Here is an 85,750-nt window from a genome sequence, read left to right as displayed (position 1 = left end):
TTATATCTTTATTTGTAATACATTCCAAAATAAGCTGATGTTCTTCTCCCTCTTCTATTGCTCGTTCTACACTCTGATTAGGAACTAAGCGCCTATATCTATGAATATGGTCATATAATTGTGATAAAAAGTTATTAACTGTCCCGTTACGACTCAATTCATAAATATACGAATGAAATTCAACTCCATAATTTAAAAGCTCTTCGATGTTCCCCTCTTTAGATGCATCTTTAAGTTTATCAGCGATATCCTTTAGATTCCTCAAATCCTCTTGTGTAGCATTTTCTGTAGCCTCGGCAACAGCAATTTCTTCTAATTTAGATCTTACTTTAAATATTTCCTTTACTTCTTCAACAGAAATTGGAGCTATTTTTAGCCTTCCATTAGGCTGACGTATGACCATTTTTTCAAATTCAAGTTTCTCTAAAGCACCTCTTAAAGGTGTTCGACTGATATTTAATTTTGAGGATAAATCCTCTTCACTAACAGGTTGATTAGGTTGTAATATACCATCTATTATCCTTCTTTTAATTTCATAATAAGCAAAATCTTTAGCTGAACCTTTTGTTGGTGGGCTATTGAACTGATTATGCATTGAATTACCTCGCTATTCGTATTTTTGCATCCATTTTTTGCATTCAAAAACTGTATACAATTATTGTATACAGTTATGTTAATTTAAATATTTATAATTGTCAATATATTTTGTAATTTTTCACTATATTTATTTTGCGAATAAGAATAAACCTAGGTTTCATATACCTTAATTAATGCTCGCGTGCCATTATTTTCTTCTCCCATTTCTACCAGCTGTTTAAACAAAGATAAGCTTAATTTCAATCCAGGTGCATCCACATTCATTTCTTCAAAGGTTTCATAAGCAATAGTCAAATCCTTAACTATATGTTTTACATAAAAACCTGGTTTGAAATCGCCTTCAATCATTTTATTTGCTAAGTTTTCCATAACCCAGCTATTGGATGTTCCATTAGTTAATGTTCTAATTATTCCTTTTGGGTCCAGACCAGCTTTTTTCGCGAAAATTATTACCTCACATATACCTACCATATTGTTAGCCATTGCCACTTGATTACAAATCTTTGTATACTGTCCAGCTCCAGCTGTACCTTTATAATAAATGTTTTTACCCACCGTTTCTAAAATAGGTAGCGCTTTTTTAAAATCAAACTCTGATCCACCTACCATGATAGTAAGACTACCGTTCTTAGCACCATCTTCACCTCCAGAAACTGGTGCATCAAGCGCTAATATCCCTTTCGATAATGCTTTCTGAAATATTTTTTTGGCCAAGGAGGGTTTTGACGTTGTCATATCAATTACTATTGTGCCTTTTTTCGCATTATTTATAATACCGTCCTTTTTCAAATAAAGATCTTCAACATCAGAAGGTAAGCCTACCATAGTAATTATTACGTCTGAGTTTAATGTAACTTCACTAACAGATTCCATCCAATTCGCACCTAATCTTAGCAAGTCTAAAGCTTTTTCCTTAGTTCTTGTGTAAATATTTATTTTGTAATCACTTAGTAAAAGATTTTTAGCCATAGCACTCCCCATAACGCCTATACCGATAAAACCTATAACAATACTATTTTTTTTTTCTATTTTGCTCATTCCTTTCTCATTTATAATGCGTTATATCCAATGTAATTGGAATAAAATATACACCTACTACATGAGTAGGTGTATTAACATGAGTAGGTGTATTAAGATACAATTAAACAATTGACCTTTTAGATTCTTCGGCTAATTCTTTGTCTTTTTGAATGAATTGCTCACTAAATTTGTTCCAATTCGAGACATGAGGAAATCCAGACTCACTAAGCTCTGCAGAAAATTGTGAGATAATAGGCGGCTTAAGCTTTAATGAACGAAGCTTTTCGTAATTACTAAAGAATACATCATTTGGATCTCCTTCCATCACCACTTTTCCAGCGTCGATTACAACCACTCTACTTGCATACTGAGCTACCACTTCCATATCATGAGTAATCATAACGATGGTTGCTTGATTATCATTAATTAACGTTTCCATTAAGGATAACAGGGAATTTAAATTTTGTTCATCCTGCCCAGTAGTTGGTTCGTCCAACAGAATAATTTTCGGATTTGACACCAACATGGTTGCGACTGCTAATCTTTGACGTTCCCCTCTACTCAAAGAGAAAGGATGTTCTTTTCTTTTATTTTGAAGTCCAACTGTCTTAATAGCCAACTCTAACTGTTGATTGATAATGTCTTCCGCATAACCTCTATTCTTTAACCCAAATTTTATTTCATCTTCAACTGTGTTACAGAATAATTGATTATCTGGGTTTTGAAATACATATCCAATATCTAATATGATATCCTGCACCTTACTCTTCTTTGTATTTTTAGAATTGATTTCGACATCCCCATGGGTAGGTTTTAAAAGTCCAATTAAGTTTTTCATTAATGTAGACTTCCCACAGCCATTATGACCAACGATTGCTAATAGTTCACCTTTTCGAATGTCTAAATTAATATCATGGAGTATTTGTTTTTCTTTATTATAACTAAAATTAACATTTTGTAAGGATGCAACTAGTTCTGTATTATCTTGTTTTGGTAGATTTTTTTGTTCTGGAAATGTTAACTTTTTAGAAGTAAGTAGTTGCTTTATCCACTCCAAAACTTCCTTTTTTGTGATAGGAAAATTATCTAGAGTAAATCCTTTTTCATATAAATATTTTGCAAGTCTAATATGATCAGGGATTCGTATTCCTAATTGATTGAGTTCATAGAAGTGCTTATTAAAGATCTCATCAGGCCTACCATTATACAAAATTTCCCCTTCATGCATGATAACCACTCGATCAATAAATTCAATTAAATCATTCAAATCATGCTCAATAATTAGAAAAGTAGTATCTAATTCTTCCTTTAGTTCTGCAAGAATATCCATCACTTCCTGCTTACTAACTGGATCAAGGTCAGTGGTAGGGTCATCAAGTATAAGGATAGACGGTAACATCGCTAGGTTACTAGCAATGGATACCTTCTGTTTCTGTCCACCTGATAAAGAAAATGTAATTTGTTTCTTAATATCCTCTAACCGTAACTTTTGAAGACCATATGCAACACGTTCCTTGATTTCTGATTGAGTGTAGCCCTGACATTCTACTCCGAATGCCACTTCGTCCTCTACTCGTATTGAGAAAATCTGATCTTCTGGGTTTTGAAAGACCATTCCTATCTCGGAAGAAAGTTCATGCATTGGAACATATTGAGTGTTTTTTCCATTAATGACAATGTCACCTTCCAGGTTTCCGTCGGATAAATGTGGAATAATGCCATTTAGACATTTTGCTAGAGTTGTCTTCCCACTTCCACTTGTACCCGATAATAGGACGAATTCTCCCTTGTTTATTTGTAAATTAATATTTTTCAACGTCTTTTTTTCAACACTAGGATACGAAAAATTAAGATCTTTTACATGAATAATAGAATCTGTGCTCATAACTCCGCTCCTTTGCAAAGGATTTATTGTAACACTGTACTTATGCAATAAATGAATTATCTGCACCTAACCCGAGACCGTATCTCACATACAACGCACCGGCAAAAAATACAATCGTTAGCACAATGACTACATAATCCTTATTTTCAAGTTTCATATCTTGGTAGTATTCACGCCAAGCCATTTTGCTAAATCCTTTGCTCTCAACGGCCAGTCCCATTGTTCTACTTCTTCTTAAAGAATTAATCAACAATGGAAAAGCTGCTAGTTTAAAACTGTTCCAGCTTCCTCTTATCCCTTTTTTGTTAACCCCTCTAATCGTTTGTGCATTTGAAATATTCGTCAATTCTTCAAATACTAATGGGAAGAACCTTAAAGTCCCTAAAAACATAAAGGCAATGTTCATAGGAACCTTCATCTTCATTAAACCCTTTGCCAATAACGCAGGATCAGTTGTCGTTATAATAACAATTGTCATAAAACATGGAATAGCAATTCTGTATCCAAGGACTAATCCAGAATATAGACCAATATCTGTCGCATGGAGTGAACCTATTGAAAAAAGGACATTGGCATTTGCTTGTTCATAATTATAAAAAGTAGAAAAAATAACTGCTGACATGGCAAGTATGACAATTGTGCCAAGCAAAGGCATGATTGACTTCATATGAATCTTCGCTGATAACCAAATAGGAATACCAATTAATAGGATAATCGTTAAGTATAGGGGATCCATAAATAACAAAGGTGTTACGACGAAACCAATTATTAAAAGTAATTTTGCGCGTGGATCCAATTTATGAACCCACGTTCCTTTATCTAGATTTGCAACAAAATCGCTAGCTGCCATATTTTACACCTCCATACAAATCAATTTTACTTATCCTAAAAGGGCTTTTAATTTTTCACCAAGTGGCTTTGCAATGACTGTTCCGATAACCATCCCTACTAGAGATATCGCAAATACAATCGCAATTAGATGGAATGGCACTGGAATTTGATATGGATACACAATGCTCCACCAAACGAAAATCTCATAAATCGCATTGTAAAGTAAGGCAGCTACAATCAAATCTTTTATACTAGAATAAACATCGCTTGGATTGGCAAAAGCTTTACTTCTGCTATTTAAATATAATTCCGGTAGAATCGGTGCAATCACAACTAGAATCCAATAGATTGGGAGTTCGCCTTGTAGGAAGAAGTTAATGGCGCACCACGCGGCCGTAAAATAAACAGACGCATAAGGTTTTCTTACAACTACCCAACATAGCACTAAAGCAAAAGCACAGAACAGGTAAACAAAAGTATGGTTAAACGGGAAAACAACACCAGCAAATTTGAAGAAATACCAAAGTACACGATATAAAACAGCAAATATTACAATTGTAATTAAATCAACCGCTGTTACCTTTCTTTTTACCATTGAAAGCTTAGTACCTAACTCTACTTGTGACATCACATAACCTCCTACATATTCATATTTTTTTATTTAAATGTATGGTGTAAGCCCTCTCAAATGATTAATATCCTCTACTGTAAATCCCTCAAAACTTATTCCTTCCGCTTTAAAGTCTCTTTCCATTAACAGTGACGCTGTATTAATAAGTGAGTCGGTATATGGCGTCTCTAACCCTACTTTTCTACTTAACTCTGAAATCGGCACCAGCCCATATGGAATATCTTCGGTGACATATCTGTAGTCCAAAGTAGTTGGTGCTAATCCGTCTGGAAATAATCCCGGAAGTGCCTCGTATAAGCTTGGGTAATCAGTTTTATAAAACTCGTTTAAAATAGATAGGATACTTTGTGTTTTTATATTAAGATGTTCAGCAAGTTTGATCCTTTCCTCATCCAGTTTTTCAACATATGAAACAGTCAATGGTGATGTTCCGTCACCGTAAAATCTAAATTCACTTGCTGAGTCGATTCTGCTAGCATTAAACAAAGTGATTGGAGTATGTACTACGACGTTTGAATTGTTCAGGGAAGTTTCGATAACATTGTTAGCTAGAATTAATTGTGGGAATGTTTCTAGGAAGTATTTTGAGATTGTAAGATTCTTAGAAGTAGGTATTACACTAATTTGTACATTTTGCTTAATTCTACTGATTGTTACAGATCCAGTGGAATCGGCTTTTGATATAAAAGGCATTGCGCTTGTTTCAGCGATTGTAAGATTTTTCTCTTCAATATCATCGCCAAGCACTGCCTTACATTCAATTGCTCCCCAATATCCAGGGAATATTGCAATTGTTTGGTTCTTTTTCAAATGTGGTTTTAGTTGTTTGAATATTGATTTATGTCCTGAAGCTGTAGACGTGATAATAATATATTCTACATCATCAATTACCTCCTCCATTTGAGATGATACTTGGATTGGAACTCTACCTGTATAAACCCCTTTTAATTCTAGACCTTGAAAAGATAGAATTTCTGCTTTTACCGGACTTCGACTATAAAGCTTTACTTTCTTTCCTTGTAAAGAGAGGTATCCAACAATAGCTTGACCTGTATTACCTGCTCCAATGACAGCGAAAGACATATAACTCCTCCTTGCAGCTATTTAATTAAAATACTTAACTGATAAAACGATCTGTCACTTCAAAGATTCTAGATATTGTTCCACCCCTATTACGGCTTGTTCCATTGAATCTAAAATATGTTTTTTGATTGCTAATTCTGCATTCAATTTATCCTTTTGAATAATAAAGTTTAGGATTGTCTCATGCTCATCTGAGGTTTTCTTTGTATCTACTTGATGTGCTAGACGTCGATATCTTGAGATTTTATCATTCAGTTGAAATAAAATTTTTATAACTGTCTGGTTGTTGCTAAGTGTGTATAGCGTTGTGTGGAACTGACCTCCAAAATGATCTACATCTTCGTAGTTGCTTTTAGTTGAATTATTTTTAATCATAAAAGCATGATAAGCAAGATGCTTAATGTCATTTTCTGTAATATTATCAATTGCCTCGATAATAATGATTCCTTCTAACAAGCTTCGGACAAGAAATAGTTCCTTCACTTCTTGTACAGAAATAGATGCTACCTTTAAACGACCATTTGACTGTCGTTCTACTAACTCCTCTATTTCTAAACGTTGAAGCGCCTCTCTTAAGGGCGTCCTACTAATCTCTAATTCTTTTGCTAATTCATCCTCAATGATTGGTTGTCCTGGCTTAAAAGAACACTTAATAATACGTTCCTTTATTTCTGTATAAGCGATATCTTTTGCAGAAACTCTTGTCATCGACGTTTTTTTCAAATGCATTTTTTCACCTCCCCTAATATAAAAAAATAATTGAATATTTGTATACAATTATATTTCTAAATGTTTTAAATGTAAAGAAAATTTAGTTTATTTTAATGAAAAATTTTTCTTCGTTTACAAATAATAAAAAAGGCGCTAGCCCTATTAAAAAGAGCTGCGCCTGTTAATATTTAATTGCCCTAACTGTTGAATCTGATCTATTGTATTCGTTACGTTCTGTAACGTATGAAATAACTCACTCACTATTTTCAAGAAGAGCTGGATCGAATTGTCCATTCTCGATATTGTGTAGATACAAGTTGATGCCTTCTTCTTCTTGTTTGTTATATTCAACGATTTGTTGCTGCGACTCCTGGTGGCTGAAGTCCATTGAAGGTTTCCATGTCTTCCTGGATTTCAGTAAGCATTGTTTCAAACATTTAAATCCCAATACGGCAAAAAATCAACTTTGATGTGGTGGATATATAGAGGTTCCTCCATAAGATTTTGGAAAACATCACCTTCCATTCAGTGCCACTATATTGATGACAATATAAACCACTCCCGATAATGGCTATCTTCTTAATCAGGAAGTGGTCTTTTATTTGAGATTATTTGGGGACGCTTCATCCCAAAATGTACTTTTTAGACAACCATTTTATTTGGTTTCTAATATACTTAATACATTTTTTACAGAATGTGCCGATTTTGCAAGGGCTGTTTTTTCATCATTTGTTAACGGAATTTCGATTATACTTTCAATTCCATTACCACCTAAAACGGTTGGAACACCTAGGTAAATATCCTTATAGCCATATTCACCTTCTAGATAGGCAATAGATGGTAAGATTCGTTTCTTATCTTTAAGGATTGCTTCTGTCATTTCGACCATCGAGGCAGCTGGTGCATAATAGGCACTACCTTGGCCAAGCAAGTTGACGATTTCGCCTCCGCCTTTACGCGTCCTTTCCACAATAGCTGCTATTCGTTCTGCTGGCAGTAATTTTTCAAGAGGTATGCCTCCTGCATAGGAATAGCGAACAAGTGGAACCATATCATCCCCATGTCCACCCAGAACAAATCCTGAAATATCCTCAATCGAAACTCCCAATTCTTCTGCAACAAAGGTATTAAAACGAGCTGTATCTAGAACACCTGATTGTCCAATAACGCGATTCTTTGGAAATCCTGTTGTTTTATAGCACACGTAGGTCATTGCATCGACTGGATTACTCAAAACTAAAATGTAGCTATTGGGAGCATACTTCTTAATATTATTTGAAACTTCAATCATAATCTTTTCATTTGTTGCTACTAAATCATCGCGGCTCATACCTGGTTTACGCGGAATACCAGCGGTTATGAGGACTAGATCAGCGTCTTGAATATCTTCATAATTAGAGGTCCCTGTAATGTTAGCGTTAAAGCGCTGAACTGGACTTGCCTCTAGCATATCAAGGGCTTTCCCTTTTGTAGGATTTGATTGTGAAGGAATATCAACTAATACAACATCTCCCAGCTCTTTTTGAGCTAGCATAAGAGCGGCTGTTGCACCGGTAAACCCTGCACCAATGACAGCTAATTTCTTTCGTGTAAAAGCCATTTTTCTCCTCCGTTCTTAGTCATGTTGTCTATCCATTAGATAAATATTATTCTGTTTTCTCATCTTGCTTAGGCTCGGCTTTTGGTGTTTCACTCTTGACGTTTGTTGCATTCTTCTTAGAATTTCTTGTATTACGTTTTGGTGTTGCTGATTTTGTAGGTACTGGTGAACTTTTTCCCTTTTCTTCTTTCTTACTTTCAAATAATGTAGAGTTGATTGATTCATCCGGATGTGGGATGACATGTGCGGAAATAAGTTCCCCCACTCTTCTTGCCGCCTCTTTTCCGGCATCTACAGCAGCTTGGACAGCACTCACATCGCCTTGAACTAAAACAGTAACAAGGGCTGCATCAACCTTTTCTTGTTTTACCAACGTAACATCCGCCGATTTTAACATTGCGTCCGCCGCCTCAATCGAACCGACTAATCCTCTCGTTTCAATCATTCCTAATGCTCTACCCACGTTCATTTCACCTCTTTTTCTACATCAACAGAATCTATAATTCCAATAATCAGGGCATCTATTGGTATCTTTTTTTCACTAGAAGATAGATTAGCAGCTGCGCTTCCACGGGTTACAAGAACTTGGTCACCAAATCCAGCTCCAATCCTATCTACTGCAACAAATGGAACTCCAGCATTCGTTCGGTCTGCATGTTCAGGTTGCACAATTAAGAATTTTAATCCTTGTAACTCATCCTCTTTCCTTGTAGCCCAAACGTTTCCAATTACTGTCCCTAATTCCATTTAAATTTTCGCCCCTTTTGAATCAAGTATCCTGATGTCTATTTGCATTTCTCTAGCGGTATCTCTAGCTAACGGTGTCATAATTGTATTAGAATCCACTTCTATGAAATTCTCCTTACAATCCTGTATATCACGCCTTGTCAAAATCTTTTTCTTTTTAGATCGTAGCTTATCCTTTTGACTTGAGGCAGTGGTTTCATTATTTGCTTCTACAAAGCGCTCAAAAGTGCCTACCCTTGCTCCAAACAATAGGAGTGAATCAATATATCCTCTTAGGTGAGTAACATATGCTTTATTAATGGGACTCTCGGAAAATAAACGGTCCTCTAAATAGATAGTGGGTACAATTGTTACAGGAGTTGACTCCATGAAACATCGAGAAAGTAATTTACTTTCGGGTGTGTCAAATATTCCCAAAGCCCCTTTTACAAGCAAGTCCTGTGTTGCGTGCATAAAGAGTACATGGTTGATATGATCCAATCTTACTTTTTCCTCGCCCACATAATTGCTAATCGACCATTTCGCTTGTAATTTCGATAATTGTTCAGGCGCTGCAAACGAAATATCCCCAACTACTAGTAAATTTGGTTTCTCTATTATATGGGGGTCCTTTACCGATAGCCTTGCAACAACTTCTCCTACAATTCTTTCAATCATCTCTCGATCAATCATGATCCGTTCTCCCCATACTTAACAATTCTCCCAAATGTTTTTCCTTTTAAAAAACCAGCATTCGCTTCATCTGTATCGACATGCATTTCGAGTTCGTATTTTGGTGAAACACGAATTAACACCTTGCCAAAAGTAATCGGTCGTTCTCCTTGAACCTCTATCTTCACATATTCTCCATCTTCTACACCTTGATTCTGTGCCTCGTCAGGATTCATGTGAATATGCGCCTGGGCAATGATTAATCCTTCTTTTTTGTAAATACTTCCTTTAGGTCCAACAATAGTAACTGGTGCTGATCCTTCAAGATTACCAGATTCTCTAAGAGGTGGCTTTACGCCAAGTTTAATAGAATCTGTTTGACTAATCTCTACTTGGGTCATATTACGCGCAGGACCAAGAATGCGCACTTTTTCAATGCTGCCTCTTGGTCCCACAATCGTAACGAATTCATTTGCTGCGAATTGTCCAGGCTGTGACAAATCCGCTTTTTTTGTTAACTTAAATCCTTCACCAAATAGTTCTTCAAGGTCACCTATACTCAAATGGCAGTGTCGAGCAGAAACTGCGATTGGAATAGAATAAGGTTTTGCCTTTATCCCATTCAATTGGGAAACAACTTCCTCCACAATCGTTTCTATGAGACGTTGATTCATGTTTCATGCTCCTAACCTATGTGTCTATTTATTATTCTTGGATTTCTAATTTTGGCAAAATGCTTTCTAATTCATTATGTGGTCGTGGAATAACGTGTACTGAAATGACTTCCCCAACACGCTGAGCTGCAGCAGCTCCAGAATCAGTAGCAGCCTTTACTGCACCTACATCACCTCGGACTAAGACTGTTACAATGCCTCCACCAACGTGTACTTTACCTACTAAGTGAACATTTGCTGCCTTTACCATCGCATCAGCAGCCTCCACAGAAGCAACTAGTCCTTTAGTTTCAATCATTCCTAATGCTGTTAATTCTCTACTCATTTTTATTTCCTCCTATAGGTTCGTTTTTTAATTTTTATATTTTAATAAATTTGTTAATTCATTTGATATTTTTTTATAACTTGGTTCACCATTTCTGCTACTTGCTTTTCATCAATTTCATTTTTCGATGGTACTTTGTTCAAGATTTTTTTTACAATATCATCAATACTTTGAGGTTTGCTCGTTTCTTGTTTACTAGTTGTATTTGAAGAGGATGGTTTAGGAATCGAAACTTCCTTAATTCCATATGCCATTCTCTTGATATTAATTAGATGACGAGCTGTTACATTATCAGAAGTGATATTCCCACCAAAGGAACCACATCCCAAAGTCAAGGATGGCAATAAGCCTGTTGTTGCACCCACTGCCCCAATTGACGAAAGTGTATTTACCATCAATCTTGAAACTGGCATTTCAAGAGCAAATTCATTTGCAACTTTTTCATCATTTGTATGAAGCGCTAAGCTATGTCCTCTTCCACCTAAATTAAGAAGCTTTGTACAATATTCTTTCGCTTCTTCATAATTATCTGCTGTATAGAAGCCAAATATTGGAGAAAGTTTTTCAATTGAGAACGGTACACTTTTTCCCACATTCGTTTCTTCAGCAACTAATATTCTGGTATCAGACGGTACAGTAAATCCTGCCATCTCCGCAATTCTAGCCGCACTTTGACCGACAATTGCAGGATTCAATTTTCCTGGCTCTGGTGATATGAGTTTTTCTAGATTTGCCTTTTCACTTTCGTTCAACATGTATGATCCATTATTTTTTAGCTCACGAATCACCATATCTTTAATATTCTTATCTACAACAAGCGCTTGCTCTGTTGCACAGATGGTGCCATTATCAAAAGATTTACTATCTACAATCATTGAAACGGCCTTCGAAACATTTGCTGTCCTTTCAATATAACAAGGTACGTTTCCTGGTCCTACACCATAAGCTGGTTTGCCAGAGCTATAAGCAGCCCTTACCAAACCACCACCACCAGTTGCTAAAATAACGTCAATATCACGATGCTTCATTAATTCAGATGTTGCAGCCATGGAAGGTTTTGAAATCCAACCAATCAGCCCTTCTGGAGCTCCAGCCTCAATCGCTGCCTGTTCACAAATTTTCAGTGCTTCTACTGTACATTTAATGGCATGTGGATGTGGACTTACAACAATTGCATTTCTAGTTTTCAAGGAAATCAATGCCTTAAAAATAGCAGTCGAAGTAGGGTTTGTCGTGGGAATAATCCCAGCTACAACTCCGAAAGGATAGGCGATTTCTGTTACTCTCCTCACTCGGTCCTCATTAACAATTCCAACCGTCTTTTCATCTTTAATTGATTCATAGACGGCCATCGAACCTACTTCATTCTTTATCTTCTTATGCTCAACAATACCCATCCCTGTTTCTTCAACAGCCATCTTTGCAAGTTCAAGTGATTTTGAATAAGCAGCTTTTGCAACACGTTCAACAATTTCATCAACCTGCTGCTGTGTAAAGGACAAGTACTTCAGCTGCGCTTCTTTTGCGCGTTTAACCGCATTGCGCATTTCTTGAATGGATTGGAGATCTTGGTCAAATTGCACAGGACAAACTCCTTTCTATTTAATATTTCAATGGATTTTCAGCAATCCGTAGAATACTCTCTCGGAACGCATCGGCTGCTGCCTTACAAGCAGATTGTGAACCTGTCAGCAATCCTCCACCAAAGTTCGTTTCAGACGGTGGTCCAAAAAACTTAACTAATTCTACGTCTGCAGCCTTCAAAGCTGCATCTAAACCATATACTGCTTCAAGAGGAGGTGCGATTAAATAAGCAATCGGTTCTCCCTGATTGATACCTGCCTCTTTTGAGAGGTAAGAACCAGAACTAGAAATAACATGAGCATATATTGCATGCGTTTTTTCTGAATCAAACGCTTCAAAATATGCATCAGTTTCAGCAGTTTGTAGTACAGCTTCTATTCCACTTTGAACTTCATCTGGTGTTGGTCCTGCTAAGATACCTATCATTTCACCAGATAGAGGTCCTGAAGCATGAGCAGACCCAGCGTAAAACGATCGCGCATAGACAACATCAACAGCTGCCCTTTTCGTTGCTTCATCTAAAGCTGTGTATCCAATATCATCAACGGTTGATGTAAAGATTCCCAAACTTCGCTGATGAGGTCCAAGGTTCAATTCCCTTCCCAAAACAGGATCTACATTTGGTATGATACGAACAGCTAAAATATCAGCATAAATTCGCTCTAAGGCCAAATTGATTACCTCCTATGATTCTTTCTGAACCAGTGATACTCCACTAGCTTCATATTTTAATATTTTTTGAATCACAGTTCCGATATAAGCACCGGCTTCTACAGGGGGAATACCGCCCTTATGGATGTTTGAAATCACCATCCGGTCTGCTTCAATTGTTCCTATTCTTGGCTGGTAACAAAGGTATGCGCTTAAAGATTCTGCACTAATAAGTCCCGGGCGTTCACCAATTAAGAGAACCACAACATCTGGTTGAAGGATTTCACCGACATCGTCCATTACAGCGACTCTACCTTTTTCAATATAAAAGGATGTCCCTGTATCAATGCCAAGACTTTTCAAAGATTGTTGTAAAGAGAGGTAAACATCTTCCACATTCTCTTCGACTGCGCTTGAGCTTAACCCATCAGATACAATAATTTGAACTGTCGGGGTTTTCTTACATTTTTCAAGGATTGTTTTCTTTGCTTTATCTGATAATTTTCTTCCAAAATCAGGTCTGCGAATATAAACCTCTTTATCGTTTACCTTCGTTTCCACCTTAAATAGTTCCAAGCTTTGTAGAAGCTTATCATTCACCATTCCATAGACAGCATCTACAGCTGCAGCGTGGTCATATCTAAACTTTAACCAAGTATTCGTTTTGGGACGAAGACCAGCTCTACCAATTCCAATTCGAGCAGGTGTTTTCGAAACTAATTCCTTAAGCTCATCTGGGTTTTTAGGATTTTCAATTCCGGTTAGTGTCTCAAGGTTGGTTGGTATATCTGATTCCTGTTCGATTGGCCCCTCTGAATTATTGGTATAAGGCTTAATCTGAATAACATCCCCAAAAGATTCAGTACTTTCTTCATGAACTGTAGAATGGAATGTCTCTTTCTTTTTTGAATTAGAAGAATGATCCCAAAATGTAACAGCTGTTTCTTCTTGTTTTTCAACAACAGAATGCTGTTCATCTGTGCCTTGTTCATTCTGTAACTTTTCAATAACGAGCTTAGTGACCATCTCAACTAAATCTGGATTCATTTGATTCATCTCCTAACGTGAAAAAATGGTTGGATCTCCTGCAACTTTGCTAAGTTTTCCATTTTCGAATATGCCCATTTTTTCCAGCCATTCCGCAAATAGTGGGGATGCACCTTTGTTCAATGTTTGTCTTAATGTAGCTACGTCATGGTAACTGAGTGATTGATAATTTAGCATGCAATCATCCCCCATTGGTGTAGCGATGACAAAATTCACTCCTGCTGCAGTCAAAAGGACACTCAAATCTTCAATATCATTTTGGTCAGCTTTAATATGGTTTGTATAGCAAATATCTACACCCATCGGAATTCCGTGCATTTTCCCCATAAAATGATCCTCTAATCCTGCTCTGATAACCTGCTTGTTGTTATACAAATACTCAGGGCCGATAAATCCAACAACAGTGTTGACAATGTACGGGTCATAGTAACGCGCAAATCCATAATTTCTTGATTCTAATGTCATTTGATCGATTCCAAAATGAGCTTCTGCTGATAATTCGGAACCTTGCCCTGTCTCAAAGTACAAGCACTGTGGACCGGTTCCCGTTCCTAAGGTTCGAGCCATGTCCCTAGCTTCCTCAAGCATCGTTGCTGAAATACCAAAGGAACGATTTGCAGACTCAGTTCCAGCGATACTTTGGAAAATCATATCTGCTGGTGCTCCTTGTTCGATGGCTTTCATTTGTGTTGTAACGTGAGCTAATACACAGTTTTGTGTTGGAATCCGCCAATCTTGAATAAAATCATGTGTAGCATGAAGCAACCGTTTTACACTTTCAACTGAATCATCTACAGGATTAATTCCTATAACGGCATCTCCTATTCCATAAGAAAGCCCTTCTTTTAATGATGCAATAATTCCTTCAACATTATCTGTTGGATGGTTTGGTTGAAGACGTGATGCTAGGGTTCCTTTCTGTCCAATTGCAATGTTACATTTTGTGACAATTTCTACTTTATTTGCAGCATGTACTAAATCGAGATTAGACATGATTTTCGTAACAGCTGCAATCATTTCACTATTTAAGCCTAAGCTCAGGCGTTTAAGGTCCTCTCCAGTTACCTCATCATTTAAAATAAATTCTCGTAACTCTGCCACAGACCAATTTTTAATTGATTGATATACTGGTTCTTTCACCTGACTTTCTATAATTTTTGATACTTCATCCTTTTCAGGAGGGAGTAGTGGATTTTCCCGAATATTTGAAAGTGTTAATTGACTTAGAACCTCTTTTGCTGCAATACGTTCTTGTACTGTTTCAGCCCCAATACCAGCTAAACGATCCCCTGATTTCTCTTCGTTTGCTTTTGCGAATAAATCTTTTAATGATGAGAATTGATAAACTGTACCCAAATAATTGGTTTTCAGCCTCATTTGGCCCCCTCCTTTCTTAATGGTGGAATGTTAATGTTTTTATAACTACTGGGACAACACTCGTTTGTAGAAGATGACCAATGTCAATATAGTCACCATGTTCAACTCGAATTTGATCGATACATATGATGCTTTGTGTTGGACTTTGAACTTTCAATGTTTGCCCTAATGCCTTTGCATGATCACTTTCGAGAACGATAACCAGTGGCTGTTTGGTGTTTATCTTTAATTTCATAGAATCCAAGATTGCTTTGGCAAATGCTTGGATATCCTTAAAGCTCAAATAAGGAATTTCTGTAAAATACAAGGCAAAATTTTGTCCCTCGTGATTCGGGTCATAAATTTCAATAGCCTGTTCAACAGATTTTCGTAGTTGCTTCAATCCTGTGTCTAAGTTATTCCCTAATGGAACTTGATAAACAGGCAAGTTTCGAAGTGGTAGGTCATTGCTATCAACCTGGATTGTAGCGCCACTTATTTCAGTAGTTTGTGTCCCAGCACCTAGTACTGTTGCTCGTACAGTCTCATCAGGTTGAATCCAAGTCCACTTAGATAACTCTTTGCTCTCTTTTAAGGATGTGGCTAGCTTTTCTCCGATGTCGTCATAATCTACTTCACTTGCTGATGCGGATTCCTGACGATAGATACACTCACTAATTCCACCTGAGAACATGATCGTTTCAATTTCTTCCTTCCAATTTGGCTCATGTCCTAGAAGTAGGACTTTATCTGAGTCAGTCAGTCTTCTTTCCAACATTCTAGAAATGACTGTTGCCATATAATCCGTTAGCTTTTTCTCCTCAGAATTGTTTCTGACGTCTCCTTCTTTAACTGAAACGCCCCAATGATTAAATAGCTCTTTAATTGGTGGAGAAATACTTTTAACTCTTGAGTGACTATACTCAATGAGCCGTCCACCAATATGTAGGGTACAGGTTCCACATAGTTTTCCTGACTTATAAACAGCTACGTTTGCCGTTCCACCACCAATATCTATATTGGCAATAACTTTTCCTGCCTTCTTCGAAAACTCAAATGCGCCAGAACCTTTTGCCGCAATAATTCCCTCTAAATCTGGACCTGCAGTTGCTACAAGAAAATCACCAGCATGATCAGATAGTTGATGAACCATTTGTTGGGCATTTTGTTTTGTGGCTGTTTCACCTGTGATAATGACAGCCCCTGTTTTAATATCATTTGCGGTAATTTTTGCCTTTTCATACTCCTTTTTGACAAGCTCTTCTACTTGCTCAATATTTATTGTTGTAGAATTCAATAAGGGCGTTCGATAGATTGGGCTTCGATGTAAGACTATTTTATTAACAATCTCAATACGTGGCATATGTGTTCCGCCAGCCATATTCATTAATGAAAATTGACTGATAACAATCTTAGTAGTACTGGTCCCAATGTCAATTCCAGCACTTAAAATTTCCTCACTTTGAGGCTCATACTTTTTGATGTAGCTCACCTCATTCCAAACTAATGACAAAAGAAAAAAAGGCACCCTATACAAACTGTCATTATTGACAGGTTATATAAGGCGCCTTTGCCTAGTAAATTCATTTGTTATATTAATAATATAATCTAATGCTATATTATTGTAAAGGTTTTCACACGAAAATGAGTAATTCGCTTTGTTTTGTTTCAGCATATTCTCTCATATCTAGCATCGTGTTACAGTTTACTAGATCCTTAATTTCCTGAATACCTTTACCAGTAATGGAGGAACTAATTACAATAGGACCGTTTGGAATAACTCGTTTTAGTTGTTGAACGGCTGAATCGATATCAGCATTTTCAGAATCACTTTTTGTCACGACCCCAATTGGGAGTTTGTTGATACCTGTGCTAAATCCAGGTGGAAAAATTGTTTTTTTTCTAGTCGCATCCTGTAAGAACAAAACATGAGTCACTTCAAGTGATGTAGCCATAATATTTTTATAAAATAATGGATTTTCGGTGTACTCACCAGGTGTATCAACAATCCAGTCGTAATAAACTAATGCCTGAGTTTTTACTGCTTCTACCTCTCGACCTAAAAGAGCATTTGTTAAAGTAGATTTACCAGCACCAATTGATCCAATCAACATCGCTCTATTTTTTCTAGCCATTTTAATACTCCTTTACGATTTAGTAATGGCTGCCGGGGTATATTTTAAGGTTTCTGATAAGAATCTATTAATCTCTTCCATTGCCATTTCGACAGAAGATACTGTTCCTACAATCACTAGACTACCAGTAAAGCGGTCTAAAAATCCAATTTCAACATCTGCCGCTTTCGTTGCAAGATCACCTGCAATAATTACTGTTTCACTTGGAGTTAATGTAAGAATACCAATAGCTCCAGCCTGCTGTATACCTAATTTTTCAAACATATCAGGACCTGGGTTTGCGATTAAGTGACTCAATGTAACCTGTTTTCCCGGAACAAATTCCTGAATAAATCGCTGTTTCTCTTCACTCAACCTTAAAAACCTCCTTGTTTTATGCCTCTAAGCTGCGTTTTTGTTCTACTAGGTCTTCCTTCGGTAAGTACTCATCTTTACCAATGATTCCCGCTTCACGATCTTTTTTCTCTAATTCCAAGGCCTTCGGTACAGATAACCAATAAGCCAAACCAATTCCAATTGCCCCTGCGGAAATTTTGCCAACTATAATTGGAAGAATTAATGTAGGCTGGAAATTGGCTGTAAAGGATAAATGATCTCCAAGTAAGAAAGCAGCACATACACCAAAAGCGATATTGATAACTTTATCCTTTGGAGGCATTGTTTTTACTAATTTGAACATAGCAAGGATATTTGCAATAGTCGCAATTAATCCAGCACTTCCTTCTTTACTTAAGCCAAGCTTTCGACCAAGTGCTTCAAGTGGTCCTCCCGCGTATTTCTGTAATAAATATACCATCGGGAATGCACCTGCTAGCATAATTCCGATATAACCAGCTGTTTCAAGAGCACGGAATTGATCATCAGCATCTGCCATGATTGGATCGAATCCCCACGCACCGAATACAGTTGAGAATAAGCCTGTAAAAATTTCAACAATCGAGAAAACAAGAACCAGCTTAATAGCAGCGTCCATGAGTCGGCCAAACAACATGAAACCTTTGATCATTAAATCTGGTAGAAAATATAAACCAGCTGCAATAAGTACTACAAATATGAGTAATGGACTTAAGTTTAATAATATTTGACCATATCCTAAGGCAAATTGATATTTTGCTTCACCAGATGTTGATATAAAATCTCGTACCGTTGAGTTTGTAAATACGATAATTGTACTAGAAATGAGTGCGCCAATCGGGATGGTTAATACCCCCGCCATTACTCCAAGGGCCATATATTTATGGTCACGTTTATCAAGCATCGCTAACCCCATTGGAATGGAGAAAACAATCGTTGCACCTGCCATAAATCCAACAATCATCGCCATAATCCAACCCTCTTGGGTTTCTTTTAATACCTCAGCTAATTGGTAACCACCCATATCAGTTGCTAAAATAGAAGTTGCTGCAATAGCAGGATCTGCACCAATCGCTGAAAATACTGGGCCAAATACTTTATCGATGAACCAAGATAAATAAGGAATTGATGCCATAATCCCCGCAGCAGGTACGAAAATATGTCCAACTGCATGTAACCCTTCCATAAATTGAGCACCTAACCCATCATCACTGTTTCGAATTGCAGCAACAGCCCCTGCAACCGCACAAAGCATGATGATATAAATTACAATTTGCCCTACCATTTCCATTTAAATATCCCTCCCTGTTCTCTGTTATTATATAAATGGAGAATACGTATTTTTTCACACGATAGACTACCCTTATAAAAAGACAAAAAGGTACTGTACGGTATAAAAATGGATATACCGTTACAGCACCTTTGCTTCGTCTATTCACTTGTAAAAATGTTACACATCATATTTTAATATGATGTGCTTTGCTACCTTCTCCAGAGTAACCTGTTTATTCATACTAATCTTTCTCATTTTTTTAAATGCATCATCTTCGTGTACATTAAACTTTTTCATTATAATTCCTTTTGCTTTTTCAACTACTTTTCTTTCCTGTAATTGTTTATTAATATTCTGAACTTGTTCACGATATGAATTTGCATTTTCAGCTTGTTTTAATGCGATTTCCACAGCTGGAATTAAACTTGCTTCGGTAATAGGTTTCACTAAGTAGCCCAAGATATTGGCTTGCTTTGCCTTATCAATATATTCACGTTGACTGTAAGCCGTTAAAATAAGAATTGGAGTATGTAATTTTTTTGATATAATTTCACTTGCTTTTAGGCCATTTAATTTAGGCATTTTAATATCCATAATGATTAAGTCGGGATTTAGAGAAAAAGCTTTTTCTAAAGCCACTTCACCATTGCTAGCTTGCGCGATTACCTCGTATCCGTTATCCTCAAGCATCATTGCTATATCCATCCGAGTAATCGACTCATCCTCAACTACCAATACCCTTTTTTTCATGCCTAATTTCCCTCCTTTTTATATCGGGAAAACAACTGAAGCAACGGTCCCATTCTCAGCCTTGTGAATTTTAAATTGACCTGACAAATCATGTTCAATTAGAGTTCTTACTATATCTAACCCTAATGATGATTTTGATGGAGGTGAATAACCTTCACCATTATCTATTACTTGAACGATGATTTGACTATCCATTTGCTGTAATTGTACCTCAATTTCACCTGATTCAATTGTTTTAAATGCATGCTTTACACAGTTTTGGACTAATTCATTGACAACAAGTGCAACTGTAACTGCTTTATTGGATTTGATTTGTATATTTGGGCCAGAGTATGATAACGAAATATTCTTATCTACCCCTGATTCCTTCACAAGTTCATTTCCAATCTTTTCAATTAATTGATAAAGATCAACATCATCTACAGTTGAATTTGATAATATGATTTCATAAACGGCAGCAATACTTGTTATTCGATTGAGACTTTCCTCGAAATGAATTTTACTTTCTTCAGGAAGCCCTCTTCTCATTTGTAAACGTAATAGACTCGCTACAGTCTGAAGATTATTTTTCACACGATGATGAATTTCTCGAATTGCAACTGACTTAACAATAAGCTCCCGTTCTTTCTCTCGTAATTCAGTTATATTCTTTAAGATAACAAAGAAGCCGTATTCGCTTTCCTTCATGGATAGTCTTATCTTCTTCACTTGAAAAAACCTATTCAAGATCGTTAGTTCTTTGATTAGGAGGTCTTCTGGATCTTCAAGAATACTATTTATTTCAGGAAAAAACTCAATTAACATCCGATCAACCCAATGACCATCCGCATAGGTCTCTTGAATTAAGTTAGATGCTGATGGATTACAATAAACGATTCTCCCCCTATCATCAATTAAAAACAAAGATTCCTCAAGCATTTCCGGAATGATTGGACGATTTTGTGTGATTCCGACCAAAATTTCGCTCAATGTCTCAGTTGCTTCTGATAACGCTTCCATCTTTTCCTGAGTTTTTAGCTGCTCACTGATATCTTTTTCCATGATTAAGGTTCCGATGACTTTATCCCTATTATTTTTAATTGGGACAACACTTTGATTTACGGTTCTACCTTCTTGTGTTAATGCACGATTTAGAAAAATTGGTTTGCCTGTCTTCAATGAAGATAACACGGAAGGTTCAAAAACATCATAAGCAAATTTACCGACAATAGGTTTTGAATAGATGGATTTAGCTGTTGTTGGTGAGGCTTCTGCTACAACAATTGCATGTTTTCCCTCTTTTGTAAGGCAATCAACAAATACATTTGCCTTATTTAAATCTGCAATCAAGAATAAGTTTGCAGCCACACTTTTTATAATTTCAATGTCTACCTCAGATAGATTTGTGTGGAGGGTACACAACTCCTCAATCTTGTTGTTTGTCATAGTACTTATCTCCTGTTTCTATTGAGAGCAATATATAATAAGTATTATAAGAGTCTTATATTTTTATGTCAATATTATGAATTTAATAATTAATATGATTAATAGACTTTTAGACAAAAAACAGGAATAAAGAATGTCAATTGACATTTCATTATTCCTGTTTTTTTACAAGGTTTATGATAATTGAGTAAGCTTAACGCCACTTACCTTATGTTTTAAAACCCTTTCTATTATGTCAGCAAGGTAAGCACCCGCTTCGACAGGAGGAATTCCACCTTCATGTATATTTGAAATTACCGTTCTGTCTGCCTCAACCGTATTTTCTGTTGGTCTGTATATAAGATAGGCACTAATACTTTTGGATGTAGCAAGCCCTGGTCGTTCACCTATCAAGGAAATCACTACATCACAATTTGTCATAGAAGCGATTTCATCTTGAATCCACACACGACTTCTTTTAATAAAAACAGGTTCTCCCATTGAAATATTTTTCACCTGTAATCCTTGAATTAATGAAGGTAGTAAATCTGGTATATTGGCTTCAATCCCGGTGGAGCTTAGGCCATCCGATATGACAATTTGGACTTGTTTGTTTTTTGATAGATTTTTTTTAGCCCAATCTCTAGAAGTATCATTTAAAAAACGACCGCTATCTAAATTCATTAAATATTCATCCATTGATTTTGATTTGGAATGAAGGACAGGTAAATTCATTTCTTTTAAAAATTCCTCTGATACTCCATTAAATACTGCATCCTGTGCAGCAGCATGGTCGATCCGAAAATAGAGATATTCCTTTGTTTTGAATCGTGTCCCTGTACGACCAACTCCAATTCTTGCTGGTGTTATCGCCCTTGCTTTTTCGATGATGTCATAATCAACTGGATTATCTACTCCAATTTCTCTTTTATTCTCCACAATAATATGACTATTGATGTTTTCTTGTTGATCATTGGTGCTGGATACCTTTTTCTGTTTTTCCAATTCTTCAATTACTTGATTGACAATGTCTTGAATATCCATTCCATCATCTCCTATTATTTAAAAATAGATAAGTCTCCTGCTCTATCAGTTAATTGACCATTTTCCATAATCCCCATTTTTTCCATCCAAATTTCAAATTCTCTTAATGGTCGTAAACCTAGCATCTCTCTTAAACTAGCATCATCATGGTAACTTGTATCCTGATAACTAAGCATTACATCATCCCCGCCTGGAACTCCCATATAAAAGTTCGCCCCAGCTAACGCCGTTAACATTCCAGCGATTTCCTGGTCATTTTGATCAGCTTGCATATGATTTGTATACGTTGGCGCAATCCCCATTGGAATTCCATGTAATTTCCCCATAAAAAGATCCTCTAAATCCGCACGTATCATTTGTTTTCCATCGTATAGAGTTTCTGGTCCAATAAATCCAGAGACATTATTGACCATAAATGGTTTCCAGTGGCGTGCAAACCCGTAGGTTCTTGACTCAAGGGTTTGCATATCAACACCGTGGTGAGAATTGAGTGAAACCTCAGAACCTTGTCCAGTTTCGAAATAAAATTGATTCGGACCTGCTGAAGTACCGTGTTTAGCCATTAGGTCTGCTGCCTCATCTAAAATAGACTTTGAAACTCCAAAATCATCATTTGTTGAATTTGTTCCAGCTAAACTTTGAAAAATGATTCCACTTGGTGCCCCTTTTTCAATAGCTTTCATTTGAGTGGCAATATGTGCTAATACACAATTTTGTGTCGGAATTTCCCACTGCCTCATAAAATCATGTGTCATGTGTAAAATCCTAGATACAGATTCTACTGAATCGTTATTAGGATTGACTCCAATTACTGCATCCCCTGCCCCGTACGAAAGTCCTTCCTTTAAAGAAGCAAGAATTCCTTCTAGATTGTCATTTGGATGGTTAGGCTGACAGCGAAAAGCTAAACGGCCTTGTTCCCCAATTGTTGTGTTGCAGTGAGCAGTCGGTCTAACTTTCTGTGAAGCCATCACCAAATCGATACTGGACATTAACTTTGCAACAGCAGAAATCATTTCACTCGTTAGCCCTTTACTAATTCGTAGCAGTTGGGAAGAACCTGTGTTGTGCGAGAGGATGTATTCCCTTAATTCACCAACTGTCCAACCCGAGATTTCTTGATAAATATATTGATTAATATCATCATAGATAATCCTTGTCACTTCGTCTGATTCATATGGAATCACTGGTTCCTTGTAAATGTCCTTTAAGGTTAACTCACTTAAAACAAATTTTGCTGCCATACGCTCCAAATTCGAACGAGCTGCAATACCCGCCATAATATCCCCAGATTTTTCCTCACTTGCTTTTGCTAAAATTTCTTTAATGGACTGAAATTGATACACTTCATTTTTCAATGTACATTTAAACATCTTTAAGCCTCCAATCTATTTAATCTTCTTCACAATTCAGGATTCGGAAAGCGCTAACAATAATAAGTTAAATAAAAAAGGCACCTTAACAACAAGCCATAAAAATGGCTTCAGTTAAGGCACCTTTACCTGAACGTTTCACTTTTTAACAATTATAGCAAAGAGTGTAAAAACTTGAAAGGTTGTTTTTCGTAATGTTATATAATTGCAGGTTTGATCACTTTTCTATTTTATTCGACCGATAATCCATTCCAAACAATTTATATTTTTTCAGAGACCCGGGTAGCATCTTAAGCAATCCAACCGGCAATTTCTCGCAGTCTTCTTTCGACCTTTTAAAGCGGAACAACTCCTTTACCAATCTCTAACATAACGAGGGACGATTCAATTGTTACGTTTTTGTTTTTCGTAAAGCAAGGTCTCCAAAATTTCCATAAACCTACTTCGAATGTTGTCATTGTTTTGGTATTCGTAAGCTCAGTTGCAATCCATTTTTCCCGTCCCTCTTATACCAAGGTAGTTTCGGGCTCACATTTTGTTTCCCACTATCGGAGCGAATTACCATCATAGGCTATTATCCAGCTACATCGGTTATTCTCTTCTCCTACTAACTTCCTTCCCGAGAAGGCACCGCCAATAACGAGTTGCATTTCCATCCCTCTTCATACTGCATTGATAATAAAACACCCTGACCATGTGAAACCGAATCCTCCCAAAAGGTTTTTAAAGCTAAGTATTTTGATACTATGTAGCGAATGACACCCACATGGGTAATGACAAGAATATGCTTCCTCTCATTAGTTGGACGTTCCATTACTTGTAGAAATAAATCATGGAGAAAGGCATCAATTCTTGATTTGAAGGTTTCCGCTGCCTCACCGTTTGGTATTGGTATTGCTTCCCAATCATCAAGCCACTCCTGATAACGTGGCTCATTTTCTAAGTGATGATATGTTTTTCCCTCCCAATCACCAAAGTCTATTTCTCTTAATCTTGAATCTATAGTAGCTTCCGTCGAAATATTTAAATAATCAAATGTTTCTTGGCACCGTCGTAAATCACTAATAAAGATAGAATCAAATTCCTGCTTTACTAAATCTCTTTTTAACTCTAAAAGTTGATGTAGTTCACTTTTTATAACTTGTCGGTCCGCATGCCCTAAATACCGTTTTTCCTGATTCCAGTCGGTTATCCCATGACGAACGAGAAATAAGTCCACATTATAGCAAGTCCCCATAATTCGCCTCCTTCTATTACGGTACCAAGTAAATCTCCATCTGTGCCTTTAAGATCCCATTATCGATCTGATAATAGAAGAACAAAACTCAATTAGCTATTTTCCCCTCCTGTTTTTGAACGCCAAAAAACGCTTTCCCTCAGGAAAGCGTTGTGGAAAGGCAATTTATATACTGCTCGTATATAAAACTTGCAATCTATCTATTAAATAGCAAACATATATTATTTAGAGATTGCCGCTCTTTAAACATTCCTTTCCTCGAGGAAGCTTAAACAAAACAAATAGGCAGGTCTCCTGACTTGCAAATTAACGGTTGGATACTCCTTCCCATGCTAGTTGCACAGTGGATAAAACGTAACCTTCCTCCTTGCTTACAGTGGCGGGACCGTGTTGGAATTGCACCAACTTCCCTCTTAGTCTTAATTGGCTCACCAGGAGCACATTAAGAAACCTATTTGTTAATATTCGTTTTTTTATTCTAACTGCATTATAGTCCAATCATATACATTTGTAAAATATTGTTACTTCCGAAGCAAAGTAAATCGTAAGGTAATTTGAACCTACTTAAATTACTTTAGTTACATATGGTATTCGGTTAAACACTATCAAAATAGACCTTATGTTAATCCAATGATTCTACGGTAGATTAGAAATTGCCATTCTCGTCCACCCCATCTATCCAGTAAAGTCTCCTTACACTATATATATTTAAAAATATTTTAATCTCTAAAGTAAAAACTGTGACAATCATAAAATAGTTGTCACAGCCATTTATTTTAGAGCAATGTTTTATTCACCCAACTGTTGAATTTGATCTATTGTATTCGTTACATTCTGCAACGTTTGAAATAACTTACTATTTTCAAGAAGAGCAGAATCTAATTGTCCATTCTCGATATTAGCTAGAAGCAAATTAACGCCTTCTTCTGCCTGTTGGTTATAATCGACGATCTGTTGATGGAGGTCCTCTGCGACTCCTGGTGGCTGAAGCTCGTTGAATGAATTCATGTCTTCCTGCATTTCAGTTAACATCATTTCAAAATCAGCTCTTGCTTGTTCATCGGTAACAGCCTGTTCTGCTAGGCTGGGAGCATCGTTAACAAAAGTACTAACCTCATTGACATAATCCGTTGCCTCATTCACATACGTTAATGTATTATTAACATCCTCAAGGACAGAACAAGCCCCAAGAAATAGTAACCCTATTAAAGAAATAACTAAAAATCGTTTCTTCACCATATCCCCTCCTGTTTGTAAGCATACCTTATATACGATACGAAACGGGAAAGGTTTCAAATTTCTTTCTACCCCCTTGTTTCTAAACTTCAATTACTACTATTGAAACGAATCCTCGAAAAGAATTATATGCTTGCGATTTCCAATTCCATCACCATTTATATCCCAGTAGGGTAAAAAATCAACTTTGATATGGTCGATATATAGTGGTTCATCCATGAGATTATGGAAAACATCATCTTCTCGTTCAGTTCCACTATATTCGATGACAATATCTAAATCACTTTCGGCATGAAAATTGCTGTATAAACGACTCCCGATAATGGCTATCTTTATTATTTCAAGATCAAAATCGTCAAGTGTCTCGTTAACATGAGACATGATCATTGATGCTATTTCACTCTTGGAATATTGACTTAACCCGTACACCTCAACAGTACCCAGAAAGACACCTCTATTCTTCTTTTAAATAATGTATACAACTTTAGTAGTAACCTTGTGTCCCAATTTTTAGTTTTTCCTTTAGTACATTCATCACTTATTAACTGTCCACTTTGTGTGATGACCATTAAGAAGTAATGAGGTAACCTTGGTTTTGAATGTCTACATTAAATTGGATATCCATTTTCAAATTTGTATAGTATTTTGTTCTCCAATTTTTTAATTCCTTACGTGTTAATTCTCTCCGAAAGAATTGACCTATTCCAAAAATATCTGCCTTATTCTCTTTTGTTTTTAAAATCATATTGTTAAATCGTTCACTAAGTGCTTGGTTTAATTCCTTTTTAATTTCATTTAGAGAAGGCTCTCCTCTTGTTTCCAATATCACTACCTTCAACTTAATCTTACTTTTTAAGAAGGGTTGGTTGTTATGAAACGAACCTTTGTGGTGGATTGTATTATTAACTATCCGAACAGTTGCTTTTTCCATAACCTCAATTTCTCCTGAACTACTTTCGCCTTTAAAGATATTATATAATAGCGTTTCATCCGGACTTATTTGATCTACCATTTTCCCATTTTTAACGATGGCTGATCCTATTTGTTCCATAGGAAATTCATCCCCTGAACGAATTAAGGGGATTGCAACATCATACGTATAGGAATGGATTCCTCGGTAAACTTCCCAAACTCTTGTAAGTGCAATATCAGGATCCCAACCTGCATTCTTCTCAAAGAAATCAACAGTTGTTGAACCAACTAATCCAATTGTATCTTTTAACTTTGAGAAGAGCACATTTATATCCTCATCACTAATGGCTACCAATGCTTTAGGTGAAACTTCACGGGAACGCATAAATCCTCCAATAATATCTTTTACACCGTCCTCTGCTGCTCCTCTTTCTATTATGATAAGTTTTACATGAAGTAGATCGACCCTGCTTTCTAAATTTCTACTGATTGTGTCAATCGCCTTTGCTATGGTTTTATCTTTGAAAGATACGATCCTTGATTCGATTTTCCCAGCATTTGATACTGGTAGATTAATTATAACTTCATATTCATTCTCTATCTTAGAAACACCGAGAACAACCGGAAGTAATCGATGGTTGATATCCTTATTATCCCAGCATCCCGTCAAAGGTAAAATCGTAATAAGTAAAATTGCAAATGTATATATGACATTTTTATTAAATAGTTTCATGTTTACCCTTCCTTTTTCTGACTCCCCAGAAATAGATCGATAATGGAACAGCTATAAATACGTAGAATCTTAATAATGTATTCCACCAAAATAGTTTCTCAACATCCTTCCAATCTGGAATCAAAAAACAAAGAAAAAAGAGTAATGAGGATAATATATACAGAAGGTGGACTGGTTTAATACTAGGCACATAACGATTTATAATAAGGATTGTTTTACACATAACAAGAGAAATATATAAAATCATAAAAGAAATTAAACTTAATAGGAAAAAGAGAGTCACTCTATCAAACATCAGCCAACTAACGTTAATTGAGTCAGCAATGACTACAAATGGTAAAAAGGTAACCGAAGCAGTAGCTTGGCCTAGGGTAAGAATAGGAATATAAACGGAAAAAATAAAAAAAGGAATAAGTAGTAATGCCGAAAAAATGATGTACTTTCTCTCATACGAAAAATAAGGTTGTACAAATCCAAGAAACAAAAAGCCACCTGAAAACACAAAAAAGCTTTCATAGTAACTCCTACTTGTAAGGAAGTTAAGATCAGGTGTTACAGGATTAAAATATCTCCAATCCACATTTTGAAATGATAAGATGAAAACAAATAAGAATAGTGGGAGAAAAATAATAGCCAACATTAAACCTGTCCTTAAAACCGTTTCCATTCCGTTTTTTGCAACATATGTTGAAACAATCAATAATAAAAGAGTAACCGCCCAAAGTGGCGTAAATGATAAAAAAACAAGTGTAATAATTTCTGAATAAGCTCGAACGGTTATTAATGTAATAATGAAGAAATACAATAGTACCGGAACTAGAAGTAGTATGACAGCACCTTTCCCTATACCCGAGAATATACTAATTAAGTTTTCTCCAGGAAAATAATTTAAACCTTTCATATAAATGTGTAAAAATAACACATGTACAAATATCCCTATCAGAATTGGTAGCCAATGACCTTGTTGCGTACTAGCGATAATATTACTAGGAAACATAAAGAAAATAAGTCCCAAATGTGTAAGCAAATAAAGAATCACAACATGCAAACTTCTTACCACTAGTACTCACTCCTCCCAGTGTTAATATGAAGATAGGATTTTCCAAAAGTATTTATACTAGCCATATGGGCACAGATGATAACAAAGCCCGTTACTAGTCCAAACACACCAAAAATAGATGCTAGAATGACATTTAAATATTTGTATATCCTTATTGAAGTGAAGTTCTGTGCACCAATTAGCGTCGAGTTGCCAATAGTAGTTGCTGCCAGAATGATAATTAATAGATTGCTTACTAATTTTGCTTCAACAATTGCTTGTCCTAAAATAATCCCACCAACCATTGTAATTGCTGGACCAATAGACTTTGGTAGTCTTACAATCGCTTCAAGTATTAGTTCAAGTATTACCAGCATTATCAATACCTCTACAATCGCAGGGTAAGGAACTCCTTCTCGACTTTGGAGAACCGATAAAGCAATTTCAATTTGAAGAACTTCGGGATTAACCGCTACTAACGCTACGTACAAACCTGGGCTAATTAATGCAATAAGCATCCCAATCACCCGTAAACAACGGAGCGCAATCATAAGAGGTTGTGGAAGATTACGATCATTCTCAACGATAAACATATCCCATAACAAATTCGGTAAAATGATGGCAAAGGGTAACTGGTCTATAAATAGAACTACTCTCCCCCTTTTAAGAGACTGTGACGCATTATAAGGAAGCTCTGTTGAATTAAATTTTGATATGGTATCCCAAGTTGAAAACTCGAACATTTTCGATAAACCTTGTATATTGCTTATATCCATCTTTTTATTTTTTTCAATAAGAGATTTCACCTTTTCAACAATTTTGGTATCGACCTTCCCATTTATATAGAGTATTGCAAGACTTTTAGGAATATCATTGCCTATCGAAAAGGTATTAACAGTTAGTTGACTTGAGACAATTTGTTTACGCAGTAATCCAATATTAATTTCAATATTCTCGTTAAAAGAATTTAGTGCACCTTTTATGACATTTTCATTTGTTGATACGTCAATCGATCTATTTAGCATCTTGGAAACAGGCTCAAATAGTATGCACCGGTTTGTACCTTCTATATTAATTACAAGCTTGCCTTCCTTTATGGCAGAAATCACCTTATGACTGCTACCTTCTTTCCTTTCACCAATTACATTCCAGATATCTTGTGTTGATGTACCCTGAGACAGTAACCCATGTGTTAACTTTTGGAGAACGACTCTCGTTTTTTGCATATCAACTAATGTATCTAAACATAACAAGACAACGGCAGAATCCGCTACAATATCACGTTGAAGAAAAAAATCATTGTTCTCACCAAGAATTGACCTTATTTCCTTTACAATAGGATCCATTTCAATATTCCTCTCACAATGAAATAGTATTATTTTTCGTAATATTGGTGTTTTTTATTCATTTTGGCACTTTTATGAATAAAACACTACATTTCAACTATTGTGATATCAAACATATCACCTATGTTACTTTAACAATTGCTAAACGGTTTGTTTAGCTTTCCCAGTTCTTTTTGAATTCTTTTATTGGAGAGTAGAAATCCAGTATAGTCTTGAACAATCCTCTATCAAAATCGCTTAAAATACATGTTTTTAACAATCTTAAAGTACATAATATGGCTACAATTGGAAAAATTATGAGGTAGGATGAAATTTCATATAACGTTCCTAATTGTGTTTGTTGGAGGATTTTATAGATGCTACGGCACATATTTAGTAAATCGAGAAAATCAAACAAGAGGGAAAAGAAGAATCAAGATGTTAAAATACCGAGTTTGATTTATGATGATTTAACCGAAAATTTATCGAACATAAAAAAAATCTTAGACTCCCCAAGTGATCTAATTGTACGTGTGTTTACAATTGGTGAAAGTGGGCAATCGTGTGCTGTCGTATGTATTGATGGATTAGTAGATAAGGAATTAGTGAATGAAGAGATTATTAAAAGTATTCAAATTAGCTGTACAAAAAACAATCAGGAGTTGCCTCTTAGTGGAAAGAATATCTTGACTGAATTAGAGAATAAAGTTCTCTCTGTCCATGAACTAAAAAAGGCTGATACATTGGACAATGTGATGTTAGCGATTTTAGAGGGAGACACAGCTCTTTTTATAAATGGTATTAACCAAGTACTTCTCGTCGGCAGTAAAGGATGGGCTGGTCGAGGGGTTGAAGAACCCATGACAGAATCGTTAATAAGGGGCCCCCGAGAAGGTTTTACCGAGAATATTAGAACGAATACTATGTTAATCCGCAGAAATGTTAGAGATCCTAATCTTCGGTTTGAATCGAATAAAATTGGCCGCCGTTCGAAAAAGGATTTGATTGTTTGTTATATCGAAGGAATTGTTCACCCAGAAATTTTGGCAGAAGTTAACCGTCGTTTAAAATGCATAGATGTAGATGATGCGCCAGAAAGTGGAACGATTGAAGAATGGATTGAGGATAGTTTTCTTTCACCTTTTCCACAAATTTTACATACGGAAAGAGCTGATAAGGTATCAACCTCTCTCTTTCAAGGAAAGGTAGCTATTTTATTAGACGGTACACCCTTTGTTTTAATAGCACCAACTACACTCGCTTCCCTATTCCAATCACCTGAGGACTATTATGAACGTTGGTTCATAGGTAGTTTAATACGTATATTAAGGTATATTGCGGCATTTTTAGCAGTATTTCTACCAGCATTGTATATTGCCATTGTTTCCTTTCATCAGGGAATGATCCCATCAAGATTAGCCTTTTCCCTTGCTGCATCCAGGGAAGGCCTGCCCTTTCCTGCAATCGTAGAAGCACTATTAATGGAAGCGACGTTAGAACTTCTCCGTGAAGCTGGGATTCGACTGCCGAAAACAATTGGCCAGACCATCGGAATTGTAGGAGGACTCGTTATTGGTGAAGCTGCCGTTCAAGCAGGAATCGTTAGTCCTGTTATGGTCATAGTTGTAGCGTTAACAGCCATTTCCTCATTTGCCATTCCATCGTATAGTGCAGGAATTGCGTTTCGAATCCTACGATTTGCTACTATGTTAGCAGCAGGTATTTTTGGTCTGTATGGTATCATTCTCGTTTACATTATGATTAATATTCATATTGCACGATTAAATAGCTTTGGCATTCCTTATTCTGCACCATTTGCCCCCGCCTTTTATCATGATTGGAAAGATTTGGTCATTAGGGCGCCATTAACTGCACAACATAAAAGACCTCAATATGTTCAGACAGTCGATGACACACGGTCAAATAAGGGGGATGAAAACTCTTGAAAACATTCGAGTACGGTGACAATGAAATTGGAAGTAAAGAAGTAACTATGTCTGTAGCAAGTATGGTAATAGGGTTTGGTGTCCTCACACTCCCTCGTACAATTGTCAGTACTACGAATTCGATTGATGGATTTATTTCAATAGTTATAGGTGGTATTTTGATACTTTTCTTTACATGGATATTAGGAATGCTTACGACTAAATTTCCTAAGAAAAATCTACATGAATTTACAAGTTTGATCATAAATAAACCAGTTGCAACTATTTTAACAATGATATTTGCCTTCTATTCTATGCTATTTGTTAGTTATGAAATGAGGGGTACTGCTGATATTTCAAAACTCTATTTGTTCGACGATACACCTGTTGAAGTAATTGGCTTTGTGTTTTTATTGGTGGTTATATATGCTGTTTCCGGTCCAAGCTCTGTGATCATAAGGATTAATTTAATGTTTTTACCTATTGTTTTATGTATTTTAGCTGTTTTAATCTTGTTGAATGTAAACTTTTTTGAAGTAAAAAATATCAAACCATTCTTCGTTACCGATTGGCTAGGAATATTACAAGCTTCAAGAGAAACGATATTCTCCTTTTTAGGCTTCGAAACCATTTTATTTTATAACATGTTCCTGAACAAACCGAAGGACATGGTGAAGTCAGCTCTGGTTGGTATATCGATCCCTTTCCTTTTATATTTACTTATCTTTTTGTTCGTAATCGGTGTTTTTGGTACCGAAGTAACTAGAAATTTACTTTATCCTACAGCTGAATTAGCAAGACTTGTAGAAATTCCGGGAGGCTTTTTTGAGAGATTTGAATCTCTTTTTTTTACAATTTGGGTGATGACGCTTTTTACTACTGCTGCTATGGCCTATGATGTAACCCTGCTCGCATTGAAGTCCGTATTTAACAAGGTCAATCGAATGACTCTCATTTTTATACTTTCACCCATTATGTATATCATTGCGATGACGCCTCAAAATGTATTAGAACTTTCAATATTTGGCGAATGGATAAGTTATATTGGAATCATATTAAGTATGGTTATCCCAGTTCTACTACTGATCATTGCAAAAATACGAGGAGTGAAAGTCAATGGCTAAACTCATGAAACTAACAGGTTTCCTTTGCATTCTTATATCGGTTACAGGATGTTGGGATCGAGTTGAAATAGAAGAAAGAGGCTTCGTGATTGGTGCTGCCATTGATACAACCGAAAAGAGTTCTGACGATTCATTTGGAACCAGACCGAATAAAGCAAGAAAAGAAGATTATAAATTGACATATCAATATGTAGTTCCTGCAAATATCCAAGGAAGCGGTAGTGATGGACAATCGAAGGGTGGGTCCGGTGGAGGAAATCCCTACTTCAATGTCTCATCAGAAGGAAAAACTATTTTTCAAATTACAAGGCAATTATCTACCCAAGTCGGTCGTTCTCCCTATCTTCAACACGTTAAAATCATTGTTCTGTCAGAAGCACTTTCGAAACAAGGTTACTTATATGATGCGCTTGATTTTTTTGTGCGTGATCATGAAATGAGAAGGGTTGCGAAGGTGATGGTTACAAATGGGGAAGCAATCGACGCTTTACAAGTTGACCCCAAAAACGAACCAATGCCTATTATGTTTTTAGAATCAATCACTCAAAATACCGTGAAAACAGCTAAAATGTTACCACCAACCAATCTAGGTGATGTCCATGAAAACTTATTAATGGGTACAAGCTTTGTTATTCCGAGACTAGTAGTGAACAATAAAAAAGCCGCTATATCAGGTGCAGCTGTTTTTGACTCCCAAGACCAAAAATTGGTTGGAACCCTAAATGACAAGGAAACTATTGGACTAAATTTCATTCTTGGAGATATCCAAGGTGGGGTACTCGAGTTTTTAATGAATGATCAATATTTTGCAGTAGAGGTAAAGCAAGCCAAAAATAAAATTGTTACAAATGCATTAGATAAAAATCAAATGAAATTTACAATCGAAATAAACTCAGAGGGAAATATTGGGGAATCCTATGGAAACCTTAATTTACTTGAACCAAAGGAGTTGGCTGAGATTGAAAAAAAGGCAGAACAGGAAATTGAGCTACTCGTTAACCAAGTGATTGAAAAACTACAAAAGGAATATAAGGTCGATGTCATCAGATTAGGGGAACAACTAAAACAAGATCATTATCGGATATGGGAAAGCGTAAAAAATGATTGGGATAAAGGAGAGAATTATTTTTCAAAAAGCGTAATTGACCTTAAAGTGAACTTCAAATTAAGAGAAATTGGTTCCTCTATTGAAACAGTTCAATAAAAAGGAGTTATGAATGTGTGGAACATGATTTTAGAAAGAATGCCTTCCATGTTTATCATTACACTCGCCCTTTTATCTGCCCTACTTCCATGGGGGATCTACAAGATTAACCGAACTTTGCATCATTATGCTGACCCCCCGTGGAAAAGGGATAATGAAAAACAATGAAGGGAAATAAGCAAAACAGGAGGATACAAGCTCATCTAAATTCAAATGAAGTTTGGTCCTCCTTTCGTACCTATATTCAAATAATACCGTTTAGGAAACCACCCTATCGTTCTTAAAGTTCATTCACAGTCACAAACCTATACCCCTCATCCTGAAGCGATTGGATAATCCCTCAATTTCTGATAAAACTTTATCACTATCTTCATACATTGGATGCATCAGAAGGATTGAACCAGGGATGATTTGTTCTTTGACATACTGGATTCGATCATCCGATTCGGTATAGAAGGTGTCCGGTTCAATATTCGTGGTGATGTTTTGCTATTAGTTTTTTGACCACTTATGCTTTTATTATGCTTCTACTAGTAGTTTCTCTGTTACGTTTGAATTGACCGTATCCAGTTCCAAGGAGAACACCCGCTACGATTAATCCAAACCCTGCCCAATGTGATAAATAGATGCTCTCATGTAATACAAAGTAAGCAGAAATCACTGCGAAGAATGGAGAAAGATTTAAGAAGATTGCAGAATTTCCAGCACCTACCCTATGGATCGCAGCATTTACAATTAAGTAAGCTAATCCAGTAGCAACAAAACCTGAGAAAATCAATAATCCCAAAGCGACCGCACTTCCTTCTGGAATTTGAGAGATTCCGTTTGGTTCAGTGATAAGTGCATTAATCATCAATATCAATGAACCTACTAAAAGGGTAATTCCTGTCATATATGTCGTATTCAACGTATCAGAAACCTTCTTGATTAAGACAAAACTGACCGTCTGAACAATAACTGCGATCAATAAATATAAGTCACCCATTGATATCGAAAAACCTTCGTTGCTTCCTGCCAAAATGATAATGAAAACACCGATAAAACCCAATACAAAGCCTAACGCTCTCATGAGAGTAAATTTATCATTGAGAAATATTGCTGCACCAATTGCAGTTGCAATTGGTGCAGCCCCTAAAATAATGCCGGCATTTGTTGCAGTCGTAAAATTCAGTCCAACAGACATAAAATATTGGAAGCCAAATATTCCAAAAGTGGAAATACCTATAACGTAAAACCATTCTTTTCTCGTTAATTTACGATACAGTTTTTTATAGATGATGAACGGTACTAGTGCAAGAAACGCAATAAAAACGCGAATTGCAGTGATGGTAACAGGTGGAAATTCAGAAACAACAATTTTCACTGCAATTACATTAAATCCCCAAATAGCCATCATGACTGTTAATAATAGATAAAGATAGGACTGCTTCATTTATTAATCCCCATTCCCTTAAAATTAGATAAAACTTATTAATCCATAAGAAGACCACTGCAATTACTCACAGAATATGAGATTACAGTGGTCTTTGGTTAGAATAATGGTAACGAGTCAAATTCTAATTTAAGTATTCTCTTAGGCTTGAACCTTAGAACTTAGTTGAATATTTTTGAATTGTTGAACCTGGCCGGAAATAGCTTGTTCAGTTGGTAATCTTTCAATACTAGAAGCACCGAAGAATCCCGAAACTCCATTCGTTCTGCTTAGTACATATGCAGCATCCTCAGGTTCAGAGATTGGTCCACCATGACATAATACGATGATATCTGGGTTAACTGATTTACCTGCATCATGTATTTTTTGAACTAACCCCACTGCATCATCAATGTCCATCGCAGTTTGTGCACCTATTGCTCCTTTTGTAGTAAGTCCTACGTGAGCTACTAGAATATCAGCTCCTGCCTCTGCCATTTTAATTGCATCTTCTTCACTAAATACATATGGAGAAGTCACAAGTCCTAGATCATGCGCTTTACGAATCATTTCAACCTCTAAGTCATAGCCCATTCCTGTTTCCTCAAGGTTTTGACGGAATTGTCCATCTATTAATCCAACTGTTGGGAAGTTTTGTACACCAGTAAATCCTTGTTCCTTTAACTGTTTAAGAAATACATCCATATTTCTAAATGGATCTGTTCCACAAACACCTGCTAATACAGGAGTATCCTTAACAATTGTTAGAACCTCATTACCCATTTCAACAACAATTTGGTTTGCATCTCCATATGGCATAAGTCCAGCTAAAGATCCACGACCTGCCATACGGTAACGACCTGAGTTATAAATGATAATTAAGTCAATGCCACCAGCTTCAGCACTTTTGGCTGAAAGACCAGTACCCGCTCCACCACCAATAATAACCTCATTGTTTTTGATTTTACCCTTTAACTTTTGAATTACTTCTTCTCTTGAATTAGACATGTGTCGCGTCTCCTTTCTTTGCACTCATTTGCTCTAATAGTTTTGTTGCAATTAGCTTCGAAACACTTGGATCATTAATATCTTCTTCTACTTCAATCAGTGTAATATGTTCTTTTAGATTTACTTTAATTGCGTCGTATAACGCTTCACGTTCTTCTTGACCGTCGAATGGTTGACCAGCACGGTCTAATAGTGAAACACCACCTTTTGGGAAAACAAGTACAACTGGCGATGAACTTTTATTTAATTTATGTGCGATTATTTCTCCCAATTTGTGATTCTCTTCTATTGTTGTCCTCATTAACGTTGTTGTTGAATTATGCTGGTAAAACTTTCGATTCTTGAATTGTTGAGGAACTGTTTCTGGAGGACCAAAGTTTACCATATCTAATGCTCCAACAGAAACCACTTGAGGAATACCAACTCGACCGGCTGCTTCGAGGCGGGATTCACTAGCTTTGAAGATTCCTCCAACAAGGCCATCAGCTAATTCAGTTGTCGTAATATCTATAACTCCTTCAATAAAGCCTTCCTTTATTAAAGCTTCCATAGAGTCTCCACCTGCACCAGTAGCATGGAACACAAGTACATCGTAGCCATTTTGCTCTAAAATTTCTCTTGTTTTATTTACACAAGGCGTTGTAACCCCAAACATTGTTGCTCCAATCATTGGCTTTTCTTCTACTTCAATACTAATTTCATTCCCTTTAACCATCCCGCTTAAAGCATTTGCTGCATTCTTTAAGATAAGTGAAGAAAGGCTATTAATACCAGCAATATCCACAATTGAATACATCATCATAATATCTTTTTCACCAACGTATGGTCTGGTGTTACCTGAAGCCACAGTTGACACTAACAACTTAGGAATTCCAATCGGAACATCCTTCATTGCGATAGCACCTACAGTTGTTCCAGCAGTTCCACCCATTCCGAATACTGCAGCGACCTTACTCTCTTCCACTAAACGTTTTAAGACTTTCCTAGCACCGTCTGCCATTACTGTAACAGCGGTACCGCGATCATTCTTTTCTCTTAACTCCTCCAATGAAGATCCTCCAGCTTTGGCGACTTCATCATTGGGAATATCCCCTTCAGATAAAGAAGGGTAGACACCAGTATTGATTAAAATTGTTTCAAGTCCATTCTCTTCAATTATCCCCTTGACATATAAAAACTCTTTTTCCTTAGTATCCAATGAACCTATTAAAACGATTTTTTTACTCATGAGCACCCTCCTTCGCTACTGTTTGTTCAAAAAATGCCTTGGTTTGACGAACTACTTCTACTTCACCAATACGATCCTGAACATAAAATGATGGATAGTGAGTGTCAATTGTTAAAATTGCTTGTGGATCGTTTTCCGCAATTGCCTTCATTACTGGTGTATGATCATAATCATCCTTACCCGCAATTGCAAAGTTGCCAAAAGTTCCTGTAGGATTTTCTTTTGTGATTGAATTCGATAAACGGTATGCACCCTTTAAGTGCGTTTGATAAACATGACCCTTAATATGTTCATATGCTTCAACAGTTGGATATTCACCTGCTCTCCAGCCATTCAACACATCCCAATTAACCTTTAAGTTCGGATGATTCGTATATTTCATAAGAATCCCAAGCTCTTTAGCACTGTTTGTAAGTGTTGGTGGCTCGTTCTCTACTAAAAGAATTTTGTTTCTAGATTTTGCCTGTTCCGCATGTCGTAGCATAATATTTGCATTGTGACGATATTGAGCATCTTTCTCTTCATCAGAAAGAAGGTTGAAATCCTCTTGACGGTATAAGGAATAGATACGAATAAAGGTTGAACCGAAGATATCAGCTAAATCGATTAGACGGTTCAAAACCTCTTCCATTTGCTTGTGGTGCTCTTCATCATGATTATCGTATTTAGGAGGTCCTGAGAACGTACAAGAGTTTACAGCCCAAGAGCTTAAGCTGCTAACCTGCAGGCCTTGCTCTTGGATCATTTCACTTAATACTCGTGCTTTTTCTAGTGTGACATCATCTATTGTAGACCCGTTTAATTTTCCTCTTAGATCAATATTCGTAAATCCTAAGTTTTTTGCATGCTCTAAGGATTCCTGAAAAGATTCAGTTCCTAACATGTCTGTGAAAATACTAAATTTCATCTTATAACCCCCGTCTACTCGATTGTGATCCACTTACCTGAACGATTGTTCTTATACGCTTCAAAGATTTTTGTTAAATGAACAGCATCTTTTAAAGTAGCAAGTTCTACTTTTCGATCATTTAAGACTGCATGGGCGAAATGATTTACACTTTGAACCATCCCTTGTAAAAATAGGTTCTTATTATATAACTGACCAAGTGAGAATTCAGGTTCCCAATGAACAGGACCTTCTAATGGATTATCCCCAATGTAAATTGGTGCCTTTCCGTATTCTCCACTACCTTTTGACCCTCTATAGTAAGCAAGGCGGATTGCATTATCAATAACCACATTTTCTTTATTTCCTATCACTTCATAACGCTCAAATGGACTTGTGTCTGCTTGTGTTGAAGGCAGCTCTAAATTTCCAATAGCACCAGATTTGAATTTTAATAGAGTCTGCACATTCCCGCTTGGCTGATGCTCGATAAACATCATTTCTTTCACATCACCCATTAGGTAATGAATACCGGACATTGGGTGACAGATGTCTAAAAACCAATGTAGACCCGTTCTCTCTCCTAGCTTCTCATCAAATGGAGATAATGTTAATGGATATCTACCAGTAACAGAAGCTGCCTCTCCAAAACTGCTAGATTGTAAGATTTGTTTTGTTTTTACAAAAGTAGGATAGAAATAACGTTTATTCGATACTAAGACTGTTTGGCCTGTTTGAGCTTCTAGTTCAAGAAGCTCTTCGCCTTCTTTCGTTGTGTATGCTAATGGTTTTTCCATCCATACAGGAAGCCCCGCTTTAAGGATATCTGGAACAATTTTTGGATAAAGTGGATGACCATTTTTATCAAAGTTTAAAACAATGAATACAGCGTCAAGATCTTCTTTTTTGATCATTTCCTTGTAATCCGTATAGGCACTTTTTGCTCCAAAACGCTTCTTGTACAGTTCCGCTCTTTCTTGATTTAAATCACAAACTGCTATTAGATCAATCGGTGCATAATCAAATGTTGGATATACATTTCGATATGCATGTGCACCACATCCGATAAAACCTATTCGAAGTTTGTTGGTATACTCATAGTTAAATTTAATTGGTTCCATGTTTAAGTCTCCTTTTGATTCGAATTTTTATCGTCCTTATTCACCAATTGTTTGTCTGTCAGGTGCAGAATAAGCGATAATCATTCTACATGGCTCCCAGCTAGTAACAGTTGCATTATGTGGAACATTTCTAGGAATACGTAACATCATTCCTGGTTTTAAGTGGTACGTTTCATCACCTAGGGTATGTTCACACTCACCTGATATAACAAAGATTACTTCTTCACAATTTGGATGGATATGTCGTGGATTTGATTCACCAGCATTGATATAAACCATCCCAAAAGTCATTTCAGATTCTGGATCGATTTCCTGACCGCAAAGCCATTGAATGGATCCCCAATCGTTTTTAAGTGTGTGTTTTCCTTCATATAAATCTGTAATTGTAGCCATTAAAAAATCTCTCCTTTTGTTTTAATTTTTCATTTATGATTTACAAGTATTATTTATTTGCACCACTTGCCATCCCTTCAACAAAGGACCGTTGGAAAATCAAATACACTATAATACTCGGGATCATGCTTATAACAGTTCCACCAAAGATTAACCCGAAGTTGGTTGTTTGCTCTCCTTGGAAGGAATATAGACCTAAAGAAATTGTAAATTTCTCTTGTGAAATTAATAGAACTAGCGGCAGTAAGAAATCATTCCATATATTCATAAAAGTAAAGATAAGTAGTGCAACTAAACCTGGTTTTGCTAAAGGCAACATAATTGTCCAATAGGTTCTCCATTCTCCAGCCCCGTCCATTGCAGCTGATTCACGCAATTCCTTTGGTACATCCCTAAATGTATTTCTCATTAGGAATATTGAGAATGGAAGTGCTAGACCTGCCGATACTAACGTTACACCTGAAAGAGTATCTACCATCCCCATAGCCTTCAGTTGAAAGAAAATCGGAATGATAATAGCCTGAACCGGGAGGGCCATTCCTAACAACACTAGATAAAAGATTAGATTATTTCCTTTAAATGAAAGCTGTGCAAATGCATAACCTGCTGGTGCAGCAACTAATGCAACTAGCACCATGCCCCCTATCGTAATAAATGCACTATTAAGAAAGTAAGTTTTAAAGTTTCCTAAATTCCAAGCGCCAATATAATTATCAAAATTCCATGATTTAGGTAATGAGAAAGGTGAACTAAAAATCTCCATATTCGATTTAAAACTTGCTAATATTGCATATACAATAGGGGATGTAATGAAAAGTAACAATACCGATAGGGTAATCCATAGAGTTAGCTGGGATCCTTTTAACTGTCTCAATCGTGTTACCATTCTATTCAGTCCTTTCTCGGTAATAGTTAAAGCCAATCGTAAATGCGATTACAATAATCCCCAATACCACGCTACCGGCAGTTGCATAACTTACTTTGTTCATACTAAATGCCGCTTTATACACATAAGTGGAAACAACTTCACTCATGTAGAAAGGACCGCCTTGCGTCATTATCCAAATCAATGCGAACCCTTTAAGTGCGTGGATAATAACCATACTGATAACAACATTTAATGTATTTCTTAAACTTGGAATGGTAATATGCCAAAACTTACTTATTGGTCCAGCCCCGTCGATGTCCGCAGCTTCATATACGCTATAGTCAACGCTTTGTAGACCTGCAAGGAAAAGAATTAAATACAAACCATAGAATGCCCAAGTACTTGCAATTACGAGAGCTGGGATAACAAATAAAGGTTCCCCTAACCAGTTTTTTGCTAGACTATCCAACCCTACCGTTTTAAGAAAAACATTAATGGGACCCATCATTGGATCATAGATTTTTGACCAAAGTACCCCAACAACAGCTAAGGAAAGAACACTTGGTAGATAAAATCCTGCTCTAAAAAACGTCTTTCCTTTCTTAACCCTACTGATTAATACTGCCAACACTAAGGTAGGAACCACCATAAGGGCAAGGCTAAGTACGACCCATAAAAGGTTATGGCCTAATGATTTTAAAAAAATGTCATCTTTTGTTAATTGGACATAATTTTCAAGCCCTACAAAGTTCATGGTTGATGATGCTCCATCCCAATCGAAGAAGCTATAACGGATAGCGTCAATCATTGGATAAAGCATAAAAACTGCATATAATAACAATCCTGGGAGAAGGAATGACGCGATCGTAATTGCCTTCTTAATTTTCATTCTTGCTTTACTATTAACAGCGATTACATTTTTTTTATTATCCATTTCTAATACAGGTGGTGAATGACTCATATATTGCCTCCTTCCTTAGTTGGGACCTAGTCACATAATCAGCGTGTCCAAGTCCCACCATTCAATTGTTATTTCAAACTAAACCCATTAGCTCGGTCTTTTTCAGCACCTTTTTCAATGCTTTCCATTGCCTCTTGCGGTGTAACCAATCCACCGACAAGCCCTTGGAGATTTTGATAGTAAGCTTCTTTTGCTTCTACACCAATAAATACACTTGGATTTAAGCCAGAGCCATCTTCAATTTGTTTCATAGCAGATTTTAAAACTTCACCTACAGGTTCAATAGACATAGAAGCCTTAGATGCAGGGATAAAATTGTAATCTGGAAAGTTTAATACGATTTTGCTAAAGTCCTCTGATAAAATGAATCCCATCCATTTTTCAGCATAATCTACATTTATCGCCTTCGTAGGAACTACCCATGTTTGTCCAACACCCCCAACAGGCTTCGCAGTTTTTCCATCAACAAAGGATGGCATCATAAACATATCAACACTATCCTGAAGGTTTTGATCAGCTAAATCGGTAATGAGATAAGTACCTTCAGATTCCATTGCTGCTTGTTTCGATAAAAATCTGAACTTAGAATCGGCCTGAGTTTGGGTAACTGACTCTTTCGTGATATAGCCCTCTTCTACCCATTCAGCAAGCATTTCAGCAACCTTTACTACTTCTGGGTCATTCCATTTTCCATCCCCATAAAGTAATTCTTCTACTTTTTCAGTTCCCATTACACTTTCCATCATGACACCGAAGATCCAACCTATCGCATATCCGTTTCTTGCCCCAACTGTAATGGGTGCAACGCCCCCATCTTTAAGTGTTTGAAGCGCTTTCAAAAATTCATCTTTAGTAGATGGTACTTCTACACCATGCTGCTCAAAAATATCTTTGTTGTAAAACATCCCGATTGCATCAATCATGTGTGGTACCTCGTAGATGTTTTCCCCTTTTGAGATAAGGTCATATGCAAATGGTCGAAGGGCATCTTCCCAATTATTCTTCTCATATAGCTCATTGAGTGGCTGAATTAATTCTACATCTGATAGAATCGATACCCTTCCTGGACCTGCATTCATCAAGATAGCATCTGGAGGCTCAATTCCTGATTGCAAAAGAGTTGGCAATTTTCCAGACTCTACTTGCACATCCCCAGTTGTAAGATTCACTTCAATTCCAGGATTCAATTCTTTAAATTTTTCTACTACACTTTCCCATTGTTGTTTCTCTACATCGTTGTAAAAGTTCGGTATCATTAGATCAAGCGCATCACTATTCCCGCTTGCTGTTTCGTTTTTCTCTTCTGTAGAATCTGTTTTTGTTTTATTATCAGTTGATGATGTGGGTGATTGACAAGCTACTGTAAATAACATCAGTATTACAAGTAATAAAGAAATCTTATGTTTGCTCCCCTTCATAAACATCCCATCCTTATTTTCTTTTTTTGTTTAATAGAATTACAAAATTACTATTTTACTTTTCACGCTCCTTTTCATAGAATAAGAATAACGTTTATTTATTAATAATTTTAAATGATGTTAATTTTCATTCAATAGTGTAGAAGGTGGATAATAGGGGGGTGAATCGTGGTTAATATTTCATAGATTTCAAATTCACCTAATTTATGGAGGAAAATTATGAAATTCATTAACTCAATTTTTTTCAAGCTCTTTATGACTTTTCTTCTATTTTCCTTAATTCCTATGGGTATTGTTGGCTGGTTTGCCTATGATAGATATTCCAATAATGTTTATGAAAATTTACAGAATCACGCAGATGATATATTAAAGCAAAAGATGAATGCGCTTTCCTTAATCATAAATGATATGGAAAGGATGGAAAAAGGCATTACTCAGAGTAAGGTGTTTTCAGAGTTTCTCACAAATACAAATCCATTAGAACATTCTAAACTTTATTTAGAGCTCGATGAATTACTCTTGAGTATACAAAATATAAGACCTGAAATAGCAGGAATTATGATCGTTAGTAATAATGGGTATTTTTACAATTATGGGTACTCTCATGATTTACAATTTACAAATGAGGGCTTCAGAAAGCTTCCATGGGTGAAAGACGTGGAACAAAATAATTACCTTACCCCACAAATTACAAATCTACATGAAAGACCCTATTCAAATCATGATAAGGGCCAAGAAGTTTATTCCTATGTAAAAAAAGTATGGGATCGTAAATTAAAGTCATACGGATTTCTTATCATTGATTTTAAAGAGGATTCGGTCAAAGCAATATTGCAAAATAATTCAGGTACTTCCTATAAAAATTCAGGAACCTTCATTCATGACAATTCTGGTTTTGTTTTAGCACCAGAGAATAGCATAGTTTTTAAAGATGTATTTCGATCGCATTCAGGTTCAACCATTAAAAGCCAATATGGAAGGGAATATCTTATTTTCACGAAGTATTTTCCACAAACAGGTTGGTTTGTATCAGAGTATTTTGAGAAGACCGCTTTCTATGGACCAATTTATGAAATTAGAAAAATCGCAATGCTTGTTACAATTATTACTGCATTGATTTGTTTACTGGCTTCATTATTTATATCACATCGAATTTCAACGCCTATTAAAAATCTTGGTAGAGTGATGAAGAAAGTAGAAAAAGGATACCTTGAAGAGAAATTTCTTGTTAAAACAAAAGACGAGATTGGTGAACTTGGAAAAGGCTTTAATACGATGATTACTGAATTAAAGAAACTTATCCAAGCAGTTAAACGCGAAGAAAAGTTAAAAAAAGAAGCTGAAATCACGGCTTTGCAACTACAAATTAATCCACATTTTATTTATAACACTTTAGAAACGATAAACTCTTTGGCTAGAAAAAAAAGAGAACATGAAATTAGTCGTTTGATTGTATTGCTCGGTAGACTATTACGATCAAGTATAAGCTCATTTGAAGAAAAAATTCCAATCAAACAGGAAATCAATTATATTGTGAATTATTTAGAAATTCAAAAGGCAAGAATGAGAGTGCCATTTAAATACTCACTTTCAATTGACCCAAAAATAGAAAATTATCTATCAGTAAAATGGATCCTCCAGCCAATTGTTGAAAATGCCGTCATCCATGGGATAGACCCTATAAAATCAGAAGGCCAAATAGAGATTATTGGGGAAACAAAAGGAGAAACGATACTTTTTACAATTAAAGATAACGGAATAGGAATTGATTCCTTTAAGCTACAACAAATTCGGCACCAACTTAAGCACAGCTCGAAAGAACTTGCGAAATATAAGAATAAAATTGGGCTATACAATGTTCAAACAAGAATCCAGTCACATTATAACACGTCTTTTGGAATATCGATTGACAGCGAACTAAATGAGGGAACAACTGTTACAATCTCAATACCAATGGAGGTACACAATGCTCAAGATGTTAATAGTAGATGATGATTGGCTAATTTCAGATAGTTTAAAATCATTAGATGAGTGGCACGAACGTAATATCGATGTCGTTGGCACCGCTGAGAACGGAAAAGAAGCGATTTTTTGGATGGAGCAAGAGAACCTGGATATCATTTTAACTGACATTCGAATGCCAGAAATGAATGGGATTGAATTAACTAAGCATATTTATGAAAGAAATTCCAACATCCAAGTGATCATTATGAGTGGGTACGAAGAATTTTCTTACGCACAAAAAGCAATGAAGTACAATGCTAAAGGGTATGTGTTAAAACCAATTGATACGGATGAACTAATGGAAACAATTGATCGAATTCAAAAGGATATTAACCCGATGAAAAATGAAAGCTCTCATCCTGAGAATGAGCCAACTACCTACCATGATAGGCTGGTTCTAAGTGCTCAATCATATATTTTAGCCAATCTAATGAAATCACTAACTTTAAAGGAAATTGCAAATCGTTTGCATCTTACTGACCACTACTTCGGACAGGTTTTTAAATCTGTTACAGGCGAAACCTTCTTAAACTATTTAACAAGAGTACGAATGGAAAAAGCAAGTGAACTAACAAAGAATCCAAATCTTAAAATATATGAAATAGGGTCATTAGTGGGGTATAAGGATCCAAAATCTTTTACAAAAACCTTCCAAAAAGTATTCAACATGACCCCCAATGAATTTCGAAAACAATATTTTGTAAATGAAAAACAATGAAAAAAGATTACCCTTTGTGGGGTAATCTTTTCACGTTTTTACGACTTGCCTTTATTATTGTTTAAAAATAAAAGGAAAATTTATTTCTTCACTTCAATAAACTTTCTACTTTCAACATAATACTCATTCAAAGTATCACTATCAACAATCTCCAAACAATTTAATTGATGACCCATCGCACATCCGCCGTCTATTCCGATTTTATCATTAGAAAACCAAATGTTTGCGGATTTATGGATTTTATTTGTGATGATATGTCCAAAGATTACTTTTCGATCCACGTTTGTTTTATTGTTAACAAACCCGTCACGAATCGTAAAAAAAGTGCTAGGAGGTTGGTCTTTCCAGTTAAGATATGCTGGATCTAATCCAGCATGTACATAAATAAAATCATCGTCTTCAAAATATAATTTTGTTTGTTGGAGAAAGTCAATATGGTCATGATACTTTTGGTTAATAAATTGAATAGTTTCGTTGATTGACATGTTCTCGGCATCAGGACAATAACTTTGTAAAGCTTCCTTCCCACCATATTCCATAAAGACGTCATATACCGAAGAATCCCAATTTAGAACCCTGAGAAACCTGTCATCATGATTTCCACGTAAAACAATCACATTTTCATATTCTGCTAGTTCTATAATCTTTTGAATAACTTCTTTACTTTTGGGGCCTCTATCCACATAGTCACCTAACAGGATTAAGCGATCCTGGTTAGGTACATATTTGACAAGCTTTAATAAATCGTTAAATTCATCGAAACAACCGTGAATATCACTAATGACAAGTGTTCGCAATTGTCTTCCTCCTATCTATTCATTTCCTTACCACAAAATCATTCATTAACAAACTATTATTACATGTATACGATAAATCACTTAACTTTACCTTAGCATAAAATTCTAATAATTCTATTACTTTAACACCATCCCAGTCTACATCCCCTGCAACTCATTAACAGTCACAAACCTATACCCCTCATCCTTAAGCGATTGGATAATCCCCTCAATTTCTGCTAAAACTTTATCGCTATCTTCATACATCGGATGCATCAAAATGATTGAACCAGGGATTATTTGTTCTTTGACATACTGGATCCTATCCTCGGTTTCAGTGTAGAAAGTGTCCGGTTCAATATTCATGGTGATTGTGTCTTTCTTTTGTTTGTAAAGATAGTAAGGTAATCCAACGAGCTTTTTGCTGTTTGGTGGGCGGAAGTCAATTTCTCCCTCATACCCTGCTTCACGGATTAATTCATCAGTTTTTTCAATTTCTTCTTTAATATAGGATGGGGATTTGAAAATCATTCGGTTATGGGAATACGTATGATTTCCAACCTGATGCCCAGCTTCAGCTATTTTCTTCGCTTCCTCTTGATATTTCTCGATATCTTGTCCAATTAAAAAGAATGTTGCCTTCACATCATATTTGTCCAAAAGTGGTAGGATGTCGTTCACATTTTCAGTCGGTCCATCGTCAAATGTCAAAGCAACTAGCTTTTGATCTGTTTCAACTTGCTGCGTAAGCCCGCCAAAAAGTTGGAATGACCTTGAGTTCATTAACTTGTAACTACCCAGTAAAGCAAGAAAAATAATTAAAATAACAAGTCCACTAATTGATAATTTTCTTTTCATCATTTACTTCCTTTTCAATTTATTGAACTTCTATTATAGTAAATTTAACAGGAAAATTGAAACCAGAATTTGGAACAAGAAATTGCCTTGCTTAAATTTTGTAAATTGAATCGTTGAAAAAGGAAATTGATTCTTTTTAAATTAGATAATAAATGGTACAAAGAACCAGAAAAGTTTCATGAAACAGTTGTTGAGTACCTTACAGAGGAAGGAAAAAAGTCGAGTCTCTTTAAATCATAAAGAACATAACGAGCAATAATGTTCTCCGGCTTACTCATAGATAGGGAAAAGTATGAACTTTTTGTTCTCACCGGAAGTATATCAGCGGCTCCGCAAACTGCAGTATTTTGGAAAATAGACTAATTATCTCTGCTCTTTTTCATAATTGGAACATAAAAAAGAGATATACCGATATCGGTATATCTCTTAGCTTATTAAGCGCACTTATTAAGCTTTGCGAACGTTAGAAGCTTGTGGACCACGTTGTCCTTGCTCTACATCAAAAGTTACACTTTGACCTTCGTCTAATGATTTGAAGCCTTCGCCTTGGATTGCTGAGAAATGTACGAATACGTCTTCTCCACCTTCACGCTCGATGAATCCAAAACCTTTTTCTGAATTAAACCATTTAACTTTACCTTGTTCCATGTAAATTGCCTCCTAGTGTGATTGCCACACATATGTTACTATCCTTGTTCAAATACCTTAGACGAAAAACAAAATGAATCTTTAATCTGAATAAGAACAAAAATAATTCTTCCTTAGAATAACAGATATAAAAGAAAATAGCAAATGATATTAAGAAATTAATTATTATCAGGACTTTGTACTTATAGAGGAGCCTATATTAGAGGGCTCCTCGAGTACATACATTCATAAAAGAACAGTAGTGGAGTACCTATTTCACCTTAATCAATTGTAATAGATTCTTTATTTTGGGACAGTGGACCTGTCCCTCTGTCCCAATCGATATCGAATCCTAGGTCTTCTAACATTTTATGGTCAGCCGATCCTTCTTGGCCAATAGTTGTGAGATAATCTCCTACAAAAATTGAGTTTGCTGCGTAGAGGCCTAGTGGTTGAAGGCTTCGCAGATTTACTTCTCTTCCTCCTGAGATGCGAATTTCCTTCGTTGGATTGATAAAGCGCATGAGGCACAGTACCTTCAGGCAATATCGTGGGTTCAACTCGTTTGTCCCCTCCAGAGGGGTTCCAACAATCGCATGCAAGAAATTCACCGGTATGGAATCCGCGTCTAGGACGCGTAAGCTTCTTGCCATATCGACAACATCTTGCTTGGATTCCCTCATTCCCACAATTACCCCGGAACAAGGTGAAATCCCCTGTTCTTTAATGGTTTCCACAGTATTAACCCGATCTTGATAGGTATGTGAGGTTGTAATACATTCATGGTGATTTTCAGATGTATTAATATTGTGATTATAGCGGTCAACACCCGCGTCTTTTAGTTTTTTGGCTTGATCTGATTTTAAAATCCCAAGACAAGCGCAAATTTTTAAATCATATTTTTCTTTGATTTCCCTTACGACAGATACAACGTGGTCCACTTCCTTGTTACTAGGACCGCGTCCACTTGCTACGATACAATATGTGCCCACTTGCATTTGATGAGCTTTTTCAGCCCCTTTCAAAATTTCTTCCTTGTCCATCATTCGATATTTTTCAATCGGTGCAGTTGAAATACTGGATTGTGAGCAGTACCCGCAGTTTTCCGGACATAGCCCTGACTTTGTATTAATAATCATATTTAGCTTCACCTTGTTGCCATAGTAATGATGACGAATCACGTACGCACCATGAAGTAACTCTAAAATTTCTTCATCTGGAGAGTTTAAGATATCTAACGCCTCATCATTCCTTACTTTATAGCCATCTATCACCTTTAATGCTAATTCCTTCCATTTACTCATCATTTTTTCTCCTCCATCTTTTCTAATTAACTGATTTTTTCAAGTTCGCTAAATAACCACGACTAACAAGTGTCCGTTCAAAGCGGTGCGCAAATAATCCTGCTCCAATCGCAAGGACGATATCTTTTGGTAACGGGACAATCATCCACAACCATGCCATAGAATACGTAAATCCTTCTGGAGCATCCGCAAATAATTGATAGGAAAAATACATCCAGTTCGTTCCGAAAAGATAATTAATGGACATCCCAATTAGTGATGCAATGATGTATGTATGTAGCGCCTTATTTTTTTCGATGATTATTCCTGTGATATATGCCGTTAAAATAAATGAAACAATAAAACCAAAAGTTGGACTTAATAAATGAGTAAACCCTCCGCTAAACTTAGCAAACACAGGAACCCCTACTAAACCTACAAATGCATACACACACATGCTAATCGCACCAAGACGACTACCTAAAATCGCACCAGCCAAGATCGCGAAAAAGGTTTGCAATGTGATCGGTACACCGCCAACAACCATAAATGGCGCAATCGATGTAATATTTGCCCCGATTGCCATTAACGCCACGAACATTCCTACTAAACTAATATCAATTGTTGATAACTTCCTTTTCAATTCCTTAGCCTCCTTCTCTTATCTATATAATTAAAATAATGAGAAAACGGTTTATTTGTCAACCTATTTTTATTCTAAGTTAACATATAAACCATAAAAATAGGAGTCTCTTTAAGTGAGACTCCCTAAAAAATGGACTAAATTCGGCAAATAATTAGTAAACTCTAAATGTTGTAGAACCCGTACTGCTTGAGTATCCACTCTTTGAAGCAGTGGCGTCAAGTCGATATGTTCCAGTTGCAGTTGAATAGCTTGTGCCGATCGACCAAGTTGCTACACCTGACGAATTGGTTGTTGCAGTTCCTGTTACAGTTGACCCATTTGGACGTGTAACTTTAAAATTCACGGATGCATTTGCAAGCGCGGCTCCATTTGAATCTCTTACTGTACTTGTAACATAGACGGTTTCGCCACGATAATAGTAGCTATAGTTAGTAGATACTGTTGTAACTGTCTCAGTTGATGATGGTGGTGGTGGTGTGGTTCCACCGCCTCCAGAAGCTGCTACAACAGCTGCATGGGCATCAACAATTCCATATCCGTATTGCGTGGAGCTACCAGCCTCTTGTGCTGTATCTCGAAGGATTTGTCTAGCTTGTGAGACTGAAATATTCGGATTCGCCGCTCTAATTAATCCCGCTACCCCAGCCACATGCGGAGTCGCCATTGATGTACCTGATAAGGATGTATAGCGACTATTTGGATAGGTGCTGTAAATATTCGAGCCAGGTGCCATAAGCTCTAAACCTGAACCATAGTTTGAAAAGCTTGAGCGTGTTCGGTTCGATGTAACGGATCCAACCGCGATTACACTACTATAAGCAGCTGGATACGAAATACTCGATGCCCCGTCATTACCAGAAGCTGCTACAACAATCGTTCCTTGCGATGTGGCAGTTTGTACCGCCTCATCCATGCTTTGATTATAACCTCCACCGCCAAGAGACATATTAATGACATCTGCATCAATATTGGCTGCATATAAAATTCCCTGTGTGATTCCGTATAAGGAACCTGATCCATCATCACCGAGTACCTTCACTGGGATAAGGGTTGCATTTTGCATGACACCCGAAACAGACCCATAGCTTGCAATCGTTCCAGCAACGTGAGTTCCATGACCTTGAACATCCATCGTTGTTCCACCGACAAAGGTTCTTCCTAAGCTCGTGTTCACAAAATTGGCCAGACTAGGGTGGTTATGGTCGATTCCAGTATCCAACACAGCAATTTTTACAGCACTTGAACCATTCGTAACTGTCCATGCTTGCGGAGCCTTAATCATGTCGTAATGCCATTTTTGATTTTGATGAACAGCTTGAATTGTCGCTGTTCCTTCAATGGCCATCATCTTATAGTTTTCGGAAATATATCTAACTTTGAACCCAAGATTCATTAACGCTTTACGCAATTCTTTTATAGCCATATTACTAGATTTGAACTGATTCGGAGAGTATTTGACTAAGTAGACTAAGCCCATTTTCTCGACTACTTTTTTGTTAAAATTTTTATTTAGGAGTGGTTTGACTGAAGTATCTTCAACATGGAGAGTGTCTATGATTGAGAATCCTTTTGCTTTTAACGCATCATCCTGACCTGTCAGACTGTCTGCGCTCTGGATTGTGGAATCTGAATTGCCTTTTTGTTTTGGCTCCACTGAAACGATTAGTTCACCTTCAACAAAGTCTTGGTTCCCTTTCCCCGCATTGTCGGGCTGGTCGGCAAAAGTTACACCTGCAAACATCGTTAAAACGAGTAAAAGCACAATCGCAAAACTGACAAATTTCTTCATTTACATACCTCCGCTTTTAGTTTTGAAAAACAACTCGTATGATATAAGTCAGTGGCACGCTCCCTTCTATGTATCGTGTATATACAGAAAAAAAGCAAAAAATGTCGACTAACTGGTGACTTTTTCACTTTTGACTGTCAAGATTATGTATTCGCAAGAATCGTTTGATGAGGAATTGTTGAGAAGATGTAAATTGCGTTTAGTGTTTGTAAAATTTGAAATGTCCTCTGCCTCCATTACACTACAATTTTCCAGTTGTGACCGTCAATATCTTTTGTAATATTCAGTTATTTACTACCACAAAATATTTTTCACGCCAAACATGTATAAGCCGAAATATCTAATTTTACTAGTATTATAGTCTTTCACATAGATTCACCGCTTTGGTGCGGTAATAGAAAAAAAAGGTACCTCCCGAGGGAAGTACCTGATTTTTTAATAACCCGAATCCTCTGATGTTAAGTTATCTAGCATTGAGTAATCATATTTCTGTAGTGGCTTTTCTGCCGGCCCTTCTAAAACTTCGCCCGTATAGGAGAAACGTGACCCATGACATGGGCAGTCCCACGATTTTTCACTATTATTCCAATGACATTCACAGCCAACATGGGTACAGGTTGTATCAACAATGTACAGTTTTCCAGTTTCGTCTTTGTAAGCCCCTTTTCGATGACCATCAATGGAGATTACGGCACCTTCCCCTTTTTGAATGTCATTGACATTTTTCTGAGGGATTTCCATTTTTCCTTGTACTAAATGCTTCACCACTTTCGCATTGTTCACAAAGAAATTTTTCAGAGAAGGATGTGCATAGAATCGGGCTGGTGAATACAGATCGCGATATGGATTATTTCGTTTCAAAATAATATCTCTAAATAGTAAGGCAGCTACTGCACTGTTTGTCATGCCCCACTTACGGAAACCCGTTGCGACCAGAATGTTTGGTTCACTGGTTGTTAACTCCCCGATATATGGGATTTTGTCCAAAGTCTCAAGATCTTGTGCGGACCAGTGGTATTGAATATCCTCTAATTCAAAAACCTGTTCACTAAAAATACGTAAGGAATTGTAATCTTCCTTTGTGTCCGTTCTTTCACCCGTTTGATGACTTCCGCCTCCAAGGATAATGTACTCTTCGCCATTCGTTGAAACAGATCGAATCGAACGAGTTGGCTTATCGACACTCAAATACATGCCACCTGGGTAACTCTCCTGTGCTTTAATGGCAACAGCGTATGAACGCGACGCTTTCATTCTAGCCGAATAAAGCCCTGTCCCTTCGAAAAATGGGAAATGCGAACATGCAAGGACAAAACCACCAGTTACCCGTTTGTTATTGCGAGTGAGTACGGTAGGTTTTTCCCCTGTTTCAACATTGACCGCAACCGTATGTTCAAAAATGAGTCCACCTTTTTCTTTAATGATTCTGACAAGGTGCGCTAAGTATTTGACTGGATGGAATTGTCCCTGATTTTTCATCACAATTGCGTTTTTTATCTCAATGTCAAAAGGAATAGTGTCTACAAGGCCACCATCAATTCCAATTTTTTCATAGGCCTGGGCTTCGTTCTGAATCTTTTGTGCATACTCATCCGTTGTGGAGTAAAGGTAGGCATCCTGTTCCTTAAAGTCACACTCAATTTGGTGCTCTTCTACTGTTTTTTTGACAAAATTTAATGCATCCGTGTTTGCTTCATAATAAAGCCTTGCGGTGCTTCTTCCGAAATTCGTAATGAACTCATCATAGATGAGGTCATGCTGTGCTGTAACTTTTGCAGTTGTGTGTCCGGAAGTACCATTGGTTAGATGATCCGCCTCTAATAAGGCGACTTTCAATCCCTCGTTTACTAAGACATACGCGGAGGTAATACCTGCAATCCCCCCACCTACAATCACAACATCTACCTCTAGGTCTTCCTCGAGTGGTGGAAACTCCGGAATGTCAACATCGGCTCTCCATAAAGGCTCGGGTGCTTCGGGAAGCTTTTTCTCATTTGCCACAATAAACCCTCATTTCCTAAATAAGTAAGTTTAGGTTTAGGTTTTCCAGTATTTTAGGTATCATGCATGGGTCGTGATGATATTGGGGTGGGTATTAATATAATTGGGACAGTGCTGAAATTGCTTAGTTGCTGATGAAGGGGATTCGTTGATCGCTTCCGCGGGGTTTTCCCCTTCATACCGCTGGTGAACGGGATCCGCGGGTTTTTCTGTGGAGTTTTCCTCCTCATATCGCTTATGAAGGGGATTCGCCAATCTCTTCCGCGGGGTCCTCCTCTTCATATCGCTTATGTAGAACTCTACTGACCGAACTCTGCTTGGCAAGGGACTTCATTGTCCTTATGAAGGACTCTACTGATCGAACTCCGCTTGGCAAGGGACTTCATCCACCTTTTGAAGGAACCTAAAAACATAACTCCGCTGCCTCCGGGATTTCATCTAACATCCCAAAATAAACTTAGGAAATCAAACCTCTTCCCACCCATATTGGGCCGGGGCTTCACCTTTTCTATCAACTATCCGTGCCTTAGTTTTACGCTTTTCTTCAATAATTTTTAGAACATCTATATAAAATTCCCATTCATCGCCAAAATCGAATAGATATAGAAAACTTTTTCCCTCTCGAAGTTGAAGTTCTCCCAAACTCACCTCATTTGCATAGGGACCCTCAAAATCAAATGGTGAGTTATAAAAGTTTTCTCTGCTAAATTTTTTTCCATCCATAAAAAAGGCGTAAAGATGATCATCTTCAAAATCAAAAGCCTCTTGGATTAAATGATGGACATCCAATAAAGTATGTGAAGCTGAAAATTGTAACTTCCGCCAGCATGACTGGTTTAAAGTCACTTTAAATAAATAGGTACCCGAACTATTCTTTATTTCGCTCTCAAGAAAGTTTTGAGTGACCTCACCTTCTTCAAATAAAGGCTGTAATAAAGGAAAAAGAGATTCATGTTGCATTCTTTCTGGTTCTTCACTATCTTGCCCTTGATGATATATGGAACTAAGACCTAATATATCAAGATATGATCGTGAACCAAACTCTTGATTTGATTCAGAATCCCATGTATCAAGTAATGATTCTTGTAAATGTTTAAACAATGGGGTTAGCAGAATTGATTTCGCGGCACGATAAGTCGGACTGACTTTTTTTGTTTTTTCTTCATCAAACACAACTTCCCAGAGCCCAAAGTAATGAAAGTAATATAGAAAATTCTCAAAATCAAAAAATAATCGTCTTAATATATCATTTTTATTAATGTAGATTATCTTATTAGCAGGGTATTCCTCAAGTTTATCAAACAGGATATCAATACTATGAGGGGCCCTCTCAAAATAGCCGCCTTGTAAATAATCCCAATCAACCTTCATCCAAAAAGCCTCTAACAATGCAATATATTGCTCAGAAGTTGTTAGTCTCAAAAATTCTTCATAACTTTTTGATTGTAATGTAACTGTCTTTTGTGAATGCAAAGGCTCTTTTCGAAATAGATCTAACTCGATGCTCGCAAGAAAAAATAAATGCAAAAGTGGATATCCCGGTTGATTGTTTTTTAAAGGAACATCAAATTTCGGCTCAGACATTATGTCGTAAATTGCAATTAAATCCTTTCGAGGAAGGAACTCATTTGCTTTTGTTAACTTTATTTTGTTATTTGCTATGTAATCTAAGAATTGGATAAAGTCCCTAGTAATTTTTGTAGGGTATTCCTCTGTAATACGTATTCTCGTTTCTTTTTTACTCATATAGAATTCTCCTTATTCCTGTTCAGTTATATTTTTCCATTGTACCCTGTCTACATAAAAAAATCACCCGCCCACAGGACAGGTGAATTAACTTAAGAAGTAACTTCCTTATTTTTCACAACGCGTGATGTTAAAATTGGAATCACAACGATAACCCCAATCATCACAACAAGCGCAACAATCGAATACAGGACAGGGAATCCAAACAGATTGATTGTGTTAAAATCATCAAAAAATGGCTCAACATTCATGTAATATATAAACGAAAATTGGAAGATATCCTCTACCCAATTAGGAAGTTGAAGTGTTTCTACCAAAAAGTATGGTATCGCAAAGATAGCACCATTTATGATAAGTGAAACCAAAGCATTTTTACATACAGACGAGATAAGCACAATCATAATGGCAAAACTACACGCACCGAACAAATGGAACCCTAATTGCAGTAAATGGTACTCTAACATTGTAAAACTATATGGCGAAAAATAGTATTTAAATGTATATTGGATGGACGTTTCCCAGCCACTATTCCCATATTGAATAAGGTTCCACGCAATATTAAAAATCTCCCACCCTACTACAACAATAGCGGAATAAATTAAGGCAGCTCCAATTTTGGCACCTAGCAATGATCCTCTACCCTTTTTTGAGCTAAGAATATAGTTGTCCACCCCCGTGCTATATTCCTGGGTGTACATACTAGAAAGCCCCACCAAAAGCATTGCCCCGGTGATGAATACCGAAAAAACACTTGCAAAATCAATGATTTCTGCAGGACCTTTGCTATAGGCGAAATAAGAGGTATCGATCTCTTTTAGCATGGCTGTTTGAAGCTCGGTATTATATTTATTTTCCCCTGCTAGCTCTTTGATTTTTTCCTGAGCATTCAATTCCACCTGATGGCCATACGCGAGATTTTCGTAAACTCCCATCAGGGTCCATTCATCTTCAGATAACCACTGATCGGTTTCCATCATTTCGTCTTGCTTTTTCATTAACTCTTCATTGCCCTTTGCAGCAACTTCAAGTTTTTCCTCAGTAACTTTCCCTTCCCAATCCTTATAAATTGCTCTTTCTTGATCAGCACTAGGATAATAGGTGAATCCCGTCGAAAAAACAATCAACAAAAGAAACGTAACATAGACCATTCTTTGCTTAAAAATTTTATATAACTCAAATTTTAATAGCTCCATTTATGCGACCTCCTCATCGAAATAGTAGAGATATAGATCCTCTAGATTTGGATGTTCATTTACAGCATTTAGATGAGGTTTAACATCACTTAAAATCCGTAACTTGAATTTATCCCCAACACGAGCAATGTTGCCAACCTTATATATAGATTGAAACTTTGTAGTTTCAGATTCAGTATCAACTGTGACAGACCAAACCTTTTCTTCGATTCCTTTTAATAACGATTGAGGTGTCTGCTTTTGAATCAGTTTTCCTGACTTTAAAATCAAAACTTCCTTCGCAATGAATTCGATATCTGACACAATATGTGTGGATAACAATACAATACGGTTTGTTGAGATTTTTGATATCAAATTTCGGAACCGGATTCTCTCTTTTGGATCAAGTCCTGCCGTTGGTTCGTCTACGATCAGAATTTTCGGGTCATTTAACAGAGCTTGCGCAATTCCGACACGTCGCTTCATTCCGCCTGAAAACTTCCCTACCTTTTTCTTGGCATGCTCAGTTAATCCTACCAATTCCAATGTTTCCATGACCTTTGCTTTTGCGTCTTCCTTTGACAGACCTTTTAACGTTGCAATATAAAGCAAAAACTTTTCAGCTGTAAAATTTTTGTAAAGACCCACATGCTGAGGCAAATATCCGATGACATCTCGATATCGATAATCCAAAACCGAAATATCTTGACCGTCTAGCAATACTCTTCCGGAGCTCGGCTTCATAACACTAGCAAGAATGCGCATCAATGTCGTCTTTCCTGACCCGTTCGCCCCTAAAATCCCGTACACCCCTGTTGTAAATTCTAAATGTAAAGAGTCCAAAGCCTTTTTATCATCAAAGACTTTTGAAACATTTTCAATGGTTAAATTCATATGAAATACCCCTTTTGTAAATTCTGCTCATTTTAATCATGATAAAAATTGTCGCGGCTAGAGTTACCAAAATATATGCCACTGCTGAAACCGCTTCAATTCTTACTATTACATCTTGTTGTGCTAGAAAGAGAGCAACTACTGTCCAAACAACAAGTCCGCCGGTTAGCGTGTATGCTCCACGAAATTTTGACGCTACCACTAACATAATCGATGCAATGATGGTAAATGGGGTCGCCCAATAAAGAACTAATTTTCCAATCATCACCTCGGGTAGGAGGACTGCAAAACTAATCGTCAAAAGGATATTCAGGGTAATATTGAAGGCTCCTACAACAACCATTCTCGATAAAATAATTTCTTGTAGGCTAAATTTAAATGACATCTCTAGTTCAGCCATCTCGGTATTTCCACTCTTAAATATTTCAATCATCCCGATGAATGTTGGGAGTGGAGCCACATACAGCATAATGAGATATGGATCTACCTCGTAAAATAGAGTTGAAGTTACTCCGATTAGTAAAAATAATAGATTTAACCCCCAAAACAATGGTGAAAAATAAAAGACTTCCCTTGTAGAATACTTCATTACGGTTGACACACTGGCAACAAGTGTATCCCATTTATTTTCTATTTTAGGAACGTGAGGACGGAGCGCATCAACTGTCATCATAATTTCAGATTCACTTGGAAATTCGACATCAAACTCGTCAAGGGACATTTCCAATTCCTGTTCCAATTCTAAAATCTCATCATCGATCTCAAATTTAATGGTTTGTCTGTCGTTTTTGATCATTTCCCTCACCTCTCTCTAATGATGTTGCAAGTTTCCCAAGGCCTTGCTTCAATCTTGATTTAACGGTCGACACATTCGCTTTCGTGATGTCGGCAATCTCCTTAATTTTCATGTCATGATAGTATTTCAGAATCACGGCTTCTTTTTGAATATCTGGTAAGCGATTAATAGCTGCCTTTACCTGCTCCCGCGATTCCTTTCGTTCAAATATGTAGGGAACATCACTGTTTGTACTTTTAATTGAATCTTGAAGCTCTGTTATTTTAGTGGTTTGTTTATAATCAGCACTCTTCCAATAATCACGGCAATGATTGACGGCAATTGTATAGAGCCAGCTTTTAAAACTACCTTTATTTGAATAAGACTTAATCCGCTGCATCATTTTTATGAAAATTTCCTGTGTTAAATCGTACGCCATTTCCTTGTTTCCCACTTTTCGATAGACAAAAGCGTATATCGATTTATAATACTTCCTTGTCAAAACCTCCATCGCCGCTTGACTACCTTGCAGGATTTCTTCAATTAGTTCTTGATCCTCAGGCATTTTTATCACCTCAATTATCTAAGACGAAAAGATTTGAAAAAAGATTTATTCCATCTAAAAAAAGTTTCTGCTATGATTATCTATTTAGAATGAGAAGGCTGCAACGGGAAATTGTAATGACGTAAAAAAGCACCTATCTCCAAAATGGATAGATGCTGATATTAATTTTAAATCTACATAAAATAATCCAATATAAAATACAAAATCAAACAAAGGATAGATCCTGTTAAAAATGGACTAATTCGAAGTCGGACTTTTTCATGCTTTTCTCTGTAACTACCGAGAAATGTATTAAAAACGGCCATCTCTGAGTTTTTTGTAAAGATATCGCCTGAGGAGCCCATTAAGATTGCGACTATTATAAAAAAACAAGAGCCAATAAACAAGGTAGTTAACGTATTTGCATCTAAATAGAGGGAAACTCCATAAAGAATTGCTACCTCTACGGCAGTAACAAGGAGCGCAAATGTGATGTATCGTACCATTGTTCATCCCTCCTTCCTCAAACTGCTGATACCGTTTATTACGAATGAGCGTGAGAAAAGTTTCGGAATACTTAGTATATACTATTCCGCTTTTTCATCATTTAGTCCGGACAAACCTAGGCTTGGACTTTTCCAAATAATAGATTATTTAAATTGTAAGCGGTTTTAGTTGGTAAGTAAAAAATACATGTTATAATGGGGTGGATGACAGTTGCAAACTAGTAGGAAAGAGAATTAAATACTACTAGAATGTATATGTAAAAGGGAGAGGACATCATGAGCCAAGTTCGAATAGAAAAGGATTTTCTTGGAGAAAAAGAGGTTCCATTTGATGCCTATTATGGCGTCCAAACGATACGTGCAGTTGAAAATTTTCCGATAACTGGTTACCGTATCCATGAAGAATTAATTATCGGATTAGCTATGGTTAAGAAAGCAGCAGCCTTAGCAAATATGGATGTGAAGCATCTATATGAAGGTATTGGTAAACCAATTGTACAAGCTGCAGATGAAATTATTAACGGAAAAATGCATGATCAATTTATTGTAGACCCTATCCAAGGTGGAGCAGGTACGTCTATTAATATGAATGCTAACGAAGTCATTGCTAATCGTGCACTAGAGATCCTTGGACATGAAAAAGGAAAATATAATGAAGTTAGTCCTAACAGCCATGTGAATATGTCTCAATCTACAAATGATGCATTTCCAACGGCACTTCATATTGCCACACTTAACTTAATTGAAAAATTACTAAGCACAATGGAATATATGAAAGGCGTTTTCCAACAAAAAGCGCAAGAATTTGACCATATCATTAAAATGGGAAGAACTCATCTTCAGGATGCAGTGCCGATTCGACTTGGACAAGAGTTCGCTGCATATGCCCGTGTTTTAGAACGTGATATAAAGCGTATTCAACAATCCCGTCAGCATTTGTATGAAGTCAATATGGGAGCTACAGCTGTAGGAACTGGGCTAAATGCTGAACCACGATATATCGAAAATGTTGTCAAATATCTAGCAGAAATTAGTGGACTGCCTTTAGTAGGTGCTGAACATCTAGTCGATGCTACCCAAAATATCGATGCATACGCAGAAGTATCAGCTGCGTTAAAAATAAATATGATGAGTATGTCAAAGATCGCAAATGATTTACGTTTAATGGCCTCAGGACCACGTGCAGGTCTCGGCGAAATCAGCTTACCAGCAAGACAACCAGGTTCATCCATTATGCCAGGTAAGGTAAACCCAGTTATGCCTGAAATGATTAATCAAGTAGCCTTCCAAGTGCTAGGAAATGATCATACAATCTCGTTAGCAACTGAAGCTGGCCAACTAGAATTGAATGTAATGGAACCAGTTTTAGCATTTAATTTATTGCAATCACTTAGCATTATGAATAACGCATTCAGAGCATTTACTGATTATTGTCTATCAGGAATCAAAGCAAATGAAGAGCGTTTAAAGGATTATGTTGAAAGAAGTGTCGGACTCATTACTGCCGTTAATCCACATATCGGATATGAAGTCGCCTCTCGAATTGCAAGGGAGGCTATTATAAACGGTAAACAAGTTCGTGAACTATGTTTACAATATGATGTATTAACTGAAGAAGAATTGGATTTAATCTTAAATCCATATGAAATGACAGAACCAGGGATATCAGGTTCTTCATTGTTGCAACGAGCATAAAACAAAGAGGACTGGTGACAGTCCTCTTTTTCATTTTAAATCGCCTTTACCATTCCACCGTCAACCAAGTATGCTTGTCCGGTCATATAGGAATTAGCATCCGATACTAAAAACGTAACGATATTAGCAAATTCTTCAGGTGCACCATAACGTTTTAACGGAATGGTTTCTTTGTACATTTGTTCAATTTCTTCAATCGGCTTTCCTAGTTTTTCGGCATTGATTTGATCCAAGTGTGCAACGCGGTCTGTTGCAATACGTCCGGGTGCGACCGTATTGATGAGAATATTATAAGGCGCTAATTCGTCAGCTAATGTTTTTGATAAACCAACAATGCCTAGCCGAAAAGTATTGGAAAGAATAAGACCAGGAATAGGCACTTTGATAGATGAAGATGCAATATTGATGATTTTTCCACCGTTTTCTTTCAAATACGGTAGAGCGCCACGGATCATTCGAACATAACTTAATAGATTTAATTCAAATGCCCCCTGCCATGCTTCATCATCTAACTGGTCAAATGTTCCTGCTGGAGGACCTCCCGCATTGTTTACAAGAATATCGATTGTGCCAAACGTTTCTATTGTATGTTTCATCAGAGCCTCAATTTCTTCTTTGTTGGTAATATCCGTTTGAAGAAAAGAGACTTTTCCCATATTTAATGCTGAAAGTTCCTCTTGAACTGCTTTTAATCTTTCCTCACTGCGACTTGCAAGCATCACATTGGCGCCTTCTTTTACGAGCTGGGTTGCGATTGCTTTTCCGAGCCCTTGGCTAGATGCGGCAACGATGGCGGTTTTCCCGCTTAAATGTAAATCCATATGTCATTCACTCCTTAAATTTGAGTTTACTCTTCCATTTTAGCCCATTTTCATAATTTTGTGTTGAGCTTAGAATGTTGAATTTTTCCCAAACTTTATTGAATTGAGTCCAACCACTCAATATTTGTTCCCTAACTCAAATTAATTGTGCACTAACCCTTAAAAGGTCAGCTCAGACAAAAAAGAGCTGACCCTTCTATTCTATTTCGAGACTGACATCTCAACCTGCTTATCAATCTTAGGTTTCCGTTCGAAAATACCAGTTCCTAGTAACACTCCACACACAATTAAAAAGAAGCCAACTAACTGAATGAATTTAAATGATTCATTTAAAAATAACACCGATCCAATCAGAGAAAAGAATGGTGCAAGATTTAAGAATATAGCCGTTTCACCTGGTCCAATTTTGGAAATGGCAAAATTATAACATAGGTTTCCGATACCCGTTGAGATAATTGCAGATGCAGCAAAAACTACCCACACATAAGCAGGTACAGCTCCAGTTGCAGCAATAGACTGCCCCTCCAATGCGAAGCTTACTATCAATAAAAATCCTGCCCCCATTAATAAAGCGTAACACGTAATGGTTTTTGCATTTAATGTGTAAGAAGCTTTTCGAATAAAAATAAAACTTACCGCTTGCGCAATGACTGATAAAAACACGTACAAATCCCCGAGTGCAAGCTTTGTAAATGACCCTCCACCAAGGATTAAGATAAAGTAAATACCCATTATTCCTAAAAAGACACCGCTGATTTTTAAAAATGTCATGTTCGCTTTTAGAAAAAGCACCGCCAAAATATTTGTAACAAGCGGAATTAAGGCTAGAATGGATGCACCATTTGTGGCACTCGTGCCCGTCAAGCCGACAGAAAGTAATGCTTGGTGGCCAAGAATTCCAGTCAAAGCACTAAGTGAAACATACCCAAACTCGTGGAGACTCATTTTTTGGAGATCTTTTTTCACATATAGAAAGACAAAAATTACAAGGGCCGCTGCCAAGATTCGTAGACCGGTAATGGATACTGGCGGAAAATTTTCAACCAATATTTTAATCGCTACAATATTAAGCCCCCACGCAACCATAACAAATAACAGAATGCCGTATAAATAAAGTTTTCGCACATTCACCAATCCATTCTGATGTGATCCATCTTTTCACTAATGCACTCTATTATACTCCATATCTGTTAAAAATTGGCTAGAAAAATAAAAGTCCGGCAGATAACACAAATCGTGCCTTCTACCGGACAAGTCCTTTTTTCAAAAGGTTCATTTCAATTGTAAAGCCCCTTAATGCGGAGTCTGATGATAAATCATAAGCAAAGGCATGGATTAAATTACGCAGCATTACAGACGTAATGATTTGTATCGAATGAAACAATTCCTCATCATTCTCTACATTCAATTTACTTATATTAATTCGAGAACTTAGCTCTTTAAAGTTTTCGTTCATTTCAACATCACCTGTAATTCTGTCAAACGTACGTTCAATTTTATGGGTCATGTTGAGCAAGGCATTTTTTAAAAATGTTAGTCCCTCATCTTCTTGCAAAAACAGTTCGAAGAAGTCAACCATCGTTTGAAACAAATCACCATCATGCTTTTCTAACATTGAAAGAAATGCAACCTTCTTTTCCTTAGCATATTCACTTAATATAAAGAAATAAACATCTTCTTTATCCTCAAAATATTGATAAAAACTACCGCGTGGAATTCCAGCTGATTTTATAATATTGGAAATCGAAGCGTCAAATAATGGAACGCTTGAAAATTCCTTTTTTGCCGCTTCAATCAGAGTTTGTTTCTTATCATCAGGTAAATTAAAAAAAGTAATCTTCGGCATTTTCACCTCTCCCTATTTGTCGAAGGATAAAAAGTCATAAGGAAGAAGGATTTTATCATCCAAAGTATAAAGCTCTTCCATTTTCGTTGATTCCTTTAGTTTGTTCATTTCTCCTTGAAGTTTTTCCATCTTTTTATCTAATTGTGCTGCTGTTACAGCCGCTTCTTTTAATTCATCCTTCATATGCTGAGGGATTTCTTTATTGTATTTATAATAAATTTTGTGTTCTAAGCTTGCCCAGAAATCCATGGCAATTGTTCGAATTTGAATTTCAACAAAAATATGTTCTTCACGATCGGACATAAAAATTGGAATTTGCACAATTAAATGTAGACTTTGATATCCGTTTGGTTTTGGATTTTTAATGTAATCTTTACACTCAATTAAGGTAATATCCTTTTGCTTTTGCAGCATTTCACTGATTTTATAAATATCGGAAATATAAGCGCATGTAATTCGAATCCCCGCAATGTCACGAATATTTTCTGTGATGGACTCAAAACTATAGTCATATCCTTTGCGTTGGATTTTGTTCAGTATACTCTCTGGTGATTTCAATCGAGATGATACATGCTCAATTGGGTTGTAATCATGTATATATTTAAACTCCTGCTTTAAAATATTTATTTTGGTCATCATTTCTTCAAGCGCAAACTTGTATGACATCATAAATCGTATCAGTTCTACCTTCATATCTTTAAACTGATTCATTCTAATTCCTATAGACATAATTCGTCTCCTTTTAGTGTGAAGCTATTGGTCTTTTACAAATTGAAGCCTTGACACCTAACGATTGCAGTTTTTTCGCAAGCTTTCGTAGTTTCATTTGGTTCAGTTCATTTTTAGGTTCTGTCTTTATCATGACATCTTGTCACCTCACAATTTACATTTTAGATGACACCATGTCACAAGTCAATTAATTATGACACATTGTCACACTATGTTCACATACAGAGAAAAGCCTTTCTCCAAGTAAGAGAAAGGCATAATTGTTATAAAGCAGTACTTGTTTTTTCCACTACGGGCTTTGGTTCATTCAATTCCGGATGAGCTTTTCTTACAACACTTGGTCTTGCTAGAACTAACACGACCCCAATTAAGATAACCGCCGAAGTGATGAGAATATATTGGCCAGGCAATACATCGTATAGATATCCAAATATAATCATTCCAAGTGGCATTAAAGCTACTGCCATTGATTCTAAAATCGAGAACACGCGTCCCTTATAATCATCATCAATCATTTTTTGCATCATAACTTGAAGCGGTGTATTAACAACGATAATCATCAAACCATTTATAAACATTGCAACAAAATAATACGCAAACACTGACCAATACGATAATGAAATCATTAATGGAACAGCCATCGCTCCCATAATGACCCCTAACCCAATGATTCCACGTTTTGAAACAAGGAAGGGATATTTCACTTCTTTTCGAATCGAGAAGTAAATCGAGAATAACAGCATTCCAATGGCAAAGGCTCCTTGCGTGAAACCGAAATGTTCTGAAGCCAACTTTAATTTTTCAATTAATATAAATGAGTAACCGACCTCAAAAGCTCCAAAAAGGAAGTTGATGACTAATGCCATCCAGATCATCGTCATCAGGACCTGTTTTGTTTTTAAATAGGAAATACCTGCTTTAATACTTTCCCACATTGTTTCCTTCTGTTCTGTTTCATCTTTCTCCTTGCGATTTGAGAACAGATTGAAGTTCATGGTAGATTCAAGTAATACAGCAATGACAGAAGCCACAATGTACATTCCTAAAAATAATTCCATTGATACTGTACCATATAACAGTCCACCTACTGCTGGGCTACCAATGGCCGCAAAAGAAATTGAAATTTGGTTAAGTGACATTGCTCTTTGAATACGTTCTTCATCCACCAAACCGGAAATCGATGAAGTGAAGGTTACGCCAGTAAATGAAGTTGCGATTGATAATACTACCGTTGTTGTATAAATTGCAATTAAAGATAAACCATAGGTCAAACTAACAACGAGTAACCCTACAATCGCTAGTGTTGCAACAAGCTGTGAGATAATGACGATTTTTTTTCGAGAATATTTGTCTGCTGCATAACCTGCTAGCGGTGCTACAAGTGCCCTCGGTAAAAGATTACATATTAGATTTGTCGCAAAGCTTGTTGCTGATCCTGTAAGTTGAAGTATATAAAAGCTGATTGCAAATGCGTATACTTGTGCGCCGAATGAGGAAATGATTTTACTTATTGTGAATGTAAACAAATGATAAGATGCCCTTTTAAGCTTTTGTTGTTCAGTCATGCTAATTCCTCCAGTTTTGGAAAAGTTTAATTTAATTAAACAAATCTTATCATCATATTACTTTCTTTTCAACAAAAAGTTTAATATAATTAAACAAAATAATAAAAATAGGGAGAGTGCCTATTTCTTATGCTAGGTGAACGCATACGTAAATTACGTAAACAAAAGAAATTAACATTAGAAGAACTTGCAGGTACAAAACTGACAAAAGGCATGCTCAGCCTAATTGAAAATAATAAAGCAAATCCATCTATGGAGAGCTTAACCTATATTGCAGAGAGGCTTGAAATAGATTTGTCACAGCTTTTAAATGAAGTGAATTTTGAGGAATTAAGGGAAGTATTGGATGAGGCTGAAAAAATATTTTCACGCAACTCAGATGATTACCCCGAAAAATATAAAAATCTGTTCACTCTCATTGACCCGGTTGTTCCCCAATTAAACCAAGGCTATGTAGCTGCAAGATTGTTGGAGCTATATGGGTACAGTTTATACTGGGAAAAGCAAGGTGACTGGAAACAGTCTCTTGAACAAGCAGCCGTCCTGTACGATCAAATGAATGTAACAACGAAACGGGTAGGCATAGCCTCATTTCGTTGCCTTGCCGATTTTATCGAACATAACTATGAGCAATCATTGGAAACAATCTTACATGAACGAAAAGAAATTGAAAAAAAGCACGTCTATATTGACCCCATTTCAAGATTGGACCTAGATTATAATGAGGCCGTTATGTATTTTGCTGTTGGGGATATTAACGCGGCAAAACAAGTCATGGATGAAGCCATTTCATTCTCTCAAAAAAACAAAACGTTTTATCGAATTGATGATTTATACAGGTTGGCAGCAGCCTATTCGATGATGGAAGAAGAATGGGAGCAATATGAATATTACCTGAAGAAGTTGAATCAATATGCGATGTTTTCAGACGATACAATGTCTCAAGTTACATCAAAACTCTTTCTCATTGAGTCCCTCAATGGCTATAAACATGATTACGCGGAAGCTCTTTCAATGGTCGATCAGCTTTTAAACGATCCAGAATTAAAACATCATCAATTAATTGAATGGTTTCATCTTGAGAAGGGAAAAGCATTACATGGATTAAAACGCTACGAAGAAGCCATTAACTATTTCGAAAAGGTAGTCATTCCTGACTATCATCACCACCCTTTTGACTTATCACAATTTTATCTAAAAGAAACATATATGGCGCAATGTCTAGTTGAACTTGGAAAAATAGAGGAGGCTTTAGGAGCTGCGAAAAAAGCAGTTGATTTATTTGATCACCTCCCTGATTCTCCTTTTAAAGAATTAAGCTTGGAGACTTATCAAAAAATTCTTGAACTGAAATCTGTTAAATGGGGAAAATCGTGATTAATGCCCATAACCATTTTGAGTAATATTAAAAAATGTCACCAAAGCAATAAATAAAGTTGTAACAGGAAATAAAAAGTACTTTTATTTGAATCTCAATATTTGATATCATACTTAAAGAAAAAGTATTAATGAAGGTGAAGAAATTGGATTATCAAATTTTACTTTATTACAAATACATCGAAATTGATGACCCGCAGGCTTTTCGAGACCAACATTTTGAATTCTGTGCTTCCATTGGTTTGAAAGGCCGAATTCTTGTTGCAACAGAGGGGATCAATGGTACTGTGTCAGGTACGGTGGAGCAGACGGAAAAATATATGGAGTTTATGCGAAGCGATGCCCGTTTTTCGGATATGGTTTTCAAAATTGAGAAAAGTGAAGGACATGCTTTTAAAAAGCTTAAAATTAAGGTGAAACCAGAGATTGTTAATTTAAGTCTGGATAAAGACTTAAATCCAAATGAAATTACGGGTAAACATCTTTCACCAAAGGAATTCCTTGAAACGTTACAACAAGACGATGTCATCGTTCTTGATGCTCGAAATACCTATGAGTACGATCTTGGTCATTTTCGAGGGGCCATTCGACCTGATATCGAAACTTTCCGAGAACTGCCAAAATGGGTTGAAGAGAACTTAAGCGAGCATAAGGATAAAAAAATACTAACCTATTGTACCGGAGGAATCCGTTGCGAAAAATTCTCTGGATTCCTTGTTAATGAAGGCTTCAAGGATGTTTCTCAGCTTGAAGGTGGCATCATTACGTACGGATATGATCCAGAGGTAAAAGGTGCACTTTGGGACGGAAAATGCTATGTATTTGATGAACGCATTTCTGTACCAGTAAACAGAACTGGTGAAGAAACAGTGGTTGGAAAATGTCATCACTGCGGGAAACCAGAAGAACGGTATGTAAAATGCGGAAATCCGGATTGCAACAAGCATCTCCTATTATGTGAGGACTGTGAACATGAACACTACAGATCTTGTAGCCAGGAATGTAAAGACCACCCTCATAATCGCTATGTGAAGGAACATCAATTGGTGTAAATTATAAAGATACTTATTTAATTACACTTCAACTAGCATAATACGTAGCAATAAAAAGAGACTAGGGTTTAAACTTTCCTAGTCTCTTTGCTAATATTAGATCTTCTTATGTTTTTTTCGTACATTGAATCAAACGTACTTTATTAGGAATTACTTTGAATTTGACATATTTCAAAGCGCTTTATAATACCTTTTAATATCGTAAAATTCAAATGTAGAGAGGGAGTGGATATTATGGCAATTAGACCCCCGCTGTTACAAAGAGGAGATACAATTGGATTAGTTACACTTGGCAGCCCTCTTGATGCAAATATTATTAATGCCGGAGTACAATTCTTGAGAGATATCGGTTTTAATATCGTCTTTGGTAATCATGTATACTCATTTAATGGTATCGTTGCGGCGCCAGCCCAACAAAGAGCAGATGATTTAATGCATATGTTCAGAGATCCGAATATCAAAATGATCCTTGCCACCCGTGGAGGGACTGGAGTTCAGACCATTCTTCCTTATCTGAACTTTGATGTCATAAGACAGAATCCTAAAATTATATCTGGATATAGTGACATGACAGTATTATTAAATAGTTTATATCAGTTTAGTGATTTAATTACGTTCCATAGTTTAATGCTTATTGAATTTAGACCAGAAACCCCTGTTTATAACTTCAATCAATTTTTTGAAGCAACATCAACGTTGAATTCCCCCAGGCTCATCCAAAACCCACCAAACATAGCCATAAGGAGTTTAGTACCAGGAAATGTTACAGGTCCAATTGTTGGTGGAAATATGACTTCGTTAGTAAATGCACTCGGAACACCATATGAGATTAATACAAAGGGAAAAATACTTTTTTTAGAAGAAACCCACGCTCCATCTACCATGATTTTTAGGTATTTAACTCAATTATCAATGTCAGGTAAATTTCAAGATTGTCTTGGCATAATTATAGGGGAATGTACGAATTGCCTTGTATCATATGGGACAACATTCGAAGATCTAATTCATGATTTATTGGTCCCCCTAGGAAAACCACTGTTAATCAACCTTACTACCGGTCACGGCTATTATAAAGCTGCTATTCCAATAGGAGCTAATGTGAATCTAAATTCAACAGCCAAAACATTAACTGTGCTTAACCCAACGGTTTCTTAGTGATGCTTCTGAACAGTTTTTTATTTTGCAATTTTTTCAATTTCCTCCGAAGTATAAACCACTTTACCTTGTTCTTTTTCCTGAGCCACATTGTACATCGCTTTTGCTACTGTTTTTCCTTCGATTGCTCTATATTTTTGTAAGGGGCCAGTAAATATAAACTTTAGGCATTTAAACAAGACAGCAGCTATTTCTTCTCCAAGACGAAATTCGCCTCTGTTTCCAAGAAGAAGTGAAGGACGAAAGATGGAATGTTGTTCGAAGTTAAGTTGACGAACCTTTTCTTCAAGCTCTCCCTTCATTCTTGGATAAAATAGCTTAGACTTACGGTCTGCGTTCATTGAACTTACCACTAAATAATGTCTAGCACCTGCCTCTTGTGCAATCCTCCCAATCTCAACTGGATAATCTACATCTATTTTGTACATGGCTTCTTGTGTCTTTGCCTTTTTGATAGTAGTGCCTAAACATACAAACACATCATTCACAGTGAAGTATTGTTTAAATTCATTAAGGCGTTCGAAATCGACTATTACTTCTTTTAATTTTGGATGATTCATCTTAAGTGGATTTCGAACTAGAGCATACACCTCTTTATATTCAGAGGACTCTAATAATATATGTAATAATTCATTCCCAATTAAACCTGTAGCCCCAGCAATAAGTGCCGTCTTTTCTTCCACTTTGCCAACGTCCTTTCATTTAAAGAAAATGCTAATTTTTCTTCATAAGTATACCCCTATTATTTCTAACCAAATGCACTCAGTATTCGTATGTAAAATCTGTTGCAGTACTTTATTACGAAAAAAGGGAGTTTCATAGAGAAAATAATAGAAGAATTAGGTAATAAGCACCATTTTTCGTTCTTATCTTATTTCCTTTTCCAAAATTTTCACTAATTTTAGACAAAAGTTGCTTCATCTGTATTATAATAGAAATAAAATTATTATCTAACTATTTACTATATTAAAATTCTTATCATAATCCGTCGAAGGTGAATTCATGGAAATTACTAAACACATTCTTTTTAACCTATCATTATTAATTATTCTTTCATTTATAGGCTTAATATGGTTCGAACGAAAACGAAATCTTACCTTATCAAAATGGGAAGCGTACATTGGGTTAGTTGTGCTTATTTTGGCTTGCTTTATCGTTTCATATCAACCTACCCCTAATCAATTTTTTGACCTTCGTCTTATACCTATATTAATAGGTGGTCTTTATCTTGGAATTGGTCCTATCCTATGTCTAACTGTCATTATTATTAGAGGGTTATATGGTATAAATTTTGGTTTTTACGCTACTTTTTCCCTTTATCTTCCATTAGCTGTGTCTTTATGGAAGCTGTACCCTTGGTTTTGGAAACAGAGTTCCAATAAGCGTGTATGCATTTCTGTACTTGTAACCTTTATTTTATCAGTCTTTACAGTAGTTGCACTTTTAATTTCGAAACCACCAATCAATGTTTACGATGCTTGGTTTGCTTATTTAGTCATTCCACCTATTGGTTTAGGAATCTTGTCTTACTTAACCGAATTTGTTCGCAATAATATTCAATTGCGACAAACTATTGTAAAATCTGAAAAGCTCCATGCAGTCGAACAAATGGGAGCGGCGATTTCTCATGAAATTCGAAATCCTTTAACTGCAGCAATGGGATTTGTTCAATTGCTGATGTCTAATACTCTACCAAGACATAAGCAAAAAGAGTACTTGATGATTATTAAAGAAGAGTTGGCTTCTGCTGAACATGTTATTCAAGAATATCTAACTTTTTCCAAACCAGCATTAGATACGGTCGAAACCCTTCAAATCAAACGCGAATTGCAACAAGTGATATCTATTTTAAAGCCTACTGCAAACCAGCATTCGGTAGAAGTCATTACGAATTTTTCTTTGATAGGCGCGATGGAAGGTGACCGGCAAAAGTTTCATCAATGCTTTATCAACGTCATGAAAAATGCGATAGAGGCAATGCCTGGTGGAGGAAGATTATATGTTGAAACTAGTTATGACCGATACACTGTAAGCATTATAATCCGCGACACTGGTATGGGTATGACAAAAGAACAAATTGAGAGACTAGGTGAACCTTATTACTCTACTAAAGGACCAAAAGGAACAGGTCTTGGAATGATGGTCGTTTATAGTATTGTGAAAGCAATGAAAGGTACGATCAAAGTATCAAGTTCTGTTGGCGAAGGAACTGAATTCACATTTCAATTTCCATCTGTCCTTTCCACAAACGAACCCCACGCCTGAGAACGTGGGGGTGCTTTATGCGTATTCTAAAAAAGCCTTTCCTCTCCTTTTAGTTCGAATATCCCTTTTAATAGCCTCGTAAACTTCATTTTTCGTTCCTTTTATTTCCTGTTTTTCTTCGGTAAGTAGACAATACAAAAGTTTTAAATCTAATGCAGTTGCCTCCTTCATTACCTTAGTTTTTGCGGTAGCATCAATATAGGTAATGATTTGTTCGACGGTATTCAGCTTCGTAAAATGTAGTTTCGTTCCTACCAACCCACTATATTTTTCTTCAAATAAAGAATCGACAATATCAGAAAAAGATGGTTTAGTTGTCTTGTTGGACTTTTTTTCTATTTTCGCCTTGCCCGTTTTTTCCTCAACCGAGATATCTCCGTAACCATGAAAAAGCTCAATTATTTTCTCAACTTCTTTGATTTCCTTTTTTGGTATTTGCAATGTTTCATAGATCGTTTTTAATTTTTCCAAATGATCTGCTACCTTTTGATAGGTTATTGTACTCATCTAATTCTTCCTCCACTTAAAAGAGACTATTAAAAATGTTTGGTTCGATACAGAATAGAATTTCATCCGTTAGCTCTGCATATTCGGAACGTTTCTTTCCATTTGCTGTATCTCGTGCAATTTCCTCAATGTGTCTGATCACTGTTTTGAAAAGATAATTCCCTTCTTCCAAATCTGATAGAATCGAATCAATGTTTGCTTCTTTTAATTCTGCTTTTAAATCCTTCATTTCTTTTACATTATTCACATTTGTTTTTTTCAATGTTTCAAAAATCCCAATTAATCTTGGTTTCGTACCAAACAATAATTTCGCTAGCAATGCCTTTTCATGTTCCACACTAAAGGTATTGTAAATTTTCTCGACAGACTTAATGTAATGAACCACCCCGCGAATACTTATCGTTTGAATAATCGACGGAATTAAATAATAATCTGATAGAAGAAATGCGCCTTGGGTAATCACATTGTTACTTGGTGGACAGTCAAACAGAATATAATCATATTTACTTTCGAGTTTCATACTTTGAAAAAACTGTTGGAGCACAGCTAGGTCTTCAAAATCATCTCTTAATCTTAAAGCAATTTGATCGAGGCCACCATTTGTATAAAATAAATTAGATGGAATGAAGTGGATTTGTTCAGGGGTTTGTTTGATTAAGCTAGTTGTATCAATGGTATATTTCAAATAAGGGTACTGTTTAAATTGTGCCCACATATCATAGACAAAGTTTAGACTCTCGTTGTTCTTAAGCTGTTCAAGGTTTCGATCAATTCTTGTAAGACAAATTTCACTCAGTGAGCATTGTGGATCTAAATCAATTAGGAGTACCTTCTTTTTCGCTTCTGCCAAGTGAAGCGCAATCTGATAAATACTAGTGGTCTTGCCCACTCCCCCTTTATAATTCCCAACAAAGATCTTTTTGCCTTCAACCACTTGCTGACCCCCTCAGAAGTATTCATTTTAATGTATTAAGAAAGTGGGAAAATATTCTTATTTTGATTTGTCATAATCTTTTCTTATGTTAATTTATAAAATATTTATAATTTTCTTATATTAATTATTACTATATGATAAAAGTAACAAACGCAATGGAGGAGAAAGAATGGATATTAAATCAGACGTTAAAAAACAATTTGGCAGCAGTGCTGCCTCTTATGTAACAAGTGAAGGTCACCGTAAAGGTGGAGATTTACAAACATTGATTGCATTAGCCGATGCCACAGGAACAGAGCTAGCACTCGATGTTGCTACTGGTGGCGGACATACTGCGAATGCCCTTGCTCCTCGTGTAAGAAAGGTTATTGCATTAGATTTAACACCAGAAATGTTAGCTGCTGCTGAAAAATTTATTAAAGGAAATGGCCATGAAAACGTTGAATTTGTTGAAGGTGATGCTGAAAAACTACCATTTTCAAATGAATCATTCAATATTGTGTCTTGCAGAATTGCTCCTCACCATTTCCCTAACATTACAAGTTTCGTGAGTGAAGTATCACGTGTTTTAACAACAGGTGGACAGTTCTTGTTAGATGATAATGTAGCTCCTGAAAACAAGGAATTTGATGAATTTTATAATACTGTTGAAAAAAAGAGAGACTATAGTCATTTCCGTGCTTGGAAAAAGTCTGAATGGTTACAAATGCTAGAAAATGAAGGCTTTGAAATCCAAGAACTCTATCGTTTTGACAAGCCATTTGACTTTGAAAGTTGGTGTAACCGTATGAATCTTTCAGACACCGAAAAGGCCGAACTGAACGAATACATGCGAAACTCTTCCGAAAAGGTCAAACAAAAGTTTCGTATTCAGATTGAGAATGATAAAATCATCTCCTTCCAAGGAGAAGCATTTGTTTTAAAAGCTACAAAACTTTAAGATAAAAGTGGGGGCAAGACCCCCACTTTCTTTCATTTAGGAGGTATTCGTTTTGCTTAAAAACAAAGTTACTGAACTGCTAGAGATTGAACATCCAATTATCCAAGCTCCAATGGCTGGTGGTGTTACAACTTCAGAATTAGTTTCTGCTGTATCAAATGCAGGAGGCTTAGGTATGATAGGTGCTGGATACATGACGCCTTTGCAACTACAGGAACAGATTAGTGAAATCAAAAAGCTTACGCCCCATTCTTTTGGAGTTAATCTATTTGTTCCAACCAAATTTCATACTAAAGAAAATGAAGTGAAGTCAGCAAATCAATTACTTAATCCGATTCGTGAAAAATTAAACATACCTCCAAATGAACATGTTGAGATCCCTTCATTTACGGATACAATAAAGAAGTTTGATGAGCAAATTAACGTTATCATTGAGGAAAAGGTTTCTATTTGTTCCTTTACATTTGGTCTTCCTTCAAAAGAAGTGATTTCCAAATTAAAACAACATCAGATGGTTTTAATGGGAACAGCAACATCTGTTAAAGAAGCCATAGAAATCGAAAAGTCAGGATTGGATCTGGTTGTTGTTCAAGGCAGTGAAGCTGGTGGGCATCGTGGAGGATTTATTCATAACGGGCACAAGGGCTTAATTGGCTTAATGTCACTTATACCACAAGTGGCTGATAACGTTAAGATTCCAGTCATAGCCGCTGGTGGAATCATGGATGGCAGAGGATTAAAGGCATCTATTTGCTTAGGTGCACAGGCTGTTCAAATGGGGACCGCATTTTTGACATGCATTGAGAGTGGGGCACATCCTATCCATAAAAAATCCATTCTGAATGCGTCTGATGACGAAACGGTCGTAACCCGTACATTTTCTGGTAAATGGGCACGAGGACTCATCAATCCCTTTATTGAAAACATGAAGGAACACGAAAAAAACCTCCCAGAGTTCCCTGTTCAAATTTCACTTACCCAGGATATCCGAAAGGCATCAAATTCGCAGAATAATAAAGACTTCATGTCCCTTTGGTCTGGACAAAGTCCAAGATTAGCTAAGAATCAAAGCGTTGCAAACTTAATAGAATCAATCATCTCCGAAGTAAAACACATCTAATGTTAATAGTGTTCTCGGGTTCAGACACTGGCTCGCTTGTTCGGTGGTGCCAAGACAGAAGTTGTATCCGCTTCAGACTCTGGCTTACTTGTAGGGCGATTCCTTGTCCGAAGTTTGCTTGACTTCAGACACAATCTTGCCTGTTCGGCGATTCCTTGTCCGAAGTTTGCTCGACTTCGGACACAATCTCGCTTGTTCGGCGATTCCTTGTCCGAAGTTGGCTCGACTTCGGACACGATCTTGCTTGTTCGGCGATTCCTTGTCCGAAGTTTGCTCAACTTCGGACACTATCCCACTTGTTCGGTGGTCTCTTGTCCGAAGTTGACTTGACTTCGGACACAATCTCACTTGTTCAGCGGTTCCAAGTCCGAAGTCTGCTCGACTTCGGACACTATCTCGCTTGTTCTACGAATCCAAGTCCGAAGTTTTTTCGACTTCGGACACTATCTCGCTTGTTCTACGAATCCAAGTCCGAAGTTTTTTCGACTTCGGACACTATCTCGCTTGTTCGGCGATTCCTTGTCCGAAGTTTGCTCGACTTTGTACACAATCTTGCTTGTTTGGCGGTCCCTTGTCCGAAGTCTGCTCGGATTCGGACACAATCTCACTTGTTCTACGAACCCAAGTCCGAAGTTGGCTCGACTTCGGACACTATCTCACTTGTTCTACGAATCCATGTCCGAAGTTTGCACGACTTCGGACACTATCTCACTTGTTCTACGAACCCAAGTCCGAAGTTGGCTCGGCTTCAGACACAATCTTGCCTGTTCGGCGATTCCTTGTCCGAAGTTTGCTCGACTTCGGACACTATCTCACTTGTTCTACGAATCCCTGTCCGAAGTTTGCTGGACTTCAGACACAATCTTGCCTGTTCGGCGATTCCTTGTCCGAAGTTGGCTCGACTTCAGACACAATCTTGCCTGTTCGGCGAATCCATGTCCGAAGTTTGCTCGACTTCGGACACTATCTCACTTGTTCTACGAATCCTTGTCCAAAGTTTTTTCGACTTCTGACACAATCTCACTTGTTCAGCGGTTCCAAGTCCGAAGTCTGCTCGACTTCGGACACGATCTTGCTTGTTCGGCGATTCCTTGTCCGAAGTTTGCTCGACTTCTGACACAATCTCGCTTGTTCGGTGGTCCCAAGTCCGAAGTTTGCTCGAATTCGGACACTATCCCACTTGTTCGGTGGTCCCTTGTCCGAAGTCTCCTCGACTTCGGACACTATCCCGCTTGTTCAGCGATTCTTTGTCCGAATTTAACTCCGCTTCAGACACTATCTCGCTTGTTCGGCGGTCCCTTGTCCGAAGTCTCCTCGGCTTCAGACACTATCCCCCTTGTTCGGCGGTGCCTTGTCAGAAGTTGACACAACTGCTTCAGACGCTGCAACTCTAATTAGTTCTTTAGGGCGTAACAATGATTCAATGGTCCACTGCCTTTTCCAAGGTCTAGTCCCGCTTCGATTGCTCCCGTAATATATTGTTTTGCTTCTTTTATACTCGTTTTAATATCATGGCCTTTTGCTAAATTACAAGCAATGGCTGATGAGAGTGTACAACCTGTGCCATGCGTGTTCGGGTTACTGATCCGTTCTCCAGGGAACCATGTGAACTCGCCATTATTATATAATAGGTCATCCGCAGTATCTTCAAGATGTCCACCTTTAATCAAAATGGCCCCTTTATAGGTTTCGGACAATTTTTGGGCAGCCACTTGCATGTCTTCCTTCGTGGTAATCTCCATCCCACCAAGCGCCTCAGCCTCATGAATATTGGGTGTAATAATAGTAGCAAGCGGAATTAATTGACTAATCAAGGCGTCCATTGCCGATTCACTCAAAAGTCTACTCCCACTAGTTGATATCATGACTGGATCCACTACTATATTTGAAGGCTTATATTCTTCTAGTTTTTCCACGATTTTATGGATGATTTCAGGAGATGACACCATGCCGATCTTTACACTATCAGGAAAAATATCAGTCATGATGCAATCCAGCTGTTGCCCGACAAATTCAGGAGTCGAATCGAGAACCCCGTATACGCCAGTTGTATTTTGAGCAGTAAGAGCTGTGATTGCACTCATTGCATACATATTATGGGCTGTAATTGTTTTAATATCTGCCTGAATTCCAGCTCCTCCACTACAATCAGATCCTGCAATCGTCAATACCTTTTTCATTATTTTCCACTCCCTACCATCGTTGCTGAAAGCTTATTTAACTCCTTTGTAGCGGCTGTGATATCGGACTGTGCAAAGATTGCCGATACAACCGCAACACCGTCTACCCCACTTCCAACTAACTCTAAAATATTTGTTTTATTAATCCCACCAATTGCAACGATGGGAATCGAAACACTCTTACAAATTTCTTGCACGGTTTCGAATGTCATTGGTTTCGCGTCTTTTTTTGTACCTGTTGGGAATACCGAACCAATACCAAGATAATCTGCACCAGCTTTCTCAGCAGCAATAGCTTGTTCTACATTTTGAGCCGACACGCCTAGAATTTTATCCGTGCCAATCATTTCACGTACTTTTTCAACCCGCATATCCTCTTGACCAACATGCACACCATCTGCATCACAAGCTAGCGCAATTTCAACATTATCGTTAATAACAAAAGGAATATCATAAAAAGCCGTTAACATTTTAAGTTCAATAGCTTCTTGTAAAAAATCATCATACCCAAGATTCTTTTCTCTTAGTTGAAGGAATGTAATACCACCTTTTAACGCTGCTTCGACTTGTTCCACTAAGGTTTGGCTGCCTGTCCAGGCACGGTCTGTTACTGCATATAGTTGCATAAATTTTTTATCGATTTTCAATGTTCATACCACCTTGCAGTTGCAAAAAATTTAGTTTACTCATCGCATCAATCAAGTACATACGGAATGATGAAGTTCCTGCATCCATTTCTTCTACTTTTTGATGAGCTAATTCACCGCAATATCCCATTGCGCTCACTGCTGCGGCTGTACTCTTTAAAATTTCACTAGGATTCGCTCCACAATAAGCAGCTACAACAGAAGTAAGCATACAGCCTGTCCCTGTAATTTTCGACATCAACGGATGGCCATTTCTGATTGCAAATGCTTCGTTCGTGTTCGCAACGATATCTATAGCACCTGTGATTACAATGACTGCACCTGTTTGTTTACTTACCTGTTTAGCAAACTGAATCATTTCTTCGAGATTACCTTCATTGATGACGTCTTCTGCAGCTGCGTCCACACCTTTGGTATTTCCACTGCCTGCATGCACCGTTTTTATTTCTGATAGGTTCCCTCTGATAACAGCAAATCGTATCTCATCTAAAAGCTGATAAACAGTATTAGTTCTTAGGCTGGACGCCCCTGCTCCAACTGGATCCAAAACAACAGGATGTCCTAGTTTGTTTGCTGCCTTCCCTGCTAAAATCATAGATTCTATCGTTCTCTCATTTAATGTACCGATATTAATCACAAGCGCATTGCAAATACTTGTAATATCCACCACTTCTTTTGGATCGTCCGCCATAATTGGTGAACCTCCACAAGCAAGGACAATATTTGCAACATCATTAACCGTCACATAGTTTGTAATATTATGGACGAGCGGTGTTTTTTGTCTAACGTTTTTTAAGATTTGCTCAAACATGGTAATCCTCCATTCAAATAAAAAATGCGGTATACCTGAAACAGATATACCGCATGAATCGTCATACTTACACACATTCCCTACGTTGGCATTATCCAAATCAGGTAAAGGGTCAAAGCTACATTTTGCTTACTCTCAGCCCACAAGTGTGAGCTCCCCTGCACTATTCAATTTGATTCTATTATAGCATACGAATCTGTGCTGTCATTCTTTTTAAGTCCTATACATTTTTCCGGAGGCTTAATGCATCATATTGTCGTCTATGTTGTCAATGTATAGTGTCCCATCTTTTTGTACCTCTGCATAAAAGACCTCAGATGCATCCGTCACCCCAGCATTTTTTAATTGTTGGTTTAGCCAGTTTGTATCTAAATTTAATCTAGAAAGATTCATGTTATTAATTACACCGTCTGAGATGACCTCGGTCGAGGTTGGATATATATAGGGATTACTCTTAACACTGGCATCCTCTTTTGTGTAAGGCATTTTATGTTCGTATGGCATCACCGAAAGTTGGCCACTAGTTTCAAAGATGGCATACTGTACATCTTTAATAGAAAAGTACCCTTTTTGTCTTAATATTGAATTAAGGGTATCCATATCTAGTCGTGTTGAACGAAGTGAATTCTCCATAACCTTTCCTTCTTTTATCACAATGATCGGTTCCCCTGTTGTTACTTTCCTTGCTTTTTTCGACTTTATATCAATAAAAGCAATCGCTAATGTAAAAACAGTCCAGCCTATTAACGCTAGTACCCCATTTACTATACTTACATTTGAATTCATTGCAAAATTTGCGGCAATAGAGCCTATAGCAATGGCAGAAACAAAATTAAAAAATGTCATTTGACTGATTTCTTTTCTTCCCATTATTCTTGCAAGTACAAATAACACAACAAAAGCAATAGCGATCCTTAGTAAGAGCTGTGAAGCAGCCATCATAAAACTCCTTTTTAGTTTGTTGAGATTTATTTTATCCCTAATAAAGCGATTTAATTAATTCACCCAATTTTAAAAAAAGAATTGTTTTCTTCACAACAATAGTGTACGATACATAGTATAAATCAAATACTGTATGTCATATAGTAATAAAAATGAGGTGGGTAAATGAGTGATTTATTTAACTCATTAATAACTGAACTAAGAAGAGGAACGTTGACACTAGCGGTTTTGAGTCAATTACGAACCCCACAATATGGCTATTCCCTAGTCCAGTTATTAGAGGGGTCAGGTATCAACATTGAGCAAAGTACGTTATATCCACTGCTTCGTCGGCTGGAAAAACAGGAACTAGTGACAAGCAATTGGGACACAACGGAGAGTAGGCCCAGAAAGTACTATGTTTTGAGTGAATACGGTCTCGAAATCTTTTTACAATTAAAAAAGGAATGGATTCAAAATTCGAAAGAGCTATATAAATTATTAGAGGGAGAGGAAGATTATGAATCTGATTGAAATTTACATTCAGGAAGTCACGCGACGACTTCCTGAAAAAGTGAGAGATGACATTGCTCTTGAACTGCGGTCGACAATCGAGGACATGTTGCCCGATGATTACAATGAAGAAGATGTAAAAATCGCGTTAGAAAAATTAGGGAGCCCGGCAAAATTGGCCAGTGGTTATCTTGATCGGCCCATGTACCTTATTGGACCACGTTATTTTGATGTGTATGTTACTTTATTAAAAATGATTATACCGATTGCGGCTGTTATCTCACTCATCGCAATCATCCCTGAGTATTTTCTTGGGCAACAAGGTGAGGAAACCATCATTAATATGGTATTGAAAATTGTCGGTTTCGGCATATGGAGAATTATTGAAGTATCAATACAAACATTCTTTTGGCTGACAATTGTGTTTGCCATTATCGAAAGAACGGATAAATCAAAAGATGACCAACCATTAACATCCAGTCTAAAAAAATGGACTCCAGATGATTTAAAAAGTATAACCTATATCCCAAAGAAAAAAGCGATCTCAAAGTTTGAAGTTTTTGGAGGTTTACTATGGACTGCCATTTGGGCAACTCTATATTTTAAAGCAAATCAGCTTTTAGGTATCTACGAAGGCGGGAAAGATGGACTTGAATTTGTAATTCCAGCCTTAAATCAAGACGTTTTGTTACAGTTCTGGCCAATCGTTCTTATTGTGATTGTTACAGAAATTGCACTTGCTTTATATAAATTAATTAAGGGACAATGGACGAAAGGCTTGGCCTTCTCTAATGCTGCTGTCGAACTAATCGGAGCCATTGTATTCATCGTGATATTCATACATCCGAATATCATGAACCAGGCCTTTATCACCTATATGTCCGAAGACCTTTTCACCATGAACCCAGATCACTTTAACTCTAGGTTTATTATTGGTGTAATTACTATTCTCTTAGTATCTGCGGCAATTAGTATATATGATGGTTTTCGAAAGGATCGTATCCGATAACAGACTTTTACCAACTCCCGTGGGATTAGTTGTCCTAATCTTTTTCTCGAATGCATATAGATGAGTAATAGATATGGAACAAAGGAGTTTGGTAACTTTGAATAAATTGTTGACCGCCATCGGGATTCTATCCATTATATTTGTGACCGGTGTAATTGAATCAGATGATGTCTATGAATACAAAAATGCAATTTCTGTATCTGGTATGTCTTCGGACGAAGAAGTAACAGCAAATCCGGAAGAGGATACTTCAGAAGAGGAACTGATTCTAGAATTGGAGATGCAGTATGTTGACACTGAGATTGTCAACGGTAATAAGGTTGACATCTACCGTGAATATGAAATTTATCGTAATGAAGCGAATGAAGTAATCAAAAGAGTTCCCACTGACAATTATGAGTATTTAGAGTACTGGGGATAAAGATAAGGAGTTAAGTCCTGTGTATAAGACTTAACTCCTTTTTTCTTAACAACTTTCTACAAATCTTGTAAAAATACGTTTCGCAATCTCATCACCATTGACCGCCAAGCCTTCAGGATGCCATTGCACGCCTAACACAAAAGAATGTCCCTTGCTTTCGATTGCCTCGATGATTCCATCTGATGCAACCCCTGAAACCTCAAGTGGATATGGTACATGGCGAACTGCCTGGTGATGATACGTATTCACCTTAAATTCAGAAGACCCAGCAATAGATTCTAGCAAACTCCCTTCCTTTGCTTTCACAAAGTGGGCAAGATGATATCTTGTTGCCTTCTGTGAGTGCTGAAGTAGCCCGGTTTCATGTTGATCATAAATATCCTGATACATATCCCCACCAAGTGCAATATTCAAAATCTGGATACCGCGACAGATTGCAAGGATTGGCTTATTAGCATCTAATATCTCCTGAATGATGGCTGGCTCAAAATCATCTCTTCCTGGCGAAATCGTCCCGAGCTTTGGATGTGGCTCCTCTCCAAATAAGGTTGGGTCAATATCCCCTCCCCCTGTCAGTAGAAGCCCATCTATCTTACTGGCAATCTGTGAAACATCTTCATCAATGCCAATTGGCAAAATAACCGGAATTCCTCCTGCTCCAATTACAGCTTGAATATAATCATTCGACAGCGTATGTTTATAATCCAACTCAACATGCGAGGTAACACCAATAATCGGCTTATTCATATTTATTCCCCCTCATTATGAAATGATCTCACTCATCAGTTCTGCCAATGAATACAGTGTATTTCCATTTCTGCCTATTGTCGTTTTCGCAGTTAGTAATGATTGTAATATCGCTTCCTCTGTAGCGTCTGCTGTTGCTAAAAAGGCTTGATCCAAGTCATCTTCATGAATGACTTTTATAGTTTGGAGTTCCCCTTTATTTTCATGACTGATTGTGTTTGCGGTTGAGAAACCGATGAAAACATCCCCACTCCCATTTCCAATAAAAGAACCTGTTCTACTAAGTCCCACTGATGCACGTTTGATGATTCGCTTTAATTGACGTGAAGTCACCGGCAAATCAGTTGCAATGATGATCATGATGGAGCCTTTGTCACCCTTCTCACTTTTTGACGAGATCTTCTCTTTGATGATTGGACCCACATGGATTCCGTTTAGGCGAAACTGATCAATCTCCCCAAAATTCGATAGCACCAGGACGCCCAGGGTGTAGTTTCCATGAGGATATGTAAGGATTCGTGACGAGGAACCGATCCCCCCTTTTAGCCCAAAGCATTTCATTCCCGCACCTGCTCCTATACTGCCTTCTTCGAAATTGGTTGTTGCTGTTTCTAACGCTTCCAGGACATTCGTTTCTTTAATTGACTGTTTTCGGATATTATTTAATAACATATCATTGCACTCGCCGATGACAGGATTTATTGTCCCGGTTGTATCACCGATTTCTTTGTTCTGCTCAAGCATATAACTGATAAGGTGATTGGCTGCTACCCCCACACTTAGCGTGTTTGTTAGCAGAATAGGTGTTTCAATTGTGCCCAGTTCATCGATTTGAAGAGTCCCCATCGTCTTTCCGAACCCATTCATAGCATATGAAGCAGCAACCACTTTATTGTTAAAAATATTTGTGTCGTGCGGGATGATGGCTGTCACCCCTGTCTGGATATCCGCGTCGGATATGGTGGAGTGGCCGACTCTCACGCCTTTTACATCTGTGATTTTATTTAAAGTTCCTGTTGGTAAGTTACCGATATTTATCCCGTAATCTTTTAGTCTTATTTGCATTTTTGTGTAACCCTTTCCGATTGATATTTGTTATTAGTATAGGTTAAATGGCTCGATCGAGTATAGATGGGGAGAGATTTTTTTGTGGTGCATTTGGATGGCGTGTAACTAGTTCGGCTCCCCCTAAATTTTATCCAGATGCGGGTGTGTTTCCCGACTTTGCTGGTTCGCTGTTCCCTAATTTTATCCAAATGCGGGCGTCTTTCGCGACTTTGCTGGTTCGCTGTTCCCTAATATTATCCAGACGCGGGCGTCTTTCGCGGCTTTGCTGGTTCGCTGTTCCCTAATTTTATCCAGATGCGGGCGTCTTTCGCGGATTTGCCGGTTCGCTGTTCCCTAATTTTATCCAAATGCAGGCGCCTTTCGCGGCTTTGCTGGTTCGCTGTTCCCTAATTTTATCCAAATGCAGGCGCCTTTCGCGGCTTTGCTGGTTCGCTGTTCCCTAATTTTATCCAGATGCGGGCGTGTTTTGCGATTTTGTTGGTTCGCATTCTCCTAATTTTATCCAATAAGTGACCTCTTTTAAGTGTGTAGTAGGCTACCTAGCTACAAATTTGGCCTTTTCATTATTCTTCTACTCTTCAAATCTAACAATCCGGTACGTATCCCACTCTTGCGTTACCTTTCCTTACTCCAAGTCAAAAAATCGGACACGCATCCCCTCTACAATCCAATTAGTTGAAATGTTCTGTAGAATTCTATTAAAATGAAACTATCGTTTAGACAATTTAGGAGGGGAAAAACATGAAAGCGTTTGTACATTACAAAGTTCCTGGAATGGACGGAACATCCTATTCCGATATTGATGAGATTGAACCAAAACAAGGTGAAGTGAAGGTTAAGCTAAAAAGCGCTGGACTCAATCACCGTGATTTATTTGTTTTACATAGACATAAAGAAACAGATCCCCCATTAGTAATTGGGTCGGATGGCGCTGGGATTGTTGAAGCGGTTGGCCCTGGTGTTGAAGATGTTAAGATTGGGGATGAAGTAATCCTCAATCCTTCCTTAGGCTGGAAAGAAAATAGCGATGCTCCACCTGAAGGTCATGAGATTCTTGGATTACCCGATCACGGAACCTTTGCCGAAAAAATCACAATCTCTGCGGATAATGTTGGTCCAAAGCCAGCACATTTATCATGGGATGAAGCTGGAGTCTTATCTCTTGCAGCCATGACTGCCTATCGCGCATTATTCACTCGTGCAAATGTAAAGCCAACTGATACTATCTTATTACCTGGAATCGGAAGTGGTGCCGTAACGTTCCTTTTACTATTTGCGAAAGCAATCGGGGCTCGTGTTATCGTTACTTCTCGCTCTGAAGCGAAGCTAAAAC

Annotated in this window: 84 protein-coding genes and 2 riboswitches (1 of these 86 only partly in view); of the genes, 16 read left to right on the top strand and 68 right to left on the bottom strand. The window is 37.0% G+C overall.

Going from position 1 to position 85,750, the window contains the following annotated elements; genetic code table 11:
- From AC6CHV_RS15220 to AC6CHV_RS15065, 32 genes are all read right to left on the bottom strand, one after another.
- On the bottom strand, positions 1–595 hold a 595-nt coding region (locus AC6CHV_RS15220), incomplete at its 3' end, for an FCD domain-containing protein (RefSeq protein WP_498079154.1).
- A 152-nt stretch (positions 596–747) separates the two neighbouring features.
- Positions 748–1,635, bottom strand: a complete 888-nt coding sequence (locus tag AC6CHV_RS15215) for an NAD(P)-binding domain-containing protein (RefSeq protein ID WP_498079153.1) — start codon at positions 1,633–1,635, stop codon at positions 748–750.
- A gap of 103 nt (positions 1,636–1,738) precedes the next feature.
- Entirely contained in the window at positions 1,739–3,502 is a 1,764-nt protein-coding gene (locus AC6CHV_RS15210; RefSeq protein ID WP_498079152.1) for an energy-coupling factor transporter ATPase, read from the bottom strand.
- A 40-nt stretch (positions 3,503–3,542) separates the two neighbouring features.
- Positions 3,543–4,352: an energy-coupling factor transporter transmembrane component T family protein gene (locus tag AC6CHV_RS15205; RefSeq protein ID WP_341332111.1), complete on the bottom strand. Its 810-nt coding sequence runs from the start codon at positions 4,350–4,352 to the stop codon at positions 3,543–3,545.
- A 30-nt stretch (positions 4,353–4,382) separates the two neighbouring features.
- The gene (locus AC6CHV_RS15200) at positions 4,383–4,961 is read right to left on the bottom strand and encodes a hypothetical protein (RefSeq protein ID WP_498079151.1); all 579 of its coding nucleotides are present in this window, start codon (positions 4,959–4,961) and stop codon (positions 4,383–4,385) included.
- A gap of 33 nt (positions 4,962–4,994) precedes the next feature.
- Positions 4,995–6,047 carry an NAD/NADP-dependent octopine/nopaline dehydrogenase family protein gene (locus tag AC6CHV_RS15195; RefSeq protein ID WP_341332112.1) on the bottom strand — a complete coding sequence of 351 codons (1,053 nt, stop codon included), beginning with the start codon at positions 6,045–6,047 and terminating at the stop codon, positions 4,995–4,997.
- Between the two features lie 54 nt (positions 6,048–6,101).
- Entirely contained in the window at positions 6,102–6,776 is a 675-nt protein-coding gene (locus AC6CHV_RS15190) for an FCD domain-containing protein (protein WP_121445155.1), read from the bottom strand.
- 235 nt (positions 6,777–7,011) lie between these two features.
- Positions 7,012–7,191, bottom strand: a complete 180-nt coding sequence (locus AC6CHV_RS15185; protein ID WP_341332113.1) for a DUF6376 family protein — start codon at positions 7,189–7,191, stop codon at positions 7,012–7,014.
- A gap of 222 nt (positions 7,192–7,413) precedes the next feature.
- The gene (gene mdh / locus AC6CHV_RS15180; RefSeq protein WP_341332114.1) at positions 7,414–8,358 is read right to left on the bottom strand and encodes a malate dehydrogenase; all 945 of its coding nucleotides are present in this window, start codon (positions 8,356–8,358) and stop codon (positions 7,414–7,416) included.
- A 46-nt stretch (positions 8,359–8,404) separates the two neighbouring features.
- Positions 8,405–8,821: a BMC domain-containing protein gene (locus AC6CHV_RS15175; protein WP_341332115.1), complete on the bottom strand. Its 417-nt coding sequence runs from the start codon at positions 8,819–8,821 to the stop codon at positions 8,405–8,407.
- Between the two features lie 2 nt (positions 8,822–8,823).
- Positions 8,824–9,105 carry a EutN/CcmL family microcompartment protein gene (locus AC6CHV_RS15170; RefSeq protein WP_341332116.1) on the bottom strand — a complete coding sequence of 94 codons (282 nt, stop codon included), beginning with the start codon at positions 9,103–9,105 and terminating at the stop codon, positions 8,824–8,826.
- Complete coding sequence (locus AC6CHV_RS15165) at positions 9,106–9,777, bottom strand: hypothetical protein (protein ID WP_498079150.1); 672 nt, start codon at positions 9,775–9,777, stop codon at positions 9,106–9,108.
- Entirely contained in the window at positions 9,774–10,430 is a 657-nt protein-coding gene (gene pduL, locus AC6CHV_RS15160) for a phosphate propanoyltransferase (protein ID WP_341332118.1), read from the bottom strand. Before pduL ends, AC6CHV_RS15165 begins: the two co-directional genes overlap by 4 nt.
- Positions 10,431–10,461: 31 nt before the next feature.
- On the bottom strand, positions 10,462–10,755 hold the full coding sequence (locus tag AC6CHV_RS15155; RefSeq protein WP_335393997.1) for a BMC domain-containing protein: 294 nt from the start codon (positions 10,753–10,755) through the stop codon (positions 10,462–10,464).
- A 53-nt stretch (positions 10,756–10,808) separates the two neighbouring features.
- A complete protein-coding gene (locus tag AC6CHV_RS15150; protein ID WP_498079149.1) occupies positions 10,809–12,338 on the bottom strand; it encodes an acetaldehyde dehydrogenase (acetylating) in 1,530 nt (509 codons plus the stop codon).
- Between the two features lie 19 nt (positions 12,339–12,357).
- The gene (gene eutL / locus AC6CHV_RS15145; RefSeq protein WP_341332120.1) at positions 12,358–13,011 is read right to left on the bottom strand and encodes an ethanolamine utilization microcompartment protein EutL; all 654 of its coding nucleotides are present in this window, start codon (positions 13,009–13,011) and stop codon (positions 12,358–12,360) included.
- Between the two features lie 12 nt (positions 13,012–13,023).
- Positions 13,024–14,037, bottom strand: a complete 1,014-nt coding sequence (eutC, locus tag AC6CHV_RS15140) for an ethanolamine ammonia-lyase subunit EutC (protein WP_498079148.1) — start codon at positions 14,035–14,037, stop codon at positions 13,024–13,026.
- A 12-nt stretch (positions 14,038–14,049) separates the two neighbouring features.
- Positions 14,050–15,414 carry an ethanolamine ammonia-lyase subunit EutB gene (locus tag AC6CHV_RS15135; RefSeq protein WP_498079147.1) on the bottom strand — a complete coding sequence of 455 codons (1,365 nt, stop codon included), beginning with the start codon at positions 15,412–15,414 and terminating at the stop codon, positions 14,050–14,052.
- A gap of 16 nt (positions 15,415–15,430) precedes the next feature.
- Positions 15,431–16,876 (bottom strand): ethanolamine ammonia-lyase reactivating factor EutA, encoded by a 1,446-nt coding sequence (locus AC6CHV_RS15130; protein ID WP_498079155.1) that lies wholly within the window; start codon positions 16,874–16,876, stop codon positions 15,431–15,433.
- A gap of 151 nt (positions 16,877–17,027) precedes the next feature.
- Positions 17,028–17,528 carry a EutP/PduV family microcompartment system protein gene (locus tag AC6CHV_RS15125; protein WP_341332123.1) on the bottom strand — a complete coding sequence of 167 codons (501 nt, stop codon included), beginning with the start codon at positions 17,526–17,528 and terminating at the stop codon, positions 17,028–17,030.
- 12 nt (positions 17,529–17,540) lie between these two features.
- A complete protein-coding gene (gene eutS / locus AC6CHV_RS15120; protein ID WP_341332124.1) occupies positions 17,541–17,882 on the bottom strand; it encodes an ethanolamine utilization microcompartment protein EutS in 342 nt (113 codons plus the stop codon).
- A gap of 19 nt (positions 17,883–17,901) precedes the next feature.
- Positions 17,902–19,173, bottom strand: a complete 1,272-nt coding sequence (gene eutH, locus AC6CHV_RS15115; RefSeq protein ID WP_498079146.1) for an ethanolamine utilization protein EutH — start codon at positions 19,171–19,173, stop codon at positions 17,902–17,904.
- Between the two features lie 159 nt (positions 19,174–19,332).
- Positions 19,333–19,905 carry an ANTAR domain-containing response regulator gene (locus AC6CHV_RS15110; protein ID WP_341332126.1) on the bottom strand — a complete coding sequence of 191 codons (573 nt, stop codon included), beginning with the start codon at positions 19,903–19,905 and terminating at the stop codon, positions 19,333–19,335.
- A gap of 18 nt (positions 19,906–19,923) precedes the next feature.
- Entirely contained in the window at positions 19,924–21,330 is a 1,407-nt protein-coding gene (locus tag AC6CHV_RS15105) for a histidine kinase N-terminal domain-containing protein (protein WP_498079145.1), read from the bottom strand.
- A gap of 174 nt (positions 21,331–21,504) precedes the next feature.
- Complete coding sequence (gene eutC, locus AC6CHV_RS15100) at positions 21,505–22,353, bottom strand: ethanolamine ammonia-lyase subunit EutC (RefSeq protein WP_498079144.1); 849 nt, start codon at positions 22,351–22,353, stop codon at positions 21,505–21,507.
- Positions 22,354–22,367: 14 nt separating this feature from the next.
- Positions 22,368–23,726 (bottom strand): ethanolamine ammonia-lyase subunit EutB, encoded by a 1,359-nt coding sequence (locus AC6CHV_RS15095; protein ID WP_498079143.1) that lies wholly within the window; start codon positions 23,724–23,726, stop codon positions 22,368–22,370.
- Between the two features lie 607 nt (positions 23,727–24,333).
- Positions 24,334–24,963 (bottom strand): histidine phosphatase family protein, encoded by a 630-nt coding sequence (locus tag AC6CHV_RS15090; protein ID WP_498079142.1) that lies wholly within the window; start codon positions 24,961–24,963, stop codon positions 24,334–24,336.
- A 267-nt stretch (positions 24,964–25,230) separates the two neighbouring features.
- A riboswitch (cobalamin riboswitch) is annotated at positions 25,231–25,433 on the bottom strand.
- Between the two features lie 319 nt (positions 25,434–25,752).
- Entirely contained in the window at positions 25,753–26,202 is a 450-nt protein-coding gene (locus AC6CHV_RS15085) for a DUF6376 family protein (RefSeq protein WP_498079141.1), read from the bottom strand.
- 96 nt (positions 26,203–26,298) lie between these two features.
- A complete protein-coding gene (locus AC6CHV_RS15080; RefSeq protein ID WP_498079140.1) occupies positions 26,299–26,628 on the bottom strand; it encodes a nucleotidyltransferase domain-containing protein in 330 nt (109 codons plus the stop codon).
- 139 nt (positions 26,629–26,767) lie between these two features.
- Positions 26,768–27,844: a Ger(x)C family spore germination protein gene (locus AC6CHV_RS15075; protein WP_498079139.1), complete on the bottom strand. Its 1,077-nt coding sequence runs from the start codon at positions 27,842–27,844 to the stop codon at positions 26,768–26,770.
- Entirely contained in the window at positions 27,831–28,904 is a 1,074-nt protein-coding gene (locus tag AC6CHV_RS15070) for a GerAB/ArcD/ProY family transporter (protein WP_498079138.1), read from the bottom strand. The genes AC6CHV_RS15075 and AC6CHV_RS15070 overlap by 14 nt, the downstream gene beginning before the upstream one ends.
- A complete protein-coding gene (locus AC6CHV_RS15065) occupies positions 28,904–30,229 on the bottom strand; it encodes a spore germination protein (protein WP_498079137.1) in 1,326 nt (441 codons plus the stop codon). Before AC6CHV_RS15065 ends, AC6CHV_RS15070 begins: the two co-directional genes overlap by 1 nt.
- A gap of 356 nt (positions 30,230–30,585) precedes the next feature.
- On the opposite strand from AC6CHV_RS15065, the gene AC6CHV_RS15060 reads away from it, so the two are divergent.
- From AC6CHV_RS15060 to AC6CHV_RS15050, 3 genes are read left to right on the top strand one after another with little or no spacing between them, the layout of a single operon-like run.
- On the top strand, positions 30,586–32,154 hold the full coding sequence (locus tag AC6CHV_RS15060; protein WP_498079136.1) for a spore germination protein: 1,569 nt from the start codon (positions 30,586–30,588) through the stop codon (positions 32,152–32,154).
- Complete coding sequence (locus tag AC6CHV_RS15055) at positions 32,151–33,257, top strand: endospore germination permease (RefSeq protein ID WP_498079135.1); 1,107 nt, start codon at positions 32,151–32,153, stop codon at positions 33,255–33,257. The genes AC6CHV_RS15060 and AC6CHV_RS15055 overlap by 4 nt, the downstream gene beginning before the upstream one ends.
- Positions 33,250–34,461, top strand: coding sequence for a Ger(x)C family spore germination protein (locus AC6CHV_RS15050; protein ID WP_498079134.1), 1,212 nt, complete (start codon positions 33,250–33,252; stop codon positions 34,459–34,461). The genes AC6CHV_RS15055 and AC6CHV_RS15050 overlap by 8 nt, the downstream gene beginning before the upstream one ends.
- Before the next feature lie 508 nt (positions 34,462–34,969).
- Here the strand turns inward: AC6CHV_RS15050 and AC6CHV_RS15045 are convergent.
- The 9 genes from AC6CHV_RS15045 to AC6CHV_RS15005 form a co-directional block, all read right to left on the bottom strand.
- Positions 34,970–35,893, bottom strand: coding sequence for a DMT family transporter (locus AC6CHV_RS15045; RefSeq protein WP_341332135.1), 924 nt, complete (start codon positions 35,891–35,893; stop codon positions 34,970–34,972).
- A gap of 141 nt (positions 35,894–36,034) precedes the next feature.
- Positions 36,035–36,880, bottom strand: coding sequence for a phosphoenolpyruvate hydrolase family protein (locus AC6CHV_RS15040; RefSeq protein ID WP_341332136.1), 846 nt, complete (start codon positions 36,878–36,880; stop codon positions 36,035–36,037).
- A complete protein-coding gene (locus AC6CHV_RS15035; RefSeq protein ID WP_341332137.1) occupies positions 36,873–38,108 on the bottom strand; it encodes a Tm-1-like ATP-binding domain-containing protein in 1,236 nt (411 codons plus the stop codon). The genes AC6CHV_RS15040 and AC6CHV_RS15035 overlap by 8 nt, the downstream gene beginning before the upstream one ends.
- Positions 38,101–39,015: a sugar phosphate isomerase/epimerase family protein gene (locus tag AC6CHV_RS15030; protein WP_341332138.1), complete on the bottom strand. Its 915-nt coding sequence runs from the start codon at positions 39,013–39,015 to the stop codon at positions 38,101–38,103. Before AC6CHV_RS15030 ends, AC6CHV_RS15035 begins: the two co-directional genes overlap by 8 nt.
- Positions 39,016–39,029: 14 nt before the next feature.
- On the bottom strand, positions 39,030–40,115 hold the full coding sequence (locus AC6CHV_RS15025) for a Gfo/Idh/MocA family protein (RefSeq protein WP_341332139.1): 1,086 nt from the start codon (positions 40,113–40,115) through the stop codon (positions 39,030–39,032).
- Between the two features lie 36 nt (positions 40,116–40,151).
- Positions 40,152–40,508 (bottom strand): cupin domain-containing protein, encoded by a 357-nt coding sequence (locus tag AC6CHV_RS15020; RefSeq protein WP_341332140.1) that lies wholly within the window; start codon positions 40,506–40,508, stop codon positions 40,152–40,154.
- Positions 40,509–40,557: 49 nt separating this feature from the next.
- Entirely contained in the window at positions 40,558–41,394 is an 837-nt protein-coding gene (locus AC6CHV_RS15015; protein WP_341332141.1) for a carbohydrate ABC transporter permease, read from the bottom strand.
- Position 41,395: 1 nt separating this feature from the next.
- A complete protein-coding gene (locus AC6CHV_RS15010; protein WP_498079133.1) occupies positions 41,396–42,337 on the bottom strand; it encodes an ABC transporter permease subunit in 942 nt (313 codons plus the stop codon).
- A gap of 68 nt (positions 42,338–42,405) precedes the next feature.
- Positions 42,406–43,755, bottom strand: coding sequence for an ABC transporter substrate-binding protein (locus AC6CHV_RS15005; protein WP_341332143.1), 1,350 nt, complete (start codon positions 43,753–43,755; stop codon positions 42,406–42,408).
- Positions 43,756–43,974: 219 nt separating this feature from the next.
- On the opposite strand from AC6CHV_RS15005, the gene AC6CHV_RS15000 reads away from it, so the two are divergent.
- Both AC6CHV_RS15000 and AC6CHV_RS14995 read left to right on the top strand, forming a co-directional pair.
- Positions 43,975–45,747 carry a cache domain-containing sensor histidine kinase gene (locus tag AC6CHV_RS15000; RefSeq protein ID WP_341332144.1) on the top strand — a complete coding sequence of 591 codons (1,773 nt, stop codon included), beginning with the start codon at positions 43,975–43,977 and terminating at the stop codon, positions 45,745–45,747.
- Complete coding sequence (locus tag AC6CHV_RS14995) at positions 45,722–46,477, top strand: response regulator transcription factor (protein WP_341332145.1); 756 nt, start codon at positions 45,722–45,724, stop codon at positions 46,475–46,477. The genes AC6CHV_RS15000 and AC6CHV_RS14995 overlap by 26 nt, the downstream gene beginning before the upstream one ends.
- An 80-nt stretch (positions 46,478–46,557) precedes the next feature.
- Here the strand turns inward: AC6CHV_RS14995 and AC6CHV_RS14990 are convergent, their stop codons facing one another.
- The 13 genes from AC6CHV_RS14990 to AC6CHV_RS14930 all read right to left on the bottom strand — a co-directional run bounded on the left by AC6CHV_RS14990 (position 46,558) and on the right by AC6CHV_RS14930 (position 60,094).
- On the bottom strand, positions 46,558–47,274 hold the full coding sequence (locus AC6CHV_RS14990) for a metallophosphoesterase family protein (protein WP_341332146.1): 717 nt from the start codon (positions 47,272–47,274) through the stop codon (positions 46,558–46,560).
- 138 nt (positions 47,275–47,412) lie between these two features.
- Positions 47,413–48,111 carry a polysaccharide deacetylase family protein gene (locus AC6CHV_RS14985; protein ID WP_341332147.1) on the bottom strand — a complete coding sequence of 233 codons (699 nt, stop codon included), beginning with the start codon at positions 48,109–48,111 and terminating at the stop codon, positions 47,413–47,415.
- Positions 48,112–48,558: 447 nt separating this feature from the next.
- Positions 48,559–48,759, bottom strand: coding sequence for a cold-shock protein (locus AC6CHV_RS14980; RefSeq protein WP_099353760.1), 201 nt, complete (start codon positions 48,757–48,759; stop codon positions 48,559–48,561).
- Positions 48,760–49,019: 260 nt separating this feature from the next.
- The gene (gene bioB / locus AC6CHV_RS14975) at positions 49,020–50,042 is read right to left on the bottom strand and encodes a biotin synthase BioB (protein ID WP_341332148.1); all 1,023 of its coding nucleotides are present in this window, start codon (positions 50,040–50,042) and stop codon (positions 49,020–49,022) included.
- A 22-nt stretch (positions 50,043–50,064) separates the two neighbouring features.
- Entirely contained in the window at positions 50,065–50,664 is a 600-nt protein-coding gene (locus tag AC6CHV_RS14970) for a biotin transporter BioY (protein ID WP_341332149.1), read from the bottom strand.
- Between the two features lie 154 nt (positions 50,665–50,818).
- Positions 50,819–52,456, bottom strand: a complete 1,638-nt coding sequence (locus AC6CHV_RS14965) for a S8 family peptidase (protein WP_341332150.1) — start codon at positions 52,454–52,456, stop codon at positions 50,819–50,821.
- A gap of 435 nt (positions 52,457–52,891) precedes the next feature.
- Positions 52,892–54,457 carry an FAD-dependent oxidoreductase gene (locus tag AC6CHV_RS14960; protein ID WP_498079132.1) on the bottom strand — a complete coding sequence of 522 codons (1,566 nt, stop codon included), beginning with the start codon at positions 54,455–54,457 and terminating at the stop codon, positions 52,892–52,894.
- Positions 54,458–54,922: 465 nt separating this feature from the next.
- Positions 54,923–56,203 (bottom strand): IS1096 element passenger TnpR family protein, encoded by a 1,281-nt coding sequence (locus AC6CHV_RS14955; RefSeq protein WP_498079131.1) that lies wholly within the window; start codon positions 56,201–56,203, stop codon positions 54,923–54,925.
- Between the two features lie 92 nt (positions 56,204–56,295).
- Positions 56,296–57,396 (bottom strand): hypothetical protein, encoded by a 1,101-nt coding sequence (locus AC6CHV_RS14950; protein ID WP_498079130.1) that lies wholly within the window; start codon positions 57,394–57,396, stop codon positions 56,296–56,298.
- A complete protein-coding gene (locus AC6CHV_RS14945) occupies positions 57,397–58,269 on the bottom strand; it encodes an ATP-binding cassette domain-containing protein (RefSeq protein WP_498079129.1) in 873 nt (290 codons plus the stop codon).
- Positions 58,253–59,065 (bottom strand): hypothetical protein, encoded by an 813-nt coding sequence (locus AC6CHV_RS14940; RefSeq protein WP_498079128.1) that lies wholly within the window; start codon positions 59,063–59,065, stop codon positions 58,253–58,255. Before AC6CHV_RS14940 ends, AC6CHV_RS14945 begins: the two co-directional genes overlap by 17 nt.
- Entirely contained in the window at positions 59,037–59,609 is a 573-nt protein-coding gene (locus AC6CHV_RS14935; protein ID WP_341332156.1) for an RNA polymerase sigma factor, read from the bottom strand. Before AC6CHV_RS14935 ends, AC6CHV_RS14940 begins: the two co-directional genes overlap by 29 nt.
- A gap of 173 nt (positions 59,610–59,782) precedes the next feature.
- Positions 59,783–60,094, bottom strand: a complete 312-nt coding sequence (locus tag AC6CHV_RS14930) for a hypothetical protein (RefSeq protein WP_498079127.1) — start codon at positions 60,092–60,094, stop codon at positions 59,783–59,785.
- 276 nt (positions 60,095–60,370) lie between these two features.
- On the opposite strand from AC6CHV_RS14930, the gene aspA reads away from it, so the two are divergent.
- Positions 60,371–61,789, top strand: coding sequence for an aspartate ammonia-lyase (aspA, locus tag AC6CHV_RS14925; RefSeq protein ID WP_341332158.1), 1,419 nt, complete (start codon positions 60,371–60,373; stop codon positions 61,787–61,789).
- A gap of 35 nt (positions 61,790–61,824) precedes the next feature.
- Here aspA and AC6CHV_RS14920 read toward each other — a convergent pair whose 3' ends face one another.
- From AC6CHV_RS14920 to AC6CHV_RS14900, 5 genes are all read right to left on the bottom strand, one after another.
- Positions 61,825–62,610: an SDR family oxidoreductase gene (locus tag AC6CHV_RS14920; RefSeq protein WP_341332159.1), complete on the bottom strand. Its 786-nt coding sequence runs from the start codon at positions 62,608–62,610 to the stop codon at positions 61,825–61,827.
- A gap of 201 nt (positions 62,611–62,811) precedes the next feature.
- Positions 62,812–63,735 (bottom strand): EamA family transporter, encoded by a 924-nt coding sequence (locus tag AC6CHV_RS14915; RefSeq protein ID WP_498079126.1) that lies wholly within the window; start codon positions 63,733–63,735, stop codon positions 62,812–62,814.
- A 118-nt stretch (positions 63,736–63,853) separates the two neighbouring features.
- Positions 63,854–64,456: a TetR/AcrR family transcriptional regulator gene (locus tag AC6CHV_RS14910; RefSeq protein ID WP_341332161.1), complete on the bottom strand. Its 603-nt coding sequence runs from the start codon at positions 64,454–64,456 to the stop codon at positions 63,854–63,856.
- A gap of 12 nt (positions 64,457–64,468) precedes the next feature.
- On the bottom strand, positions 64,469–65,185 hold the full coding sequence (locus tag AC6CHV_RS14905; RefSeq protein WP_121445192.1) for a RelA/SpoT-related domain-containing protein: 717 nt from the start codon (positions 65,183–65,185) through the stop codon (positions 64,469–64,471).
- A gap of 263 nt (positions 65,186–65,448) precedes the next feature.
- Positions 65,449–66,750 (bottom strand): MFS transporter, encoded by a 1,302-nt coding sequence (locus AC6CHV_RS14900; RefSeq protein WP_498079125.1) that lies wholly within the window; start codon positions 66,748–66,750, stop codon positions 65,449–65,451.
- 129 nt (positions 66,751–66,879) lie between these two features.
- Here AC6CHV_RS14900 and AC6CHV_RS14895 point away from each other — a divergent pair, with 129 nt between their 5' ends.
- The 3 genes from AC6CHV_RS14895 (at position 66,880) to AC6CHV_RS14885 (ending at position 70,334) form a co-directional block, all read left to right on the top strand.
- Positions 66,880–68,127: a helix-turn-helix domain-containing protein gene (locus AC6CHV_RS14895; RefSeq protein ID WP_341332163.1), complete on the top strand. Its 1,248-nt coding sequence runs from the start codon at positions 66,880–66,882 to the stop codon at positions 68,125–68,127.
- Between the two features lie 131 nt (positions 68,128–68,258).
- Positions 68,259–69,179 (top strand): oxygen-dependent tRNA uridine(34) hydroxylase TrhO, encoded by a 921-nt coding sequence (trhO, locus tag AC6CHV_RS14890; RefSeq protein WP_440272310.1) that lies wholly within the window; start codon positions 68,259–68,261, stop codon positions 69,177–69,179.
- 234 nt (positions 69,180–69,413) lie between these two features.
- Entirely contained in the window at positions 69,414–70,334 is a 921-nt protein-coding gene (locus AC6CHV_RS14885; RefSeq protein WP_341332164.1) for a S66 peptidase family protein, read from the top strand.
- Between the two features lie 20 nt (positions 70,335–70,354).
- Here the strand turns inward: AC6CHV_RS14885 and AC6CHV_RS14880 are convergent, their stop codons facing one another.
- Positions 70,355–71,017, bottom strand: coding sequence for an oxidoreductase (locus tag AC6CHV_RS14880; RefSeq protein ID WP_341332165.1), 663 nt, complete (start codon positions 71,015–71,017; stop codon positions 70,355–70,357).
- Positions 71,018–71,336: 319 nt separating this feature from the next.
- Here AC6CHV_RS14880 and AC6CHV_RS14875 point away from each other — a divergent pair, with 319 nt between their 5' ends.
- Positions 71,337–72,599: an ATP-binding protein gene (locus AC6CHV_RS14875; protein WP_498079124.1), complete on the top strand. Its 1,263-nt coding sequence runs from the start codon at positions 71,337–71,339 to the stop codon at positions 72,597–72,599.
- Positions 72,600–72,614: 15 nt separating this feature from the next.
- On the opposite strand, the gene AC6CHV_RS14870 is transcribed toward AC6CHV_RS14875, so the two are convergent.
- The gene (locus AC6CHV_RS14870; RefSeq protein ID WP_498079123.1) at positions 72,615–73,106 is read right to left on the bottom strand and encodes a hypothetical protein; all 492 of its coding nucleotides are present in this window, start codon (positions 73,104–73,106) and stop codon (positions 72,615–72,617) included.
- A 16-nt stretch (positions 73,107–73,122) separates the two neighbouring features.
- Complete coding sequence (locus AC6CHV_RS14865; RefSeq protein ID WP_498079122.1) at positions 73,123–74,040, bottom strand: AAA family ATPase; 918 nt, start codon at positions 74,038–74,040, stop codon at positions 73,123–73,125.
- 169 nt (positions 74,041–74,209) lie between these two features.
- Between AC6CHV_RS14865 and AC6CHV_RS14860 the strand changes: the two genes are divergently transcribed.
- Positions 74,210–74,980: a methyltransferase domain-containing protein gene (locus tag AC6CHV_RS14860; RefSeq protein ID WP_498079121.1), complete on the top strand. Its 771-nt coding sequence runs from the start codon at positions 74,210–74,212 to the stop codon at positions 74,978–74,980.
- 52 nt (positions 74,981–75,032) lie between these two features.
- Positions 75,033–76,100 (top strand): nitronate monooxygenase, encoded by a 1,068-nt coding sequence (locus AC6CHV_RS14855; protein ID WP_498079120.1) that lies wholly within the window; start codon positions 75,033–75,035, stop codon positions 76,098–76,100.
- Between the two features lie 1,394 nt (positions 76,101–77,494).
- On the opposite strand, the gene thiD is transcribed toward AC6CHV_RS14855, so the two are convergent.
- The 4 genes from thiD to AC6CHV_RS14835 form a co-directional block, all read right to left on the bottom strand.
- Entirely contained in the window at positions 77,495–78,280 is a 786-nt protein-coding gene (thiD, locus tag AC6CHV_RS14850) for a bifunctional hydroxymethylpyrimidine kinase/phosphomethylpyrimidine kinase (protein WP_440272308.1), read from the bottom strand.
- Entirely contained in the window at positions 78,280–78,927 is a 648-nt protein-coding gene (gene thiE, locus AC6CHV_RS14845; protein WP_341332172.1) for a thiamine phosphate synthase, read from the bottom strand. The genes thiD and thiE overlap by 1 nt, the downstream gene beginning before the upstream one ends.
- A complete protein-coding gene (gene thiM, locus AC6CHV_RS14840; RefSeq protein ID WP_498079119.1) occupies positions 78,914–79,738 on the bottom strand; it encodes a hydroxyethylthiazole kinase in 825 nt (274 codons plus the stop codon). The genes thiE and thiM overlap by 14 nt, the downstream gene beginning before the upstream one ends.
- Before the next feature lie 60 nt (positions 79,739–79,798).
- A riboswitch (TPP riboswitch) is annotated at positions 79,799–79,908 on the bottom strand.
- Positions 79,909–79,978: 70 nt separating this feature from the next.
- On the bottom strand, positions 79,979–80,677 hold the full coding sequence (locus tag AC6CHV_RS14835; RefSeq protein WP_341332174.1) for a YetF domain-containing protein: 699 nt from the start codon (positions 80,675–80,677) through the stop codon (positions 79,979–79,981).
- Between the two features lie 168 nt (positions 80,678–80,845).
- Here AC6CHV_RS14835 and AC6CHV_RS14830 point away from each other — a divergent pair, with 168 nt between their 5' ends.
- From AC6CHV_RS14830 to AC6CHV_RS14820, 3 genes are all read left to right on the top strand, one after another.
- Positions 80,846–81,193, top strand: a complete 348-nt coding sequence (locus AC6CHV_RS14830; protein WP_121445211.1) for a helix-turn-helix transcriptional regulator — start codon at positions 80,846–80,848, stop codon at positions 81,191–81,193.
- Entirely contained in the window at positions 81,180–82,181 is a 1,002-nt protein-coding gene (locus tag AC6CHV_RS14825; RefSeq protein ID WP_498079118.1) for an HAAS signaling domain-containing protein, read from the top strand. The genes AC6CHV_RS14830 and AC6CHV_RS14825 overlap by 14 nt, the downstream gene beginning before the upstream one ends.
- Positions 82,182–82,278: 97 nt before the next feature.
- Positions 82,279–82,602: a hypothetical protein gene (locus tag AC6CHV_RS14820; RefSeq protein ID WP_121445213.1), complete on the top strand. Its 324-nt coding sequence runs from the start codon at positions 82,279–82,281 to the stop codon at positions 82,600–82,602.
- A 45-nt stretch (positions 82,603–82,647) separates the two neighbouring features.
- Here the strand turns inward: AC6CHV_RS14820 and AC6CHV_RS14815 are convergent, their stop codons facing one another.
- Positions 82,648–83,349: a gamma-glutamyl-gamma-aminobutyrate hydrolase family protein gene (locus AC6CHV_RS14815; RefSeq protein WP_341332176.1), complete on the bottom strand. Its 702-nt coding sequence runs from the start codon at positions 83,347–83,349 to the stop codon at positions 82,648–82,650.
- A gap of 15 nt (positions 83,350–83,364) precedes the next feature.
- Entirely contained in the window at positions 83,365–84,414 is a 1,050-nt protein-coding gene (locus AC6CHV_RS14810; protein ID WP_498079117.1) for a P1 family peptidase, read from the bottom strand.
- A gap of 744 nt (positions 84,415–85,158) precedes the next feature.
- On the opposite strand from AC6CHV_RS14810, the gene AC6CHV_RS14805 reads away from it, so the two are divergent.
- Positions 85,159–85,750: the 5' portion of a zinc-binding dehydrogenase gene (locus AC6CHV_RS14805; RefSeq protein ID WP_121445216.1), read on the top strand. 404 nt of this gene lie beyond the right edge of the window; 592 of the gene's 996 nt are visible here — the first part of the coding sequence; it begins with the start codon at positions 85,159–85,161; the stop codon falls past the right edge of the window.

It is taken from the genome of Ferdinandcohnia sp. GQ5 (assembly GCF_059759275.1).
Note: the sequence above shows the minus strand (reverse complement) of the source record. Positions and strands in the feature narration are given on the sequence as shown.

Coding starts and splice junctions, on each gene's coding strand:
- AC6CHV_RS14870 (WP_498079123.1), bottom strand. CDS start 73,106: ATGAGTACAATAACCTATCAAAAGGTAGCAGATCATTTGGAAAAATTA.
- AC6CHV_RS15090 (WP_498079142.1), bottom strand. CDS start 24,963: ATGGGGACTTGCTATAATGTGGACTTATTTCTCGTTCGTCATGGGATA.
- AC6CHV_RS15195 (WP_341332112.1), bottom strand. CDS start 6,047: ATGTCTTTCGCTGTCATTGGAGCAGGTAATACAGGTCAAGCTATTGTT.
- AC6CHV_RS15015 (WP_341332141.1), bottom strand. CDS start 41,394: ATGGTAACACGATTGAGACAGTTAAAAGGATCCCAGCTAACTCTATGG.
- AC6CHV_RS15020 (WP_341332140.1), bottom strand. CDS start 40,508: ATGGCTACAATTACAGATTTATATGAAGGAAAACACACACTTAAAAAC.
- AC6CHV_RS15215 (WP_498079153.1), bottom strand. CDS start 1,635: ATGAGCAAAATAGAAAAAAAAAATAGTATTGTTATAGGTTTTATCGGT.
- AC6CHV_RS14955 (WP_498079131.1), bottom strand. CDS start 56,203: ATGAGTAAAAAAGAAACGAGAATACGTATTACAGAGGAATACCCTACA.
- pduL (WP_341332118.1), bottom strand. CDS start 10,430: ATGAATCAACGTCTCATAGAAACGATTGTGGAGGAAGTTGTTTCCCAA.
- AC6CHV_RS15095 (WP_498079143.1), bottom strand. CDS start 23,726: ATGTTTAAATGTACATTGAAAAATGAAGTGTATCAATTTCAGTCCATT.
- AC6CHV_RS15085 (WP_498079141.1), bottom strand. CDS start 26,202: ATGGTGAAGAAACGATTTTTAGTTATTTCTTTAATAGGGTTACTATTT.
- AC6CHV_RS15005 (WP_341332143.1), bottom strand. CDS start 43,755: ATGAAGGGGAGCAAACATAAGATTTCTTTATTACTTGTAATACTGATG.
- AC6CHV_RS14830 (WP_121445211.1), top strand. CDS start 80,846: ATGAGTGATTTATTTAACTCATTAATAACTGAACTAAGAAGAGGAACG.
- AC6CHV_RS15200 (WP_498079151.1), bottom strand. CDS start 4,961: ATGTCACAAGTAGAGTTAGGTACTAAGCTTTCAATGGTAAAAAGAAAG.
- AC6CHV_RS15045 (WP_341332135.1), bottom strand. CDS start 35,893: ATGAAGCAGTCCTATCTTTATCTATTATTAACAGTCATGATGGCTATT.
- AC6CHV_RS15035 (WP_341332137.1), bottom strand. CDS start 38,108: ATGAGTAAAAAAATCGTTTTAATAGGTTCATTGGATACTAAGGAAAAA.
- AC6CHV_RS14895 (WP_341332163.1), top strand. CDS start 66,880: ATGCTAGGTGAACGCATACGTAAATTACGTAAACAAAAGAAATTAACA.
- AC6CHV_RS15105 (WP_498079145.1), bottom strand. CDS start 21,330: ATGACAAACAACAAGATTGAGGAGTTGTGTACCCTCCACACAAATCTA.
- AC6CHV_RS15050 (WP_498079134.1), top strand. CDS start 33,250: ATGGCTAAACTCATGAAACTAACAGGTTTCCTTTGCATTCTTATATCG.
- AC6CHV_RS14965 (WP_341332150.1), bottom strand. CDS start 52,456: ATGAAGAAATTTGTCAGTTTTGCGATTGTGCTTTTACTCGTTTTAACG.
- AC6CHV_RS14920 (WP_341332159.1), bottom strand. CDS start 62,610: ATGGATTTACATTTAAGCGGGAAAACCGCCATCGTTGCCGCATCTAGC.
- trhO (WP_440272310.1), top strand. CDS start 68,259: ATGAAGGTGAAGAAATTGGATTATCAAATTTTACTTTATTACAAATAC.
- bioB (WP_341332148.1), bottom strand. CDS start 50,042: ATGAGTAAATGGAAGGAATTAGCATTAAAGGTGATAGATGGCTATAAA.
- AC6CHV_RS14945 (WP_498079129.1), bottom strand. CDS start 58,269: ATGAATTTAACCATTGAAAATGTTTCAAAAGTCTTTGATGATAAAAAG.
- AC6CHV_RS14995 (WP_341332145.1), top strand. CDS start 45,722: ATGCTCAAGATGTTAATAGTAGATGATGATTGGCTAATTTCAGATAGT.
- AC6CHV_RS15060 (WP_498079136.1), top strand. CDS start 30,586: ATGCTACGGCACATATTTAGTAAATCGAGAAAATCAAACAAGAGGGAA.
- AC6CHV_RS14905 (WP_121445192.1), bottom strand. CDS start 65,185: ATGTCTATAGGAATTAGAATGAATCAGTTTAAAGATATGAAGGTAGAA.
- AC6CHV_RS15210 (WP_498079152.1), bottom strand. CDS start 3,502: ATGAGCACAGATTCTATTATTCATGTAAAAGATCTTAATTTTTCGTAT.
- AC6CHV_RS14950 (WP_498079130.1), bottom strand. CDS start 57,396: ATGGAGCTATTAAAATTTGAGTTATATAAAATTTTTAAGCAAAGAATG.
- AC6CHV_RS15190 (WP_121445155.1), bottom strand. CDS start 6,776: ATGCATTTGAAAAAAACGTCGATGACAAGAGTTTCTGCAAAAGATATC.
- AC6CHV_RS15040 (WP_341332136.1), bottom strand. CDS start 36,880: ATGTCTAATTCAAGAGAAGAAGTAATTCAAAAGTTAAAGGGTAAAATC.
- AC6CHV_RS15205 (WP_341332111.1), bottom strand. CDS start 4,352: ATGGCAGCTAGCGATTTTGTTGCAAATCTAGATAAAGGAACGTGGGTT.
- AC6CHV_RS15165 (WP_498079150.1), bottom strand. CDS start 9,777: ATGATTGATCGAGAGATGATTGAAAGAATTGTAGGAGAAGTTGTTGCA.
- thiD (WP_440272308.1), bottom strand. CDS start 78,280: ATGAAAAAGGTATTGACGATTGCAGGATCTGATTGTAGTGGAGGAGCT.
- AC6CHV_RS14985 (WP_341332147.1), bottom strand. CDS start 48,111: ATGAAAAGAAAATTATCAATTAGTGGACTTGTTATTTTAATTATTTTT.
- aspA (WP_341332158.1), top strand. CDS start 60,371: ATGAGCCAAGTTCGAATAGAAAAGGATTTTCTTGGAGAAAAAGAGGTT.
- mdh (WP_341332114.1), bottom strand. CDS start 8,358: ATGGCTTTTACACGAAAGAAATTAGCTGTCATTGGTGCAGGGTTTACC.
- AC6CHV_RS15030 (WP_341332138.1), bottom strand. CDS start 39,015: ATGAAATTTAGTATTTTCACAGACATGTTAGGAACTGAATCTTTTCAG.
- AC6CHV_RS14810 (WP_498079117.1), bottom strand. CDS start 84,414: ATGCAAATAAGACTAAAAGATTACGGGATAAATATCGGTAACTTACCA.
- AC6CHV_RS14835 (WP_341332174.1), bottom strand. CDS start 80,677: ATGGCTGCTTCACAGCTCTTACTAAGGATCGCTATTGCTTTTGTTGTG.
- AC6CHV_RS15065 (WP_498079137.1), bottom strand. CDS start 30,229: ATGGATCCTATTGTAAAGGAAATAAGGTCAATTCTTGGTGAGAACAAT.
- AC6CHV_RS14885 (WP_341332164.1), top strand. CDS start 69,414: ATGGCAATTAGACCCCCGCTGTTACAAAGAGGAGATACAATTGGATTA.
- AC6CHV_RS15025 (WP_341332139.1), bottom strand. CDS start 40,115: ATGGAACCAATTAAATTTAACTATGAGTATACCAACAAACTTCGAATA.
- AC6CHV_RS15110 (WP_341332126.1), bottom strand. CDS start 19,905: ATGAAAAAAAGGGTATTGGTAGTTGAGGATGAGTCGATTACTCGGATG.
- thiM (WP_498079119.1), bottom strand. CDS start 79,738: ATGTTTGAGCAAATCTTAAAAAACGTTAGACAAAAAACACCGCTCGTC.
- AC6CHV_RS14935 (WP_341332156.1), bottom strand. CDS start 59,609: ATGCCTGAGGATCAAGAACTAATTGAAGAAATCCTGCAAGGTAGTCAA.
- AC6CHV_RS14930 (WP_498079127.1), bottom strand. CDS start 60,094: ATGGTACGATACATCACATTTGCGCTCCTTGTTACTGCCGTAGAGGTA.
- AC6CHV_RS15010 (WP_498079133.1), bottom strand. CDS start 42,337: ATGAGTCATTCACCACCTGTATTAGAAATGGATAATAAAAAAAATGTA.
- AC6CHV_RS14825 (WP_498079118.1), top strand. CDS start 81,180: ATGAATCTGATTGAAATTTACATTCAGGAAGTCACGCGACGACTTCCT.
- AC6CHV_RS14980 (WP_099353760.1), bottom strand. CDS start 48,759: ATGGAACAAGGTAAAGTTAAATGGTTTAATTCAGAAAAAGGTTTTGGA.
- AC6CHV_RS15155 (WP_335393997.1), bottom strand. CDS start 10,755: ATGAGTAGAGAATTAACAGCATTAGGAATGATTGAAACTAAAGGACTA.
- eutC (WP_498079144.1), bottom strand. CDS start 22,353: ATGGATATTCAAGACATTGTCAATCAAGTAATTGAAGAATTGGAAAAA.
- AC6CHV_RS14860 (WP_498079121.1), top strand. CDS start 74,210: ATGGATATTAAATCAGACGTTAAAAAACAATTTGGCAGCAGTGCTGCC.
- AC6CHV_RS15000 (WP_341332144.1), top strand. CDS start 43,975: ATGAAATTCATTAACTCAATTTTTTTCAAGCTCTTTATGACTTTTCTT.
- AC6CHV_RS14910 (WP_341332161.1), bottom strand. CDS start 64,456: ATGCCGAAGATTACTTTTTTTAATTTACCTGATGATAAGAAACAAACT.
- eutC (WP_498079148.1), bottom strand. CDS start 14,037: ATGAATCCAGATTTAGTTGAGATGGTCACTAAGCTCGTTATTGAAAAG.
- AC6CHV_RS15135 (WP_498079147.1), bottom strand. CDS start 15,414: ATGAGGCTGAAAACCAATTATTTGGGTACAGTTTATCAATTCTCATCA.
- AC6CHV_RS14900 (WP_498079125.1), bottom strand. CDS start 66,750: ATGACTGAACAACAAAAGCTTAAAAGGGCATCTTATCATTTGTTTACA.
- AC6CHV_RS15170 (WP_341332116.1), bottom strand. CDS start 9,105: ATGGAATTAGGGACAGTAATTGGAAACGTTTGGGCTACAAGGAAAGAG.
- AC6CHV_RS15125 (WP_341332123.1), bottom strand. CDS start 17,528: ATGGCTAGAAAAAATAGAGCGATGTTGATTGGATCAATTGGTGCTGGT.
- AC6CHV_RS15075 (WP_498079139.1), bottom strand. CDS start 27,844: ATGAAACTATTTAATAAAAATGTCATATATACATTTGCAATTTTACTT.
- AC6CHV_RS14875 (WP_498079124.1), top strand. CDS start 71,337: ATGGAAATTACTAAACACATTCTTTTTAACCTATCATTATTAATTATT.
- eutH (WP_498079146.1), bottom strand. CDS start 19,173: ATGGAAATGGTAGGGCAAATTGTAATTTATATCATCATGCTTTGTGCG.
- AC6CHV_RS14940 (WP_498079128.1), bottom strand. CDS start 59,065: ATGATCAAAAACGACAGACAAACCATTAAATTTGAGATCGATGATGAG.
- AC6CHV_RS14815 (WP_341332176.1), bottom strand. CDS start 83,349: ATGAATAAGCCGATTATTGGTGTTACCTCGCATGTTGAGTTGGATTAT.